This is a genomic window from Pseudomonas sp. LF020 (genome assembly GCF_053456425.1).
Genome location: NZ_JBRFIX010000007.1, coordinates 226926 through 339564 on the forward strand (window position 1 = coordinate 226926; position 112639 = coordinate 339564).

Below are 112639 nucleotides of genomic sequence, written 5' to 3' on the forward strand. Positions count from 1 at the left end.
CCGGCACTGGCAATCCGCGCTACATGGCCGACAACGCCGGTGCCGGATTCGGGCCGATGCTCACCGATGCGCAGCGGCATCAGTTGATTGCGCTGCTGGGCTGATCCATCTGTGACAGATGAAGGATTTAACGTGCAGCTTTATCGCGAACGCGTCTGAAAGACTGTCAGGTCTGACAGTTGGAAGGGCGACCCCAGCACATGATCATGCAGATTCACTGGCTTGAATAAAGCAGGCAGATCATGAACGCTTCAGCCAACAGGCTCGTCGGTTGCGTTGCGGTATGCTTTCTGTTGATGTCATTGGGCGCTTACGCCGCGAGTGCCGAATACATCTGTCTTGGAATGCAGCGCGGGCAAAATACTACTGTCACCGCCAGCTCTCTGGAGGCCGCGAACAAAAAGGCGAAAGCCCAATGGGGGGCGGCGGGTTGCTATAAAAAATGATAGGTTCCGGCAGGTTTTTCACCCGCGATACCGCAAAGCCTCCACCAACAACGCAAACGCCGGCGCTGCCTGCCGCCGGCTCGGGTAGTACAGGTGGTAACCGGCGAAGGTCGGGCACCAGTCCGCCAGCACTTGCAGCAGACGCCCGTCGGCGAGATACGGCGCGACGATATTTTCCGGGATGTAGCTCAGGCCAAAACCGTCCAGTGCGGCGTCGAGCAGCGGGTAGACGCCGTTCAGGGTGACTTGCCCGGATACCCGAACCTTGAGGCTTTCGCCGTCCTTCTCGAACTCCCAGGTGTACAGCCCGCCGTTGGTCGGCAGACGCAGGTTGTTGCAGGCGTGGGTGGTCAGGTCCCGTGGCGTTTGCGGCTTTTCGCGCTTGGCGAAATAGGCCGGCGAGCCGACCACCGCCATGCGCATGTCCGGGCCGATGCGGGTGGCGATCATGCCTTGCGCGACGTCTTCGCCCAGGCGCACCCCGGCGTCGAAACCGAGCCCGGCGATGTCGACGAAACCGTAATCGCAGATCACCTCAACGGCGATGTCCGGGTACTGGGGCAGGAATTCCTTGAACACCGGACGCAGCAGCCAGTTCAGCGAGTGGTCGGTGGCACTGATGCGGATCTTTCCCGCCGGGGTTTCGCGCAGGTTGCTCAGGGCCGCCAGTTCAGATTCGATCTCTTCGAAACGCGGGCCGATGGTCTGCAGCAGATGTTCGCCGGCTTCGGTGGGCGAGACGCTGCGGGTGGTGCGCGTCAGCAGGCGCAGGCCAAGGCGCGCTTCGAGGGCGCGGATGGTGTGGCTGAGCGCCGATTGCGAAACGCCCAGTTTGGCAGCGGCTTTGGTGAAACTGCGCTCGCGGGCCACAGCGAGGAAGGCGAGCAGGTCACTGGCGTTTTCTCGAAGCATTAATGAGTGTCCTGCATAAGTTTTTTCGAATTCTAGTCGATTATCTGAAGAGTACGGCCCGCTAAAGTGACGCAAGTTCCTTTGTAGGAGCTGCCGAAGGCTGCGATCTTTTGATCTTGATCCTCAAAACCAACATCAAAAGATCGCAGCCTGCGGCAGCTCCTACAGGGAGATCTCTTACAGATTTGGAGTCTTGTGATGAATGCACATATCTCAGGCGTCACTGTCACCCCGACTGGCTCACAAGCTTCGGCCCGAGGCCCGGCGGATTGGTTCACCGGCACTGTGCGCGTTGACGCGCCGTTCAAGGGCAGCGATGCCGCGCGTGTCAGCGGCGCCACGGTGACTTTCGAGCCGGGCGCGCGGACGGCGTGGCACACCCATCCGTTGGGTCAGACGCTGATCGTCACTGCCGGTTCAGGTTTTGTGCAGGAGTGGGGGCAACCGGTTCGCGAGATCCGCCCCGGTGATACCGTATGGATCGCACCGCAGGTGAAGCACTGGCATGGCGCCGCGCCGACCACGGCGATGACGCACATTGCGATTGCCGAAGTGCTGGAAGGTGAAGTGGTGGAGTGGATGGAGCAGGTGAGTGCTGAGCAGTATTTGCGATCCGAGTGACGCGGTTCCCTCACCCCAGCCCTCTCCCGGAGGGAGAGGGGGCCGATTGGGGGATGTCTGTGAGCACTACGCTGAGTCCATAATCGACACGACCTCTCATGTCGGCGCATCCCATAAGACAACTCGGTCAGTCCCCTCTCCCTTTGGGAGAGGGTTAGGGTGAGGGGCTTTTCCAGGTTGCTCAGATCATCTCCGGCAACGAATCGAGGATCTTGTCCAGCGTAATCGGATACTCACGCACCCGCGCCCCGGTGGCGTTGTAGATCGCATTGGCCACCGCCGCACTCACGCCGCAAATCCCCAGTTCACCCACGCCCTTGGCTTTCATCGGCGATGAAATCGGATCGGTTTCGTCGAGGAAAATCACCTCCTGATGCGGGATGTCGGCATGCACCGGCACCTCGTATCCGGCCAGGTCGTGATTGACGAAGAAGCCCAGCCGCTTGTCCACCGCCAGCTCTTCCATCAATGCGGCGCCGACACCCATGGTCATCGCGCCGATCACCTGGCTGCGCGCGGCTTTCGGGTTGAGAATCCGTCCCGCCGCGCACACCGCGAGCATGCGCCGCACGCGGACTTCGCCGGTCGCTGCATCCACCGCAACCTCCACGAAATGCGCGCCGAAAGTCGATTGCTGATACTGCTTGGCGAGGTCGGCGAACTCGATGCTGTCCTCGGCTTCGACCACGCCATCTTTTGCCGCATCACGCAGCGGTAGCGCCTTGCCGCCAGCGCGCACCTGACCATCGGTGAACTCGACGTCGCTGCCGCTCATGCCCAGCTTCGTCGCCACCGCTTCGCGCAGTTTCATGCACGCGGCATACACCCCGGCAGTCGAGCAATTGCCGCCGAACTGGCCGCCGGAGCCGGACGACACCGGGAAATTCGAATCGCCCAGATGCACCGTCACCTCCGCCAGAGGTACGCCCATCATCTCGGCGGCGGTCTGGGCAATGATGGTGTAGCTGCCGGTGCCAATGTCGGTCATGTCGGTTTCCACCGTGACCTTGCCGTCGCGCTCCAGCCGCACTCGGGCGCCGGATTTCAGCAGCAGGTTGTTGCGAAACGCGGCGGCGACGCCCATGCCGATCAGCCAGCGACCCTCACGACGACTGCCGGGTTTGGCGTTGCGCTGGTTCCAGCCGAATTTCTCGGCGCCGGTCTGCAGGCATTCGATCAGCCGGCGCTGGGAAAACGGACGCTCGGTTTTCACCGGATCGACTTGCGTGTCATTGAGGATGCGGAACTGCACCGGATCGAGCTTGAGCTGCTCGGCCATCTCGTCCATGGCGATTTCCAGCGCCATCAGCCCCGGCGCTTCACCCGGCGCGCGCATGGAGTTGCCTTCGGGCAGATCCAGCGGCGCCCGGCGCATGGTCACCCGGCGGTTTTCTCCGGCATAAAGCAACTGGCTCGGCTGCGCGGCGACTTCGACCTTGCCGTCCTTGAGGTTGCCCGACCAGCCTTCGTGAGCGATGGCGCTGAGCTTGCCGTCCGCCGTGGCGCCCATCCGAATGCGCTGAATCGTGGCCGGGCGGTGGGTGGTGTTGTTGGCTATTTGCGGGCGGGCGAGGGCGAGTTTCACCGGGCGGTTGGCCAGGCGCGCACCGAGGGCGGCCAGGATCGCGTCGGCGCGAATGAACAGTTTGCCGCCGAAGCCGCCGCCAATGTACGGCGAGATCAGGCGCACGTTTTCCTTGGGCAGGCCAAGGGTGGTGGCGACGTCGCCGACACTCCAGGCGATCATCTGGTTGGAGGTCCACAAGGTCAGATGATCACCTTTCCACGCGGCCAGGGTCGCGTGCGGCTCCATCATCGCGTGGGACTGGTCAGGGGTGGTGTAGGTCTGGTCGAACTGCACCGGCGCGGCGGCGAAGGCCTTGTCGAAATCGCCGTGGGTGACGTCGGGCAATTCGTCGTCTTCGACACCCAGGTCGCGCACGTTGGCCAGCTCGAACTCGCCTTTGGCCGCGACGTAATCGACCTTGACCAATTGCGCCGCAGCGCGGGCCTGTTCGAAGGTTTCGGCGACCACCAGCGCCACGGCCTGGTGATAGTGTTGCACCTCGGGCCCGGCCAGCAGCGGTGCCGAGTTGTATTTGCCCTTGCCGAGTTTGCCGGCATTGGCGGCGGTGACGATTGCAAGCACGCCGGGCGCCGCTTGTGCAGCGTCGAGATCAATGTGGCTGATGCGGCCCTTGGCGATGGCCGAACCGACCATGAAACCGTAAGCCTGATTCGCCACGGCCTCGTGCTGCTCGTAGGCATATGGCGCCTGACCGCTGGTTTTCAGCGGGCCTTCGATGCGGTCGGTGGGTTTGCCGACGACCTTGAGTTGGTCGATCGGGTTGGTGGTGGCGGGCGTGTCGAACTTCATGCTTCATCCCTCGCTTGCGCCAACACCGAGCCGAGCGTGCGCTCGACCAGGGTCAGTTTGAATTGGTTGTCGTGGGTTGGCGTGGCACCGTCGAGCAGGCGTTCGCTGACGGCTTTTGCGCCTTTGGGCAGCAGCGCGTCGGCGTCTTCGACCCGCCACGGTTTCGGCGCAATACCGCCGACCGCCACACGGCCGCTGCCGTCCTTTTGCAGGATCAGACCGACCGACACCAGCGCGAAGGCATACGATGAGCGATCGCGCACCTTGTGGTAAATGTGCGTGCCACCGACCGGGGCCGGCAGGGTTACCGAAGTGATGAACTCGCCGGGTGTGAGGCTGGTTTCGATGTTCGGCGTGTTGCCGGGGAGTTGATGGAAATCGGCGATGGCAATGCTGCGCGTACTGCCATCGGGTTTGACCGTTTCTATCTGCGCATCGAGGGCGCGCATGGCAATTGCCATGTCGCTGGGGTGGGTGGCGATGCACGCGTCGCTGACGCCGATCAGTCCCAGTTGCCGACTGACCCCGCCAATCGCCGCGCAGCCGCTGCCGGGCTGGCGTTTGTTGCAGGCCTGATTGACGTCATAGAAATACGGGCAGCGGGTGCGTTGCAGCAGGTTGCCGGCGGTGCTCGCCATGTTGCGCAACTGCCCGGAAGCGCCGGCGAGCAGGGCGCGGGAGAGCAAAGCGTAATCCTTGCGCACGCGGCTGTCGGCGGCCAGATCGGTGTTGCGCACCAGCGCGCCGATGCGCAATCCGCCTTCAGGCGTGGCTTCGATCTGATCGAGGCCCAGGTGGTTGACGTCGATCAGGTGCAGCGGGGTTTCGATGTCGAGTTTCATCAGGTCCAGCAGGTTGGTGCCGCCGGCGATGAACTTCGCGCCTTCGACCTGCGCCGCCAGCGTTGCGGCTGCGGCGGGGGAGTCGGCGCGGCTGTAATTGAACGCTCTCATGCTGGCTCCTGCGCGACTTCAGTGATGGCTTCAATGATGTTGGAGTAGGCGCCGCAGCGGCAGATGTTGCCGCTCATGCGCTCCTGGAATTCGCTGGCAATCAGTTGCGGGGCTTCGGCCAGGCTCGGGCTGACGTGGCTGGGAATGCCCTCGCGGATTTCCTTGAGCACCGCCACCGCCGAACAGATCTGCCCCGGCGTGCAATAGCCGCATTGATAACCGTCGTGCTTGATGAACGCGGCCTGCATCGGGTGCAGGTTGTCGGGCATGCCGAGGCCTTCGATGGTGGTGATCTCGCTGCCCTCGTGCATCACCGCAAGCGTGAGGCAGGAGTTGATCCGGCGGCCGTCGGCGATGACGGTGCAGGCGCCGCACTGGCCGTGGTCGCAGCCTTTTTTGCTGCCGGTCAGGTGCAGGTGCTCGCGCAGGGCATCGAGCAGGGTGGTGCGGTTGTCGACCTCAAGGGCTTGGGGTTTACCGTTGACGTTGATCGTCAGTTTGGCCATGGCGGGCTGCTCCAGAGTGGCCGCATAGGCCTTGAGGCTGATGAAGGGGGGCATTGCAAACGCGGCGGCGGTGACCGCGCCGAGGATCAGGAATCTTCGTCGGGAAATCGTCATGCTTCGATTCCTCTCTGGCTTAATCAGGACGGCAGGGATTGAAGGGCCCATAGGGGCGCGCCGGCATGTTTGCCGGTCTCGTTCTTGGAATGACCTGCGTGGAGGGGAAAAGGTTTTTGCGGATTTGCGCTATAGAGTTATGCGCAGGATTCATTAATGAGCTGGGCGACGCTTGACCTTGTGGGAGCTGGCTTGCCAGCGATGGGGTCGTGTCAGTCAGCATTGCTTGAATGACACACCGCCATCGCGGGCAAGCCCGCTCCCACAGGGATTGTGATTAATGCCCGCCAACCACCATGTGCGTGAACGGCGCCACATACGCCTGCAAGGTGACAAGCCCGCCCACCAGCACCGCCAGCACGATCGAGTGGAAGAACACGTAGCGCAGAATTTCGCCCTCATGCCCATACCAGCGGGTGGCGGTGGAGGCGACCACGATCGATTGCGCATCGACCATTTTGCCCATGACCCCGCCGGAACTGTTGGCCGCCGCCATCAGCACCGGGCTGATGCCCAGCTGCTCCGAGGTCACCCGTTGCAGTCCGCCGAACAGCACGTTCGAGGCTGTGTCCGAGCCAGTCAATGCCACGCCGAGCCAGCCGAGCAGGGTGCCAAACATCGGGTAAAACACTCCGGTCGCGGCAAACGCCAGACCCATGGTGGCGTCCAGTCCGGAATAGCGCGTGAGGAACCCCAGCGCCAGCATCGCCGCAATGGTGATCAACGAAAAGCGCACCACCCACAACGTGCGCAGGTATTGCTTGATCAGTTGCGGGATCGAATAGCCCATCAGCAAACCGCCGACAATCGCCGCGAGCAGAATGCCGCTGCCGGTGGCGGTGAACCAGGTGAACTTGTAGATCGCCTCTTCGGCTTTCGGCGCCGGCACCACCGGCGGGACTTTCTGCACTTGCAGGTGCAGGGTGGTAAAGGTCAGCGCCGGCGAGAAAATCGGGTTGGCCTCATTCAGCGGTTTGCCTTGCGCATCGAGTTTCACCGAATGGGTTATCGGGTCCAGCGCCGGGCGCACGTCGAAGATGTTCTTGAAGCCCTGGGTGCCCCAGGCAAACACGAACACGGTGAGGATGATCCACGGCATCCACGCGCGCATCACCGCTGGGCGCGCCTGATCGCTGAAGGCGGCGCTGGCGGTGACTTTTTCTTCCTCGACCCGGGAGTTGTCGACCCGCCCGGACAGGGCGGCCGAGGTGTACACCGTCGCCGGTTTCCAGACCCGCAGAAACAACGTCAGACAGGCCATGGAAATCAGCGCGGCGATCACGTCCACCAGCATCGGCCCGTGGTAGTTCGACACGAGGAATTGCGGCACGGCGAAGCTGACTCCGGCCACCAGAATCGCCGGCCAGATCTCCAGCATCTTGCGCCACCCGGCAAACGCCCAGATCAGCCAGAACGGCACGAGCACCGAGAAAAACGGCAGTTGTCGACCGACCATCATCGACAGCTCCATCTCATCCAGTCCAGTGACTTTGGCCAGGGTGATGATCGGCGTGCCGAGCGCGCCGAACGCCACCGGGGCGGTGTTGGCAATCAGCGCTAGTCCCGAGGCGGCCAACGGCGAAAAACCGAGGCCGATCAGAATCGCCCCGGTCACCGCCACCGGCGTACCGAACCCGGCCGCGCCTTCGAAAAACGCACCGAAGCAGAACGCGATCAACAGCAACTGCAAACGCCGGTCATCGGTGATCCGCGCCAGAGAATCCTGCAGCACTTTGAACGAGCCGTTCTCGGTGGTCAGGCGGTGCAGAAAGATGATGTTGAGCACGATCCAGCCGATCGGCAGCAAGCCATTGGCCGCACCGAACAAGGCCGCCGAGCCGGCCATGCTCGCCGGCATGCCGAAGGCGAAGATCGAGATGAGCAGGGCCGAAGCCAATGCCAACAGTGCGGCCAGATGCGCCTTGACGTGAAAGAACGCCAGCGCTGCGAGCATCACCACCACCGGCACCGCAGCCATCAGCGTGGAGATCAACGGGTTGCCGAATGGGTCGTAAATTTGCTGCCAGACCATGGTCCACCTCTGCTTGTTGTTATCGAGGCGCAGATCCGTTGCGTGGAAGTCGCTAAGCAGCAGTATAGGTGGCATTTCGCCGCTGCCCTGATGCCGGCGGCGGGCCGATCAACGGTCGTGGTCGGGCAGTGAATCAAAGTGCGTTTACCCGGTCGTATCAGCGGCTGCGCGCACTGCGTTCTGAAGGCGTGGGCAGTGACAGCCGTTCCGTGGTCAAGACCTTGGTGTTAGGGAAGTTTTGAATGAAGCGTGCAACAACCTTGCTGTTGACAATATCCGCCGCTGTTTTGCTGGCTGGCTGTGTGGCGGACTTTGATGATGATCATCGCCACGGACGACATTACGAACGTGATCACGGGCGCTATGACGACCATGACCGGCGTTGGGATGACCGCGACGATGGTCGTCGCGACGGGCGTCGTTACTATCGTGATCGCGACGATGACTGAGTAGAAATCAAAAGGGCGCTCCCGCAACGGGAACGCCCTCGCCGATTAAAAATGAGCGCTCGCCCGGACGCTGGAATGCGCAGGCGCGGTGGCCTCGAGATCCAGCAGATGGGTGGCGAGTATGTCGCTCAGAAAGCGGAACTGATCGTTGATACCGACCACTTCATTGCTGAAATGATTGCTCGCGGCGGGCATCAGCACATCGTCGAAATCTTCGTTGAACAGCAGCGCCTGGGTCTTGCGCGAGACGACTTGCTGGTCGTAGTAGTTGCTGCCGAACACCGGGAAGCTCACGGAGAGGGTGATGGTGCGAATCATGATGGGTACTCCTCGTTGCGTCTCGGATGGGTGAATCGTGCCTTCGCCGGGCGGCGGGCGGAAGGCAATCGTGGCGATGGTGAATATCGACGGCGTTGATGGTTGAGAGGTGGGGTGGATTGACGGGCCTCATCGCTGGCAAGCCAGCTCCCACAGGTTTTCGGCTGTTCATTGGATTTATGGCCACTGAAAATCTCCATGGAGCTGCCAAGCCAGCTCCCACGGGTTTTCGGATGTTCATTGGATTCATATTCACTGAAGATCTCTGTGGGAGCTGGCTTGCCAGCGATGGCGTCGGTACAGCCAACATCCTCGGAAACTGACACACCTATACTCAATGCTGTCTCCCTCCACTCAAGGACTTCACCACCGTGAACCTGCGTGCGCTGGTCGTCGCCGCACTGTGTCTGCTGGCTGGCTGCGCCACCTCGGCCCGGGCCCCGGTGGCGCCGTCGACCGTGGTGGTGTCGCCCGCCACCTGGCAGCAGATCGACCGCGACATCGTCAGCGCCTCGCAGCAATCCACCGAGCAAGTCAAAGTATTTGCCCGTGGCTCGATGGAACATTGGCGCACTCGCGTCTATCAGCAAACTGAAGAAAATTTCATTCCGTGGTTCAGCAGCTACTGGACCCAGGAATGGCTGTCGATGAAAGTCAGTTGGTACACCATCAGTGCCGGCGGCGAACAGGACGCTTCGGCCAAGCGCCTGGCGAGCTATCTGCTTGAGCAATATCAGGAAAGAGTGCTGGCACCGGTCGCGGTGGAGATTGATCCGGACGCGATCCTCGGTCAGGCCACGGCGTTCTATGCACAACTGATGGCCCGGCAGATGCCGCTCATCGCCCAGCGTTATGGCGTGCCGGTTGCACAACTCAACGGACGGCTGCAGAAGGTTCCGGCCATCGCCCTGGGCCCGCCGCCGGCGCGGGATGCTTCGCTGTATCAGGTCATCAGCACCGAGCCGCTGAACACCTTGCCGGCGTATGCCGCGCTGATCGACAAGATCCACACCGAAGGCGGCAGCAAGGGCATCGCTTCGACCGACGCCGGCATGGCCCCCGTGGCCAAACGCGCCAGCCAGCGGATGGAGGCGGAAATGGCTCCGCGCGGAGCGGCCAGTGCGGTGGCGGCTGCGGCTGGCAAGTTGGTCGGCGGGGTGATCTCGATCGGCGTGGCGGGCATCCGCGCGATCATCCAGGCCAACGACCGGCCCGACAGCGAAGCGCTGATTCGCAGCAGCCTGGGCAGCACCTTCGACAAGGCCTGGGCGAAATTGCTGCAGAACCCGACCACCGGGGTCATGGCCGGTACGCTGCATATCGCCGGGCAGGTCGAGGGCAGCCTTGGTGGGGCGGAGCAACCGTCGGTCGGGCAGGGCGTGAATCGTGTCGAATGGCAGCCGCCGCAATCGACTACCCGGCAGATCGAACCCAACGTGCAAGGAGAGTGATCATGGCTTACATCGATATTTTTGTAGCACCCGTGCCGAATGCCAATCGCGAACAGTACAAAAAACACTGTGAGATCGCCGCGAAACTGTTCAAGGAATACGGAGCGAAGGAGGTGGTTCAGTGCTGGGGCGATGACGTGCCGGACGGCAAACTCACGTCATTCCCGATGGCGGTAAAACTCAAGGACGGCGAGACGGTATCGTCCGGCTGGCTGATCTGGCCCGACAAGGCCACCCGCGATGCCGGCATGGCGAAAATGATGGAAGACCCGCGCATGCAACCGGACGTCAACCCGATGGGGTTTGATGGGCAGCGGATGATCTTTGGGGGCTTCAAGAACCTTCTTGAATCCTGAAATCGCGTGTGGGAGCGAGCCTGCTCGCGATGGCGTCAGCACAGCCAATATCTCCATTGCTGGCCCACCGCTTTCGCGAGCAGGCTCGCTCCCACCTTGGAGCTGTGGCGTGCCCACGATTGTCGTCATCCTGCGAAACCCCGTGGGAGCGGCTTGCCCGCGAAGAGGCCGGCACAGCCAATATCTCCATTACTGGCCCACCGCTTTCGCGAGCAGGCTCGCTCCCACCTTGGAGCAATGGCGTGCCCACGATTGTCGTCATCCTGCGAAACCCTGTGGGAGCGGGCTTGCCCGCAAAGAGGCCGGCACAGCCAATATCTTCATTGCTGGCTCACCGCTTTCGCGAGCAGGCTCGCACACATGGGGTGGTGTCACTCTGGAGAGGGGGTGATCCGGCAGCCTTTGCGGTTGCGAATCTGCTCGTCCGTGGGCCGTTCGCGGACGAATTCGAAACGCGGTTCACCTTCGCTGTAATGCACCAGCCAGCCCCATTCCAGCTCGGTTTCATCCTGCCCGGGGCTGGGTGGCCGGGCCCACCACGGTTCTTTGCTGAGGATCTCGCGCATGGCGACCTCCGGTTAGATGGCAATCCTTGAACTATAGCCGGGTGTCGCCAGTCGTCAGTGGAGGCTGTGTAGAATCGGCCGATCGACGAGCGAAGGAGCTGGCCCATGACCGATGATGCGCGCAGGGATGAACCGTTCAAGCGACTGTTTTTTGCCCTCGACTGCCCACCGGCGCAGCGCAAGGCCATTGCCCAGTGGCGCGGCGACTTGGGGTTGCGCACCGGCAAAGCGGTGCCGGCGGATAACTTTCACCTGACGCTGCTGTTCCCCGGTGCCGTACCGCTGGCGCAGATCCATGAAGTTTGCGAGGCCGCCGGCAAGGTGCGCACGCCGGGTGAGCCGTTACGGATTGCGCTGGATCGTCTGCAGGTCTGGCATCGGGCGGGGATTCTGTCTTTGGCGCCGGAGCAGGCCCCGCCGGGGTTGTTGCGTCTGGTGTATGCGTTGGAGCAGGCGATGCTGCCGTTTGGCTTCGAAGAATCACCACGCGAGTTTCGTCCGCACCTGACCCTGGCTCGGGACTATCGGGCAGCGGAGCCGGAAGTCGCCACACCCCCGGAGTTTTTCCTGCACGCCGAGCGCTTCGCCCTGTTCGAATCGCACAAGGGCCGCTACCGGATCCTTCAGGATTGGCCGCTGAATTGAGCGCAGAAAAAAAGGCGCCCGAGGGCGCCTGAAATTCACCTGAGCCGAGGGAGCCAGGTGAGGCCGTTCATTGCAGGGTGCAGCGGTGGTAAGGCGCTGCGTGAACGGAAAAGCTACGCCACATCCCTGTGTAGGAGCTGCCGCAGGCTGCGATCTTTTGACTTTGTTTTTTAGACGCAAGATCAAAAGATCGCAGCCTTCGGCAGCTCCTACAGGGGGCGGTGTCAGTTATTTACCGAGTTTCACCCGGGTCCAGCCGCGGGTCATGATCCGCTGGGTGGCAATCGGTTGATCCGGCACCGCGTACAGCGTCGCCATCACCGCTTGCGACGGGTACGAACCCGGGTCGTTGCGGATCGCTTCGTCCACCAGTGGCGTGGCGGCCGCGTTGGCGTTGCTGTAACCGTTGCTGTTGGTGATCTCGGCGATGATGTCGGGGCGCATCAGGAAGTTCATGAACAGGTAGGCGTTGTCGACATTGGCGGCATCACGCGGGATGGCGACCATGTCGTAGAAGCTGCCGGCACCTTCTTTCGGAATGCTGTAGTCGATCTGCACCTTGTTGCCGGCCTCCACCGCGCGGGCCTTGGCCTGCAGCACGTCACCGGAGTAACCGACCGCCACGCAGATATTGCCGTTGGCCAGGTCCGAGATGTACTTGGAGGAATGGAAGTACGCCACGTACGGGCGGATCTTCATGAACAGCGCTTCGGCTTCGAGGATGTGCGCCTTGTCCTTGTCGTTCACCGGGTAGCCCAGGTAGTGCAGGGCGGCCGGGATCATTTCGGTCGGCGAGTCGAGGAAGCTGATGCCGCAGGCTTTGAGCTTCTCGGCGTTTTCCGGTTTGAACAGCAGGTCCCAGGAGTTGGTCGGGGCGTTGGCACCGAGCACTTCCTTGACCTTGTCCGGGTTGTAGCCGATGCCAATCGAGCCCCACATGTACGGGAACGCGTGAGCGTTGTCCGGATCGCTGGCGGAGGCGTTTTTCAGCAGCACCGGGTTGAGATTTTTCCAGTTCGACAGTTTCGATTTGTCCAGCGGCTGATAGACCCCAGCCTTGATTTGCTTGGCCAGGAAACTGTTGGACGGCACGACGATGTCGTAACCGGATTTGCCCGCCAGCAAACGCGCCTCGAGGGTCTCGTTGCTGTCGAACACGTCGTAGGTCACCTGGATGCCGGTCTCGTCTTCGAACTTCTTGACGGTGTCCGGCGCGATGTAATCGGACCAGTTGTAAACACGCAGCACCTTGTCGTTGGCCTGGACGCCCGTGGCGATTGCGCCCATTAAGGACAGTGTCAGCAGAGTCCTGCCAAACATTTTCATCGGTGAAACTCCATTCTTTTTATTCAAAAACACACATCGGGTGTACATAAAGCCTGTGGCGAGGGAGCTTGCTGTGGTGAGGGGATTTATCCCCGATGGGTCGCGAAGCGGCCCCAAGCCAGGCACTTGCGGTGTAACAGGGACACCGCATGCAATGGTTTGGCAACTGCTTCGCAGCCGATCGGGGATGAATCCCCTCACCACAGTGTTCATCGTTGTTGCTTAGGCCGTCGCGGTGCGTTGCGGTTGCCACGCCTCATTCGCCGTCTGATCCATCGCTTCCTGAATCGCCTTCTTGCGGTTGGCTTCTGCCTTGCGGCCGAAGTACCAGACCAGGAAGGTCACCAGCGACACCGCCAGCAGAATCAGGCTGGCCACGGCGTTGATCTCAGGCTTCACGCCCAGACGCACCGCCGAGAACACTTCCATCGGCAGCGTGGTCGAGCCCGGGCCGGAAACGAAGCTCGCCAGCACCAGATCGTCCAGCGACAGGGCGAACGACATCATCCCGCCCGCTGCCAGCGACGGCGCGATCATTGGAATGGTGATCAGGAAAAACACCTTGAACGGCTTGGCCCCCAGATCCATCGCGGCTTCTTCGATCGATAGATCCAGTTCACGCAGGCGGGCGGAGACTACCACCGCCACATAGGCGGCACAAAACGTGGTGTGGGCGATCCAGATGGTGACGATGCCACGCTCCTGCGGCCAGCCGATCAACTGCGCCATCGCCACGAACAGCAGCAACAGCGACAGGCCGGTAATCACCTCAGGCATTACCAGCGGCGCCGTCACCAGACCACCGAACAGCGTACGACCCTTGAAGCGCGTCACCCGCGTCAGGACGAACGCGGCGAGCGTGCCCAATGCGACGGCGGCAATCGCGGTGTAGCAGGCGATTTCCAGCGAGCGCACCACCGAGCCCATCAGCTGCGTGTTGTCGAGCAGACCGACGTACCACTTCACCGACCAGCCGCCCCACACTGTCACCAGTTTCGAGGCGTTGAACGAGTAGATCACCAGAATCAGCATCGGCAGATAAATGAACATCAGGCCGAAGATCAACATGAACTTGGAAAAACCGAAGCGTTTCATCCCCGTGCCTCCATCTCTTTGGCCTGACTGCGGTTGAACAGCAGAATCGGCACAATCAGGATCAACAGCATCACCACCGCCAGCGCAGACGCCACCGGCCAGTCGCGGTTATTGAAGAACTCTTGCCACAGCACGCGACCGATCATCAGCGTCTCCGGGCCACCCAGCAGTTCCGGAATCACGAACTCGCCAACCACCGGAATGAACACCAGCATGCAGCCGGCAATGATGCCGTTCTTGGCCAGCGGCACAGTGATTTTCCAGAAGTTGTTGAAGTTACTCGAGCCCAGATCCGACGCGGCTTCCAGCAGGCTGCCATCGTGCTTCACCAGGTTGGCGTACAGCGGCAGCACCATGAATGGCAGGTAGGCATACACCACGCCGATATACACCGCGGTGTTGGTGTTGAGGATCTCGATCGGGTGATCGGTCAGCCCGGTCCACATCAGAAACGCATTGAGCAGACCGTTATTGCTGAGGATGCCCATCCACGCGTAAACACGAATCAGGATCGCGGTCCAGGTCGGCATCATGATCAACAGCAGCAGGACGTTTTGCGCTTCCTTGCTCGCCTTGGTGATCGCATAGGCCATCGGGAAACCGATCACCAGGCACATCATCGTGCTCAGCGCCGCGACTTTCAGCGAACCGAGGTAGGCCGACAGGTACAGCTCGTCTTCGCCGAGCATGGTGTAGTTGCCGATGTTGAGCATCAGCTGAAATTTCTGTTCGGCGTAGGTGTAGATCTCCGAGTACGGCGGGATCGACAGCGCGGCTTCCGAGAAGCTGATCTTCATCACCAGGAAGAACGGCAGCATGAAGAACAGGAACAGCCAGATGAACGGGATGCCGATGACGAATTTTCGCCCGCTGGGCACCAGGCGCAGGAATTGCTGATTGAAGGTTCTCATGAGCGCAGCACCACGCCGCTGTCGTCTTCCCACCAGACGTAGACCTTGTCGTCCCAGGTCGGACGCGCGCCACGGCGTTCGGCGTTGGCCATGAACGACTGGACGATCTTGCCGCCGGGCAGTTCGACGTAGAACACCGAGTGGCCGCCGAGATAGGCGATGTCATGCACCTTGCCTTCGGACCAGTTGTAGCGGGTTTCTGGCTTGAGCGTACTGACGAGCATTTTTTCCGGACGGATCGCGTAGGTGATCGATTTGTCCTGCACCGACGTGCTGACGCCGTGGCCGACGTAGATCTTCTGCTGCAAGTCCGGGCTGTGGATGATCGCGTGACCTTCAAGGTCTTCCACCACGGTGCCGTCGAAGGCGTTCACGTTGCCGATGAATTCGCAGACCATGCGGCTGACCGGTGCTTCATAGATGTCGACCGGGCTGCCGATCTGGGCGATCCAGCCCAGGTGCATGATCGCGATGCGCTCGGCCATGGTCATGGCTTCTTCCTGGTCGTGGGTCACCATCACGCAGGTCACGCCAACGCGTTCGATGATCTCGACCAGTTCCAGTTGCATCTGCGAACGCAGTTTTTTATCCAGGGCGCCCATCGGCTCGTCGAGCAGCAACAGCTTCGGACGTTTCGCCAGGGAGCGGGCGAGGGCGACACGCTGGCGCTGACCGCCGGACAACTGATGGGGTTTGCGTTTGGCGTATTGGGTCATGTGCACCAGGCGCAGCATCTCTTCGACGCGGGCGTCGATTTCGCTGGCCGGCAAACGGTCCTGCTTGAGGCCGAAGGCGATGTTCTGCGCCACAGTCATGTGCGGGAACAGCGCGTAGGACTGGAACATCATGTTGATCGGCCGCTCGTAGGGCGGCATGTCGGTGATGTCCACGCCGTCGAGCAGAATCCGCCCTTCAGTCGGCCGCTCGAAACCGGCGAGCATGCGCAGCAGGGTCGATTTGCCCGAACCGGAGCCGCCGAGCAAGGCAAAGATTTCGCCCTGATGGATCTCCAGGGACACATCGTCCACTGCCGTGGTTTCGTCGAACTTCTTGGTGACACGGTCGACTTTCACCAGAACCTTTTTCGGTTGCTGGTGGCCTTCAAGTGCCTTCCGGTAAGTGCTGGAGGCGTTTGCCATGTGAAACTCCCAACAGGTTTCGTTCGCTCGGCCAATGTGGCCGGGCTTAAGTGGATTGCAAGCCAGGGAAAACTGTCCTCGCCACACATGGCCCCTGTAGGAGCTGCCGAAGGCTGCGATCTTTTGATTTTGTTGTTCAGGATCAAGATCAAAAGATCGCAGCCTTCGGCAGCTCCTACAGGGGGTCGCATTGGCTGCGGGGTACCCTGACCTGGTCGGCGCCGCCGTCCTGGCTGCCTGGGTCGTACTTGTTGTTATTACGGTTTGTTGTTGTCACGGATGACGGATGCGCACACGCGCCGCCGCCGACCCCGTGGGGGCAGTAAACAGTTTTGAAATCCTGGGTTATGTCAGCGTTGGTGGCGTCGCGCCGCCCGTTGCCGGCAGGCCTCGCCGAACGCCTGGAAAATCTTCAGGTAGTTCGGGTTGTCCAGCACCTGCCATTCCGGGTGCCATTGCACGCCGAGGGCGAAGGTCGGGCTGTGCTCGACCGAGATCGCCTCGATCAGGCCATCCGGCGCCACCGCTTCGGCACGCAGGCCGGGCGCGAGGCGGTCGATGCCCTGACTGTGAATCGAGTTGACCTGGAACTCGCCCGGCAACGCCAGCGCTTCGAACACACCGCCCGCCAGCACACTGACGGCATGCGCCGGTGCGTATTGCACGGCCACGTCCGGGCTGTCGGCTTCACGGTGATCGAGCATGCCCGGCAGCTCGTGCACCTTTTGGTGCAGGCTGCCACCGAAGGCCACGTTCATTTCCTGGAAGCCACGGCAAATGCCGAGCACCGGAACGCCCGCCGCAATGGCTGCACGCAATAAAGGAAGGGTAGTGGCGTCCCGCGCCGGATCGTGATCCGTGCCGGGTTCGCTGGCCGGGCCTTGATAGTGGAAGGGCTCCACGTTCGAGGGTGAGCCGGTCAGCAACAGACCGTCGAGCTGACCGAGCAGGTCTTCGATTTCAGTCAGTTTGCCAAGGGAAGGAATGACCACTGGAAGACCCTGAGCGCCAACGCTGACAGCACGTACGTACTTGTCGCCGCTGATGTGATAGGGGTGCAGGCCAATCTGTTTGACGCACGCAGTAACGCCGATCAATGGCTTGAATGCCATTTTTATTCACCTCGAAGTTTGACACTTGAACGAGCTTTTCCGGAGCTTAGCCTCGTTGATTTTAATTAACAACTGCCATGTAAAAAATTCTAAACGCCGCTCATCCAATCTTCATGATTCCAGGCCTTGTGGCGCCTGCTTTGGCACGCGAGTGTTAAAAAAAGCCCGAAAAATAAACGCTGGACGGCCAGGTGTTCGCTATTGACTTCACTTTGCCTTTCGGATTGACTGGCTCGGCGAAACAGCGGTGAACATAATAATTAACAGCTAAATAGGTGCATCATGTCGGTCCCTCTGCGTGCCGTTCAACTCAACGAAGCAAACGCATTCCTTAAGAAACATCCTGAGGTTTTGTACGTCGACCTTCTGATTGCAGACATGAACGGTGTGGTGCGCGGCAAGCGCATCGAGCGCACCAGTCTTCACAAGGTTTACGAGAAAGGCATCAACCTGCCGGCCTCGCTCTTCGCTCTCGACATCAATGGCTCCACGGTGGAAAGCACCGGTCTGGGCCTGGACATCGGCGACGCCGACCGCATCTGCTACCCGATCCCGGGGACCCTGAGCATCGAGCCGTGGCAGAAGCGCCCAACCGCACAACTGCTGATGACCATGCACGAGATCGAGGGCGAGCCGTTCTTCGCCGACCCGCGTGAAGTGCTGGCCAACGTCGTGCGCAAATTCGACGAACTGGGCCTGACCATCTGCGCCGCGTTCGAACTCGAGTTCTACCTGATCGACCAGGACAACGTGAACGGCCGTCCACAGTCGCCACGTTCGCCAGTCTCCGGCAAGCGCCCGGTGTCGACTCAGGTGTACCTGATCGACGATCTCGACGAATACGTCGACTGCCTGCAAGACATTCTCGAAGGCGCGAAAGAGCAGGGCATCCCGGCTGACGCCATCGTCAAGGAAAGCGCCCCGGCGCAGTTCGAAGTCAACCTGCATCACGTCTCCGACCCGATCAAGGCCTGCGATTACGCGGTGCTGCTCAAGCGTCTGGTGAAGAACATCGCCTACGACCATGAAATGGACACCACCTTCATGGCCAAGCCGTATCCGGGCCAGGCGGGCAACGGTCTGCACGTACACATTTCGATCCTGGACAAAGAAGGCAACAACATCTTCGCCAGCGAGGATCCCGAGCAGAACGCCGCGCTGCGACACGCGATCGGCGGTGTGCTGGAGACCCTGCCTGCGCAAATGGCGTTCCTCTGCCCGAACGTCAACTCGTACCGCCGCTTCGGCGCGCAGTTCTACGTGCCGAACTCGCCGAGCTGGGGCATCGACAACCGTACCGTTGCGGTACGTGTGCCGACCGGTTCGGCTGACGCCGTGCGCATCGAGCACCGCGTGGCCGGTGCCGACGCCAACCCGTACCTGCTGATGGCTTCGGTACTGGCCGGCATTCACCACGGCCTGACCAACCAGATCGAGCCGGGCGCGCCGGTTGAAGGCAACAGCTACGAGCAGAACGAACAGAGCCTGCCGAACAATCTGCGCGACGCATTGCGTGAGCTGGACGACAGCGAAGTCATGGCCAAGTACATCGACCCGATGTACATCGACGTGTTCGTTGCGTGCAAGGAAAGCGAGCTGGCCGAGTTCGAGAACTCGATCTCCGACCTTGAGTACAACTGGTATCTGCATACGGTCTGACGTAATGGGTGGTAACTGACTCACCACCCATCCCTGTAGGAGCTGCCGAAGGCTGCGATCTTTTGATTTTGATTTTTAGAAGCAAGATCAAAAGATCGTCCGATCGCGGCCCGAGCCTTCGGCAGCTCCTACAGGGGATCGGATTACCAGATCTCTCCCCAATCCCCCTTGTCGAGCCACAACAATGACAACCACACGCAACGACTGGGAACAACGCTTCCAGTCCCTGACCATCGAATCCCGCGCGTTCATCAACGGTGAATATCGCCCGGCGATCAGTGGCGCTACCTTCGAGTGCCTGAGCCCCGTCGACGGCCGTTTTCTCGCCTCCGTGGCCAGCACCGATGAAGCCGACGCCAACCTTGCCGTCGAAGCCGCACGCCAGTCGTTCAACTCCGGCGTGTGGGCGAACAAAGCCCCGACCGAGCGCAAACGCATCCTGATCCGCTTCGCCGATCTGATCCTGCAACACCAGGAAGAACTGGCGCTGCTGGAAACCCTCGACATGGGCAAACCGATCAGCGACTCGATGAGCATCGACATCCCGGCGACCGCCAACGCGATCCGCTGGAGCGCCGAAGCCATCGACAAGATCTACGATGAAGTTGCTGCCACCCCGCACGATCAACTCGGTTTGGTGACCCGCGAGCCGTCCGGCGTTGTTGCTGCGATCGTGCCGTGGAACTTCCCGCTGATCATGGCCAGCTGGAAATTCGCCCCGGCCTTGGCGGCAGGTAACTCGTTCATCCTCAAGCCTTCGGAAAAATCCCCGCTGACCGCGATCCGCATTGCGCAGCTTGGACTGGACGCGGGCATTCCGAAAGGCGTGTTCAACGTCCTGCCAGGCTTCGGCCACACCGTCGGCAAGGCGCTGGCGCTGCACATGGACGTCGATGTTCTGGCCTTCACCGGTTCCACGGCGATTGCCAAGCAACTGATGATTTATGCCGGGCAAAGCAACATGAAACGCGTCTGGCTCGAAGCCGGTGGCAAGAGCCCGAACGTGGTGTTTGCCGACGCCCCGGACTTGCGCGCGGCAGCACAAGCAGCGGCCGGCGCCATCGCCTTCAACCAGGGCGAAGTGTGCACCGCCGGTTCGCGCCTGTTGGTCGAGCGTTCGATCCGCGAGCAATTCATCCCGCTGCTGGTGGAAGCGCTGCAAGCGTGGAAACCGGGGCACGCGCTTGACCCGACGACCACCGTCGGCGCGGTGGTCGATCAGCGGCAACTGGACAACGTGCTGCGCTACATCAGCATCGGCCGGGAGCAGGGCGCCGAGCTGATCGCCGGTGGCCAGCGCACCCTCGAAGAAACCGGTGGCCTGTATGTGCAACCGGCGATCTTCGATGGCGTGACCAATGCGATGACTATCGCCCGCGAAGAAATCTTCGGCCCGGTGCTGTCGCTGATCACCTTCGACACCGTTGAAGAAGCGCTGCAGATCGCCAACGACAGCATCTTCGGCCTCGCCGCTGGCGTCCGGACCAGCAATCTGAGCAAGGCGCACACCTTCGCCCGTGGCCTGCGTGCCGGCAGCGTCTGGGTCAACCAGTACGACGGCGGCGACATGACCGCACCGTTCGGTGGCTTCAAACAGTCGGGCAACGGTCGCGACAAATCGCTGCACGCGTTCGACAAGTACACCGAGCTGAAAGCGACCTGGATCAAGCTCTGATTTTCTACAGCGGTGGTCGCTTCTGATGAGCGACCCTCGGAGAACAATAAAATGAAGCAACAACACGTCAACAGCTACTACGCCGCCACCCGCAACGAAGTCATCGAATTTCCGACCCTTGAAGAGTCGGTCGAGTGCGACGTCTGCATCATCGGCGCCGGTTACACCGGCCTGTCCTCGGCGCTGTTCCTCACCGAGGCCGGCTACAAAGTGACGGTGCTCGAAGCGGCTAAAGTCGGCTACGGCGCCAGTGGCCGCAATGGCGGGCAACTGGTCAACTCCTACAGTCGCGACGTCGATGTGATCGAAGAGCGCTACGGTGACAAGACCGCAGAAATCCTCGGCAGCATGATCTTCGAAGGCGCCGACATCATCCGTTCGCGGATCAAGGAATACGACATCAAATGCGACTACCGCCCGGGCGGGATCTTCGCGGCGATGAACAAGAAACAACTCAACGGCCTGGCCGAGCAGAAGCGCAGCTGGGAACGTTACGGCAACAAGAACCTGAAGATGCTCGACGCTGCCGACATCCGTCGCGAAGTCGGCTCCGACGCCTACGTTGGCGGCCTGCTGGACCTGCAGGGCGGCCACGTGCATCCGCTGAACCTGGCCCTCGGTGAAGCGGCAGCCATCGTGCGTCTGGGCGGCAAGATCTACGAGCAATCGGCAGCCGTGGAAATCAAGTACGGCGAGCCGAACGTGGTGCGTACCGCTAAAGGCCAGGTGCGTGCCAAGTACCTGCTGATCGCCGGCAACGCCTACCTGCCACAAGGTCTGGACAATCGCGTGACCGCGAAAAGCATGCCGTGCGGCTCGCAGATCGTCGTCACCGAACCGCTGACCGAGAAGCAGGCGCGCAGCCTGATCACCAACAACTACTGCGTCGAAGACTGCAACTACCTGCTGGATTACTACCGTCTGACGGCCGACAACCGTCTGCTGTACGGCGGCGGCGTGGTCTACGGCGCGCGGGAACCGGACGACATCGAACAGCTGATCCGGCCGAAGATCCTCAAGACCTTCCCGCAGCTCAAAGACGTGAAAATCGACTACCGCTGGACCGGCAACTTCCTGCTGACCATGTCGCGCATGCCGCAATTCGGCCGCATCGAGAAAAACGCCTACTACATGCAGGGCTACAGCGGCCACGGCGTCACCTGCTCGCACCTGGCCGGCAAACTGATCTCGGAAATGATCCGCGGCGACGCCGAACGCTTCGACGCCTTCGCCTCCCTGCCACACATGCCAATGATCGGCGGCCGCACCTTCTCCGCCCCATTGACCGCCCTCGGCGCCGTCTACTACTCGTTGCGCGACCGTTTCGGCATCTAGGTTACCTCCCCGGCGGCGGCCCCCAAGACCCCGCCGGTTTTTTAATGCTGTAGCAACACCGCCGATGTTACTGACACCCGGATGTCCAACTGTGGGAGCGAGCCTGCTCGCGAAGAGGCCATATCAGCCAACCTCCATGTCGTCTGACACACCGCTTTCGCGAGCAGGCTCGCTCCCACAGTGCTTGTATTACCAAGGCCAGAAGGACTTTTACCGCACCGTCCATCGAACCTGCTGAGCAACACCGGCAAACGTGATTTAATAGCCGCCTTTCACGGTTCCGGGACACGGGAGCAACGTGATCCGCGCGCCTTGCGCGGCACCCGCCACCCACCCCCATTACCCTTAAGTACTACTCACATAAGGCTGTCATGGATACGGGTTCTCGACTCAAACTAGTACGCGAAAGCTACAAACTCTCCCAGCGCGAGCTGGCCCGGCGTAGCGGCGTGACCAATGCCACCATCTCCCTGATCGAACAGAATCGCGTCAGCCCCTCCGTCAGCTCGCTGAAAAAGCTGCTCGAAGGCATCCCGATGTCCCTGGCCGACTTCTTCACCTTCGACCAGCCCCCGCGCGAACACCAATACGTCTTCCGCGCCAACGAACAACCCGATCTGGGCCGCCACGGCTTGCGCCTGCTGCTGATTGGCGCCTCAGTGCCCAGCCGCCAGATGCGCCTGCTGCGCGAGCAATACGCACCGGGCGCTAGTTCCGGGGAAGAGCCGATTGTTCACGCGGAAGGAGAGGAGTGTGGGTTGGTGACGCGTGGCACGGTGGAGTTGACGGTGGACGGGCAGGTGAGCGTGTTGAATGCGGGGGATGGGTATTATTTTCCGACGACGCTGCCGCATAAGTTCCGGAATATCGGGGCGGATGAGGCTGAGATTATCAGTGCGAATACGCCGGCGAACTTCTGATCGCTGTTTGGATTAGGTGTACGTTGTAAATGAATCCGACCCTGTGGCGAGGGAGCTTGCTCCCGCTCGGCGACGCAGTCAGCGTAATTCGGGGCTTGCGGTGTATCTGGGAGAAACGGACTAGTCGGTTTTGGGGCCGCTTCGCAGCCCAGCGGGAGCAAGCTCCCTCGCCACATGAAGTGTTTTCCTACGAAGTTTTCGGATGTCGATATTGCTCGGGTGTTTCAGGCGATAACCATTCGTCCGACACACCGCACCTTCGCCGCGCACCTTCTTCCAATGCTGTAACTCACCACGCAAAGGAAGAGCCACCATGCTGAACCATAAAATCGCGATGTTTACCGTCGCGGCGTTGCTGTCCGGCAGTTCGCTATACGCGATTGCGGCCGGCGAGACGCCCACTCCGACGGCGAACGACGGCAACAGCCAGACTCGCGACCCGGCGTCCCCTGCCACCAATGCCGATCCGGATGCCAATTCGCTGCCCAAAGGTGGTGATGGTGGCAAGACCGACAATGGGCCGGTGCCTTCTGCCTCCAAGCCCAGCCCTGCGGGTCAACCGACCGGTAGCAGCAGTGGGGGTAACGGCGGTGGTTAACGGATGTCGCGCACTAAAAAGCCCGGTCTTAGAGCCGGGCTTTTCTTTGCCTGTCGCTAACACAGATATCAAACGCTTACTTTGCCTTCCATTGGCCCCCACCATTCTCACAATCAATTCGCGCCTGGGCCAAATGATCCACGTCGTAGTAATAGGTGGTCACTTGGGCGTTATCGGGGATGTTCAGCGCCTTGGCGTTTTTGTCTTTGCTGGTGGAGTGCGGGTTGGCCAGGGATTCCTGGGTGATTGTGGCGATACACGTGGCCTGATAGTGGTCGGCACAGTGCTCGACCTTGGTTTTCGTACTGCTGAGCATGTCTTTGCTTTCATTGCTGCACGACCAGTCGATGGAACTGACGGGCATGCCTTCGTATTCGTAGCAGCTGTGGGTTTCCACCGCTGGCACCGAAGCGCTGGAGGATTGGGTCTGGACGTCGCAGCCTTCGGCCATGACGCAGGTGGGGATGACGGCAAAGGTGGCGATCAGAAGCAGGAAGCGAATGTTCATCGGGGTTTCCTCTTCAGGAGCGCCGGGTCTGATCGAAGCTTTTGGCGCTTTAAAGTTTCGAGGCGACGAGGAGGAGGGAGGTTCCATCGGGTTTTTGATTTGCTCCCGTGGCATACACTGCGAAACAATCGGAAACATTCAGCGCCCAAGGACTGGAATATTGCCCATGATCGAAATCGGCAGCCGCAATAACGCGCTCCCCTCGCAGCATCCATTTCACGACATCTATCTGTTTCACATTGACCCTGCAAAGCCAGACTCGCCGTTCTGTTTCGAGCAGTCGATGTCCGGCGGGCATATGGAACACGGCGGTGCGCGGTGGTTGGCGCTGGATGAGCTGGACGCTTGGCCGGGCGAGTGGCGTGAACACCTGAGAAAGGCTGACTGCGCGTGGGTTGCCGAGTTGATCGATGCCCATCCGAAAGCCGATCAGGCCACCGTGGTCTCTCTGATTCTTCAACGTCATTCCGGGCCAGCGATGCCAGTCGGACGATTGAAAGCAATCGGCGGCTGGCTCAAACGCAATATCCACGTCGGCGGCCGCTATGGCGTTTAAACCACGGAGACTTCCATGACCCAGACACTTGAACGCGCCATCGCCCTCGCTGCCAGCGCGCATGCCGGGCAGGTCGACAAGGGCGGTGCGCCGTACATTCTGCATCCGCTGAAAGTCATGTTGCGCATGACCACGCTGGAAGAACGCATCGTCGCGGTGCTGCACGATGTGGTCGAGGATTGCGGCATCAGCCTCGATGATTTGCGTAAGGAAGGCTTCAGTGAAGAGGTGCTGACGGCGATTGAGTCGGTGACCAAAGTGCCGGGCGAGTCTTACGAGGATTTCGTCGAGCGTGCGGCGCAGAATCCGATTGGCCGGGTGGTGAAACTGGCGGATCTGGAAGAGAACAGCGACCTGTCGCGGATTGCCTCGCCAAGTTGGGAGGATCTGGAACGGATCGAGAAATACCGCCGCGCGATCGGGCGGTTGCGCACGTAAGAACGAATCTCCCTGTAGGAGCTGCCGCAGGCTGCGATCTTTTGATCTTGCTTCTAAAAATCAAAGTCAAAAGATCGCAGCCTGCGGCAGCTCCTACATGGGATTGATGTCGGGTCAGTTGAATAGCCAGGAAGGCGAATATGAAATCGATTCTGTGTTTGTTGATCGCTGCCGCTGTTGGCGCTGCATTGCAGGTCAGCGGTGTTCCTCATGGCCTGTTGCTGGGGGCGATCCTCGTCACCGCATTGGTCACCACGCGAACCGGTTTCGCCCCGGCAACCCCTTATGGCCTGGGCTACATCCAGGTCACGTTGGGCATCGCCACCGGCCTGATGTTCGAGGCGTGGGACAGTGCGACGGCTTCGGCGATGTTGCCAAGCCTGGGCGTTCTGCTGCTATGCCTGACCGTACAGATCGCCCTGGCCGGATGGTGGCTGACTCGCGGCGCGGGATGGAATCGCACCGACGCGCTACTGGCGGTGTACCCCGGTGCATTGGCGGCGGTGTTCGATTTACTGGAGTCGGAAAAGGCTTCGAGCAAAGTCATCATCGTGCACCTGATGCGCTTGTTGCTGATCACGGTGCTGGTGAGCTTTTTGATTCCCGGGCAGGCCTCGGTAGCAGTGGTTGAAAGCGCTCCGTTGAGCACGGGCATGGCGTTGACCGTGCTGGCGCTGATCGGCTTGAGCATCGTCATCGGGCGACTGCTGTTGGTGATCGGCGTGCCGGCGCCGTTCATGTTGACGGCGATTCTGCTGACGGCGGTGTTTGTGAAATCGGGATGGCTGCACGGCTTTCATATACCGGACTGGAGCCTGAATCTGGCGGCGCTGATTCTCGGCGTGCGGATCGGCTCGCGTTTTCAGGGGCTTGGCCTTGCGGAGCTGGGGCGGCATGGTCGTACGGCATTGGTGTCGGTGGGGCTGATGATTGTGGTCGCGGCGGGATTTGCCGAAGTGGCGGCGCGCTGGCTGAACAGTGATCCGTTGTCGCTGTGGCTGGCGTACATGCCAGGGGCGATCGAGACGATTGCGATTGTCGCGTTTGCCGGCGGGCTGAATGTGGTGTTCATCCTGACTCACCATCTGGCGCGGATGGTGCTGCTGCACTTTGCGCCGGCGTTGCTGGTGCAGGTGCGGCGGGCGCGGGAGGAAGTCTGAAACACATCCCCCTGTGGCGAGGGAGCTTGCTCCCGCTGGGCTGCGAAACGGCCCCAAACCCCGACGCCGCAGTGTTTCAGGTGCACCGAAATCGCAGGTTTTGCGACTACGTCGCCGAGCGGGAGCAAGCTCCCTCGCCACAAAGGTTCAGTGATCCCTACCGAGTGTGCGCGGCGAAGCCTTCCTCACCCGGAGCGACATCATCCTTGAGCGTCAACGCCGGAATCTCGTAATCCCCGGCATTCTGCTGCCGATATGCGATCGGCCGCGTGCTCCACAACTCATCCAGACGCGTGCCCAGCGCCTCGCAGGTCTCGGCAAACCGCGCTTGATCCATGCGGCTGGCGCGGTACACCAGGAAGGGCGGCACCACGTCGAAACCGGGGTAGAACAACACGCCGTGCTGAATCGGAAACAGCAAATCATCAATCGGCCCATTGATCCCCCGCGGGCTGTAGTGCGAATCCCAGCCCCCGGTGGTGACCAGCAGCATCGCGCGTTTACCCTTCATCTTGCCCTCGCCGTAACGCTCACCCCAGCGTGCATCGGAGTGTTCGCCGACACCGTAGGCAAACCCGTAGGCATACACGCGCTCGACCCAGCCCTTGAGGATCGCCGGCATGGTGAACCACCACAGCGGAAACTGCAGGATCAGTGCGTCGGCCCACAGCAGTTTTTCCTGCTCGCGGGCGATGTCGGCGGACTGCCGGCCTTGTTGGTAAGCCAGTTTTGAATCGATCGAAGCGTGGAAGGGGCGGCTCTCATCGCGACCGGGGGCGTCATCGGCGTCGATCGTGGTCTTCCAGTTCATCGCATACAGGTCGGAGACTTGCACGGTGTGGCCGGCGGCTTGCAGACGCTGGACGGTAAAGTCTCTGAGCGAGCCGTTGAGCGAAGTGGGTTCGGGGTGGGCGTAGACCAGTAGCACATTCATGTTGCAACTCCTTGGTTGAATGCAGGCAGGATCAATCCTTGATCGGTATATTGGAAATGAATGTCTGATATGTCAGGTATAGCCATGAATAATTTACGACGTCTGGATATCAACTTGCTGTTGACCCTAGACGTGTTGTTGGCAGAACACAACGTAACCCGCGCCGCAGAGCGCTTGAGCCTGTCGCAGCCGTCGGTGAGCGTGCACCTGGCCAAGCTGCGCGAGATCTTCGGCGACCCACTGTTGCTGCCCGGGCCACGGGGCATGCGCCCGACGGCGCGGGCCGATGAATTGCGCGAGCCGTTGCGCGAGGCGCTGGAAGCACTGGAGCGGGCAGTCGCGCCGGCCAGTGCTTTCGATCCGGCGCAGGCCCGCCACATCTGGAAAGTCGCGGCCACCGATTACGGCGAGTCGACGGTGGTGCTGCCCGCGCTCAGCGGTTTGCGCACTCAGGCACCCGGCACCCGGCTGGCGGTGCTCGACCTGATGCCGGCGCAGTTAGTGAAGCAGGCGGAGCAGGGCGTGTTTGACCTGGCGCTGCACATCACCGAAGAGGCGCCGCTGGATCTGCATCAACGGGTGCTGTTCACCGAGCATTACGTGTTGGCCGGTCGCGTCGGGCATCCGGGGTTGAAGCGTAAGCCGACTCGCGAACAGTTCTGCGCGCTGGAACACGTGATGGTGTCGCGTGAGGGCGGGGGATTTTTCGGGGTGACCGACAAGGCGCTGGCCGAGGTTGGCTTGTCACGCAAGGTGGTGCTGTCGGTGCCGCACTTTCTGATGGTGATGTCGGTACTCGCCAGTACCGATCTGGTGGCGATGCTGCCGTCACGGCTGGTGCGCGGCAACACGGTGTTGCAGGTAGTCGATGCGCCATTGCCGGTGCCGGGCTACGAGATGGCGATGTTCTGGGGAGAGCGCGCGCATCGCGATCCGGCACACAAATGGTTGCGTGAGCATCTGGCGGCGTCGGTGTAGGGCGTCAGGCGTGGCCCAGGGCAATCGCAAAAGACACCACGATCATGCACGCAAACGCAAAATTGAGATTCATCAGCTGTTCATCCTGAGCCTTTTTAAAGTGAGGCCATTCTGAACAGGCGCACTGCAAAGAAAAAATTCGGCATGTTGATTCCAATGATCGAAACAATTGATACCGGCCGGTTTGTGTTTGCCCGAGGGTTTCGCTAGTCTCGGCAAAACCTGCAACTACAAGCACAAACAGGCAAAAACATGCACGATCATTCGGTCACCGAACTGCCGTCCCTGCGTCGGCAGAAAATCCTCCTGATCCTCGAACGCGACGGCAAGGTCATGGCCTCCGAGTTGAGCCAGCACTTCGCCGTGTCCGAAGACACCATCCGCCGCGACCTCGCCGAACTGGACCACGCCGGCCTGGTGCAGCGCGTTCACGGCGGCGCGCTGCCAAGGCCCAAGGACAGCGGCAAGGATTACTTCACCCGGCTGGAAGAGACTGATGAGGTGAAGGTGCGGCTGGCGCAACGGGCGGCGCGAGAGGTCGAGGACGGGCAGATTGTGCTGTTCGATTCTGGCTCGACCGCGTTGCAGGTGGCGCGTTCGTTGCGCGCGGATATTCAGATCACTGCAGTGACCGCCGCGCCGATGACGGCCATCGCCCTGTCCGAGTACAAGGGGGTGAAAGTGATTCTGGCCGGGGGACAACTGAACCCGCGCACGATGTCGGCCGGTGGGCACGAGGCGGTGCGCATGCTGGCCGGGATCAAGGCGGATCTGGCGTTTACCGGCGTCTGTGCGATTCACCCGGAAGTGGGCATCACTTCGCTGCATTTCGATGAAGTGCCGGTGAAGCAGGCCTTGCTCGACAGCGCGGCGCGGGTGATTGCGGTGACCACGGCGGACAAGCTGGGGGCAGTGGAGCCGTTCGTGGTGGCTTCGTGCACGCGCCTGCATACGCTGATTACCGAGCGGCATCTGGCGTCGGGGAGTGTCGAGGATTATCGGCGGTTGGGGATTGTGGTGGAGCAGTTGCCTGATTGAGATTTTGTGCTGAGGCTGATGGCCCCATCGCTGGCAAGCCAGCTCCCACAGGTTTTGGTGGTGTACATGAGGTTTAGTCCGACACGGACACTGTGGGAGCTGGCTTGCCAGCGATGGGGCCAGTCCGGTCAACGCAACTTTTCAAGAATCTGGTAATACCACATCCCCACCGCCAACAACGGATTGCCCAGCAAATCCCCCATCGGCACGCGAATGTGCTGGCACTGCGCAAAGGTGTCGAACTGTTCCATCTGCCCGGTGATCGCGCGGCTCATGATTTCGCCCATGATGTGCGTCGTCGCGATGCCGTGTCCCGAGTAGCCCTGGCAATACCAGACGTTGTCCGAGAGCTTGCCCAGCTGCGGGATGCGGTTGATCACGATGCCCATCGCGCAGCTCCACTGGTAGTCGATCTGCACCCCTTTGAGCGCGGGGAAGGTCTGCTCGATGCACGGGCGCAGTTCGGCGGCGATGTCCCGTGAATCTTTGCCGCTGTAGTTCGCACCGCCGCCGAACAGCAGACGTCCGTCGGCCGTGAGGCGGTAGTAGTCGAGGACGAAACGGCAGTCGTACACCGCGAGGTCTTCGGGGTTTATCTGCCGCGCCAGATCACCCAACGGCGCGGTGGTGACGATGCCGCCCATGGCCGGGAAAATCTTGCCCTTGAGCTGGCCCGGTTCGAGCTTGTGATAGACGTCGCCGGCGAGCATCACCTGATTGGCGTCGATCTGGCCATGGGCGGTGCGCACGCCTGGGGTTTTGCCGTGAATGATTTCCAGCACTTCACTGTTTTCGAAGATCAGCGCACCAAGACTTTCCGCCGCCCGCGCTTCGCCGATGCACAGGTTGAGCGGGTGCAGGTGCATGTTGCGAGTGTTCTTGATCGCGCCGTGGTAGAGGTCGCTTTGCAAAAGGTCGCGCACCTGACTGCGGTCGAGCAGACTGACTTCATCACCCAGTCCGCGGCGCACGGCTTCGTCGTAATCATTGCGCAGACCGTCCATGTGGCTCGGCTTGTAGGCGGCGTGCAGGTGACCGTGCTTGAGGTCGCACTGGATGCCATATTTCGCCACGCGTTCTTGGATGATTTGATGCCCGCGCCAGCGCAGGTGCCAGATGAAATCGTCGACTTCATCACCGAGTTTCGGGCGCATCTGTTTACGCATCGCACCGTCGCCGGAGAGGCTGCCGGTGACTTGGCCACCATTGCGTCCGGTGGCGCCCCAGCCGATCTTGTTGCTCTCTACGATGGCGACTTTCAGGCCTTTTTCGGCGAGTTCGACGGCGGTGGCAACGCCGGTGAAACCGCCGCCGATGATCACCACATCGACCTGGTGCCGGCCTTGCAGGGTCGGGTAGTCGGTGTCCTGGTTGAGGGTGGCGGTGTAGTAGGAATTGCAGCGTTGAGTCATGTCGGTGTCCACACAAAATTCGCAAGTCAGATCGAGGACCCTGTGGGAGCTGGCTTGCCAGCGATAGCGGAGTATCAGTCACCAGAGATGCTGAATTTGCCGGCCCCATCGCTGGCAAGCCAGCTCCCACAGGATTTAGGGTGTATGTCAGGCTTCGGTCAGATACCAGCGCCAATCCTGCTCACCCACCTCGGCCATGAACTGCCGGTACTCGGCACGTTTCACCGCCAGATACACCCCGAGAAATTCCTGGCCCAGGGCATCCCGCGCCCACACCGAGTTTTCCAGCGCCTGCAGCGAGGTCAGCCAATCGGTCGGCAGCAACGTCTTGGCTTGCGCGTAGCCATTGCCCTCGACCGGTGCGCCCGGATCAAGGTTTTCGCGAATCCCGCGATGGATGCCGGCGAGGATCGCGGCTGCTGCGAGATACGGGTTGGCGTCGGCACCGCAGATCCGGTGTTCGATGTGCCGGGTATTGGCCGGGCCGCCCGGTACGCGCAGGCTGACGGTGCGGTTGTCGACGCCCCAGGTCGGCGCCAACGGCGCGTAGCTGTTGGCCTGGAAGCGGCGGTAGGAGTTGGCGTTGGGGCAGAACAGCAGCAGCGTATCGAGCAGCGAAGCGAGCATGCCGCCAATCGCCGTACGCAGCAGCGGGGTGCCCGCCGGATCCTCGGCGGCGAACAGATTGCGCCCCTCACCATCGGCAAGGCTGACGTGCATGTGCATGCCGGTGCCGGCCAGATCATCAAACGGCTTGGCCATGAATGTCGCCTGCATGCCGTGTTTGTGTGCCACGGCTTTGACCAGGCGTTTGTAACGCACCGCCTGATCCATCGCGAGCAATGCGTCGCCGTGTTCGAGGGTGATTTCCACCTGGCCCGGGGCGTATTCCGAGATCGCCGTGCGCGCCGGAATGCCGTGCAGTTTGCAGGCGCTGTAGAGGTCGGCGAGGAACGGTTCGATCTGCTCCAGTTCACGCAAACCGTAGACCTGCGTGTGTCGCGGTCGGCCACCGTCGGCATCGAGTGCCGGTTGCGGGCGACCGTTGTGATCGCGTTTGGCGTCGAGCAGATAGAACTCCAGCTCGCAGGCCATGACCGGGTGATAACCCTCGGCTTTGAGGCCGTCGATGACTTTGATCAGCAGATGACGCGGGTCGGCGATGCTCGCTGGCAAGCCCTCGGTCGGGTGCATGCTGACCTGCACCGCCGCGGTCGGAATCTGTCGCCACGGCAAGCGCACCAGACTGCCTTCGAGCGGGTAGGCGCGGCAGTCGATGTCGCCGACGTCCCACACCAGCCCGGAGTTTTCCACGTCCTCGCCTTGCACGGTCAGACCGAGAATGGTGCTGGGCAGCGGACGACCGCTTTCGTAGACCGCCAGCAGTTCCTCGCGGTGCAGCAGCTTGCCGCGTGGCACGCCGTTGGCGTCGAGGATGAACAGCTCGATCATGTCGATATCGGGGTTCTGTTCAAGGAACAGGCGGGCGTCTTCGATGGCTGCGAATTTCATGGTCAATCACTCACGATGGCGCCGCATGGGCGCGCAGAATCGGGCCGGGCGCACCTATGGCGTCTCGGCAGGAATCAAATGGAGATCAGTCAGACGTGACCCAGAACCTGTGGCGAGGGAGCTTGCTCCCGCTGAGGCGCGAAGCGGCTCTCGCTTTTTGATTCAAAGGCGGGGACTGCTATGCAGTCCAGCGGGAGCAAGCTCCCTCGCCACAAATGGATCTTTGCTGACTGTCGTTATCAGCAGGCGATATCCGGCGGGCGTGCGGAGTGACGCAGCTTGGAACGGCGCAGGGCCATGGGGAGATTGACGATGCGATTCATGCGCGGCCCCTGTGGCAGAGGGCGCACACAGCGGAGACGTTCAACCTTTCTGGTTGTTGTGGTGACGTACTCATTACGCGTGTTTCCGTTGGCGGAAAACGTCGGTGGCGGGCTGGCCCCGTCCACCGGTGTGCCCGGATAGTAAGGGGGAATTCGCGGGCGTGTAAACGGGAGATTCGCAGGCCAGGGCTCAGCGCATCAGGTGAAAGCCCAGCCCGGCAAGGGCGCAAACGATCAACACTTCGATCACCCCGCGCTTGAAAATGAACAGCGCCAGTGCGGCCAGCAGCGCCAGCCCGATCGAAAACAGATCAGCGTGCCCGGCAAAACCGTTGGGCCAGAACACGTGATAAGCGAAGAAACACGCCAGGTTGAGAATCACCCCGACCACCGCTGCGGTGATCGCGGTCAACGGTGCGGTGAACTTCAGTTCGTTGTGGGTCGATTCCACCAGCGGCCCGCCGGCGAGGATGAACAGGATCGAGGGCAGGAAGGTGAACCAGGTCACCAGCGTCGCCGCCAGTGCACCAGCGGCGAACGCATGTTCCGCGCCGAACGCCGGTTGCACGTAGCCGCCGATGAAACCGACAAACGCCACCACCATGATCAGCGGCCCGGGCGTGGTTTCGCCGAGGGCGAGGCCGTCGATCATCTGCGTCGGCGTCAGCCAGCCGTAATGCCCGACCGCGCCCTGATAGACATACGGCAACACCGCGTAAGCGCCGCCGAAGGTCAGCAGCGCAGCCTTGGTGAAGAACCAGCCCATTTGCGTCAACGTACCGTCCCAGCCGAACAGCACGGTCAGCAGCGCCATCGGTAAACACCACAGCGCCGCGCCAACCAGCAGCAGACGCCACAGCTTCGGCAGACTGAAGCGCGCATGTTCAGGTGTTGGTGTGTCGTCATCGATCAGCGCCGGGCCGAAGGATGTGCCGCTACTGCGCTGGCCGCTATTGTTAAAGCGCTGCGGCGCCAGTCGCCCGCCGGCATAGCCGATCAACGCGGCGCCGAGCACAATCAGCGGGAACGGCAGATTGAAGGCAAAAATCGCCACGAATGACGCCCCGGCGATCGCCCACAGCCAACTGTTTTTCAGCGCTCGCGAGCCAATGCGATGTGCCGCGTGCAAGACAATCGCGGTCACCGCTGGTTTGATCCCGTAGAAGATCCCGGCCACCACCGGCACATCGCCAAATGCGATGTACACCCACGACAGCGCAATCAGGATGACCAGCGACGGCAGCACGAACAGCGCCCCGGCAATCACCCCGCCCCAGGTACGATGCAACAGCCAGCCAATGTACGTTGCCAGTTGCTGGGCCTCGGGGCCGGGCAGCAACATGCAGTAGTTGAGCGCATGCAGAAAGCGTCGCTCGGAGATCCAGCGCCGGCGCTCGACCAGTTCCTGATGCATGATCGCGATCTGCCCGGCCGGGCCACCGAAACCGATGCAGCCGAGTTTCAGCCAGAAGCGCCAGGCCTGGCGCAGCGTGACGGGAGCGGGGCGGGGCAGGTTGTTGGGCGCTGTGCTCAAACGAGACTCCGGAGTTTAATCCTGGCGGAGTGGCTATCTAATCAGACTTTCAACCCTCACCCCAGCCCTCTCCCAGAGGGAGAGGGGGCCGACCGAGGTGTCTGGCGTTATCCATCGACCTGAAAGATCGAGTCGATTATGTATTTGATCTTCAGCCATACGCCTGCGCGTGAAGGGGCCGACCGAGGTGTCTGGCGTTATCCATCGACCTGAAAGATCGAGTCGATTATGGATTCAGGGCCAATCTTTCAATTCGGTGAATTTCTTCAATATCCCCCAATCAGTCCCCTCTCCCTCGGGGAGAGGGCTAGGGTGAGGGGCTCTTGATCTTCAGGCATGCGCCAGACTCCAGCGCAGCGCCGCATTCTGGTCACTCTCCCGCGCCTCGACCCAGTGCGAACCCTGCGCCGTGCTCTCGCGCTTCCAGAACGGCGCGCGGGTCTTGAGCACATCCATGATGAATTCGCAGGCTTCGAACGCCATGTGCCGGTGCTTGCTGCTTACACCGACGAACACGATCGGCTCGCATACCGACAATGCGCCGACCCGATGCACAATCTCGACCCCCAGCAGCGGCCAGCGCTGGCGCGCTTCTTCGGCGATCTGTTCGAGGGCTTTTTCGGTCATGCCCGGATAGTGTTCGAGGAACAGCTCATTCACGCTCTGGCCAATGTTCAGATCGCGCACATAGCCGATGAAATTCACCACCGCGCCGACCCGTGGATTGCGCGCATGCAGGTCGGCGGTCAACTGGCCGACGTCGAAGCTTTTGTACTGGACTCGAACCGTCATGCTCAGCCCCCGGTAACCGGTGGGAAAAACGCGATCTCGTCGAAGTCTTCGATCGCCGCGCTCGGTTGGCACAGCTCCTGATTCAACGCGCACATCAGGTTGCCGGCGCCGAGCACTTCGCGCCATTCCTCGCCGCGAGCCATGAGCATCTGCCGCACGTCCTCGATGCTGCGCAGGTTGTCGCTCAAGGGGATTTTTTCCCCGCCCAGATTGAGGCGATCACGGTAGCTGGCGAAGTAGTTGATCAGGATCATTGCGCGTCCTCCCATTGGAAGTGTCCGGAGCGGCCGCCCTGTTTGCTGAGCAGGCGGATGTCGCCGATGACCATGGCCCGGTCTACGGCTTTGCACATGTCGTAAATGGTCAGCGCCGCGACGCTGGCGGCGGTCAGGGCTTCGAGTTCTACGCCGGTCTGTCCGGTCAAGCGACAGGTGCTGGTGATCTGCACGCGGTCCGGTTCGCAGGCCTTGAGTTCAACGTGAATCGAGCTGAGCAGCAGCGCGTGACACAGCGGGATCAGTTCGTGGGTGCGCTTGGCCGCTTGAATCCCGGCGATGCGCGCCACGGCGAAAACGTCGCCTTTGGGGTGACCGTTGGCCTGGATCATCTGCAGCGTTTCCGGGCGCATCTGCACCCAGGCTTGCGCCGTGGCTTCGCGGCGGGTCGCGGCTTTGTCGCTGACGTCGACCATGTTGGCGTGGCCCTGATCGTCGAGGTGGGTGAGGGTGTTGCTCATGGTGAAAGCTCCTGGATCGGGCTGTAGATTCGGGGGGCGTTGCGGTGCGGGACGTGGATCAGATTGAGTCGATGCTTGAGTGCCCAACGCACCGTCAACGCGGTGGGGGCGGACAGGCTGACGAGGGTGCCAAGGCGGGCGCGCACGGCTTTGTGGATCAGCTCCAGGCTGCAGCGGCTGGTGACCACCACGAAGCCTTGGCGCGCGTCGATGTCAGCGACTTGCATCGCGCCAATCAGCTTGTCGAGGGCGTTGTGCCGGCCGATGTCTTCGCGGCACAGCAGCGCTTCACCGTTGGCATCGAAGTACAGCGCCGCGTGCAGGGCGCCGCTGCTGCGCGCCAGTTGCTGGGCCTGTTCGATGCGTTGACGGATACCGTCGAAATGCGCGGCCGGCGGCAGGGCGCAGGGTTGCAGAATCTGCAGTTGCGGCAACGCCTGCTCCAGCGCCTCGACGCCACAAATGCCGCAGCCGCTGGTGCCGGCCATTTGCCGACGATGATCTTTCAACGCCCAGAACGCGCGGCTGGAAATCTGCACGTCAGCCTGACAGGCCTGATCGAAATGGCTCAGGCGAATGTCGTAGATCTCGTCGACGCTGTCGATGATCGCGTTGCTCAGGGCGAAGCCACGTATGAAGTCTTCGAGGTTGCCGGGCGAGACCATCATCACCGCCTGGCTCAGGCCATTGAAGGTGATCGCCAGGGCGATTTCCGCGGCCAGGGCGACGTGCGAGAGCGGGGCCTGCGGCAGGTATTCGCGAAACGCCACCTGTGACGGTTGCGGCGCGGGGGCGTTGGGTTCGGTGTTGGGTTCGGTGGTAGTTTCGACGTGGCAGAGCATCTTGAAAAGTCCCGAAGCGCTGAAGTGGGTTCAGGCTACGGGGGAGTTAAAAGTGCGTCCAATCGCTTGTTCTGATGCGGTGATCGGGCTGATCTATCACCACTGTCCTAGCCAACACAACCCACTGTAGGAGCTGCCGAAGGCTCGGGCCGCGATCGGACGATCTTTTGATCTTGATTTTTGTTTTTAAGATCAAGATCAAAAGATCGTCCGATCGCGGCCCGAGCCTTCGGCAGCTCCTACAGGGGTGTGTATCTGGTTTAAATTGCCTCAACCCCAAACATCTTTCGCGCCTCGGCAAAACACTTTTCGGCAATCGCCGAACGCGGTTCGGTCTTGCGCATGATCAGCCCCAGCGGCGCGAGCACGCTGGCATCCGGCAATTGCATGAACGACAGGTGTTCGATCGGCTCTTCCAGCCCGCTGTCCAGCGGCATGATCGAACAGCAGAAGCCCTGGTGAATCGCCTGCAGCAACTGATACGTCGAATCACTTTCCATGATCGGCTGCGGATTGAGCCCGCGACTGCGGAAGCTGAGGTCGATGGATTTGCGGTAATGCATGCCGGTGGTGATCATCCCCAGCGGCAGTTCGGCGGCGTCTTCCCAGCTCATTTCCGAGCCTTCGAAATGGAAGTGACGGTTGTCGTAGAGCAACCCGACGCGGGTTTCGCCGATCTCGAAAAAATCGAAATAGTTCGGGTTGACGTGGTCGAGGTAGCACACGCCCAGGTCCAGTTGGTTGTTGCCAAGGCCGGCGATGATCTCGTCGGAACTCCCCGACGACAGACTGAATTTCAGCTCGGGATAGGTTCCAGACAAACCCTGAATGTAATTGACCGGGTTGAAATTGCTCAGCGGCACCAGACCCAGGCGCAAGCTACCGACCAGTTGCCCGCGGCACGCCGCCGCTTCGGCGAACAGACCGTCATGCGCGGCCAGCAGCGTGCGCGCCCAGGCCAGTACCCGTTCGCCGGCCTGAGTGAAACCTTCAAAGCGCTGACCGCGATTGACCAGCACCAGATCCAGCTCATCTTCCAGGTTGCGCAGGCGCATCGACAGGGTCGGCTGGGTGATGTGGCAGCGGGCGGCGGCCTGGCCGAAGTGTCGGGTTTCGTCCAGTGCGATCAGGAACTTGAGTTGTTTGATGTCCACGCAGGCACCTGCTCGTTGAGAAATTGAATGGAGTATTGACGCAGATGCGCGCAGCGCACGGAAAACGCGAGGTGCGACGATCTCATCTGACCGTGTTTGCGTCCAATCGGAAGAATTGAAAAGCCTATCGATCAGCTCTATCGCCCATGGTTTCAAAGGCTTCGGCCGAGGTCAACGGCACCGATAGAGCAGCTCGATAATGTGGTTGGCCAGAGTGATTAGACAGTACTCATAAGTGGCACTTAGGCTGCCCGGCAATGAGATCAACTATTGTCGGAGATTTCCATGAGTGCGAAAGCGGATGCCCTGTTTGTCCCCCTGAACATTGCCGTACTGACCGTCAGCGATACTCGCGATTACGCGAGCGACACGTCCGGCCAATTGCTGGTCAGCCGCTTGCTGGAGGCCGGTCATACCTTGAGCGAACGCAACCTGCTCAAGGATGACCTGTACAAGATCCGCGCCCAGGTCGCGCAGTGGATTGCCGACGACAGCATTCAGGTGGTGCTGATCACCGGCGGCACCGGCTTCACCGGGCGCGACAGCACGCCGGAAGCGGTGGCCTGTCTGCTCGACAAGCAGATCGACGGGTTTGGCGAGTTGTTCCGCGCCATTTCGATTCTCGACATCGGCACCTCGACCGTGCAAAGCCGCGCGCTGGCCGGGCTGTCCAACGGCACGCTGGTGTGCTGCCTGCCGGGCTCGACCGGCGCCTGCCGCACCGCGTGGGAAGGCATCCTCGCCGAGCAACTGGATAACCGTCATCGCCCGTGCAACTTCGTGCCGCACCTCAAATCAGTCGCCGCCTGTGGGCCGCGCGGATGAGCAAGGCAGGATTGATGCCGGTCGAGGACGCCCTCGATCAGTTGCTCGGCATGGCCAATGAGCAACGTCTGGCCGACAGCGAACTGTTGCCGCTCGACGAGGCGCGCGGACGGGTGTTGGCCAGTGATCTGGTGGCGACACTCGACCTGCCGCCGTGGCCGAACAGTGCCATGGACGGTTATGCGTTGAACCTGGCCGATCTGCATCGCCAGCCGTTGAAGGTGTCGCAGAAGGTCTACGCCGGCCAGGCGCCGGACGCGCTATTGCCCGGCACCTGCGCACGGATCTTTACCGGCGCACCACTGCCGCCGGGCGCCACCTGCGTCGAGATGCAGGAAAACGTCGAAGTGCTGGAGGACGGTCGCGTACGCTTTTTGCAGCCGTTGAAGGGGGGGCAGAACATTCGTGCGCAAGGACAGGAAAACCGCGTCGGCGACATCCTGCTGCGTGCCGGCAAACGCCTCGGGCCGTTCGAACTGGCGGTCGCTGCCGGGCAGGGGCTCGCGCAGCTGCACGTGGTACGGCGCCCGCAGGTGGCGCTGCTGTCCACCGGTGACGAACTGGTCGAGCCGGGCCTGCCGCTGCGTCCCGGCAGCATCTACAACAGCAACCGCGTGTTGCTCGGCCACTGGCTTAAGGAACTGGGCTGCGAAGTGATCGACGCCGGGATCCTCCCGGATCGTCCGGCGCAGACGCGGCTCAAACTTGAGCAACTGCAAGTGGCGGCTGACCTGATCCTGACCACCGGTGGCGTGTCCGCCGGTGATGCCGATTGCCTCGGGCAGGTGCTGCGCGAGGACGGCAAACCGTTGCTGTGGAAGCTGGCGATCAAGCCAGGCAAACCGTTGACCGTGGGCCATTTCGGCACGGTGCCGGTGATTGGCCTGCCGGGCAATCCGACCTCGGCGCTGGTGACCTTCGGCCTGCTGGCACGGCCGTATCTGCTGCGTATTCAGGGCGTAGAAGAGGTCATGCCATTGAGCTTCACGGTGAATGCCGGGTTCGCCTGGAACAAGGCTGGCAGCCGTCGGGAGTATCTGCGGGTGCGGCTGGAGGCGGGCAGTGCGGTGTTGTATCCGAACCAGAGTTCCGGTGTTTTGCTCGGTGCAACCTGGGCCGATGGGCTGGTGGAGGTGCCGGAAAACAGAACCCACGGCATTGGCGATCCGCTGCGCTTCATACCCTTCAGCGAACTGTTTTAAAGCGAAGATCAAAAGATCGCAGCCTTCGGCAGCTCCTACAGGAAACGCATTCCACTGTAGGAGCTGCCGAAGGCTGCGATCTTTTTTGTAATGCTTATAGAAGAACGTATAAACACTAGCAATCCCTGTGGGAGCTGGCTTGCCAGCGATTAGGCCGGCACATCCAACATTGAAGTTGGCTGACCCGGCGCGATCGCTGGCAAGCCAGCTCCCACAGGTTTTTTTGTTGTTTGGAGAAATGTGATCAGCTCAGCACATAGTCCACCGGCAGCAACATCGGCGGCAGGTCGGTCTCACCCAGTTCGCTGAGAATATCGCGCTCGATGGTGCGTACCAGCGAGTCGGTCGCCAAATCGTTTTCGTCGCGGCCGAACGGGTCTTCCAGTTCATCGGCAATCGCGTCCAGACCAAAGAACGTGTAGCTGACAATCGCCGTGAACAACGGCGTCAGCCAGCCCAGCGGTTCGGCCATGGCGAACGGCAGCAGGATGCAGAACAGGTAGATCGTGCGGTGCAACAGCAAGGTGTAGGGGAAGGGCAGCGGGGTGTTTTTGATCCGCTCGCACACCGCTTGCGCCTGAGTCAGGCTGGTCAGGTGATTGGCCAGCAGCATGTAGCGCCACTCAGTCAGTTCACCGCTTTGATGCAGGTCGGAGCACTGCTGGCCGATCTGCTGCAGAATCCTTCCGCTGTAGTCCGGCACCTGCGCATCGTGTTGCGGGGTGATCCACTTGCTGCTGGCCGCCGCTTCGCTTTCCCGACGCAACCGCGCGTTCAGCGCATGAGCAAACCCGCAGAGGTTGAGCAGTAACGGCTTGCGTTGTACCGACTCACGGATGACATGGGTCTCGCGGATCACCGAACGAATGTGCACGATCACCTCGCCCCAGGCCTTGCGCGCCTCATACCAGCGGTCGTAGCAGGCGTTGTTGCGAAAATTCATGAAGATCGACAGTGACAGCCCGAGCAGGGTGAACGGCGTGGCGTTGACCTTGGTGAAGTTGCTCGGGTGGAGGATTTCAATCAGCACGATGGCCGAGGCCAGCAGGGTGACCATCAGCGTGCGCAGGGCGATGCGTTTGGCGATCGATCCCTTGAGGGTGAAGAGGATGGCGAACTGGTTGACCTTGGGTCTGACGATCATGCTGGGCGATCCCGGTTAAGCATGGAAATTGGCGGATCAACCGCCGGTCATGTTCATGAAGCGAACCACTTGTACGTCGTCGTTCACTTCAAAGTTGTGTCGATACGGCTTGAGCTTCATGGCTTGGATAATGGCTTTCTCCAGACGTTCCGGTTGCCCGGGATGCGCACGCAGCACCGCTTTGAGATCCACCGAATGCTCGTTACCCAGACACAGTAGCAGGCGCCCTTCGACAGTCAGCCGCACCCGGTTGCAAGTGCCGCAGAAATTGTGGCTGTGCGGCGAGATGAAACCCAGGCGAATGTCCGGCGCCTCGGCCAACCGCCAGTAGCGCGACGGGCCTTGAGTCGATTCGGCGGAATCGATCAGGGTGTAGCGCTCGGCGATTTTTTCGCGCACCTGGGCGCTGGAGAAAAACGACTCGGCGCGGCTGTGTTCGCTGATGATCCCCAGGGGCATTTCCTCGATGAAGGAGACGTCGAGCTGGCGGTCGATGGCGAAGCTCACCAGATCGTTGATCTCCTGATCGTTGCGCCCCTGCATCACCACCACGTTGAGTTTGGTGCGGGTGAAACCGGCCTTGCGCGCCGCATCGATGCCGTTGATCACCTGCGCCAGATCACCGGTGCGGGTCATTTGCCGGAAGCGCTCCGGGTCGAGGCTGTCGAGGCTGATGTTCAGGCGCTTGACCCCGGCGTCGAACAGCGGCGCGGCGAGTTTGCCCAACTGTGAGCCATTGGTGGTCATGCACAGCTCACGCAGGCCGGGCAGGGCGGCGATCTGCTCGCACAACTTGACCGCGCCCGGACGGATCAGCGGCTCGCCACCGGTCAGGCGAATCTTGCGCGTGCCCAGCGCCACGAAGCTCTGCGCCAGTTGATAGATCTCCTCCAGGGTCAGCACTTGCTGACGCGGCAGAAACTGCATGTCCTCGGCCATGCAATAGACGCAGCGGAAGTCGCAGCGGTCGGTGACCGACATGCGCAGATAGTCGACGCGGCGGTTGTAACCATCGATCAAGACACGCTCTGACATGACAGCCTCGCAAGAGTGATAAGTCCGCATTTACGGACCAGGTTGCCGCAGATTATGGACAACTTCGGGTCACGTCCAATCACTGTTTATGAACGCTTGATTGAGCGCGTCGATGATCAATTATTTTTTCTCGAAAGTTGCCGCTTTAGTTTTGCAAGGCCCCGTAAAAAAAGGGTTTTTCCTCGTGATAGAGGCTTTCGATAATGTAGTCATAAATAGCGATTAGACAATGTTTTGTAACGGTTCATATCCTTGCTCCGGCAACTGAAACGACCACTTTATTGCTGTGCAAAGTCGGCCGTCGCTGTTTAACCAAGATCAGGTTCATGCCTGTGTGCATCGTCATGGAGATGTCCCATGTCACAAGTCGACCGTTACAAACCTTACAAGGGTGCCGCTGCCGGTTGGGGGGCTGTGATCAGCCTGACCAAAAGCTGGCTGGGCAGTGAAAACGCCCTGAAAAACATCCGCGCCATGCTCAAGACCAACCAGAACGGCGGTTTCGACTGCCCGGGCTGTGCGTGGGGTGAAGCGCCCGGTGCGAGCATGCTCAAGTTTTGCGAGAACGGCGCCAAAGCGGTGAACTGGGAGGCCACCGGGCGCTTGGTCGACCCGGCGTTCTTCAACAAGTACACGGTATCGAGCCTGGCCGAACAGAGCGACTACTGGCTGGAATATCAGGGCCGTTTGACCCACCCGATGCGTTACGACGCGCGTATTGATCGCTACGTGGAAATCAGCTGGGAAGACGCGTTCGCGCTGATCGCCGAACACCTCAAGGGCCTGAAATCGCCGCACGAGGCCGAGTTCTATACCTCGGGCCGGGCCAGCAACGAAGCGGCGTTTCTCTATCAGTTGTTCGTCCGCGCCTACGGCACCAACAACTTCCCGGACTGTTCGAACATGTGCCACGAAGCCAGTGCGGTGAGCATGGGCGAGACGCTCGGCGTCGGTAAAGGCACCGTGGTCTACGAGGATCTGCACCACGCCGACGCGATTTTCGTCATCGGCCAGAACCCCGGTACCAACCACCCACGGATGCTCGAACCGCTGCGTGAAGCGGTGAAACGCGGGGCACAAGTGGTGTGCATCAACCCGCTGAAAGAGCGTGGCCTGGAACGTTTCCAGAACCCGCAGAACCCGATCGAGATGCTCAGCAACGGCTGGGAAGCGACCAACACCGCGTACTTCCGCCCGGCGCTGGGTGGCGACATGGCGATGATTCGCGGCATGGTCAAATTCCTTCTGCAGTGGGAGCGTGAAGCCCAGGTCAGCGGCGGCGAACCGGTGTTCGACCATGCGTTTATCGCCGAGCACACTTCGGGTCTGGACAGCTATCTGGCAGAAGTTGACGCCACGACCTGGGAGCACATTCTCGAACAGTCCGGTGTGCCGTTGCACGACATCGAACTGGCCGCGCGCATGTATGGCCGCGCCAAAAGCGTGATCATGTGCTGGGCCATGGGCCTGACCCAACACGTGCACTCGGTGCCGACCCTGCAGGAAGTCATCAACCTGCAACTGTTGCGCGGCAACGTTGGCCGTCCGGGCGCCGGCCTGTCGCCGGTGCGCGGTCACAGCAACGTGCAGGGCGACCGCACCATGGGCATCAACGAACTGGCGCCGAAGGAGCTGATGGACGCCCTGGAAAAACGCTTCAACTTCAAAGTGCCGCGCATGCACGGCCACAACACCGTGATGGCGATTGGCGCGATGGAGCGGGGCGAGGCCAAGGTGTTTATCGGTCTGGGCGGCAATTTCGCCCAAGCCACGCCGGACACCCCGCGCACCCACGAAGCGATGCGCAAACTCGACCTGACCGTGCACATCTCGACCAAGCTCAACCGCAGCCATCTGGTCACCGGTCGCGACGCATTGATCCTGCCGTGCCTCGGTCGCACCGACATCGACATCCAGGCCGAAGGCCCGCAAGGCGTGACCGTGGAAGACACCTTCAGCATGGTGCATTTGTCGTTCGGTCAGTTGAAACCGAAGTCGGCGCACTTGAAGTCCGAGCCGGCGATCATTGCCGGGATTGCCGCCGCGACCCTGGGCAAGCATCCAATCGACTGGGAGTGGGCGGTGGGCGATTACGGACGCATCCGCAACCTGATCGCCGACGTGATTCCGGGCTTCGAGAACTTCAACGAAAAACTGCTGACCCCGGGCGGCTTCCACCTCGGCAACGACGCCTCGGATCGGGTCTGGAACACCGAGTCCGGCAAGGCCCAGTTCACCCCGTGCGTGCTGCCGGAACACCTGATCAGCGAAGGCGTGCGCAACCTGCCGGTCAAGCCGGATCTGATCCTGCAGACCATGCGTTCCCACGATCAGTACAACACCACGCTGTACGGCCTCGACGACCGTTATCGCGGGGTCTACGGCATGCGCGACGTGATCTTCGCCAACGAACAGGATATCCAGCGACTCGGTTTCGAACCGGGGCAGAAGGTCGATCTGGTGGCGCTGTGGGATGACGAGCGCGAGCGTCGGGTCAGCGGTTTCACCCTGATCGCCTACGACATTCCGCCCGGTCAGGCGGCGGCGTACTACCCGGAAACCAACCCGCTGGTGCCGCTGGAAAGCTACGGCGACCGGACCTACACGCCGACCTCGAAATTCGTCGCGATTCGCCTCGAAGCGGCCAAGGTCAGCAACCTGATCCCGTCGTCGCTGGCCTGACCCGCTACTTATAAAAATACTGGCAATTTGACTGGCTGCAGGCGTTCGCGCCTGGCGTTGGCGCGGCGACGTGCTGCCGCTTTTCAGCCTGGATGAGGACATCATCATGCTCAACATTGAGGCACTGGACCTGGCGCGAATTCAATTCGCGTTCACGGTTTCGTTCCACATTATCTTCCCGGCGATCACCATCGGCCTGGCGAGTTTCCTCGCGGTACTCGAAGGCCTGTGGCTGAAAACCCGTGACGACACTTACCGCGATCTCTACCACTTCTGGTCGAAGATCTTTGCCGTCAACTTCGGCATGGGCGTGGTCTCGGGGCTGGTCATGGCGTACCAGTTCGGCACCAACTGGAGCGGCTTTTCCGACTTCGCCGGGAGCATCACCGGGCCGTTGCTGACCTATGAGGTGCTGACGGCGTTCTTCCTTGAAGCCGGTTTCCTCGGGGTCATGCTGTTCGGCTGGAACCGCGTCGGCCGTGGCCTGCACTTCTTTGCCACGGTGATGGTCGCCATCGGCACGTTGATCTCGACGTTCTGGATTCTCGCCTCCAACAGCTGGATGCAGACCCCGCAGGGCTTCGAAATCGTCGACGGGCGGGTGATGCCGCTGGACTGGCTGGCGATTGTGTTCAACCCGTCGTTCCCGTTCCGTCTGGCGCACATGGCGATCGCCGCGTTCGTCGCCACGGCCTTCTTCGTTGGTTCGTCGGCGGCCTGGCATTTGCTGCGCGGCAACAATACCGCGCCGGTGCGCAGGATGTTTTCCATGGCGTTGTGGATGGCGCTGATCGTGGCGCCGATTCAGGCGGTGGTCGGTGACGCCCATGGCTTGAACACCCTGGAGCATCAACCGGCAAAAATCGCCGCCATCGAGGGCCACTGGGAAAACGCCGACAACGGCCCGACACCGCTGGTGCTGTTCGGCATCCCCGACATGCAGGCGGAGAAGACCAAATACGCGCTGGAAATCCCGTACCTCGGCAGCCTGATCCTGACCCACAGCCTCGACAAGCAGATCCCGGCGCTCAAGAGCTTCCCGAAAGAAGACCGGCCGAACTCGACCATCATCTTCTGGAGTTTCCGCGTGATGGCCGGGCTGGGCATGTTGATGATCCTCGTCGGTGTGCTCGGTCTGGCGCTGCGCCGTGGCGGCAGGCTCTATCAGCATCGCGGCTTCCAGCGTCTGGTGTTGCTGATGGGGCCGAGCGGGTTGATCGCGTTGCTGGCCGGCTGGATCACCACCGAAGTCGGGCGCCAGCCGTGGGTGGTTTACGGCCTGATGCGCACCCATGACGCCGCGTCGCACCACTCGGTGGCGCAGATGAGCACCTCGCTGCTGCTGTTCGTGGTGATCTACTGCTCGGTGTTCACCGTGGGCATCGGCTACATGATGAAACTGGTGCGCAAGGGCCCGCAGCCGCATCACGAACATCCGCCGGAGGGCGATCAGTTGCAGACCCCGCGGCGGCCCATTTCGGCGGCGACCGCCCCGATGAAGGAGCATTGAGTCATGGGTATTCAAGGTATCGATCTCTCGTTGATCTGGGGTGTGATCATCGCCTTCGGAGTGATGATGTACGTGATCATGGACGGCTTCGATCTGGGCCTGGGCATCCTGTTTCCGCTGATCCCCGATGAGCAGGAGCGCGACGTGATGATGAACACCGTCGCCCCGGTGTGGGACGGCAACGAAACCTGGCTGGTGCTTGGTGGCGCGGCGCTGTATGGCGCGTTTCCACTGGCCTACGGGGTGATTCTGGAGGCGCTGTACCTGCCGCTGATCCTGATGCTCTGCGGGCTGATTTTCCGAGGTGTGGCGTTCGAGTTTCGCTTCAAGTCGTCGCCGCAAAAGCGTCACTGGTGGGACAAGGCGTTTATCGGTGGTTCGCTGCTGGCGACGTTCTCCCAAGGTGTGGCGATCGGCGCGTACGTATCGGGCATTCCCGTGGTGAATCGGCAGTTTGCCGGTGGCGGCCTGGACTGGCTGGCGCCGTTCCCGCTGGTGTGCGGCGTCGGTCTGGTGGTGGCGTATGCGCTGCTGGGCAGCACCTGGCTGCTGGTCAAGACCGAAGGCATGCTCGAGTCGCGGATGCGTCTGTTCACCCGGCCGTTGGCGTGGTTGCTGACGGCGATGGTGGTGGTGATTGGTGCGTGGACGCTGAAGTTGCACCCGGAGCTGGCCACTCGCTGGTCGACCAGCGGACACCTGATGGTATTCGCCGGGTTGGTGGCGCTGGCGCTGCTGGCGTTGTTCGGGCTGCTGCGCACCTTGCGTCAGCGTCATACCCACTGGCCGTTCGTGTTCACTCTGGTGCTGATGCTGCTCGGTTACATCGGTCTGGCGCTGAGCATCTGGCCGAACATCATCCCGCCATCGGTGAGCCTGTGGGCGGCGGCATCACCGCCGTCGAGCCAGTTGTTCGCCTTGATCGGCGCTCTGTTCATCCTGCCGGTGATCCTGATGTACACCTTCTGGAGCTACTACGTATTCCGCGGCAAAGTGAGGATTGGCGATGGCTACCATTGAATCGCGTGAGGTCAAATCCTCCCGCTGGTACAAGCGTCTGGGCTGGTTGTTGCTGATCTGGTTCGGCAGTGTGGTATCGCTCGCGGTGGTGGCGAGTGTGCTGAAACTGGCGATGTATGCAGCGGGAATGAGGACCCACTGACCTGAAAAACCGGAGCCTTGGCTCCGGTTTTTTTGTGCCCGGCGTTCTGCAATCGCTGATCAAACCTGTGGCAGCGGCGTGAAATCGGCAGACATAAAAAAGGCGTCCCGAAGGACGCCAAAAAATTCACCTCTGACCAAAGGAGCAAGGAGCTTCTAAAGGTGAATGGTATTGCTCGGGAAACTCAGAGAATTGCCAGCGGGTATTCGACGATCACCCGCACTTCATCCAGGTCGGACTCGAACGCCGTGGCGCGGGTGGTGGCCTGGCGCAAACGCAGCGACAGGTCTTTCATCGAGCCGCTCTGCACCACGTATTTGACTTCGACGTCGCGCTCCCAGCGCTTCTGGTCGGTCAGCGGATTGCCTTCGGCGTCGCGGCGCATATACACGGCGTTGGCGTTGGAATAGTCGGCGTCGGTGCCACGCGCGTAACGGGTCATGAATGACAGCCCCGGCACACCGTAAGGGCTCATGTCGAGGTCGTAGCGCACCATCCATGAACGTTCTTTCGGCGAGTTGAAGTCGCTGTACTGGATCGAGTTGTCGAGGAAGATCGAGTCCGACTGGCGCAGGTAATCGAAGTCGTCGTTGCCGTTGTTGCGCTGGTGGGAGAGGGCGACGGAGTGCGCGCCGAGTTTCACGCCGACGCGGCCGCTCCAGATGTTGTTGTCGAACTGGCCGAGCAGTTGTTTGCCTTCGTCGACCGCTTTGTAATAGTTCAGGCCGCCGAACAGCGACAACTCGTCCGACAGTGGATAGATCCATGCGGTGCCGGCGTAGTACTGGTTCCAGGCGTCCTTGAGGCGACTGGAATACAGGCTGAAACTGAGGTTTTTGTTCAGCACATAATCGCCGCCGCCGTAAGCGATCCACGGCGAGTTGACCGGACCGGCGTAAAACGTGGCGAAATTTTCGCGCATGTCGCTGGACACCGGTTGGCTCATCGCGTGCAGACGACCGCCCTGGATCGACAGACCGTCGATGCTGGTGTTGCTCGCCGTCACGCCGCGAAAGCTCTCCGGCAACAAGCGCGAATCACCAGCGGCCACCACCGGGTTGGCCGGGAACACATCACCGACCTTGATCACCGTGTCGAAGGCCCGCACTTTGGCGGCGCCACCGACCTTGGTGTATTCATCCCGCGCCTGGCCGTCACGGTTGACCGGCAGCACATCGAACGAACTGCGCCCGCCGTTGCGTCCGTCGCCGGTGTCGAGTTTCAAGCCGAGCAGGGCAAACGCATCGACACCGACCCCGACGGTGCCTTGGGTGAAACCGGATTCGAACTTGCTGATCACTGCGTGCGCCCAGGCTTCGGAATAACCGTTGCCGGTCGGGCTGGACTGGCCATTGCGATGATCACGATTGAAGTAGAAGTTGCGGTTGAGCACCGTCAGGCTGCTGCCTTCGACAAAGCCTTCGGGCTGGTCTTCTGCAAACACCATGGACGGCCCTGAGCCGACCACCACCGCTAAAGCGGCCATCGACATTTTTGTATTGTTAACCATCAAACACTCCTTGGGTTCGGCAGAACGGGAACGTGCGTCGGCGTGGTTTTATTGTTCGACGGGGCAGGGCCCGCCGGCATTGGTCGCCGGTCACATCGTTGCAAGCTGCGGATAACGCCAAGGTGATGGGGCAATTACAATTTCGTCATGTGGTTGTATGGATTGTGTGAGCGCCACAAAAACTTGTGGGAGCGAGCCTGCTCGCGAAAGCGGTGGGCCAGTCGCTAAAGATATTGAATGTGCCGACGCCTTCGCGGGCAAGCCACGCTCCCACAGTAATCCAGGGTGGGCACAGGGGCTGTGAAAGACACGTAACCTGTGGGAGCGAGCTTGCTCGCGAAAGCGGTGAATCAGTCGCTGAAGATATTGAATGTGCCGACGCTTTCGCGGGCAAGCCACGCTCCCACAGTAATCGAGGGTTGGCACAGGGGCTGTGAACGACACGTAACCTGTGGGAGCGGGCTTGCCCGCGAAAGCGGTGGGTCAGTCGCTGAAGATATTGAATGTGCCGACGCTTTCGCGGGCAAGCCACGCTCCCACAGTAATCGAGGGTGGGCACAGGGGCTGTGAACGACGCGTAACCTGTGGGAGTGAGCCTGCTCGCGAAAGCGCAGGGGCAGGCAATGAAGATATTGAATGTGCCGACGCCTTCGCGGGCAAGCCACGCTCCCACAATGATCCACATTTGTGCGGAAATGGCTGTTACCTTCGCAGGTTCATTCCCGTCCGCACATGGCTCATGGAGAGAGAAATGTTCGACATCAGAAGAGCCACCCCGGACGATGCCCGGATAGCGTTCGACATTCGGCGACAGGCCATCCAACATCAATGCATCGGTGCCTACAGCGAGCAACAGATACTCGAGTGGACCAAGGGTTGCGCTGAGGACGGTTACGACACGCTGATGCAAAAGCATTTCTATCTGGGCTGCATCGAGGATGAACCCGTGGCAACCGGCATGCTCGATCTGGAGCACCGGGAAATCGGCGCGATCTTCATTCGCCCGGATGTCATGCAGCGTGGGCTGGGCAAGCGTGTTCTGTTCTTTCTCGAAGATTTGGCGCGGGATCTCGGGCTGACCGAGGTGTGCCTGGACGCAACATTGAATGCGGTCGACTTTTATCGTCGCTGCGGTTATGTCGGGGAGGAGAGTGCGGTTTATCAATCACCTTCAGGCCTGCAACTGGCCTGCGTGCCGATGGTGAAGAAACTGTGATGCCATTGTGGCGAGGGAGCTTGCTCCCGCTGGACTGCGTAGCAGGCCCCGCTTCTCAGCTGAACAGCGGGGCCGCTTCGCGTCCCAGCGGGAGCAAGCTCCCTCGCCACAGGTTATTTATTGCTACATGGAATCCGTAAAACAAAAACGGCACCCGAAGGTGCCGTTTCCGTTTCCAGCCAGCCGAATATCAGCCCGCCAGACCCGCCTGCTGAACCAGAGTCAGCAATGGCTGCGGGTACACACCCAGGAAGAACGCGACCACGGCGATGGCCAGCAGCATTACGCCACCTGCCTTCTGTTCCCAGTGCAGCTGGGCGTCGTGGCGACGCAGGTTCGGTTCGATCAGGTACAGGGTGACCATCACGCGCAGGTAGTAGAACACGCCGATGGCGCTGCCCAGTACCAGCGAGCCGACCAGCCACCATTGGTGCGACTCGACACCGGTGGCGATGATGTAGAACTTGCCGATAAAGCCAGCGGTCAGCGGGATACCGGCCAGGGACAGCATCATCACGGTCAGTACGGCGGTCAGGTACGGACGACGCCAGAACAGGCCGCGGTACTCGTACAGCGCATCTGCGTCGCGACCGTTGTATGGCGAGGACATCAGGGTGATCACGCCGAACGCGCCAAGGCTGGTGATCACGTAGGTGACCAGGTACACGCCGATGGCTTCCACCGCCAGACCCTTGCTCGCCACCAGCGCGATCAGCAGGTAGCCGAAGTGCGCGATGGACGAGTAACCGAGCAGACGCTTGAGGTTGCTCTGGGTCAGGGCCAGCAGGTTACCGAACAGGATCGAGGCGACGGCGATCACGCTCAGCACGTCGCTCAGTACGCCACTGCTCGCGGCAGGGGAGATCTGGAACAGACGCACCATCACCGCAAACACGGCAACCTTCGACGCCGTGGCGAGGAATGCGGCGACCGGCGCAGGAGCACCTTCGTACACGTCCGGCGTCCACAGGTGAAACGGAACCAGCGACAGTTTGAACGCCAGACCGATCAGCATCATGCCCAGGCCCAGCTGAGCCAGCGAGCTCGGCAGGTTGGTGGTGGCCAGTGCCTGACCGATACCGTTGAAGCTCAGGGTGCCGGCGTCAGCGTAGAGCAGCGCCATACCGAACAACAGGAACGCGGAACCGGCGGCCGACAGCACCATGTACTTGATGCCGGCTTCCAGCGAACGCTTGTTGAAGAAGGCATAAGCCACCAGACCGTAGACCGGTACCGACAGCAGTTCCAGACCGATGAACAAACCGGCCAGGTGCTGCGCGCTGACCAGAACCAGACCACCGGCGGCGGCCATCAGGATCAGCAGGTACAGTTCTTCACGGTTGCCCGGGTAACCCGAACCGCCATCGCCGAGGTAGGCGTGGGCGAGGGTCACACAGGCGAGGGTGGCGACCAGGATCAGCGCCATGTACAGGCAGGCGAAGGTGTCGATCTGCAGCAATGGGGTCACGGCCAGAGGCGCGACTTTCAGGGCTGGCAGGATCGACAGCAAGGCCAGGTTCAGACCGGCGACCGAGATCAGGAAGGTCTGCGAGTGGTTGCGGCGCCAGGCGATTGCCAGCATCACCACGATAATGGTGAGGCTGGTGATCAACAGTGGCGCAAGCGCAATAAAGTGTTGAATCGTGAATTCCATAGCGCTCTTACCGGGCCGAAGCGAGTTGAGTGAAGGCGGTGCCGAGCCACTGCTGCACGCCATGCATCGTGGCGGCGGAAGTGTCGAGGAACGGTTGCGGGTAGACGCCGAGGTAAACCAGCAGCACCGCAAGGCCCAGCACCATGATCAGTTCGCGACCGTCCATGCCATGCAGGATCGAATCCGATTTCGACGGACCGAAGTAGGCACGGTGGATCATGATCAGCGAGTAGACCGAACCGAACACCAGACCGGAGGTGGCAATCGCAGTGATCCATGGCGCACTGGCGAACGTACCGATCAGGATCAGGAACTCGCCGACGAAGTTACCGGTTCCCGGCAAGCCCAGGGAAGCGGCGGCGAAGAACAGGCTGATCGCCGGCAGGTAAGCGATACGCGACCACAGACCGCCCATCTCACGCATGTCACGAGTGTGCAGACGCTCGTACAGCTGACCGCTGAGGATAAACAGGGCCGCGGCCGACAGACCGTGCGCCAGCATCTGGATCACTGCACCCTGCAGTGCCAGTTGGCTGCCGGAGTAGATGCCGATCAACACGAAGCCCATGTGGGAAACGGACGAGAAGGCGATCAGACGCTTGATGTCGGTTTGCGCGAAAGCGAGGAATGCACCGTAGAAGATCCCGATCAGACCGAGGGTCATGGCGATCGGCGCGAACTCGGCCGAGGCATTCGGGAACAGCGGCAGGGCGAAACGCAGCAGGCCGTAGGCCGCGGTTTTCAGCAGGATACCGGCGAGGTCGACGGAACCGGCAGTCGGCGCCTGGGCGTGGGCATCAGGCAGCCAGGAGTGGAACGGCACCACTGGCAGCTTGACCGCGAAGGCGATGAAGAAGCCGAGCATCAGGATGTACTCGGTGGTCATCGACATCTTGGTCTTCAACAGGTCGGCGTAGTTGAAGGTAATCACGCCAGTGTTGTTGAAGTTGACCAGCACCAGACCGAGGATCGCCACCAGCATGATCAGGCCGGAAGCCTGAGTGAAGATGAAGAACTTGGTCGCGGCGTAGATCCGGGTTTTCTTGCCGTCCGAAGAACTGTGACCCCAGAGCGCGATGAGGAAGTACATCGGCACCAGCATCATTTCCCAGAAGAAGAAGAACATGAACAGGTCGAGGGCGAGGAACACGCCGACAACGCCGCCCAGGATCCACATCAGGTTCAGGTGGAAGAAGCCAACGTGACGCTGGATCTCTTTCCACGAGCAGAGTACCGAGAGGATACCCAGCAGACCGGTCAGCAGGATCATCAACAGCGACAGGCCGTCGAGGGCCAGGTGCACGTTGATGCCGAAGCGCTGGATCCAGACGTGCTTGAACTCAAGCGCCCAGGTCGGATCGGCGCCAGGCGCCGGAGCAAATGAATAGTCACCGTGGGCCCACAGCCAGAGGCCGAGGGCGAGTTCCAGGGTCATGGTCAACAGCGCAATCCAGCGGGGGAGGGTAGCGCCGAAGCGCTCACCCATCCAGCACAGCAGGCCGCCGATGAAGGGGATCAGGATTAGCCAAGGCAGAATCATGACGGGCTCGTTTCCTTTCGCAAATTCGCAAGGTTCATATCAGACCGCTACCAGCACGATGGCGCCGATTACCAGCACGGCACCAGCAGCCATCGAGGCGGCATACCAACGCAGTTGACCGGTCTCGGTGCGGCTCAGGGCGGTGTGACCACCCTTGGCCATACGCGGGATCAGACCGATGGTCTGGTCGAGCGGGTCTCTGCGCAGTACATGGCTGATCGCAAGGTACGGCTTGACGAACAGTTTGTCGTAGATCCAGTCGAAGCCCCAGGCAGCGAACCACCAGGCCGAAAGGAAACGGCCGATGCCGCTGTTGGCGATTGCCGTTACGAAGCGACGCTTGCCGAGGAACAGCAGGGCCGCCAGCAGGATACCGGCCAGAGCGATGGCGCCCGAGGCGATTTCCAGACTGTGTTTGGCTTCGCCACCGGCATGGCCAACGCTTTCAGGCAGTACGCCATGCAGTGGCGGCACGATCATGGCGCCGACGAAGGTCGACAGCACGATCAGTACCGACAGCGGCAGCCAGTGCGAGATGCCGTGGCCGGCGTGGGCTTCGGTCTTGGCTTCACCGTGGAACGTGATGAAGATCAGGCGGAAGGTGTACAGCGAAGTCATGAACGCGCCGACCAGGCCCGCGTAGAGCAGACCGTGGTTGCCGCTGGCGAACGCTTCCCAGAGGATTTCGTCCTTGGAGTAGAAGCCTGCGGTGACCAGTGGCAGGGCGGCCAGTGCAGCACCACCGACGATGAAGCTGGCGTAGGCCAGTGGCAGTTTTTTCCACAGACCGCCCATCTTGAAGATGTTCTGTTCGTGGTGGCAGGCAACGATCACCGCACCGGAAGCAAGGAACAGCAGGGCCTTGAAGAAGGCGTGGGTCATCAGGTGGAAAATCGCGCCATCCCAGGCGCCAACGCCCAGCGCCAGGAACATGTAGCCGATCTGGCTCATGGTCGAGTAGGCGAGGATACGTTTGATGTCGGTCTGTACCAGAGCGGCGAAACCTGCGAGAACCAGCGTCACACCACCGACGATGCCGACCAGGTGGAGGATTTCCGGCGCCAGGGTGAACAGACCGTGGGTACGGGCGATCAGGTAGACACCGGCGGTCACCATGGTTGCAGCGTGGATCAGTGCCGACACCGGGGTCGGGCCAGCCATCGCGTCCGCGAGCCAGGTTTGCAGTGGCAGTTGCGCCGATTTACCGACCGCACCACCCAGCAGCATCAGGGTCGCCAGGGTGATCCAGAAGTCGCCGACCTGGAATTTCTGCGGTGCCAGCACCAGCAGTTCCTGGATGTTCAGCGTGCCCACTTGCTGGAACAGGATGAACAGGCCGATGGCCATGAACACGTCGCCGATCCGGGTCACGATGAACGCCTTGAGTGCGGCGTTACCGTTGTTGCGGTTGCTGTAGTAGAAACCGATCAACAGGTACGAGCACAGGCCCACGCCTTCCCAGCCGAAGTACAGGAACAACAGGTTATCGCCGAGTACCAGGAACAGCATGCTGGCGATAAACAGGTTGGTGTACGAGAAGAAGCGCGAGTAACCCGCTTCACCGCGCATGTACCAGGACGCGAACAGGTGGATCAAGAAGCCTACGCCCACCACCACGCCGAGCATGGTGATCGACAGGCCATCGATGTAGAGGGCGAAGTCAGGCTTGAAGCCTTCGACCGCCATCCACTTCCACAGCACCAGGGTGTAGTGACCGCCCTCGGGAGGCGCGACGTTGAATTGCCAGATGACGTAGGCGGCGACAATCGCCGACAAGCCAATGGAACCCACGCCGATCAGCGCCGAGAGGTTTTCCGACCAGCGTCCACGGGAGAACGACAGCAGCAGGAAACCGATCAGAGGGAATACAAAAGTCAGAAAGATTAGGTTCATCCGCGCATCTCACTGGCAGCGTCGATATCGAGCGTGTGGAAGCGGCGATACAGTTGCAGCAGGATCGCCAGACCAATACTGGCCTCGGCGGCTGCCAGGCTGATCACCAGGATGAACATGATCTGTCCATCCGGTTGCGCCCAGCGGGCGCCCGCAACGATGAAGGCCAGGGCAGAGGCGTTCATCATCACTTCCAGACTCATCAACACGAACAAAATGTTGCGGCGGACCATCAGGCCGACCAGACCAAGGCAGAACAGGATCCCGGCAACGGCCAATCCATGTTCGAGAGGGATAGCAGGCATGTCTTACTCCTTCGCCTCGTTACGGCCCAAATGGAACGCCGTGACGGCTGCGGCGAGCAGCAGCATCGAGGCGAGTTCGACCACCAGCAGATACGGGCCGAACAGGCTGACGCCCACGGCTTTTGCATCGACGGTGGTGTGGCCGATGGCCTGACCGCTCTGGTGAGCGAACAGCACATACAGCAGTTCGGCCAGCAGCAGGGCGGCGAGAATCACCGGCCCTGCCCAGATGCCGGGCTTGAGCCAGGTGCGTTCCTGCTGAACCGAGGCCGGGCCCAGGTTCAGCATCATCACCACGAACACGAACAGCACCATGATGGCGCCGGCGTAGGCGATCACTTCCAGCACGCCGGCGAACGGCGCGCCGAGTGCGAAGAAGGTCATGGCCACGGCGATCAACGAGATGATCAGGTAGAGCAGGGCGTGCACAGGGTTGGTGTTGGTGACCACACGAAGCGTGGACACCACCGCAATACCCGATGCGAAATAGAAAGCGAATTCCATCGTTCTTCCTTAAGGCAGCAAGCTCTTCACGTTGATCGGTTCGGCTTCGTTCTGTGCGGAGCCTTTCGGCTTGCCAGCGATTGCCATACCTGCAACACGATAGAAGTTGTAATCAGGGTTTTTGCCGGGGCCGGAGATCAACAGATCTTCTTTCTCGTACACCAGGTCCTGACGTTTGAACTCGGCCATCTCGAAATCCGGGGTCAGCTGGATCGCGGTGGTCGGACAGGCTTCCTCGCAGAGACCGCAGAAAATGCAGCGCGAGAAGTTGATACGGAAGAAGTCCGGATACCAGCGACCGTCTTCGGTTTCAGCTTTCTGCAGCGAGATGCAACCGACCGGGCACGCCACGGCGCACAGGTTGCAGGCTACGCAACGCTCTTCGCCATCGGGGTCACGGGTCAGGACGATGCGACCACGGTAGCGTGGCGGCAGGTAGACCGGCTCTTCCGGGTATTGCAGGGTGTCGCGCTTGCGAAAGCCATGGCCGAAGACCATGACCAGGCTGCGCAACTGGGTACCGGTACCCTTAACGATGTCGCCAATATATTTGAACATGGGTCAAATCCTCACTGAACCGCAACCGCAGGTGTGTTCCACAACACAACCGCAGCGGTTATCAGCAAATTGATCAGGGTCAGTGGCAGGCAGAATTTCCAGCTGAAATCCATCACCTGGTCATAACGCGGACGCGGGATCGAAGCGCGCAGCAGGATGAACAGCATGATGAAGAACGCGGTCTTCAGTGCGAACCAGACGAAGGACAGTTGCGGCAGGATGCCGAACGGACCGTGCCAGCCACCGAAGAACAGGGTGACCAGCAGCGCCGAGATCAGGATGATGCCGATGTATTCACCGACGAAGAACATGCCCCATTTCATACCGGCGTATTCAATGTGGTAACCGTCGGCCAGTTCCTGTTCCGCTTCCGGCTGGTCGAACGGGTGACGGTGAGTCACGGCCACACCAGCGATGAAGAAGGTACAGAAGCCGAAGAACTGCGGAATGATGAACCACAGGTTCTGCGCCTGGTACTCGACGATGTCGCGCATGTTGAACGAGCCGACCTGCACCACGATGCCCATCAGGGCCAGGCCCATGAACACTTCGTAGGACACGGTCTGCGCCGAAGCACGCAAGCTGCCGAGCAGGGCGAACTTGTTGTTGCTCGACCAGCCGGCGAACAGCACCGCGTAGACCGACAGACCGGCCATGGCGAAGAAGAACAGCAGGCCGATGTTCAGATCCGCCACGCCCCAGGTCGGGGTGATCGGGATGATCGCGAACGCGATCAGCAGGGCGGACATCGCCACCACCGGTGCCAGGGTGAAGATCACCTTGTCGGCAAACGGCGGGGTCCAGTCTTCCTTGAAGAACATCTTCAGCATGTCGGCGGCGATCTGGAACATGCCGAACGGGCCAACGCGGTTCGGACCGTAACGGTCCTGCCACCAGCCCAGCAGGCGACGTTCGACAAAGCTGAGCAACGCGCCTGCGACCACAACGGCCAGCAGGATCACGATGGCTTTGATGACCGTCAGGATCACATCGATCACTTCAGGGGTGAACCAGGTCATTGCGCTGCCTCCTGCAGACCGTCGACGGACACGCCGGCGAATGCCGGCGGAATGCCGGCGATGCCCGCAGGCAAGGCCACCAGACCAGCGCCCAGTTCTTCATTGATGCGCAGCGGCAGACGCAGGGTCTGGCCGGCCACGTTCAGGCTCAGCAGGGCACCGTCGTTGACGCCCAGGCGATCCGCTTCGGATTTGGCCAGCGCCACGTACGGAGCCGGAATGCGCTCTTGAACCGGCGCGGCTTTCGACGAGTTTTCGTCGCTGCCGAACAGGTGGTAGAACGGCACGGCCTGCCAGGTGCCCGGCGCCGGGTTGAATGCGCGCGGAGCGGCTGCGAACCAGTTCAGCGAATCACCGGTGCTTTCGATCAGGCGGGTGCCCGGGTCGCCAGCACGCAGGTGACCACCGACTTCGTCCTGGAATTTGTTCCAGGCTTGCGGCGAGTTCCAGCCCGGCGACCAGGCGAATGGCACTTGCTGACGCGGTTCGGTCGAGCCCGAGTAACCTTCCATGGAGAAGGCGAACGCGGTGTCTTTGTCCTGCGGGGTGCGCGGTTCGTGAACGCTGATGTCGGCGCGCATCGCGGTGCGACCGGAGTATCGCAGCGGCTCACGCGCCAGTTTCAGACCCTTGATACGGAACGCGGCAGACGGCGCGGCATCGACGATGCGCGCCAGTTGCTCGGTGCTTGACGCCACGGCAGCGGTGACGTGGTCGAGTTGCGTCCAGTCGATCGGCTGGTTCAGCAGGGTCGAGCGCAGGGCGTGCAGCCAGCGCCAGCCTTCGTGAACCAGGATGCTCGCATCCATGTATTGCGGATCGAAAACCTGGAAGAAGCGCTGGGCGCGGCCTTCCTGGCTGACCAGCGTACCGTCGCCTTCAGCGAAGCTCGCCGCTGGCAGAACCAGTTGCGCGCGGTCGGTGGTGGCGGTTTTCTGGTGGTCGGCAACGATCACCACTTTCGCAGCGTTCAGCGCGGCATCGACCTTGGCTTTCGAGGTGCGGGTGTACAGATCGTTTTCCAGCACGACGATGGCGTCGGCTTGGCCGTCGATCACGGCTTGCAGCGCCGCGTCGACCGATTCGCCACCGAGCATGGCGAGGCCAAGGCTGTTGGCTTCCGGCACGATCAGGCTGATCGAGCCGTTCTTCTCGCGCAGCTTCAGGGCTTTGGCGATGTTCGCCGCGGCTTCGATCAAGGCTTTGGAACCCAGCGAAGTACCGGCGATGATCAGCGGGCGCTTGGCCGCGAGCAGGGCGTCGGCGATGCGCTTGGCCAATTCCAGTGCTTCCGCGTCCAGACCTTCAACGGCCGGGGCGCTGGCGTCCAGGGCGTGAGCCACGGCGAAACCGATGCGCGCCAGATCGTCCGGGGCTGCGTGAACGCATTCTTCGGCGATGTCGTCGAGCTTGGTTTCGGCCAGGCTGGCGATGAACAGCGGGTTCAGTTCGTGCTGACCGATGTTCTTCACCGCAGCGTCGAGCCACGGCTGTACGCGCATGGCTTCGGCCATGTCTTCGGCCTTGCCTTTTACCGACTGACGCAGAGCCAGGGCCATACGGGCGGCGGTCTGGGTCAGGTCTTCACCGAGGACGAACACGGCGTCGTGGTCTTCGATGTCGCGCATGTTCGGCACGGGCAGCGGGCTGTCTTTGAGCACTTGCAGAACCAGACGGATGCGCTCCAGTTCGGAGGCCTCGATACCGGAATAGAAGTGCTCGGCGCCCACCAGCTCACGCAACGCGTAGTTGCTTTCGAGGCTGGCGCGTGGCGAGCCGATGCCGACGATGTTGCGCCCGCGCAGCAGATCAGCGGCTTTATCCAGCGCAGCGTCGACGCTCAGCTTGGTGCCGTCGGCCAGCAGCGGCTGACGTGGACGGTCGGTGCGGTTGACGTAGCCATAACCGAAACGGCCACGGTCGCACAGGAAGTACTGGTTCACCGATCCGTTGAAACGGTTTTCGATGCGACGCAGTTCGCCGTAACGCTCGCCCGGGGAGATGTTGCAACCGCTGGAGCAGCCATGGCAGATGCTCGGCGAGAACTGCATGTCCCATTTACGGTTGTAGCGCTCGGAGTGCGTCTTGTCGGTGAACACACCGGTCGGGCAGACCTCGGTGAGGTTGCCGGAGAACTCGCTTTCGAGGGTGCCGTCTTCAACGCGACCGAAGTACACGTTGTCGTGGGCGCCGAATACACCGAGGTCGGTGCCGCCGGCGTAGTCCTTGTAGAAACGCACGCAGCGGTAGCAGGCGATGCAGCGGTTCATTTCGTGGGAAATGAACGGGCCCAGTTGCTGGTTCTGGTGGGTGCGTTTGGTGAAGCGATAACGGCGCTCGTTGTGGCCGGTCATCACCGTCATGTCTTGCAGGTGGCAGTGACCGCCTTCTTCGCACACCGGGCAGTCGTGCGGGTGGTTGGTCATCAACCATTCGACAACACTGGCGCGGAACGCCTTGGATTCTTCATCGTCGATGGAGATCCAGGTGTTGTCGGTGGCAGGGGTCATGCAGGACATGACGATGCGACCACGGGTGTCGTTCTCGTCGGTGTACTGCTTGACCGCGCACTGGCGGCAGGCCCCGACGCTACCAAGCGCGGGGTGCCAGCAGAAATAAGGGATGTCGAGGCCCAGCGACAGACATGCCTGTAACAGGTTGTCTGCCCCGTCGACTTCGAGCGCTTTGCCGTCTACGTGGATAGTGGCCATGGTTCAAAGGTCTTCGTTGGCCCGGTGTCAGCGGGCGTGGCTAATGGAATCTTGTTATCCGTCCGAATCCAGTCAGCCCCGAAAGGCGTCATCGGACGAAAGGCGAAGGGCACGGACCCTTCGCCTTTTTAAGCGTTTACGCGCCGATTACGATCGGCCTTGCCAGAGGCGGGACGGCGGCGCTTGCAGGCGCGATACCGGCTTCGAACTCTGGACGGAAGTATTTGATGGCACTGCCCAACGGCTCCACGGCACCCGGTGCGTGAGCACAGAAGGTCTTGCCTGGGCCGAGGAAGCCGACCAGACCCAGCAGGGTCTCGATGTCGCCTGGCTGACCGCGGCCTTCTTCGATGGCCATCAAGAGCTTCACGCTCCATGGCAGGCCATCACGGCACGGGGTGCAGAAGCCGCAGGACTCGCGGGCGAAGAACTGCTCCATGTTGCGCAGCAAGGAGACCATGTTGACGCTGTCGTCCACTGCCATCGCCAGGCCGGTACCCATCCGGGTGCCTACTTTGGCGATGCCGCCGGCGTACATCTGTGCGTCGAGGTGTTCCGGCAACAGGAAACCGGTACCGGCGCCACCTGGCTGCCAGGCCTTGAGCTTGTAACCGTCGCGCATGCCGCCGGCGTAGTCTTCGAACAGCTCGCGGCCGGTGACGCCGAATGGCAGTTCCCACAGGCCCGGATTCTTGACCTTGCCGGAGAAGCCCATGAGCTTGGTGCCCATGTCTTCACTGCCTTCGCGGGCCAACGATTTGTACCAGTCCACGCCGTCGGCAATGATCGCCGGCACGTTGCACAGGGTTTCGACGTTGTTCACGCAAGTCGGTTTGCCCCACACGCCGACGGCGGCAGGGAAGGGCGGCTTGGAGCGCGGGTTGGCGCGGCGGCCTTCGAGGGAGTTGATCAGTGCGGTTTCTTCACCGCAGATGTAACGCCCGGCGCCGGTGTGCACGAACAGTTCGAAATCGAAGCCGCTGCCCAGAATGTTCTTGCCCAGCAGGCCCGCAGCCTTGGCTTCTTCCACGGCACGATTCAAATGCTTGGCGGCGGTGGTGTACTCGCCACGCAGGAAGATGTAGCCACGGTAGGTTTTCAGCGCGCGGGCACTGATCAGCATGCCTTCGATCAGCAAATGGGGCAGTTGCTCCATCAGCATGCGATCTTTCCAGGTGTTCGGCTCCATCTCGTCCGCGTTGCACAGCAGGTAGCGGATGTTGATGGATTCGTCCTTGGGCATCAGGCCCCACTTCACGCCAGTGGGGAAGCCTGCACCGCCGCGGCCTTTGAGGCCGGCGTCTTTCACGGTCTGGACGATGTCGTCCTGAGCCATGTCGGCGAAGGCCTTGCGCGCAGCGGCGTAACCGTTCTTGGCCTGGTATTCGTCGAGCCACACGGCCTCGCCGTCGTCACGCAGACGCCAGGTCAGCGGGTGAGTCTCGGCCGAACGCTTGATGCGGTTGGCGGGACCGAAAGATGTCAGGGTCATACGTAGCCCTCGAGCAGTTTGGCCACGCCGGCAGGCTGCACGTCGCCAAAGGTGTCGTCGTCGATCATCAGCGCCGGTGCCTTGTCGCAGTTGCCGAGGCAGCAGACAGGCAGCAGGGTGAAACGACCGTCGGCGGTGGTCTGACCCAGGCCGATGCCCAGATTGTTCTGGATCTCGCTGACCACCGACTCGTGGCCGCCGATGTAGCAGACCATGCTGTCGCAGACGCGAATGATGTGACGGCCAACCGGCTGACGGAAGATCTGGCTGTAGAACGTCGCCACGCCTTCAACGTCGCTGGCCGGAATGCCGAGGATCTCGCCGATCGCGTACAGGGCGCCATCCGGCACCCAGCCGCGCTCTTTTTGAACGATCTTCAGGGCTTCGATCGACGCCGCGCGCGGGTCTTCGTAGTGATGCAGCTCGTGCTCGATGGCCGAGCGCTCGGTTTCACTCAAGGTGAAACGGTCTGTCTGGATAAGCGTGCTGTTCATGCTTAGCGGTCCACGTCGGCCATAACGAAGTCGATACTACCCAGGTACGCAATCAAGTCCGCGACCATGCTGCCTTTGATCACCGAAGGGATCTGTTGCAGGTGCGGGAAGCTCGGAGTACGGATCCGGGTACGGTAGCTCATGGTGCCGCCGTCGCTCGTCAGGTAATAACTGTTGATGCCCTTGGTCGCTTCGATCATCTGGAAGGATTCGTTGGCCGGCATGACCGGGCCCCACGAAACTTGCAGGAAGTGCGTGATCAGGGTTTCGATGTGCTGCAGCGTGCGCTCTTTCGGCGGCGGCGTGGTCAGCGGGTGATCCGCCTTGTACGGGCCTTCCGGCATGTTGCGCAGGCACTGGTCGATGATCTTGATGCTCTGGCGCATCTCCTCGACGCGGACCATGCAGCGATCGTAGGCATCGCCGTTGGCGGCCAGCGGTACTTCGAATTCGAAGTTCTCGTAGCCGGAGTATGGACGCGCTTTACGCAGGTCGAAGTCGCAACCGGTCGAACGCAGGCCGGCACCGGTGACGCCCCATTCCAGGGCCTCTTTGGTGTTGTACTGCGCGACGCCGATGGTCCGACCCTTGAGGATGCTGTTCTGCAGGGCAGCCTTGGTGTACTCGTCGAGGCGCTTTGGCAGCCATTCAACGAAGTCTTTCACCAGTTTGTCCCAGCCGCGCGGCAGGTCGTGGGCAACGCCACCGATGCGGTACCAGGCCGGGTGCAGACGGAAACCGGTAATGGCTTCGATCACCGTGTACGCCTTCTGGCGGTCGGTGAAGGTGAAGAACACCGGGGTCATGGCGCCGACGTCCTGGATGTAGGTGCCCAGGAACAGCAGGTGGCTGGTGATCCGGAAGAACTCGGCCATCATGATGCGGATGACGTCGACCTTCTCCGGGACCTTGATGCCGGCCAGCTTCTCGACCGAGAGCACGTACGGCAGGTTGTTCATCACGCCGCCGAGGTAGTCGATACGGTCGGTGTACGGGATGAAGCTGTGCCAGGACTGACGCTCGGCCATCTTCTCGGCGCCACGGTGGTGGTAACCGATGTCCGGTACGCAGTCGACGATCTCTTCACCATCGAGTTGCAGAATGATGCGGAACGCACCGTGGGCCGAAGGGTGGTTCGGACCCAGGTTGAGGAACATGTAGTCCTCGTTGGCCCCGGAACGCTTCATGCCCCAGTCTTCAGGACGGAAGCGCGCGGCTTCTTCCTCAAGCTGCTGCTTGGCGAGGTTGAGGCTGAACGGATCGAATTCGGTGGCGCGCGCCGGGAAGTCCTTGCGCAGCGGGTGACCTTCCCAGGTCGGCGGCATCATGATGCGCGACAGGTGCGGGTGGCCTTTGAAGTCGATGCCGTACATGTCCCAGACTTCACGCTCGTACCAGTTGGCGTTCGGCCAGATGCTGGTGACGGTCGGCAAGCTCAGGTCGCTTTCGGACAAGGCGACTTTGATCATCACGTCACTATTACGCTCAAGCGACATGAGGTGATAGAACACGGTGAATTCGGCGCCCGATGGCAGCCCTTGACGCTTGGTGCGCAGGCGCTCGTCCACGCCGTGCAGGTCATAGAGCATGACGTACGGCTTGGGCAGGTTGCGCAGGAAGGTCAGGACTTCGACGAGTCTGGCGCGCGCCACCCACAGCACCGGCATGCCGGTGCGGGTCGACTGAGCGGTGAACGCTTCGGCGCCAAAACGGTTGTTCAATTCGACGACCACATCCTGGTCGTCTGCCTTATAAGGCGGGATGTACAGAGCGCTGCCTGTAGTCATGGTTATTTTTTCGCTTTCGGTCAACGTAAAGAATGAAGCCAGCTTCTCGTTTCTTTGAAACAGACTGGATCAGACTTCGTCAGGGCTGCGCAGGTTGGTGACTGCGATTCGCTGTTCGCGGCGCTGTTCCTTCTGCGATGGCATGTCGGCGCGATAAACGCCTTGGTCGCCAACGACCCAGGAAAGCGGACGACGCTCCTGTCCGATCGATTCCTGCAACAGCATCAAGCCTTGCAGGAATGCTTCCGGACGAGGCGGGCAGCCAGGTACGTAGACGTCCACGGGCAGGAACTTGTCCACCCCTTGAACCACGGAGTAGATGTCGTACATGCCACCGGAGTTGGCGCACGAACCCATGGAGATAACCCACTTCGGCTCGAGCATCTGCTCGTAGAGACGCTGAATGATCGGCGCCATCTTGATGAAGCAGGTACCGGCGATAACCATGAAGTCGGCCTGACGCGGTGATGCCCGGATCACTTCGGCGCCAAAGCGCGCGATGTCGTGGGGCGCCGTGAAGGCGGTGGTCATTTCCACGTAGCAGCACGAAAGGCCGAAGTTGTACGGCCACAGGGAGTTTTTACGCCCCCAGTTGACCGCGCCACTCAGCACGTCTTCGAGCTTGCCCATGAAAATGTTTTTGTGGACTTGATCCTCTAACGGATCGGAAACGGTTTCCCGTTCGCCGATCGGATACTGCTCGTTAGGAGCATCGGGGTCGATTCTGGTGAGATTGTATTGCATTGCCAAAGCCTCATTGTTTCAGCTTCGCCTGCCGCTTGCGACGAGCTTCCGGAGCCCAGTCAAGGGCGCCCACTCGGAACAGGTAGACAAGACCTGCCAACAGAATTGCTATGAAAACGAGAGCTTCGACGAATCCGGTCCAGCCGCTTTCGCGGACGGACACAGACCATGCAAAGAGAAAGAGGGCTTCGATATCGAAGATCACGAACAGCATCGCGACCAGATAGAATTTGGCTGAGAGCCGCAAGCGGGCGCCACCTGTAGGTAGCATGCCGGACTCGAACGGTTCGTTTTTGCTGCGGCCCCAGGCTTTTGACCCGAGGAGGCTGGAGACGCCAAGCATGAAGGCACACAGGCCGACGACACCCAGAAGGAAAATGGCAAAGCCCCAGTTGTGGGCCATGAGTCCTGTCGCTTCGGGCATGCTGGTAATCCTTAACAGAGAGCAAAGGTCTCTGAGCTTGATAAAGAAATAGGCAGTGACGATATGTCGCAGCAATCAATCGCGCTGATTTTATGGCTAAACACCCGGCAAGTAAAATTCCTATAGCGAAATTATTTATTGGAATAAGGACATAGCGCACCTCCGCTGCCCTGTAACCCGTGCGTGGCGGGCATTAGCCGGGTTTCAATGAATTATGTTTTGTAGGAAATGTAACGAACATAGTTGCTGCTAAATGATAATTAATATCGTTTGGACTGGTTTTGTAACTGTTTAGCGGTGCAGTAATCAGGAAGTTGTCTTATATGCCCGTTACTGCAAGTAGCGGAGGCGCCAGTTTTAGCTGATTTTTCCGACGTGTGTACCGCTCTGGATCAATGTTTTGTCCCGTAGCTTCCCACCGGTCCTGTAGGAGCTGCCGAAGGCTGCGATCTTTTGATTTTCGATTTTAAGATCAAAAGATCGCAGCCTTCGGCAGCTCCTACAGGGCGGGCGGGGGAATCGGCGGGCAAAAAAACGCCCCGAACCAGTCGGGGCGTCAGTCTTGCGGCTTTGCGGTTAGCTCTCTATACGATCCGCAAAGGCCGTTGCTCAGCGAAGCCGAATCAGTGGAACTGTTCTTCTTCGGTCGAACCGGTCAGCGCGGTCACCGAGGACGAGCCACCCTGAATCACGGTGGTCATGTCGTCGAAGTAGCCGGTGCCCACTTCCTGCTGGTGAGCCACGAAGGTGTAACCCTTGGCGGCGTCAGCGAACTCCTGCTCCTGCAGCTTCACGTAGGCCGTCATGTCGTTGCGGGCGTAGTCGTGCGCCAGGTTGAACATGCTGTGCCACATGTTGTGAATGCCGGCCAGGGTGATGAACTGGTGCTTGTAACCCATGGCGGACAGTTCGCGCTGGAATTTGGCGATGGTCGCGTCGTCCAGGTTTTTCTTCCAGTTGAAGGAAGGCGAGCAGTTGTACGACAGCAGTTGGTCCGGGTATTCCTTCTTGATCGCTTCAGCGAAGCGACGGGCTTCTTCCAGATCCGGTTTGGCGGTTTCGCACCAGATCAGGTCGGCGTACGGTGCGTAGGCCAGGCCACGGGCGATTGCCTGATCCAGGCCGGCACGTACCTTGTAGAAACCTTCCTGAGTACGTTCGCCAGTCACGAACGGCTGGTCGTACGGGTCGCAGTCCGAAGTCAGCAGGTCAGCGGCGTTGGCGTCGGTGCGGGCCAGAATGATGGTCGGCGTACCGGCAACGTCTGCAGCCAAGCGAGCAGCAGTCAGCTTCTGTACGGCTTCCTGAGTTGGAACCAGAACCTTGCCGCCCATGTGGCCGCATTTCTTCACGGAAGCCAGTTGATCTTCGAAGTGCACGCCGGCGGCGCCTGCTTCGATCATGCTCTTCATCAGCTCATAGGCGTTCAGTACGCCGCCGAAACCGGCTTCGGCGTCAGCCACGATTGGCGCGAAGTAGTCGATGTAGCCTTCGTCGCCCGGGTTCTTGCCGGCTTTCCACTGGATCTGGTCAGCACGACGGAACGAGTTGTTGATGCGCTTGACCACGGTTGGCACCGAGTCCACCGGATACAGCGACTGGTCCGGGTACATCGATTCGGCGGAGTTGTTGTCCGCAGCCACTTGCCAGCCCGACAGGTAGATTGCCTGGATACCGGCCTTGACCTGCTGAACAGCCTGGCCGCCGGTCAGGGCGCCCATGCAGTTGACGAAATCTTTCTCTGGGCGGAAGGACGGCTTGGCACCCTGGGTCACCAGGTTCCACAGCTTCTCGGCGCCCATTTTTGCGAAAGTGTGCTCAGGTTGAACCGAGCCACGCAGACGGACGACGTCAGCAGCGGAGTAAGTGCGAGTCACGCCTTTCCAGCGCGGGTTTTCAGCCCAGTCTTTTTCAAGGGCTGCAATTTGCTGTTCGCGTGTCAGTGCCATGGAGATAAACCTCGTCGCGTCTTTATGAAAAGTTGTTCTGCGGTGGAAAATTCCTGCGCTCGCTGACCAGAAGCTTAGGTGGTCAAGTCGGGTTCGGCGGGGTAGGCGACGGGATGAACGATGGGCTCGAGGGGAAGTGAGCAGGTAGTGGCGGACTGCGGGCGCATTCGGGCGTCGTGGGCCTTTATACGAGCTACAGCGTGAAGCCGGGTTACCTAATTACGCTTCCGTCCCTCGGGACAACTTCGTTCCAGTCGGCAACCTCGTCAAACACACCTTGTGGGCGGTACAGACACGAAGCGGTTCGCGGGGTAGGTGCGAACGTCGCTTCGAAGGCCCTTGCCAGGGCCTCTGATTAGCGGGAGCGAGGCCATCATGCCTTCGCTTTTTTGGCTCGTCAAACGTTTTGTAGTGCTTTTTTTCAAGCACTACATCTTTGGTCTAATACGACTAATCAGTCAGTTTTCGGTGCTTTAGTCCAGGGCGTCGACTTTCACCCGTAAAGTCATGTCATCCCGGCCTTGAGTCAAGTAGCTGCGGCTCTGGCTCTGTTTGTCGGCCTGGGTTTCACGGTTTACGCCGGCAAGGGTGATCCATTCACCGAGGCGTCCGCTGACCGTTGTGTCGGTACTTTGTACGTTCACTACATCGGGACGTTCCTGGCTCATGCGGTCACGGTTGGTACTGATTGCCAGATGAACGATGTCGCCGGTGACGCTGGCGGTAACGTAGAAGCCTTGGGTGACGTTACGGTATTGGGTCTGCCTGCTGTAGTCGCCGTAGGAGTTGCTCTGGCTGCTGGTGATCGGCACGCTCTGGCCGACCTGGATCAGCGCCGGCGCGCCTTCACTGGCCTGAATCTGCTGGATGCCGCCGTCACGGCTGGCGGTGCTGTAGTTGATGATCCGGGTTTGTTGGTCGCCAGTGTTCTGCTGGTTGTTTTCGTTGGTGTCGACCGTGATCAGCAGGCGCTTGGGCGCAGTGTCGAGCTGGGTGATCAGCGCTTTGACTTCCTGGATCTTGTCCGGCTCGGCCTTGATGATCAGTTGGTTGCCATAGGCGCTGACCTGGCCGTCCTTGCCGATAAAGTCTTGCGCCATCGGCAGCATGTCGGTGCTGGTGCGGTACTTGAGAGGCACGATTTCTGTGGCTGCCAGCACCGAAAAACTGCAACCGAGCAGCAGGGTGGTGAGCAGGGTGCGTAGGGACATGTCCGTTATCTCCGCTTTCGAAAGGCTTGATATTGCCAGTTTGTCGGCCCGGGGTGGGGCAAGTTGAATCGTAGACAGCAAAACGCCCCGGCATCCGAAAATGGCGGGGCGTTTTGAGGGTGTTCATCTGCCGCTTTTTGTGGCGAGGGAGCTTGCTCCCGCTGGGCTGCGTAGCAGACCCTGGATTTTCAGGGCCGCTTCGCGCCCCAGCGGGAGCAAGCTCCCTCGCCACAGGCTTCACAGGTATGCGATCACACCCGCTCAGGCCGAATGCCGAACCATATCGACATGCGGAATCCCGGCTTCGAGGAATTCCTCGCTGACCAGGCTAAAGCCCAGGCGCTCATAGAACGCCGTGGCTTGCACCTGCGCGCTGAGCATCTGCTCTTTCAGGCCGCGGGCTTCCGCTTCGGCGATGACCGCTTGCATCAGCGCGTCGCCCACCTTCATCCCGCGCCAGTCCTTCAACACCGAAACCCGGCCAATGTGCCCGTCGGGCAACAGGCGGGCGGTGCCGATCGGAAAGTCGCCTTCGAACGCCAGAAAATGCACGGCGGTCGCGTCATCGGCGTCCCATTCAAGCTCGGGTGGCACCGATTGTTCGGCGATGAACACCGTTTCACGAATGCGCCGGATCTCGGCGTTGTCCTTTTGCCAGTCTGCGACACGTACGCGAATCTTATTCATCGGCAAATCCCAGGCTGCCCTGTTTGACCAGCTCGCACAGCAGGCCGCGACCGTCTTCGTCGTTCAGCCATTCGCCGAGGTTGTCGACGTGCAGCGCATCGGCGGCGCAGATCATCTTCAGCAGCTCGCGCAGCTTGCCCGGCAGGTAACGGCTCTGGCCGCTGGCGAACAGCAGCAGATCGTCATCGACTTCCGACCAGGCCAGGCGCGCGCTCGGGTTGCGGATCAGCACGGCGCCGTCTTGCAGGGCGTTGAGGAAGTCGTCTTCTTCAACGTCTTCCGGGCCGACCACCAGTTCCGGGTAGCGCGGCTCGGTCATGTACTGGCCGAACCAGGTCAGCAGCAGGCGCTCGTCGCTCATGTGTTCGGCGAGCAGGCTTTTCAGGCGGCCGAGTGCGTCGTGCTGGATCTGATGCGGATCATCGCTGACCGGTTTTGCATCGGCATCGGTGTAGCGCTCTTCATCAGTCAAGAACTGGCTGAGGAAATCGGTGAAGTGAGTCAGCACTTCCGAAGCGCTCGGTGCACGGAAACCGACCGAGTAGGTCATGCAGTTGTCCACGGCGACACCGCAGTGGGCCAGGCGCGGTGGCAGGTAGAGCATGTCGCCCGGTTCCAGCACCCATTCTTCGGTCTCGTGGAATTCGGCGAGGATGCGCAGATCCGCGTGCTGCAGCAGCGGGCTCTCGGAGTCGCACATCTGGCCGATTTTCCAGTTGCGCTGGCCGTGGCCTTGCAGCAGGAACACGTCGTAGTTGTCGAAGTGCGGGCCGACGCTGCCACCCGGGGCGGCGAAGCTGATCATCACGTCATCGACGCGCCAGCTCGGCAGGAAGCGGAAGTTTTCCAGCAGCTCGCTGACTTCCGGGACGAATTGATCAACGGCCTGAACCAGCAACGTCCACTCTTTTTCCGGCAGTTTGCTGAATTCGTCTTCGGCGAACGGGCCGCGACGCAGCTCCCACGGACGCTCGCCGTGCTCGATCACCAGGCGCGACTCGACCTCTTCTTCCAGGGCCAGGCCGGCCAGTTCGTCGGCGTCGATCGGGCTTTCGAAGTCAGGGATGGCCTGACGGATCAGCAGCGGCTTTTTCTGCCAGTAATCGCGCATGAATTCGCGCGCCGTAAGACCGCCCAGAAGTTGAAGAGGAGTATCAGGATTCATGTGTAACCTATTGAAAAAAAGCATTTTTCAGACGGGAATAAAAACGCCCGGCGCGGCCGGGCGTCTCAAACGGGTCAATCGGTGAATCAGATGCGTCTGGCTTGCGCTACAGCGTTGCCGATGTAGTTGGCCGGGGTCAGCTGTTTCAGCTCGGCTTTCGCTTCGGCTGGCATGTCCAGGCCGTCGATGAAAGTCTGCAGCGCTTCAGGGCTGATGCCCTTGCCGCGGGTCAGTTCTTTCAGCTTCTCGTACGGGTTTTCGATGTTGTAGCGGCGCATTACGGTCTGGATCGGCTCGGCCAGGACTTCCCAGCAAGCGTCCAGATCGGCAGCGATCTTGTCAGCGTTCAGCTCAAGCTTGCTGATGCCTTTGAGGCTGGCTTCGTAGGCGATCACGCTGTGAGCGAAGCCCACGCCGAGGTTGCGCAGTACGGTGGAGTCGGTCAGGTCGCGCTGCCAGCGGGAAATCGGCAGCTTGCTCGCCAGGTGCTGGAACAGCGCGTTGGCGATGCCCAGGTTGCCTTCGGAGTTTTCGAAGTCGATCGGGTTGACCTTGTGCGGCATGGTCGACGAACCGATTTCGCCGGCGATGGTGCGCTGTTTGAAATAACCCAGGGAGATGTAGCCCCAGATGTCACGGTCGAAGTCGATCAGGATGGTGTTGAAGCGCGCGATCGCGTCGAACAGCTCGGCGATGTAGTCGTGCGGCTCGATCTGCGTGGTGTACGGGTTGAAGCCCAGACCCAGCTCGTCTTCGATGAAGGCGCGGGCGTTGGCTTCCCAGTCGATCTGCGGGTAGGCCGACAGGTGCGCGTTGTAGTTGCCAACGGCGCCGTTGATCTTGCCCAGCAGCGGCACGGCAGCGACTTGAGCGATCTGACGCTCGAGGCGGTAAACCACGTTCGCCAGCTCTTTGCCCAGAGTAGTCGGGGAGGCCGGTTGACCGTGGGTGCGCGACAGCATCGGCACGTCGGCGAAGCGGATCGCCAGTTCGCGGATGGCGTTGGCAGTCTGGCGCATCAGCGGCAGCATCACGTCGTCACGGCCTTCGCGCAGCATCAGGGCGTGGGACAGGTTGTTGATGTCTTCGCTGGTGCAGGCAAAGTGGATGAACTCGCTGACCTTGGCCAGCTCCGGCAGTTTGGCCGCCTGCTCCTTGAGCAGGTATTCGATCGCCTTGACGTCGTGGTTGGTGGTGCGCTCGATCTCTTTAACGCGCTCGGCGTGCTCCAGCGAGAAGTTCTCGGCCAGTTCATTGAGAACGGCGTTGGCCTCGGCGGAGAAGGCGGGCACTTCCGGGATACCGGCGTGGGCGGCCAGGCGCTGGAGCCAGCGCACTTCAACCAGGACGCGGGCACGAATCAGGCCGTACTCGCTGAAAATCGGGCGCAGGGCCTGGGTTTTGCCGGCGTAGCGGCCGTCAACAGGGGAAACCGCAGTGAGCGAAGAGAGCTGCATGGGGTGTTCTCGGACAGTCGGGCAACGAAATGGGGCGCGTATCATACATGAAAAAATCCGCCGGTCCGTTGCCAACTGACCGGCGTATTACGCGCTACAGACTACAAAGCTTTTATTGCGCGACGATTTATTCGCTGCGCATCAACGGATACAGCTCTTTGAGCAGCTTGCGCCGGCTGATCACCAACTGCCAACGGTAGCCGCCGAGCTGTCGCCACAGGCGTGCCGAACGGATGCCGGCCAGCAGCAGGGCGCGGATCTTCGAAGCGTTGCTCGGTTGCTGCAGGTTGCGCATGTCGCCATGCACCTGAATCCGCTGGCGCAGGGTGCTCAGGGTGTCCTGATACAGCGCGCCGCAAGCAGCAATCACGTTTTCGTGAGCCGGGCCGAAGTGTTCGACCTGCGACTGGATCTGCGGCAGGCGCTTGCCAATGGTGTCGAGCATGTCGTCACGTTTGGCCAATTGACGTTCGAGGCCGAGCATCGACAGGGCATAGCGCAGCGGCTCGCGCTGCAGGGTGCTTGGGTCGCGCTCGAGGGCGCCGATCAATGCCCGATAACCCTCGCGCAGATTGAGGTCGTCGCCACCGTACACATCCAGTGTGTCCTTCGGGTCGCGTACCAGCAGGCTGCCGAGCATGCAGCTCAGGCCGGCCTCGCTGGTCTGGCCGGTCTTGGCAATGCGGTCGACCAGCACGGCGGCGAGAAACACCCCGCCCAGCGCCGTCAGTTGCTCCTGAGTCGGGCTCATGCCTGGCCGCTCCACGGCTCGGCGACTTCGATCACGCCGCCACCGAGGCAGATTTCACCGTCGTAGAACACCACGGACTGGCCCGGGGTCACCGCGCGCTGCGGTTCGTCGAACACGGCGCGGTAGCCAGCGGCGGTTTTTTCCAGGGTGCAGGCCTGATCGCTCTGGCGATAACGCACTTTGGCGGTGAGGCGCAGCGGCTGGCTCAGGTCGATCGGATTGACCCAGTAGATTTCCGAGGCGAGCAGGGCGCTGGAAAACAGCCACGGATGGTTGTTGCCCTGGCCGACGATCAGCTCGTTGCTGTCCAGATCCTTGCGCAGCACGTACCACGGCTCGTCGCCGGCGTCTTTCAGGCCGCCAATGCCCAGGCCCTGACGCTGACCGATGGTGTGGTACATCAAGCCGTGGTGACGGCCGATGACTTCGCCTTCGGTGGTCTTGATCTCACCCGGTTGCGCCGGCAGGTATTGCTTGAGGAAATCGCTGAAACGACGCTCACCGATGAAGCAGATCCCGGTGGAATCCTTCTTCTTGGCGGTCGCCAGCTCGTATTTCTCGGCAATGGCGCGAACTTCAGGCTTTTCCAGTTCACCGACCGGGAACAGGGTCTTGGCGATCTGCTCGCCGCCGACAGCGTGCAGGAAGTAGCTCTGGTCCTTGTTCGGGTCGAGGCCCTTGAGCAGTTCGGTGCGGCCATCGATGTCACGACGGCGCACATAGTGGCCGGTGGCGATCAGGTCGGCACCGAGCATCATGGCGTAGTCGAGGAACGCCTTGAACTTGATCTCGCGGTTGCACAGGATGTCCGGGTTCGGCGTGCGACCGGCCTTGTATTCGGCGAGGAAGTGCTCGAACACGTTGTCCCAGTACTCGGCGGCGAAGTTGGCGGTGTGCAGCTTGATGCCGATCTTGTCGCACACGGCCTGGGCATCCGCCAGGTCGTCCATGGCGGTGCAGTATTCCGTTCCGTCGTCTTCTTCCCAGTTCTTCATGAACAGGCCTTCCACCTCATAACCCTGCTCGATCAGCAGGAGAGCGGAAACGGAAGAGTCCACGCCGCCGGACATGCCGACAATGACGCGCTTCTTGGTTGTGTCAGAAGGGGCTGGATCACGCATAGGGATTCAATGAGTGTCTTGAAAAAGGACGCGATTCTATCAGGCTCACGGCCTCAAGGCTAAAGAGAAGGGCGGATCAGTTCGAGACTGAAGTGATGGCCGGCCAGATAATCGTCGATGCAGCGGATGATCAGCTCGCTGCGCCAGTTGTCGCGCTGGGCGATTAATTCGCTGCGGGTCAACCACTTGGCGCCGACGATGCCGTCGTCGAGTTGATAGTCCGGGTGGTGTTTCACTGCTTTGGCGCTGAAGCACACGCGTTGATAAGTCACGCCGTTGCTCGGCGCGGTGTACAGGTAAATGCCGATCACGCCGGTGGGTTCGACGTCCCAGCCGGTTTCCTCGAGGGTTTCGCGGATGGCGGCGTCGATCAGGGTTTCGTCCGGGTCGAGATGGCCGGCCGGCTGATTGAGCACATTACGCCCGGCCTTGTGCTCTTCGACCATCAGGAAGCGGCCGTTGTCTTCGACGATGGTGGCGACGGTGATGTGGGGGAGCCATTCCATAAAACCTTCCTCAATATCCAGGTTAAACCCGATTCCCTGTGGGAGCTGGCTTGCCAGCGATGGCGGCTTATCATTCAACATTGAAGGTGTCTGATCCACTGCTATCGCTGGCAAGATCCCACAGGGTTTTGTGTTGCATTCCGAAACAGAAACCCCGGCACTGGGCCGGGGTTTCTTTGCAGCATTACAACCTTAAACCAGCGCAGCAATCGCCGCGTTGAAGGTTGCGCTTGGGCGCATGGCCTTGCTGATCAGCTCGGCGTCGGCGTGGTAGTAACCGCCGATGTCCACTGGCTTGCCCTGCACGGCGTTGAGTTCGGCAACGATGGTCGCCTCGTTCTCGGTCAGGGTTTTGGCCAGGGTCGCGAACTGCGCTTGCAGTGCAGCGTCTTCGGTCTGGGCGGCCAGGGCCTGAGCCCAGTACAGCGCCAGGTAGAAGTGGCTGCCGCGGTTGTCGATGTTGCCGACTTTGCGCGATGGCGACTTGTTGTTGTCGAGGAACTGGCCGGTGGCCTGATCCAGGGTCTTCGACAGAACCAGCGCTTTCGGGTTGTTGTAGTTAACACCCAGATGCTCGAGGGACGCTGCCAGTGCGAGGAATTCGCCCAGCGAGTCCCAGCGCAGGAAGTTCTCTTCAACCAGTTGCTGCACGTGCTTCGGCGCCGAACCGCCGGCGCCGGTTTCGAACAGGCCACCGCCGTTCATCAGCGGCACGATCGACAGCATCTTGGCGCTGGTGCCCAGTTCCATGATCGGGAACAGGTCGGTCAGGTAGTCGCGCAGTACGTTGCCGGTCACCGAAATGGTGTCCTTGCCTTCGCGGGTGCGCTGCAGGGTGTACTTCATGGCATCGACCGGCGCCATGATCTGGATGTCCAGACCGCTGGTGTCGTGATCCTTCAGGTAAGCCTGAACCTTCTCGATCACTACGCCGTCGTGGGCGCGCATCGGGTCCAGCCAGAAGATCGCCGGGGTGCTGCTGGCGCGAGCACGGTTGACGGCCAGTTTGACCCAGTCCTGGATCGGCGCGTCTTTGGTCTGGCACATGCGGAAGATGTCGCCGGCTTCAACAGCCTGTTCCATCAGCAGGTTGCCCTTGCTGTCGGTAACGCGAACCACGCCGTCAGCCTTGATCTGGAAGGTCTTGTCGTGCGAGCCGTACTCTTCGGCTTTCTTCGCCATCAGGCCAACGTTTGGCACGCTGCCCATAGTGGTCGGATCGAACGCGCCATTGGCTTTGCAATCTTCGATCACGGCCTGGTAGATGGTTGCGTAGCAACGATCCGGGATCACTGCCTTGGTGTCGTGCAGCTGACCGTCGGTGCCCCACATCTTGCCGGAGTCACGGATCATCGCTGGCATCGAGGCGTCGACGATAACGTCGCTCGGCACGTGCAGGTTGGTGATGCCCTTGTCGGAGTTGACCATCGCCAGCGACGGACGCGCGGCGTAGACCGCTGCGATGTCGGCTTCGATATGTGCTTGCTGCTCGGCCGGCAGGGCCTTGATGCGCGCGTACAGGTCGCCGATACCGTTGTTCAGGTTGAAGCCGATCTGGGTCAGCACATCAGCGTGCTTGGTCAGGGCGTCTTTATAGAACTCGGCAACGATCTGGCCGAACATGATCGGGTCGGAGACCTTCATCATGGTCGCTTTCAGGTGAACCGAGAGCAGCACGCCTTGCGCTTTGGCGCTGTCGATTTCAGCGGCGATGAACGCGCGCAGGGCGTTTTTGCTCATCACGGCGCAGTCGAGGATCTCGCCAGCCTGAACGCTGGTTTTTTCTTTCAGGACAGTGGCGGTGCCGTCTTTGGCGATCAGTTCGATCTTCACAGCGTCAGCGGCGTCGATCAGGGCAGCTTTTTCGCTGCCGTAGAAATCGCCGGTGCTCATGTGAGCGACGTGGGACTTGGAGTCTTTGGCCCAGGCGCCCATTTTGTGCGGGTGCTTGCGCGCGTAGTTCTTGACCGACAGTGGAGCGCGGCGGTCGGAGTTGCCTTCACGCAGAACCGGGTTCACGGCGCTGCCCTTGACCTTGTCGTAACGCGCCTTGGCTTCTTTTTCGGCGTCGTTGGTCACGGTTTCCGGGTAGTCCGGCAGGTTGTAACCCTGGGCTTGCAGCTCTTTGATTGCCGCTTGCAGCTGAGGTACCGAAGCACTGATGTTCGGCAGCTTGATGATGTTGGCTTCAGGCGTAACGGCCAGGTCGCCCAGTTCGGCGAGGTGGTCGGCTACGGCTTTGTCGCCCAGTTGCTCGGGGAAGCTGGCCAGGATGCGTGCTGCAAGAGAGATATCGCGGGTTTCCACGGCGATATCGGCCGAGGCGGTGTAAGCCTCGATGATCGGCAGCAGGGAATAGGTGGCGAGGGCTGGGGCTTCGTCGGTGAAGGTATAGATGATCTTCGAGCGGGTGGGCATATTCGGATTAACTCTCTCTTCTTTGCTAAAGCGTGCGCAGAAACTCGAGGGGCGCCGGGTAAGCGCGTTCGTTCAAAGTCATCCATGAACCGAATGTCGAGAATCTTCGCGGTGATGTTGGGTGCATCAGTAGAGCGTCAAGCAGTCAGGCTGCGGTAACAACCCGACCAATCAGGCGGAAAGTCTCGTTCTAGAGAGGCCAGCCGTCGTGACCCTTTGGTCAGCGGGCGGCATTATACATAGGTAGCTGGCAATCTGCCGATGGTTCATATGCAACCCGTCTCGTCCATTGGTCTAAAGGTCGCAGGGTCGGGTGGGGCGTAGAGTCGCTGCGAATGCTTGAGTTTGGCGCTTTTCCCTTTGCTTTCAGGCTTGTACGAAACCAGATGTAGTCGCGCCGTGAACAGAGGGTTTGCGTGTTGATTTAACTGGGTTACGCTCGAACCAAGCCAGATGTTCAATCCAAACAATGGAGTTCAGCATGGGTTACAAGAAGATTCAGGTTCCAGCCGTCGGCGACAAAATCACCGTCAATGCAGACCATTCTCTCAATGTTCCTGATAACCCGATCATCCCCTTCATCGAAGGTGACGGCATTGGCGTCGACGTCAGCCCGGTGATGATCAAAGTGGTTGATGCTGCCGTGGCCAAGGCCTACGGGGGCAAGCGCAAGATTTCCTGGATGGAGGTTTATGCTGGCGAAAAAGCGACTCAGGTCTATGACCAGGACACCTGGCTGCCCCAGGAAACCCTGGACGCCGTCAAAGATTACGTGGTCTCCATCAAGGGCCCGCTGACCACCCCGGTCGGTGGTGGCATCCGCTCCCTCAACGTAGCCCTGCGCCAGCAACTCGATCTGTATGTCTGCCTGCGCCCTGTGGTGTGGTTCGAAGGTGTGCCAAGCCCGGTGAAAAAGCCTGGCGACGTCGATATGGTGATCTTCCGCGAGAACTCCGAAGACATTTATGCCGGTATCGAATGGAAGGCCGGCTCGCCTGAGGCCACCAAGGTCATCAAGTTTCTGAAAGAAGAAATGGGCGTCACCAAGATCCGTTTCGACCAGGATTGCGGTATCGGCATCAAGCCTGTTTCCAAGGAAGGCACCAAACGTCTGGTGCGCAAGGCCCTGCAATACGTGGTGGACAACGACCGCAAGTCGCTGACCATCGTGCACAAGGGCAATATCATGAAATTCACCGAAGGTGCCTTCAAGGACTGGGGTTACGAGGTGGCGAAGGAAGAATTCGGCGCCGAGCTGCTCGATGGCGGCCCATGGATGAAATTCAAGAACCCGAAAACCGGCCGTGAAGTCATCGTCAAGGACGCCATCGCCGACGCCATGCTCCAGCAGATCCTGCTGCGGCCGGCCGAGTACGACGTGATCGCCACGCTGAACCTCAACGGCGACTACCTCTCCGACGCCCTGGCGGCGGAAGTGGGCGGTATCGGTATCGCGCCGGGCGCCAACCTGTCCGACACCGTGGCCATGTTCGAGGCGACCCACGGTACCGCGCCGAAGTACGCCGGCAAGGACCAGGTCAACCCGGGCTCGGTGATCCTGTCGGCCGAGATGATGTTGCGTCATCTGGGCTGGACCGAAGCGGCTGACCTGATCATCAAGGGCACCAACGGCGCCATCAAGGCCAAGACCGTGACCTATGACTTCGAACGTCTGATGGAAGGTGCCACGCTGGTGTCTTCTTCGGGCTTCGGTGAGGCGATCATCAAGCACATGTAAGCCATGCAGGTACAAAAAAACCGCCTTCGGGCGGTTTTTTCATGACCGGGTGACGGTTATGTCAGCCCGACACCTTTTCTTTATGAGGGGCAGGCGTAGCCGCTTCACTCGCCACGGGCGCCGCTGTGATCTTTACCGCGTGCAGGCCTTTGGGGCCCTGAACAATGTCGAAGCTGACGACCTGCCCGGCCTTGAGGGTTTTATACCCGACCATCTCAATGGCGGAGTAGTGCGCAAAGAAATCAATGTCTTTGCCGTCCTCGTCACGTCCTTCACGGGCATCGGTATTGATGAAGCCGAATCCCTTGGCATTGTTGAACCACTTGACCTTGCCGACAGCCATGCTCAAATCCCTCTGCAACAGACTCCATCGCTGGAGTATCATCCAGGACATCCGCAATCTAATCCGGTAAAAGGATTGACTCCGCGGATCTTTTTTACCCACTGTGGGCTCTATTGGTTGTAACACCGTTTTCCCGATAGTCAAGGTGACCGGGCAGTCGGAGTTGAAAAGGTGTACAGCCGCCCCCACCACTGTATTTGCACAACTGACGAACCTTTCTTTCCATGCATGCAATCAGCCAGATTCGACTAACATTCAATCAGGATCGCCCGCTTCTCCAAAAGGATCATCCAGAGGAGCACGACGACGATTCGGCAGGCGTTGCTGTTCAGGAAGCAAAGCCTGCGTTACAGGCGCCGCCGATGTACAAGGTGGTTTTGTTCAATGATGACTACACACCGATGGATTTCGTCGTCGAAGTGCTCGAGGTGTTTTTTAACCTGAATCGCGAGCTGGCGACCAAGGTCATGCTGGCCGTTCACACAGAAGGACGGGCAGTATGTGGAGTGTTTACCCGCGACATCGCCGAGACAAAGGCCATGCAGGTCAACCAGTACGCCAGGGAAAGCCAGCATCCGCTACTCTGTGAAATCGAGAAGGACGGTTAATCGCCGACCACTTGGGTATGAGGTGAAGCTATGTTAAACCGCGAGCTCGAAGTCACCCTCAATCTTGCCTTCAAGGAGGCTCGTTCGAAGCGTCATGAATTCATGACCGTCGAACACCTGCTGCTGGCCCTATTGGACAATGAGGCTGCCGCCACCGTATTGCGTGCCTGCGGCGCAAACCTCGACAAACTCAAGCACGACCTGCAGGAGTTCATCGACTCCACCACGCCACTGATCCCCGTCCACGACGAAGATCGCGAAACCCAGCCAACCCTGGGCTTCCAGCGTGTACTGCAACGTGCTGTCTTTCATGTGCAGAGCTCGGGCAAACGCGAAGTAACCGGCGCCAATGTGCTGGTTGCAATCTTCAGTGAGCAAGAGAGTCAGGCCGTATTCCTGCTGAAACAGCAGAGCGTTGCGCGCATTGATGTCGTCAACTACATCGCCCACGGCATTTCCAAAGTGCCAGGGCACGGCGATCACTCTGAAGGTGAACAAGATATGCAGGACGACGAGGGCGGTGAGTCTTCTTCTTCAGGCAATCCGCTGGATGCTTATGCCAGCAACCTCAACGAACTCGCGCGCCAGGGTCGCATTGATCCGTTGGTCGGCCGCGAGATGGAAGTCGAGCGTGTCGCGCAGATTCTCGCGCGTCGGCGCAAGAACAATCCGTTGCTGGTGGGCGAGGCAGGCGTGGGTAAAACCGCGATTGCCGAAGGCCTGGCCAAGCGCATTGTCGACAACCAGGTGCCGGATCTGCTGGCCAACAGCGTCGTCTATTCGCTCGATCTCGGTGCGCTGCTCGCAGGCACCAAGTATCGCGGTGATTTCGAGAAGCGCTTCAAGGCGTTGCTCAATGAATTGAAAAAACGTCCGCAGGCGATCCTGTTCATCGACGAGATCCACACCATCATCGGTGCGGGCGCTGCGTCCGGTGGCGTGATGGATGCCTCGAACCTGCTCAAGCCGCTGCTGTCGTCTGGCGACATTCGCTGCATCGGCTCGACCACGTTCCAGGAATTCCGCGGCATCTTCGAGAAGGATCGTGCGCTGGCACGTCGCTTCCAGAAGGTCGATGTCGTCGAGCCGTCGGTGGAAGACACCATCGGTATCCTGCGCGGCCTGAAAGGGCGTTTCGAACAGCACCACAACATCGAATACAGCGATGAGTCGTTGCGCGCCGCTGCTGAACTGGCATCGCGCTACATCAATGACCGGCATATGCCGGACAAGGCCATCGACGTAATCGATGAAGCGGGTGCCTACCAGCGCCTGCAACCGGTCGAAATGCGCGTCAAGCGCATCGAAGTGCCGCAGGTTGAAGACATCGTGGCGAAGATCGCGCGGATTCCGCCGAAACACGTCACCAGCTCCGACAAGGAACTGCTGCGCAACCTGGAGCGTGACCTGAAGCTGACGGTATTTGGTCAGGATGCGGCGATCGATTCGCTGTCCACCGCGATCAAGCTGTCCCGCGCCGGACTCAAGTCGCCTGACAAGCCAGTCGGTTCGTTCCTGTTCGCCGGTCCTACCGGTGTCGGTAAGACCGAGGCTGCGCGGCAACTGGCCAAGGCGTTGGGCATCGAACTGGTGCGCTTCGACATGTCCGAGTACATGGAGCGCCACACCGTATCGCGTCTGATCGGTGCGCCTCCGGGCTATGTTGGCTTTGATCAGGGCGGTCTGTTGACCGAAGCGATCACCAAGCAACCGCACTGCGTATTGCTGCTCGATGAAATCGAGAAGGCGCATCCGGAAGTCTTCAACCTGCTGTTGCAGGTGATGGACCACGGCACGCTCACCGACAACAACGGGCGCAAGGCGGATTTCCGCAACGTGATCGTGATCATGACCACCAACGCCGGTGCTGAAACGGCAGCGCGGGCTTCAATCGGTTTCACTCATCAGGACCACTCGTCTGATGCGATGGAAGTGATCAAGAAGAGCTTCACGCCGGAGTTCCGTAACCGTCTGGACACCATTATCCAGTTTGGTCGCCTCAGTCATGAGGTCATCAAAAGCGTGGTGGACAAGTTCCTTACCGAACTGCAGGCGCAGCTGGAAGACAAGCGTGTGTTGCTGGAGGTTACCGATGCGGCGCGCAGTTGGCTCGCAGCCGGTGGTTATGATTCGGCGATGGGCGCACGTCCGATGGCGCGTCTGATCCAGGACAAGATCAAGCGTCCGCTGGCGGAGGAGATTCTGTTTGGCGAACTGGCCGAGCATGGCGGTGTGGTGCACATCGACATCAAGGATGGTGAGTTGACGTTTGACTTCGAAACCACGGCGGAGATGGCCTGACGGTTGTTGGTCTGTTGTAAAGCGAAAGGCGCCTTCGGGCGCCTTTTTTGTTTTGTGATGTTTTTGGGTTTTGGGTGTATATCCGTTGCTGCGGGTGTTGCTGATTAGGGTTCCGCCCTTACGGCGGGTCACTTTTTACAAACGCCTAAAAAGTAACCAAAAAGGCTTTACCCTGACGTTCGGCCCTCGCTTAGGCTCGGGTTCCTTCGCTCCGGGATTCATCCGGGGGGCAGCGCCTACGGTTTGCTTCGCTGCACCTCCTCTCGCTGTGTTTGGCTGCGCCAAACGGTCGCTGCGCTCCCACCCCCGGATAAATCCCTCCACTCAGCCTGCCGACGGGCCTTGAGATCAAAAGCGATACTCGAGCTAACGCTCATTGTGTTGAGTGGGGCGGCTTTGCCGCATGGGGAGCACGCAATCTGGACTGTAGGAGCCAGCTTGCTGGCGATGGCGGCCTACGAGCCGTCCGATCTCTGACTGAATGCACTCATCCAACTGTGGGAGCGAGCTCGCTCGCGAAGGCGGCCTGCCAGCCGACCAGTCTCTAACTGAAAACACCCAATCCCCTGTAGGAACTGCCGAAGGCTGTGATCTTTTGATCTGCTTTGGCTTTGGCTTTGGCTTTGGCTCTGGCTTTGGCTTTGGCTCTTGATGTGGCTTTTGATCTTTAGCCCCTTCGGCAGGCCGAGCGAAGGTGTCCATCAGGGGGGTAGGCGCGCAGCGCCATGCGGCGAAGCCGCATACATCGAGAGGAGGTGCAGCGAAGCAAACCGTAGGCGATGCCCCCTGATGGGCACCGTAGCGAGGGAACACTGAGCCCCAGCGAAGTGCCGTACGCCGGGGGAAGCCTTTTTGGTTACTTTTTCGGCGTTTGGAAAAAGTGACCCGCCGTAAGGGCGGAACCGTAATCAGCAACCCCCGCAGCAACGGATATGCTCACAAACCCAAACCCAAACCCAAACCCAAACCCAAACCCAAATCGCAGACAAACAAAAACGCCCGGCATAAACCGGGCGTTCTGTATTGACTTGATTAACGAGCGCGGTAAGTGATGCGCCCTTTGCTCAAGTCATAGGGCGTCAGCTCGACGCGCACTTTGTCACCGGTAAGAATACGAATGTAGTTCTTGCGCATCTTGCCGGAGATATGCGCGGTTACGACGTGCCCATTTTCCAACTCCACACGAAACATGGTGTTGGGCAGGGTGTCGACGACAGTGCCTTCCATTTCGAAGCTGTCTTCTTTCGACATGCAGTAAAGCCCTCGGTGTCCAATGAATGGCCCGGTGCAACTGCGCCAGGCAAAAGCGGCGTGCATTGTGCCCGAAAAAGGGGGTTCAAGCCAAGGGGTTTACGGCTTGCGATCAGTTCAGGATCACCCAGCGCTGATTAATCAGCAATTCGATGGGGCGATATTGGGTCTTGTAGTTCATCTTTTTGCAGTTCTTGATCCAATAACCGAGATACACCGCTTCCAGTCCCAGGCGCTGGCTTTCGGCGATTTGCCACAAAATCGCGAAGCGCCCCAGGCTGCGACGCTCTTCGTCAGGCTCGTAAAAGGTATAGACCGCCGACAAGCCGTTGGGCAGCAGATCGGTCACCGCAACGGCGAGTAACCGTCCGTCGAGACGAAATTCGTAAAAGCGCGAGAAGGGCAGATCGCGCACCAGAAAGGTCGAGAACTGGTCACGGCTCGGCGGGTACATGTCGCCGTCGGCATGCCGCTGTTCGATATAGCGCTGATACAGGTCGAAATATTCTTCGCTGAAGTGCGGTTTTACCGGGCGTACCTGCAGATCGGCGTTGCGTTTGAAAATGCGTTTCTGCTGGCGGTTGGGGCTGAACTGCGACACCGGGATGCGCGCAGGCACGCACGCATTGCAATTCTGGCAATGGGGCCGATACAGATGATCGCCGCTGCGACGAAAACCCATTTCCGACAGGTCTGCGTAGACGTGCACATCCATGGGCTGACTCGGGTCGAGAAACAGCGTCGTCGCCTGCTCCTCGGGCAGATAACTGCAGGAATGAGGCTGAGTGGCATAAAACTTCAAACGCGCCAACTCGGTCATGATCAACCCTCGGGATAAGCTGGTGAATTAAGTGTAAGCCACGCGCGCAAAAGTCGCTCAGCAAACCCAGGTGGCACGACTGGGTTGATCCAGGTGGCGAGCCAGATAGTCGGCGAATTCCTGGCGGGGAATCGCCCGGGCACCGAGGCTGTGCAGATGATCGGTCGGCATCTGGCAGTCAATCAGGACAAATCCGGCGTCTTTCAGATGCTGCACCAGCGTGGCAAAGCCATATTTCGAGGCGTTGTCGGCGCGGCTGAACATCGATTCGCCGAAAAACAGCTGACCCATCGCCAGGCCATACAGGCCGCCGACCAGTTGGCCCTGATCCCAGACCTCGACCGAGTGGGCGAAGCCGCGGCGGTGCAGTTCGAGGTAGGCGTCCTGCATCGCTTCGGTGATCCAGGTGCCGTCGGCGTAGTCCCGTGGCGCGGCGCAGGCACGAATCACGGCGTCGAAATCCTGATCGAAGGTCACCTGGTAGCGTTGCTTGCGCAGCAGTTTGCCGAGGCTGCGCGAGACATGCAGTTCGTCGGGAAACAGCACGGTGCGTGGATCCGGCGACCACCAGAGGATCGGCTGACCTTCGGAAAACCATGGAAAACAGCCGTGCCGGTAGGCCTGCACCAGACGATCGGCGGACAGGTCGCCACCGGCAGCCAGCAATCCATTGGGATCGCGCATGGCCTTATCCAGGGGCGGGAAAGTCAGGGAATTGCGTTGTAACCAAGTCAGCATGGCGTCCAGGCTTGCAGAAGGGGAGGGCGGTGCGGGTCTGAGGCCCGCGCTAAAGTGTGCCGTTAAATGACAGGAATGTCGTCCAGATACTTCTCCGCGTCCAGTGCCGCCATGCAACCGGCGCCGGCCGAGGTCACGGCCTGACGATAGACGTGGTCGGCCACATCGCCGGCAGCGAAGACGCCGGGGATCTCGGTGGAGGTGGCGTCGCCGTCGCTGCCGCCCTTGACCAGCAGATAGCCGTCGCGCATTGGCAAATGGCCTTGAAACAGGTCGGTGTTGGGTTTGTGGCCGATGGCGATGAACACGCCGGCCAGTGCCAGTTCGCGGGTCTGCCCGGTGTGGCTGTCGCGCAGACGGGCGCCGGTCACGCCGCTGGCGTCGCCCAGTATTTCGTCGAGATTCTGGTTCCAGTGCAGGCGAACGTTGCCATTGGCGGCTTTTTCGAACAGCTTGTCCTGGAGAATTTTCTCCGAGCGCAATTTGTCGCGTCGGTGAATCAGATGCACCTCTCTGGCGATGTTCGACAGGTACAGCGCCTCCTCGACCGCGGTGTTGCCGCCACCCACCACGGCGACCACCTGATTGCGATAGAAAAAGCCGTCACAGGTCGCGCAAGCCGAAACCCCTTTGCCGGCGAACGCTTCTTCCGAGGGCAGGCCCAGATACTGCGCCGAAGCGCCGGTGGCGATAATCAGCGCATCGCAGGTGTAAGTGCCGCTGTCGCCGATAAGCTCGAACGGGCGCTGCTGCAACTTGGCGGTGTGGATGTGGTCGTAAACGATCTCTGTGGCAAAGCGCTCGGCGTGTTTTTGCATGCGCTCCATCAGCGCCGGACCGGTCAGTCCTTCGACGTCGCCAGGCCAGTTGTCGACTTCGACGGTGGTGGTGAGCTGGCCACCGGCCTGCAGCCCGGTTATCACCACCGGTTTGAGGTTGGCCCGGGCGGCGTACACGGCGGCGCTGTAACCGGCCGGGCCGGAGCCGAGAATGATCAAGCGTGAATGCTTCGCTGCGTTCATCAATTACACCTCATAAGCCTTTGTCACAAAAGACAATGCATGCTCAAATTGAACCGCAGGATTTGTGCGCTTGGCTATGCTCAGCTATGGGTTTGAAGCATGGCATCAGCCGCACAAACCCGTACAATGCCGGGCTGTTACAGAATATTTGTAGAGCGCTGTGTTTATGGCTGTGTTTATAAAAGCCGCGGCACAGTGTTAAAAGTAGTCTCAGATGCGCCGGTTCACTTTTTTACCTGCCTGGATTGGGCAGTTTTTTATCGTCATTCAATAGATGGACGCGCCCCGGGCGCAGGAAAAGAAGCGTTTTGAAGAAATCCACCGCAGCACCAAAAACAGTCGTTCCGCTCTGGCGCCAGCAATTGCACTACCGGCTCAAGGAAGGTGCATTGATCGCCATCGGTGCCTTGTGCCTGTTCCTGATGATGGCCTTGCTGACCTACGGCAAGGATGATCCCGGCTGGAGCCACAACAGCAAGATCGACGACGTGCAGAACTTCGGCGGCCCGGCCGGTTCCTACAGCGCCGACATCCTGTTCATGGTGCTGGGTTACTTCGCGTACATCTTCCCGTTGCTGCTGGCGGTCAAGGCCTATCAGATCTTCCGTCAACGTCACGAGCCGTGGCAGTGGAGCGGCTGGCTGTTCTCATGGCGCCTGATCGGTCTGGTGTTCCTGGTGCTGTCGGGCGCCGCGCTGGCGCATATTCATTTTCATGCCGCTACCGGTCTGCCGGCGGGTGCGGGCGGGGCGCTGGGCGAAAGTCTCGGTGACCTGGCGCGAAACGCGCTGAATATCCAGGGCAGCACGCTGTTGTTCATTGCGCTGTTCCTGTTCGGCCTGACCGTGTTTACCGATCTGTCGTGGTTCAAGGTGATGGACGTCACCGGCAAGATCACCCTGGACCTGTTCGAATTGTTCCAGGGCGCGGTCAACCGCTGGTGGTCGGCGCGTACCGAGCGCAAGCAACTGGTTGCGCAACTGCGTGAAGTCGATGACCGCGTCCACGATGTGGTGGCGCCGACCGTCACCGACAAGCGTGAACAGGCCAAGGTCAAAGAGCGCCTGATCGAGCGTGAGCAGGCCCTGAGCAAGCACATGTCCGATCGCGAGAAGCAGGTGCCGCCGGTCATTGCCCCGGCTCCGGTCAAGGCGCCAGAACCAAGCAAGCGCGTGCAGAAAGAGAAGCAGGCGCCGTTGTTCGTCGACAGCGCCGTGGAAGGCACCTTGCCGCCGATCTCGATTCTCGATCCTGCGGAAAAGAAACAACTCAATTATTCGCCGGAATCCCTGGCTGCGGTCGGCCACTTGCTGGAGATCAAGCTCAAGGAGTTCGGCGTCGAAGTCACCGTGGACTCGATTCATCCGGGCCCGGTGATTACCCGTTACGAAATCCAGCCTGCGGCCGGCGTCAAAGTCAGCCGTATCGCCAACCTGGCGAAAGACCTTGCACGTTCGCTGGCCGTGACCAGTGTGCGGGTGGTCGAGGTGATTCCGGGCAAGACCACGGTCGGTATCGAGATTCCCAACGAAGACCGGCAGATCGTGCGTTTCTCCGAAGTGCTGTCGACCCCCGAGTACGACAACTTCAAATCGCCGGTCACCCTGGCCCTGGGTCACGACATTGGTGGCAAACCGGTCATCACCGACCTGGCGAAGATGCCGCACCTGCTGGTGGCTGGTACCACCGGTTCCGGTAAGTCGGTGGGGGTGAACGCGATGATCCTGTCGATCCTGTTCAAATCCGGCCCGGACGACGCCAAGCTGATCATGATCGACCCGAAAATGCTCGAGCTGTCGATCTACGAAGGCATTCCGCACCTGCTGTGCCCGGTAGTGACCGACATGAAGGACGCCGCCAACGCCCTGCGTTGGAGCGTTGCCGAGATGGAGCGTCGCTACAAGCTGATGGCGAAAATGGGCGTGCGTAACCTGTCCGGCTTCAACGCCAAGGTCAAGGAAGCCCAGGACGCTGGCGAGCCGTTGAGCGATCCGCTGTACAAGCGCGAAAGCATTCACGACGAAGCGCCGCTGCTGCAGAAGCTGCCGACCATCGTTGTGGTGGTCGACGAATTCGCCGACATGATGATGATCGTCGGCAAGAAGGTTGAAGAGCTGATTGCGCGTATTGCGCAGAAGGCGCGTGCCGCCGGTATTCACTTGATCCTCGCGACCCAGCGGCCATCGGTGGACGTGATCACCGGTTTGATCAAGGCCAACATTCCGACACGTATGGCGTTCCAGGTGTCGAGCAAGATCGACTCGCGGACCATCATCGATCAGGGCGGCGCCGAGCAACTGCTCGGTCACGGTGACATGCTCTACATGCCACCGGGCACCAGCCTGCCAATCCGGGTGCACGGCGCGTTCGTTTCCGACGATGAAGTACACCGCGTGGTGGAAGCCTGGAAACTGCGTGGCGCACCGGAATACAACGATGACATCCTCAACGGTGTCGAAGAGGCGGGCAGCGGCTTTGAAGGCAGCAGCGGTGGCGGCGACGGTGATGATCCGGAGACCGACGCGCTGTATGACGAAGCCGTGCAGTTCGTCCTGGAAAGCCGCCGGGCGTCGATTTCCGCGGTACAGCGCAAGCTGAAGATCGGTTACAACCGCGCTGCGCGCATGATCGAAGCCATGGAAATGGCTGGCGTGGTGACGGCGATGAACACCAACGGTTCGCGTGAAGTACTGGCCCCGGGCCCGATGCGCGACTGATTTGGCCGCTCCGATTTGTAACAAAGGATGGCGCAATGACGCGCCGTCCCTTCCCACAAGTATTCAAGAGGACTCCCATGCGTCTTATCCGCATGCTGTTGCCAGTACTGGCGCTGACCACGCTCACGGCCCACGCCGATGACAAGGACGTGGCGCGTCTGACCCAACTGCTCGAAACATCTAAAACCCTGACCGCGAATTTTTCCCAGCTGACCCTCGATGGCAGCGGCACGCAGTTGCAGGAAACCCGTGGCGACATGGTTCTGCAGCGTCCGGGCCTGTTCTACTGGCATACCGAAGCGCCGAATGAGCAGACCATGGTCTCCGACGGCAAGAAAGTCACCTTGTGGGACCCGGACCTGGAACAGGCCACCATCAAGAAGCTCGACGAGCGTCTGACCCAGACCCCGGCGCTGCTGCTGTCCGGTGATGTGTCGAAGATCAGCCAGAGCTTCGAGATCAGCGCGAAAGAGGCGGGCGGCGTGATCGACTTCACCCTCAAGCCGAAGACCAAGGACACCCTGTTCGACAGCCTGCGCCTGTCGTTCCGCAACGGCCTGGTCAATGACATGCAACTGATCGACAGCGTTGGTCAGCGCACCAACATCCTGTTCACCGGGGTCAAGGCCAACGAAGCGGTGTCGGCGTCGAAGTTCAAGTTCGACATCCCGAAGGGTGCTGACGTCATTCAGGAATAAACCCCGGATCCCGGGTCGGGCTCTTGTGGCTTGGAGCCTTTGTGGCGAGGGAGCTTGCTCCCGCTGGGGCGCGAAGCGGCCCCTCTCTTGAATCAAAAGCGGGGACTGCTACGCAGTCCAGCGGGAGCAAGCTCCCTCGCCACAGTTATTCCAACAGGCTTAAGACAATCAGAGGTTTCAACGCTACGTGATGGATCTGTTTCGCAGTGCACCGATTGCCCAGCCACTGGCCGCGCGTTTGCGCGCGACCAATCTGGATGAGTACGTCGGTCAGGAGCACGTGCTCGCTCGCGGCAAGCCTCTGCGTGAGGCGCTGGAGCAAGGTGCCCTGCATTCGATGATCTTCTGGGGCCCGCCGGGTGTGGGCAAGACCACCCTGGCGCGGTTGCTCGCGGAAGTCTCGGATGCGCACTTCGAAACGGTCTCGGCGGTACTCGCCGGGGTCAAGGAGATCCGTCAGGCCGTTGAAATCGCCAAGCAGCAGGCCGGGCAGTACGGCAAGCGCACGATCCTGTTCGTCGATGAAGTGCACCGCTTCAACAAATCGCAGCAGGATGCGTTCTTGCCGTACGTCGAAGACGGCACGCTGATTTTCATCGGCGCCACCACCGAAAACCCTTCGTTTGAATTGAACAACGCGCTGTTGTCGCGGGCTCGCGTCTATGTGCTGAAAAGCCTCGACGAGACAGCGCTGCGCAAACTGGTGCACCGTGCGCTCACCGAAGAGCGCGGGCTGGGCAAGCGCAACCTGACCCTCAGCGATGAAGGCTTCCAGATGCTGCTGTCGGCCGCCGATGGCGATGGCCGGCGCCTGCTCAATCTGCTGGAGAATGCCTCGGACCTGGCTGAAGACAACAGCGAGATGGGCACCGAGCTGCTGCAAAGCCTGCTTGGCGATACCCGGCGGCGCTTCGACAAGGGCGGCGAAGCGTTCTACGACCAGATATCGGCGCTGCACAAGTCAGTGCGCGGCTCCAACCCCGATGGCGCGCTGTACTGGTTCGCGCGGATGATCGATGGCGGCTGCGATCCGTTGTATCTGGCGCGGCGCGTGGTGCGCATGGCCAGCGAAGACATCGGCAACGCTGACCCGCGCGCGCTGAGCCTGTGCCTGGCGGCGTGGGAAGTGCAGGAGCGCCTTGGCAGCCCCGAAGGCGAGCTGGCGGTGGCCCAGGCCATCACTTATCTCGCCTGTGCGCCGAAAAGCAACGCGGTGTACATGGGCTTCAAGACCGCGCTGCGCGCCGCTGCCGAGTACGGTTCGCTGGAAGTGCCGCTGCACTTGCGCAATGCGCCGACCAAGCTGATGAAGCAACTGGGCTATGGCGACGAATACCGTTACGCCCACGACGAACCGGACGCTTATGCCGCCGGTGAAGATTATTTCCCGGAAGAGCTTGAGCCGATCCCGTTCTATCAACCGGTGCCCCGTGGCCTGGAATTGAAGATCGGCGAGAAGCTCAACCACCTCGCGCAACTCGACCGTTTAAGCCCAAGACAGCGGAGAAAATAGTGCTTCCATTGATCGTTGCGGTCTCCGTCGGCGGGATTGCCGGCACGCTGTTGCGCTTCGCCACCGGCAATTGGGTCAGTGCCAATTGGCCGCGGCACTTCTATACCGCGACGCTGGCCGTTAATATCGTGGGCTGTCTGCTGATTGGCGTGTTGTACGGCCTGTTTTTGATACGCCCGGAGGTGCCGATCGAGGTGCGCGCCGGGTTGATGGTCGGCTTCCTCGGGGGGCTGACGACTTTTTCATCCTTTTCACTGGATACGGTGCGCCTGCTGGAAAGCGGGCAAGTGCCGCTGGCCCTGGGCTATGCGGCGATCAGCGTATTCGGCGGGCTGCTCGCGACGTGGGCCGGCCTGTCCTTGACCAAACTTTGATAACGAGAAACCGACATGCTCGATTCCAAACTGTTACGTAGCAACCTTCAGGACGTAGCGGACCGCCTGGCTTCCCGTGGCTTTGCCCTGGATACCGCGCGCATCGAAGCGCTGGAAGAACAGCGCAAGACCGTCCAGACCCGCACCGAAGCACTGCAGGCTGAGCGTAACGCGCGTTCCAAATCCATCGGTCAGGCCAAGCAGCGCGGCGAAGACATCGCGCCGCTGATGGCGGACGTCGAGCGCATGGCGGGCGAGCTGAGTGCCGGTAAAGTCGAGCTGGACGCGATCCAGACCGAGCTGGACTCGATCCTGCTGGGTATCCCCAACCTGCCGCACGAATCGGTACCGGTCGGCAAGGACGAAGACGACAACGTTGAAGTGCGCCGCTGGGGCACGCCGACGCAGTTCGATTTCGAAGTGAAAGACCACGTTGCACTGGGCGAGAAGTTCGGCTGGCTGGATTTCGAAACCGCCGCCAAGCTGTCCGGCGCACGTTTCGCCCTGCTGCGCGGCCCGATCGCCCGTCTGCACCGCGCCCTCGCGCAGTTCATGATCAACCTGCACGTCAACGAGCATGGCTACGAAGAGGCCTACACGCCTTATCTGGTTCAGGCCCCAGCGCTGCAAGGTACCGGCCAGCTGCCGAAGTTCGAAGAAGACCTGTTCAAGATCGCTCGCGAAGGCGAAGCCGATCTGTACCTGATCCCGACCGCCGAAGTGTCGCTGACCAACATTGTGGCCGGTGAAATCGTCGACTCGAAACTGCTGCCGATCAAGTTCGTCGCGCACACCCCGTGCTTCCGCAGCGAAGCCGGTGCGTCGGGTCGCGACACCCGCGGCATGATCCGTCAGCACCAGTTCGACAAGGTTGAAATGGTCCAGATCGTCGAGCCGTCGACTTCGATGGAAGCGCTGGAAGGCCTGACTGCCAACGCCGAAAAAGTCCTGCAACTGCTGGGTCTGCCTTACCGCACCCTGGCGCTGTGCACCGGCGACATGGGCTTCAGCGCCGTGAAGACCTACGACCTCGAAGTGTGGATTCCGAGCCAGGACAAGTACCGCGAAATTTCCTCGTGCTCCAACTGCGGTGATTTCCAGGCCCGCCGTATGCAGGCGCGCTTCCGCAACCCGGAAACCGGCAAGCCTGAGCTGGTGCACACCCTCAACGGTTCTGGCCTGGCGGTCGGTCGTACCCTGGTTGCCGTGCTGGAAAACTACCAGCAGGCCGACGGTTCGATCCGCGTGCCGGACGTGCTGAAGCCGTACATGGGTGGCCTTGAGGTCATCGGCTAAATGAAATATCTGCCGCTGTTTCACAACCTGCGCGGCAGTCGTGTGTTGGTTGTCGGTGGGGGGGAAATTGCCTTGCGCAAATCCCGCCTGCTGGCCGATGCCGGTGCGCTGCTGCGGGTGGTCGCACCTGAAATCGAAGCGCAACTGCGCGAACTGGTCAGCGCCAGCGGTGGCGAATGTCTGCTGCGTGGTTACGTGGAAACGGACCTGGACGGTTGCGGGCTGATCATCGCCGCTACCGACGATGAAACGCTCAACGCTCAGGTCTCCAGCGATGCCCATCGGCGTTGCGTGCCGGTCAATGTGGTCGATGCGCCGCAGCTGTGCAGCGTGATCTTCCCGGCGATCGTCGACCGTTCGCCGCTGATCATCGCGGTGTCCAGCGGCGGCGATGCGCCGGTGCTGGCGCGGCTGATTCGCGCCAAGATCGAAACCTGGATTCCTTCGACCTACGGCCAGTTGGCCGGTCTTGCCGCGCGTTTCCGCAATCAGGTGAAAAACCTGTTTCCGGACGTGCAGCAGCGCCGTGGTTTCTGGGAAGACGTGTTTCAAGGCCCGATTGCCGACCGGCAACTGGCCGGGCAGGGCGCCGAGGCCGAGCGTCTGTTGCAGGCCAAGATCGATGGCGAAGCGGACATCACCACCGGTGAAGTGTATCTGGTGGGCGCGGGGCCGGGTGATCCGGATCTGCTGACCTTCCGCGCCTTGCGCCTGATGCAGCAAGCCGATGTGGTGCTGTACGACCGTTTGGTCGCGCCGGCGATTCTTGAGTTGTGCCGTCGCGATGCCGAACGCATTTACGTCGGCAAGCGTCGCGCCGATCATGCGGTGCCGCAGGATCAGATCAACCAGCAATTGGTGGATCTGGCCAAGGCCGGCAAACGCGTGGTGCGCTTGAAGGGCGGTGATCCATTCATCTTCGGTCGCGGCGGTGAAGAGATCGAAGAGCTGGCGGCCCACGGGATTCCATTCCAGGTGGTGCCGGGGATCACGGCGGCCAGCGGTTGCGCGGCGTATGCCGGGATTCCGCTGACCCATCGCGATTACGCGCAGTCCGTGCGCTTCGTCACCGGTCACCTGAAGGACGGTTCTACCGATCTGCCGTGGGCCGACCTTGTCGCCCCGGCGCAGACGCTGGTGTTCTATATGGGACTGGTGGGCTTGCCGGTGATCTGCGAGCAGTTGATCAGGCACGGTCGCAGCGCGGACACCCCGGCGGCGTTGATTCAGCAGGGCACCACGGTCAATCAGCGGGTCTTCACGGGTACGCTGGCCGATTTGCCGCGTCTGGTGGCGGAGCATGAAGTGCATGCGCCGACGCTGGTGATCGTCGGTGAAGTGGTGCAACTGCGCGAGAAACTGGCGTGGTTTGAAGGCGCTCAGGCGCAGGTCTGAAAATCGAGTTGACCCCTATCGCTGGCAAGCCAGCTCCCACAGGTTTTTGTGTTGAAACTGCAATCTTCAGCATCACCAAAATCCCTGTGGGAGCTGGCTTGCCAGCGATGGGGCCCCAAAAAAACAATAAAAATCTCAGCCCCTGCGCCAGACTCCTTTGCCAGCCAAACGTGCCCGATCATGCGCCCCGCTGAAATCCTGCTTCGGCCCTTTCGGCACAATCCCGGTCGGATTGATGGTCTTGTGGCTACCGTAGTAGTGATTCTTGATGTGCTGAAAATCTACCGTCTCGGCAATCCCCGGCCACTGATACAGCTCACGCAGCCAGTTCGACAGGTTCGGATAATCGGCGATCCGCCGCAGATTGCACTTGAAGTGCCCGTGGTACACCGCATCGAAACGAATCATCGTGGTGAACAGGCGCACATCGGCTTCGGTCAGGTACTCGCCAGTCAAGTAGCGGTTGGCGTCCAGCACCCGCTCCAGATGATCCAGCTCTGCAAACACCTCATCGAACGCCTCTTCATAAGCCTGTTGCGAGGTGGCGAAGCCGGCGCGATACACGCCGTTGTTCACCGCCGGATAAATCCGCTCGTTCAATGCATCGATCTCACCGCGTAATGGCGCCGGGTAGAAGTCCAGCTCGTTACCGGTCAGGCCATCGAAGGCGCTGTTGAACATGCGGATGATTTCCGCCGATTCATTGCTGACGATGCGCTTGAGCTTCTTGTCCCACAGCACCGGCACGGTGACGCGGCCGGTGTAGTCCCGCGCGTCGGCGGTGTAGCGCTGATGCATGAAGTCGAAGTGGTCGAGCTTATCGCCAGTCGAGCCAAGCGCCTTGTCGAAGGTCCAGCCGTTTTCCAGCATCAGCCAGCTGACCACGGACACATCGATCAGGCTTTCCAGGCCTTTGAGTTTGCGCAGGATCAGCGTGCGGTGCGCCCACGGGCAGGCGAGGGACACATAGAGGTGATAGCGCCCGGCCTCGGCGGCAAAACCACCATCACCGCTCGGCCCGGGCTGGCCGTCAGTGGTGACCCAATTGCGACGCTGCGCCTGTTCGCGCTGAAAGGCGCCATCCTTGCTGCTTTCGTACCACTTGTCCTGCCAGCGGCCATCGACGAGTAAACCCATGATCAAGACTCCTGAATCCAATAAGCGTTGGAGCCGAGTCTATTCCGATGAGTTCGAACAAAAAGCGCAAAGATCGGGCGTCTATGATCGGTTATATCGATTTGTTGCGTGCGGCCCAGTACTGCTCGGCGGTTGCGAACGCTTGCTCGCGGCTTTGACCGAGGCCACGCAGGGCCAGGGCCATGGTCGAGATCAGGGCCAATTGCGGATAGCTGTCGACCACCTCGCCGCGCCACACCGCTTTCAGATGTTCAACGTCCAGCGTGGCCGGTTTGACGTGGCGCTGGCTCGACAGTTGCGGCCATTCCTCGTCCCAGCTCTCGCCGCCCTTGGTGCCGTACAGATGGCTGTCGGCATCCGGGTTGATCTCGATTTCGCCGCCATCGCCTTTGACCACGATCGCCGTGTCGCCGAGCAGACCGCTGGCCTCGCGATGCACCGCTTGATAGCCCGGGTGGAAAATACTTTGCAGACCACAACGGGCGCGCAGTGGATTGAGGATGCGTGCCAGCGAATGGATCGGCGAGCGCAGGCCCATGGTGTTGCGCAGGTCGATCATCTTCTGCAACTGCGGCGCCCAGTCCATCAGCGGCATGAACGCCAGGCCTCCATTGTCCAGCGCGCTGCCGACCTGCTGCCAGGTGCGGCACAGCGGGATGTTCAGCTCGCCAAGCAATTGTTCGGTGTACAGACGTCCGGCGGTATGCGCGCCGCCGCCGTGCATGAAGATTCGCACGCCGTTTTGCGCCAGGCACTTGGCCGACAGCAGATACCACGGCAGATGACGTTTCTTGCCGGCGTAGGTCGGCCAGTCCAGATCGACGTTCAGCGTTGGTGCCTGCAAGCGCTCGCGCAAGGCTTCGGTGAAACCGGCCATTTCCTCGGCGCTTTCTTCCTTGTGCCGCAGCAGCATCAGAAAGGCCCCGAGCTGGGTGTCTTCGACCTTGTCGTCGAGCACCATGCCCATGGCTTCCCGGGCTTCTTCACGGGTCAGGTCGCGGGCGCCGCGTTTGCCCTTGCCGAGGATCCGCACGAATTGTGCGAACGGGTGCTCGGCGGGCGTTTCGAGGGTCAGCGCTGGAAAGTCGGTCATAAGCAATTCGTCGGTTTGGGCAGGCCCGCCAGTTTCGCGGCGAGTTTGGCAGGGGTGCCTTTGAACAGTCGGTTCAGGTGCAGGCTGTTGCCCTTGTCCGGGCCGAGTTTGAGTGCGGTGTACTTGATCAGCGGGCGGGTGGCCGGCGACAACTGGAATTCTGCATAGAAGCTGCGCAGCAGGTCGAGGACTTCCCAGTGCTCGGGGGTTAGTTCGATGTCTTCAGCGGCGGCGAGGGCGCTGGCGACGTCTTGGGACCAGTCATCGAGGTCGACCAGAAAGCCGTCCTTGTCCAGTTCGATGGCGCGGGCGCCGACAGTCATCGAGTTCATAGCCAACTGTTGACCTTGTCGTGGTGGATCGACAGTTCGACGAACGCCGGGTAATCGATGGCTTCAGCCCAGTCGGGAGCAACGATGGCGCGGGCCAGCAGGTCTTCGGCGAGGGCGAACAGCTTGACTCGGCGTGCGTTCAACGTAGCGAATGGCGCAGTGCCCGGTTGCAGGGCGTAGACCGCATCGCCGGATAACAGCAACGCGTCAGCAGCGCCGATCACGCGCAGGCAACTGCTCAGGCGCTCGTCGCCGAACGGGGAATGAGACAACACATGCAAAGTCGACATCAGAGGGTGATCACCTGGTCGTAACGGTCAATGAGGGCGGTGATTTCGCTGGCGCCGAGTGGCTGCGCTTCGTCCAGCGACAGCGTGCTCAGGCCACGGGCGCTGGCGCTGTCGGTGCAGTAGAACAGTTCTTCAACGCCGAACATCGGCAGCGCCTGCAGGTTGGCGCTGAGGTCTTTCTGTTGCAGGGCCTTGGCGTTCTGCCCGGCGGCCAGTTGCATCACGCCATCATCGAGAAACAGCAGGCCGATCGGCAGATCGAACGCGCCGCCGGCGAGGACGATGTCCAGCGCTTCGCGGGCGCCGGGGCCAGACCACGGCGACTGGCGGCTGATGATCAACAGGGATTTGGCCATCTCACGCGCCTCCGAAACAGATCAGTCGATCGGCGTCCTGCACCGCATCGTGCAACTGGCCGAGGCCGGACAATTCCCACGGCGCGCTGACCGCGACCGCCTCACGCTGGTAGCGCCTGGCTTCTTCGTCATTCAGTGCGCCACGGCGCAAGGCGGCGGCGATGCACACCACGCCGTCCAGTTGCTGCTCGCTGATGAATGCGCGCCACTGTTTGGGCAGGTCCAGTTCGTCCTGCGGGGTGACCACCGCGTCCGAGGCGTTGTACACGCCGTCCTGATAGAAAAACAGCCGGACAATCTCATGCCCGCCGGCCAGCGCGGCCTGAGCGAACAGCAGGGCGCGGCGCGAGGAGGGCGCATGGGCGGCGGAAAATAGCGCTATGGCGAACTTCATGACGGACTCGATCAGCAAAACTGCGGCCATGATAAAGCTTTATCGAGGCAGCCGCGAAACCCAAGTTGTACACACCGATTTCTGCTGCTATCGGTCATAGGGGGCGAATCCATGCAGGAGCTGCGGCACGCTGCGATCTGTTGATCTTTACAAGCTGGATCAAGAGATCGCAGCCTCGTTTCACTCGACAGCTCCTACAGGGGATTTGAGTGAGACCTCGATCAACGGGGCATATAGCCGAGTTGCCAGCGCCGCGGAATGCTCAAGGTCAGTACGCCCAGCACCGCCGCCAGCAAGCCGCTGGCGAACAATGCCCGAAGCCCGAAATGCTGTTCCAGCACCGCGCCGAGAATCGCGCCGATGAACATCCCGCTCCACGGCACCAACTGCACCCGCCAGCCGTTCCGGCGTTCGCCGAGCATCCAGCGCCCCAGTCCACGGCCGAACCGCGACAGCGCTCCGGTCACGTAGGTCAGGCCGACCGGCAGACCGTTCACTTCCTCGACCGCCGCATTGAGCATGCCCATCGCGATGATCGCCGCCAGCAGCGCCGGCAGTTGCGTGTCATATGGCCAGGCGGCCGCCAGGCAGAGCAGGGTGGCGATGCACAGCAACAAGGGCAATGTGCGCCGCCCACCGAGGCGCCCGATCACGATCCCCAAGGCATTACCGATCACGAAGGTGATGACGAGGATGATCAGGCGCAAGGTCAGTCCGAGGTCGCCGTCACTGATCGCCACCGCCAGTCGCGTGGTGTTGCCGCTCATGAACGAAACGAAATCGCCGCTGGCCATGAAGCCGATCGCGTCGGTCATGCCTGCCAGCACTGACAGGCTGGCCACCAGCGCCAGACCGATGCGCCCGCGCCATTTCTGTCGGTGCAGATGCCCGGAAGTGGCGCGGTGAGTCGAAGTGGAGGGCAGCATCGGCGACGATATCCTTCAGCGGCGGTTACGGTTCCAACCCATACAGATCGCAGTAATCCGCCCAGCTCATGTGCGCCATTTCCGCCACCTCGCGGTGCACCTCCATGCGCTGGGCCTGATAGTCCTCGGGCGTTGCCGCCGTCAGGAGCAAGGTCAGTTCCCAGGCAAACAGGCCTTGATTCTCCGCCTCGGCCTCGAAGGCTTCGTGCAAGCGTTCTTCACGATACTGCGCCGGGGTTTCGCCCTTGGCCTGGGCCAGCAGCGGGTTGAGATGATCGAGGGATTCGCGCAGTTCGGGGCGCGCGTCGAGAAACAGTTTCAGGGCTTGTTCATGTCGCTGGTCGGTGGGCGCCATGTGTGTTCCTTGTGAGGCTGATGACCCTAGGGTGCCGGAGCGGCCGATGCGTGTCGCGCTATAAATGCAGTAAAGCAGAACGATTTTGCCTGTTGCGGTGATACAGTCCGCTTTTTTCTGAATGAGCGAATGCAATGCGAATTCTGATGGTAGCGCTGGCCGCGACTCTGCTAGCCGGCTGCGCGGGTTCGGTGATGGACGATTCTCGCACCAAAGCCCCTTACAAGGTTCTGACCTCGGACAAGCCCGAGAAAGTCGTGGCTCAGTGCGTGCAATTCGCCTGGCAGGACGAAGCGGTGTTTGGTGTGGATGCCGGGGCGTACCTGCAACCGGGCAAGAAGGGCGGCTCGACCGTGTACACGCGTTCGGCGGAGTCGTTTGTCGATGTGACCAGCGATGCGTCGGGCACGGTGCTCAATTACTACGCGCAGAAAGATGATTTTGTTGCCAAGCGCCGATTGGCGGGGTTGGCGACCTGTCTCTGATATTGCGCTGAAGCGGCTGCCGTCTTCGCCAGCAGGCTGGCTCCCACACTGGATTTGTGTTCGCCACCGATCCTGTAGGAGTGAGCCTGCTCGCGATAGGGCCAGTGAATTCAACCGATCAAGCGCTTCTGGAAATAATGCCGACTATGCCCCGGCGGGTAGTCGACAATCTCGCCAAACTGCGTGAATCCCAACTTCTTGTAAAACTCCGGCGCCTGAAAATCGAAGGTGTCCAGCCAGATTCCCATGCAGTTCTTTTCTCTGGCCAGATTTTCCGCCATGGCCATCAATTCCGAACCGATGCGTTGCCCGCGACCCTGTTCCGGTACGCACAGCAATTCAATGTACATCCAGGTAAAAATCACCCGGCCATACAAACCGCCGAGTATCGCGTCGTGTTCATCGCGCACCAGCAGGGCGAAGGGCTCCGACTTGGAGCCGCCGGTCTGGGCGTCGTTATAGGCAATCAAAGGCTCGAGAATGGCCTTGCGTTGCTCTTCCGTGGGGTTCTGCGACAACTCGATTCGCAACGTCATGGGCGACTTCCTTGTGAGGTGAGTGCGCAGCCTATCCTGCCTGACGTGCATCTTCCAGGTCCCTTCCTCAACCCGTTGGAACCGTCTTTGTTGCGCCGGGGTCTAGCTTTTACAGCGTCATTTCGAACGCGGTTGATGAGGAACCTCCATGAACATTTTCGAAGCCCTTCGCGAAAGCCACGACCGCCAGCGCAATTACGCCAAAGCCCTGGTCGAAACCAGCGGTGACACCCCGGAGCGGGTTGAAGCCTACAAACAGTTGAAAGCCGAGCTGCAGGCCCACGAAACCGCTGAAGAACGCCACTTCTACATCCCGTTGATGGAGTTCGACAATGGTGTCGACCTCAGTCGCCATGCCATCTCCGAGCACCATGAAATGGACGAGATGATGGAAGAACTGGACGAGACCGAGATGTCCAGCCCGGCCTGGCTGGCCACCGCGAAAAAACTGTCGGACAAGGTCCACCACCATCTGAAGGAAGAAGAGCAGAAGTTCTTCCAGATGGCCGGCAAGCTGCTCAACGAAAAGCAGAAAGAGCAACTCGCAGGACAATACGAAAAGGAATACCAGGCACAACTGGAGTGAGGGGATGATTGCAGGTTTTTGCTGTGCCGGCGTGTAGGCCTTTAGCCATGCGTCAGGTGGGCGTTGTCGCAAATGACTGTATATTCATCCAGTATTTTCGGGGTTTTCCGCTTGAGCCGTCGATGGCCTGCGACAAAACCGCCGATGGACAAAAAATCCACCTCCGTTAGCTTGAAGGCCTCTCCTCGGACAGGAGAGTTCTTAAATCAACGGAGTGAAAAACATGAACCAACCACAAGCTCAAACCCAACTGCGACACGGTCGCGTCACCTCCCCAGCCAGCCGCGGTGCGGTAGCCATCGAGCAAGGATTGCTCGGTGCCTGGCAGGTCAACGAAATGGAAGGCGGCAAGAACTTCCCGGCGCTGACCGCAGGGCCTTTTCCTGCGCCGTATGGCAGCGACAGTGACAGCGTCACGCCGCCTGCCGACGGTTACATCCTCAGCGGTGGCAAGACCGATGCCCGTGACTGCGTGAACTTCACCGACGAGGAAATGAGCAAAAAGCTCAACCGTCCGTTCAGCTGGCCACTGCTCAGTGTCACCCCGGGCCAGACGCTGGAAGTGAAGTGGGAATACACCGCGCCGCACACCACCCGTGGCTACCGCTGGATGATCACCAAGGATGGCTGGGATCCGAAGCAACGTATTTCCCGTGCGCAGCTCGAAGCGCAGCCTTTCGCCGAAGACTTCTACACTCAGGTGCCGTATTACAGCTATCCGGGTGAACTGAAGGCCAAGGTCAATCATTCGGTGAAATTGCCGGCCAACAAAAAGGGCCGTCACGTCATCGTGCTGATGTGGATCGTCGCCAACACCGGTAACGCGTTCTATCAGGCGTTCGACGTCGACTTCAAATAACGGCGTTACGCTCAACCCACAGGTTCTGAAGGATTAGAACATGTCAAATATCGACTTCACACTCGTGCAAAACCAGGCGGCTGACGCGGCTTCGCTGATGCCGAGCATCGCCGGCAAAAAAATACTCATGGGCTTCTGGCACAACTGGCCGGCCGGTCCGAGTGACGGCTACCGCCAGGGCCGTTTCGCCGAAATCGCTCTGGAAGCGGTGCCCAAAGAGTACAACGTGGTCGCGGTGGCGTTCATGAAGGGCAGCGGAATTCCGACCTTCAAGCCCTACAACGTCTCCGATGCCGAGTTCCGGCGTCAGGTCGGCGTGCTCAACAGCCAGGGGCGGGCGGTGCTGCTGTCCCTGGGTGGCGCCGACGCGCACATCGAGTTGCGGGCCGGACAGGAGCAACCACTGGCCAATGAAATCATCCGTCTGGTGGAAACCTACGGCTTCGACGGGCTGGACATCGATCTTGAACAGAGCGCGATTGATTTCGCTGCCAACAAGACCGTGCTGCCGGCTGCACTGAAACTGGTCAAGGATCACTACGCAGGCCAGGGCAAGCACTTCATCATCAGCATGGCCCCGGAGTTTCCGTATCTGACCACCAACGGCAAGTACGTCGGTTACCTGCAGGCACTGGAAGGCTATTACGACTTCATCGCGCCGCAGTTCTACAACCAGGGTGGCGACGGGGTCTGGGTGCCGGAAGCCAATAATGGCAATGGTGCATGGATCGCGCAGAACAACGATGCGCTGAAAGAGGACTTCCTCTATTACCTGACCGAAAGTCTGGTGACCGGCACCCGGGGTTTCAGCAAAATCCCGGCGGACAAATTCGTCATCGGCCTGCCGGCCAACGTCGATGCGGCCGCCACCGGTTATGTGATCGACAGCACCGCCGTGGGCAATGCGCTCAAGCGTCTGGCGATCAAAGGGCTGCCGATCAAGGGCCTGATGACCTGGTCGGTGAACTGGGACAACGGCGTCAGCAAGGATCGCGTGCCGTACAATTGGGAGTTCAGCCGGCGTTATGGGCCGCTGATTCATGGCGCCCGAACAGCGGAGCAGGAAACGGACGACGCGTTGTCGCGCCTCGCCCGTTAACCGCAAATAAAGAAGCCCGGTAGCGCTGCCGGGCTTTTTTTGTGCGCGCGATTAATCGAATATGTGCGTTTTCCGATGACACAAGGATCAGGCGTCATGACCAAGACAGCCGAGCGGGTCAACATTGTCGACACTGAGGTGTTGTCCCACGACTGGTACCTGTTGAAGAAGATCACCTTCGACTACCTGCGCAACAACGGCGACTGGCAGCGGCAGACCCGCGAAGTCTACGACCGTGGCAATGGTGCGGCGATCCTGTTGTTCAACCGCGTACAGCGCACGGTGGTGCTGACCCGCCAATTCCGCCTGCCGGTGTTCGTCAACGGTCACGATGGATTGCTGATCGAAGTAGCGGCGGGACTGCTGGAAGGTGCGGCGCCGGAACAGCGGATTCGCGACGAGGCCGAAGAAGAAACCGGCTACCGCGTGCACGACGTGAAGAAGGTATTCGAGGCTTACATGAGCCCCGGTTCGGTGACCGAGAAACTGCACTTCTTCATTGCCGAGTACGACGCGAAGTCGAAGGTCAGTGAGGGCGGTGGCCTGGAAGAAGAAACCGAAGAACTGGAAGTGCTCGAGTGGGGCTTCGATGAAGCACTCGCGGCGTTCCAGCGTGGCGAGATCTGCGATGCCAAGACCATCATGCTGTTGCAGTACGCAGCAATGAATAACCTTTTCAACACCTGATTCAGCGTCAATCCATTGTGGCGAGGGAGCTTGCTCCCGCTGGGCTGCGCAGCGGCCCCAGGTTTTTGCCAGTGCTACGCACTGGAGCGGGAGCAAGCTCCCTCGCCACACGATGGCATTTGCAGGGTTAAAACAGGTCGCCTGTTCTACCGACATCAGACCATTCACCACCCTCCAGCACCAGCAACCGCTCTTTGGCCTCAAGCCCACCCGCAAACCCGGTCAATTTCCCCGACGCACCAATCACCCGATGACACGGCGCGACAATCGAAATCGGGTTGCGCCCATTCGCTGCACCCACGGCGCGCACGGCGGTGGGATTGCCGATCTGCTCGGCGATCTGGCTGTAAGTGCGGGTTTCGCCAAACGGAATGGTCAGCAACGCCCCCCAGACCTTTTTCTGAAAATCGGTGCCGACAAAATCCAGCTCCAGGTCGAAGCGATCACGCTTGCCGGCAAAGTATTCTTCAAGCTGCTGCGCGGTTCGCTGCAGCAACGGATTGTCCGGCGCTTCGCTCATCGGACCGAGGCGCACCCGGCCCGGTTTGTCGTTTTCCCAGAGGATGGCCGCCAGTCGCAAGCCGTTCGCGACCAGCTTCAATTCGCCGACCGGTGAGGGCAGGGTGATGAACGTGTAGGACATGGGCAAAACTCCGGGACGGCGGGACAGCGGCACCCAGCATACTGCCTGAGCGGGGAGGCGCAAATCGTAATAGCGACCATACTGCTAGGTGCTTTTGCAGCGTTCCCCTCTGTTCTGCACAGAATCCAATAACAAAAAAGAGATCGACTCATGAAGTACGAACCTTTGGCCAAAACGCTGATCGCGACTTCACTGGCACTGAGCTGCCTGATGGCCCACGCCGCTTCGGTGGCCCCGGTGGCCGCCGAGAACGGCATGGTGGTCACCGCCCAACATCTGGCCTCCCATGTCGGCGTCGATGTGTTGAAAAACGGCGGCAATGCGGTGGATGCAGCGGTCGCTGTGGGCTATGCGCTGGCGGTGGTGTATCCCGCGGCTGGCAACCTCGGCGGTGGCGGTTTCATGACCATTCAACTGGCGGACGGACGCAAGACCTTCCTCGACTTCCGCGAAAAAGCCCCGCTGGCGGCGACTGCCAACATGTACCTGGACAAGGACGGCAACGTCGTCCCGGACCTGAGCACCCGCGGTCATCTCGCCGTGGCAGTGCCCGGCACCGTTTCAGGTATGGAGTTGGCGCTGAGCAAGTACGGCACCAAACCGCGCAAGGATATGATCGCCCCGGCGATCAAACTGGCTGAAGACGGTTTCGAGCTGGAGCAGGGCGATGTCGATCTGCTGGACTACGCCACCGATGTGTTCAAGAAGGACATGCGCGATTCCGGTTCGATCTTCCTGCACAACGGCGAGCCGATGCAGGTCGGTCAGAAACTGGTGCAGAAGGATCTGGCGAAAACCCTGCGCACCATTTCCGAAAAAGGCGCCGACGGCTTCTATAAAGGCTGGGTGGCCGACGCCATCGTCACGTCCAGTCAGGCCAACAAAGGCATCATTACTCAGGCCGACCTCGACAAGTACAAGACCCGCGAATTGGCCCCGGTGGAATGTGATTACCGTGGCTACCACGTGGTGTCGGCGCCACCGCCAAGCTCCGGCGGGGTGGTGATCTGCGAGATCATGAACATTCTCGAAGGTTATCCGATGAAGGATCTGGGCTTCCATTCGGCCCAGGGCATGCATTACCAGATCGAAGCGATGCGCCACGCTTACGTGGACCGCAACAGCTATCTGGGCGACCCGGATTTTGTGAAGAATCCGATCGAGCATCTGCTGGACAAAAACTACGCGACCAAGCTGCGCAACGCGATCCAGCCACAGAAGGCCGGGATCTCTGCTGAGCTGAAACCCGGCGTCGCGCCGCATGAAGGCAATAACACCACGCACTATTCGATTGTCGACAAGTGGGGCAATGCAGTGTCGGTGACTTACACCCTCAACGACTGGTTCGGCGCCGGGGTGATGGCGAGCAAGACCGGGGTGATCCTCAACGACGAAATGGACGACTTCACCTCCAAGGTCGGCGTACCGAACATGTACGGTCTGGTGCAGGGTGAGGCCAATGCCATCGCCCCGGGCAAAACCCCGCTGTCGTCGATGAGCCCGACCATCGTCACCAAGGATGGCAAAGTGGTGATGGTAGTCGGCACCCCGGGTGGCAGCCGCATCATCACTGCGACCTTGTTGACCATGCTCAATGTCATCGATTACGGCATGGGCCTGCAAGAGGCGGTCGACGCGCCGCGTTTCCACCAGCAATGGATGCCTGAAGAAACCAACCTCGAAGACTTCGCCGCCAGCCCCGACACGAAGAAGATTCTCGAGAGCTGGGGCCACAAGTTTGCAGGGCCACAGGATGCCAACCACATCGCGGCCATCCTCGTCGGCGCGCCGTCGCTGGGCGGTAAACCGGTGGGCAAGAACCGTTTCTACGGGGCCAATGATCCACGGCGCAATACCGGGTTGTCACTGGGCTATTGAGAGGCGTAAAAAGGGGGCGGGCTCAGGCCCGGCCCCTGTCTTGAGTATCGATCAAGGAAGACCCATCATGTCTAGCGCATTGCTGATCATCGACGTCCAACAGGCTCTCTGCTCGGGCGAATACCAGTGCTTCGACATTCGCCGCGTCATCGATACCATTAACCAGCTCAGCACTCGCGCGCGCACGGCCGGTGTGCCGGTGGTGCTGATTCAGCATGAAGAAAAGGACAGCCCGCTGGCCCATGGTGCCGAAGGCTGGCTACTGGCCGAAAGCCTGCTGACTGAAACGCAGGACCTGCGCGTACGCAAAACCACCCGGGATTCGTTCTATCAGACCGATCTGCGAAAGCTGCTGCCCGGAGAAGACTTCGAACGTCTGATCATTTGCGGCCTGCAGACTGATTACTGCGTCAACGCCACCGTGCGCAGGGCGCATGAACTGGGCTACGACGTGGTGCTCGCCGCGGACGCTCACTCCACGGTCGACAACGGCAACATGAGCGCCGAAGACATCATCGCCGAACACAACAAGGATCTGGCGCACCTGACCGGCGCTACCGGTCGCATCGACGTTAAACCTGTAGCCGGGATCATTTTCTGAGGCCCGAAAATTCTTCTGTCGGTCTTACTGGCCTCATCGCTGGCAAGCCAGCTCCCACAGAGTTTGGCATGGATCACAAAGTCTTTGAACAACACCGATCCTTGGGGAGCTGGCCTGCCAGCGATGGCGGCGAACCTGTCAATGAAGATGATCGCCAGCAGGCTGGCTCCCACAATGGCCGGTGATGTGCACAGATTCCCATGCCCAGCCCAAATCCCCTGTGGCGAGCGAGCTTGCTCGCGCTGGGCTGCGTAGCAGCCCTGACACCTCAAGTCGCAAACAGAACCCCACGAACCTCCCCAACCCGCGGTGCCACGACGCCCTCCAGCACCATCCGCGTAATCGTCTCCGCCGCCGTCTGATAATCCTCATCCTGCGGCACCGGGCGCCCGGTGATGCAGCCCATCTGCCAGCCAATATTGGTGTAGGTGCGGGTTGCCGACCAGATGAACAGCATCAGGTGCTCCGGATCCACCGGCGCCAGCAAGCCGCGCTCGATCCAGCTGCGCAGGCATTCGACATTGCGTCGGGCTTCGGCGTGCAGCAGGTCGCGGCATTCGTCCGGCAATTGGCGGCCACCGAGCAGCAGTTCGCCGCTGAAGACCTTGGCGATGGCCGGGTGTTCGCGGGCGATGCGGATACGCGCGGCGACGTAGGCGCGCAGGCCGATCATGGGGTCGTCGCTTTCGCGCAGCGCCGCCGAGGCTTCCAGCAGCGGTTCGACGAATCCCAGCAGGACCTTGGAATAGAGATTTTCCTTGGTCTGGAAGTAGTAATACAGGTTGGCCTTGGGCACGCCGGCACGGGCGGCGATGTCGCGGGTCTGGGTGGCGTCGAAGCCGTTGGCGGCAAACTCTTCGCTGGCGGCGGCGAGGATCAGTTGTTCGTTGCGTACGCGGATGGCACTCATGGGAACACGATGTAAATGGTTGGCATGGGCAGATACTGACAAATTCGGTTTCGCAATATACAAAACTATATAACGGTGAGGCCAGCTAACTCGCTCAAGAGCGCTATGCTGGTTCGATCATCAAAAAAAACGGGGGAGGGAACATGGCCATCAAGGCACTGCGCGCTACGGCGGCGCATTTGGAGGCGGTGGCAAAACTGTTCGACGCTTATCGCGGTTTCTATCAACAGCCATCGAACCTTGAGCAATCGCGAGCCTTCGTCGCCGAGCGCATGGCCGCCGACGAATCGGCAATTTTTCTCGCCCAGAATGAAAACGCCGAAGCGTTGGGTTTTGTGCAGCTGTACCCGACGTTTTCCTCGATCGATGCCCATCGCACCTGGTTGCTCAGCGACCTGTTCACCATGCCCGCCGCTCGGGGGCGCGGCGTCGGGCGGTTACTGATGAACACCGCGCGCGACTTTGCGTTGCAGACTGGCGCCAAAGGTCTGGTGCTGGAAACTGCCACCGACAACTTTACGGCGCAGGGTTTGTACGAGTCGCTGGGTTATGTGCGTGATACCGGCTATTACACTTATTTGCTCGATCTGCGTCAGGGCTGATCGGGTTCAACGCTGCCGCGTCAGCAACCGCTCGACCTGTGCCAATTCCCAGGTACTCAGCAGGTTGACCGGATTGGTGCCGTAACGCTGCCACGTCGCCAATGTACCCTCGCGGCCATCCGGGCAGCGGCAATGTTCACAGTGGTGCAAGCGTCCGCCCTCAAAGTCCAGCAGCAACTGCCAGCCTTCGATATCGACCGCAACCAGGCCGGCATCGCCCGGTTTCTCCGCAGTCCGCAGGGACAGCACGCCCAGCGCAGCCTCGCGCAAGCGCTGGCAAACGTCGCGGGCGGTCAGCAATGCAGTCATGGTCATACTCGGTGGAGGCACAAGCGCGTCAGCATAAATCGTGCGTCGACGGGTGTCAGCGATCGCTGGCCCGATTCCGAACTATTCCGTAACATCCGCTCCCCACTTTTTACGAACATCAGCGGCCACATTCGTCGGCCGATCAGTCAGGTAAGCCATGAAACCGAAACGTCTGCGCGCCGATGTCCTGGCCGGACTCACCACCTCGTTTGCCCTGTTGCCCGAATGCATTGCGTTCGCGCTGGTGGCTCACCTCAACCCGCTGATGGGCCTGTACGGGGCCTTCATCATTTGTACGCTGACCGCGTTATTCGGCGGCCGGCCGGGAATGGTTTCCGGGGCGGCGGGTTCGATGGCGGTAGTGATCGTCGCACTGGTGGTGCAGCTCGGTGTGCAGTATCTGCTGGCGACGGTGTTGCTCGGCGGACTGATCATGATGGCGTTCGGCTTGCTGCGTCTGGGCAAACTGGTGCGCATGGTGCCGCACCCGGTGATGCTCGGTTTCGTCAACGGTCTGGCGATCATCATTGCGCTGGCGCAACTGGAGCATTTCAAGAGCGGCGAACACTGGCTCAGCGGCACGCCGCTGTACCTGATGACCGGGCTGGTACTGCTGACCATGGCCATCGTCTACATTCTGCCGCGCCTGACCCGCGCGGTGCCGCCGGCATTGGTGGCGATCCTCGGCGTGGGCCTGCTGGTCTACCTGTTCGGCCTGCCAACCCACACCCTCGGCGACATGGCGCACATCGCCGGCGGCCTGCCGACCTTCGCCTTGCCAGACATTCCGTGGACGCTGGAAACCCTGCGCATCATCGCTCCGTACGCGATTCTGATGGCGCTGGTGGGCCTGCTGGAAACCCTGCTGACCCTGAACCTCACCGACGAAATCACCGAAACCCGTGGTTACCCGGATCGCGAATGCGTCGCGCTGGGTGCGGCGAACGTGGTCTCCGGGGCGTTCGGTGGCATGGGCGGTTGCGCGATGATCGGCCAGACCGTGATCAACCTCAGCTCCGGCGGTCGCGGGCGTTTGTCCGGGGTGGTGGCGGGGGTGTTGATTCTGCTGTTCATCCTGTTTCTGTCACCGTTGATCGAGCGTATTCCGCTGGCGGCGCTGGTGGGCGTGATGTTCGTGGTCTCGCAGCAGACCTTCGCCTGGGCCTCGTTGCGGGTGTTGAACAAAGTGCCGCTCAACGACGTGTTGGTGATCATCGCCGTAACCACCATCACCGTGTTCACCGACCTGGCCACTGCCGTGCTCTGCGGGATCATCATCGCCGCGCTGAATTTCGTCTGGCAGCAGGCCCGCGAGTTGTACGCCGATGAGCACCTGGAAGCCGACGGCAGCAAGCTCTACCGCCTGCACGGCACGCTGTTTTTCGCCTCGACCACGCCGTTCCTCAACCAGTTCGACCCGGCCAATGACCCGGCCCGGGTGACGCTGGATTGCCGGCATTTGAGCTTCGTCGACTATTCGGCGATTGCTGCACTGAAGACGCTGCGCGAGCGTTACGCCAAGGCCGGGAAAGAGTTGCAGGTGTTTCATCTGTCCGAGCGCTGCAAGAAACTGCTCAAACGCGCGGGCGTCGAACACCACTGATCCCCCTGTAGGAGCTGCCGCAGGCTGCGATCTTTTGATCTTTTTTTTCAAAAGATCAACATCAAAAGATCGCAGCCTGCGGCAGCTCCTACAGAGGCGGTAGGGTTATCTGGCGAATTTCTTTGCGCCGGCTACGCAGAGGATGACGCCCAGCGTCACCGCCAGCATGCCGACACTGACCTGCTCATGCAGCAACGTCGCCGCCAGCGCCAGACCGAAAAACGGCTGCAGCAGTTGCAGTTGACCGACCGCTGCGATCCCGCCCTGGGCCAGGCCGCGATACCAGAACACAAAGCCGATCAGCATGCTGAACAGCGCCACGTACGCCAGGCATATCCAGGCCGAAAGGCTGACGTGGCTGAAGGAGGCGGGCGCCAGCCACAGGCTGAGCAATGCCATCACCGGCAGCGACAACACCAGCGCCCAGCAGATCACCTGCCAGCCGCCGAGCACGCGCGACAGTTTCGCGCCTTCGGCATAGCCCAGACCACAGGCCAGAATCGCCGCGAGCATCAGCAGATCACCGGTGGGCGAAGCGGTCAGTCCCTGTGACAGGGCGAAGCCAACGACCAATCCGCTGCCGAGAATCGAGAACACCCAGAACACCGGTCGCGGACGCTCGCCGCCACGCAGCACGGCAAAAATCGCCGTCGCCAGGGGCAGCAATCCGACAAACACAATCGAATGCGCTGACGTCACGTGTTGCAGCGCCAATGCCGTCAGCAGTGGAAAGCCCAGTACCACGCCCAACGCCACAATCAATAACGACCACCATTGATCGCGTGCCGGGCGCCGTTCGCGAAACAGCCACAACAGAATGACCGCCAACACGCCGGCAATGGCCGCGCGCGCCACGGTGAGAAACACCGGATCGAATTCCAGCACCGCCAGACGCGTGGCGGGTAGCGATCCGCTGAAGATCACCACGCCGATAAAGCCATTGATCCAGCCGCTGGTTTTTTCCAGCGCCGGGTTAACCGGGTTCGAAGTCCGTTCCATACAAGGTCACACTCAAAAAAAAGGTGGGTTGCTTTCGAGCCATCCTGGGGCCGAGAATCAGCACAATCAAATAATTGTCATGGATACATCCAGTATGCCGCGCTCGCGCTACAAGACCCTCGTTGACGCCTACGCCGCGGACATTCGCGCGGGGCGTCTGGCACCGGGAACCCGACTGCCGACTCACCGGGAACTGGCGGCCAGTGCTGGGCTGGCACTGGTCACCGCGTCGCGGGTGTACGCCGAGCTTGAAGCGATGGGGCTGGTCAGCGGCGAGACCGGGCGCGGGACGTTTGTGCGCGAAACCTCGTTGGCGCCGGGGCAGGGCATCGATCAGAAAGACGTCGCGGTCGGCATGATCGATCTGAATTTCAATTACCCGTCGCTGCCCGGTCAGGCCGACCTGTTGCGGACGGCGTTACGCCAGTTGGCGCTGTCCGGTGATCTGGAAGCCTTGCTGCGTTATCAACCCCACGCCGGGCGCCAGCATGAGCGCGCTTCGGTTGCGCAGCATTTGCAGGCTCGCGGGGTGCACGTCGATGCCGGGCAGGTGTTGATCGTCAACGGTGCCCAGCAAGGGTTGGCGGTGACGCTGATGGCCTTGCTCAAACCCGGGGATGTGATTGCGGCGGATGCGCTGACGTATTCCGGCTTCAAGGTGCTGGCCGAAGCGCTGCATCTGGAAGTGGTGGCGATCCCGCCCGGTGAGCACGGGCCGGATCTGGCGGCGCTGGAAAAACTGTGCCGCAGCCGTTCGGTGCGTGCGATTTACAGCATGCCGACGCTGCACAATCCATTGGGTTGGGTGACGCCGATCAAACAGCGCGAGCAATTGGTCGCGCTCGCCCGCCGCCATGATCTGACGATCATCGAAGACGCGGCCTACGCCTTTCTGGTGGAAAACCCACCGCGTACCCTGGTCGATCTGGCACTGGAACGCACGGTGTACGTGTCGGGACTTTCGAAGAACATTGCCACTGGCCTGCGCGTCGGTTTCATTGCCGCGCCGCTGCAGACGGTGCCGGCGCTGGAGCGGATCATCCGCGCCACCACCTGGAACACCCCCGGCTTGATGACCGCGATGGCTTGCGGCTGGCTCGACGATGGCACCGTGACCCTGCTGGAACAACAAAAACGCGACGACGCCAAGGCCCGGCAAATGCTCGCCGCCGAGTTGCTGCAAGGGCTGACTTGCATCGGTCATCCATCCTCCTATTTCCTGTGGCTGCCGCTGCCGGAGGACGTGCGTGCCGATCAGATTGTCGTGGAATTGATGCGCGAGCAGATTTCGGTGACCACCGCCGAGCCGTTCGCGGTGTCAGCGCATGTGCCGCACGCGATTCGGCTGGCGTTGGGGTCGGTGCCGATGGATGTCCTGCGTCAGGCATTGATCACCGTCAGAAAGGTCATCGGCGCTTATCTGTAAAAAACACCTGCTGTGAATACCCCTGTGGCGAGGGAGCTTGCTCCCGCTGGCCTGCATGGCAGGCCCAGACTGGGGTCGCTACGCAACCCAGCGGGAGCAAGCTCCCTCGCCACAAAGTGTTAGCCTTGCCTCAATTGCATCACACCGTTTTGGAACGCCCGATGAAAAACACCGTTTCACTGCTTCTTGCCCTGACCGCAACCGCCGTGCTGTTCAGCTCGACCACCCACGCCGCAGGCGATCCCGCCGCCGGCGAAAAGATCTTTCCGCGGCTGTGCGGCGGCTGCCATCAGGTCGGGCCGGACGCGCGACCGGGGTTCGGCCCGCAACTCAACGGCATCATCGGCCGACCCGCCGGGACCTCGGCCAATTACGTGTATTCCGACGCAATGAAGAACTCCGGCAAGACTTGGGATCGCGATACGCTGACCGCGTATCTGAAAGATCCAAAGGGCGTGGTGCCGGGCACGCGGATGATTTTTTGGGGCCTGAGTGACGAAGAGAAGATCGATAATTTGTTGGCGTATCTGCAGCAATTCGCCAACTAAAGAATTTTCTCGGCCTGCCCGGCGAACCACTGCGTGACCACCGCGCACGCCGGGTTTGATGCCGCTGCCGGCTGCAGGCACAACGCGTAAATTCCGCCCGTCTTCAGCGGTGGTCCGAACGGCACCACCAGCACCCCACGCTCGATGGACTCAGCCGCGAGCGTCATGTCGGTCACCGCCACGCCCAAACCTCGCGCGGCCGCATCCAGTGCCAACTCGTCGAGGTTGAACGGGATGTGCCGGTAACTTTCCAGCGGCTTGCCGCCGTTGGCCGTCAGCCATTCAATCCAGGCCTGCCGATCGGCAGAGCGATGCAGCAAGGCGAACCCCAGCAAGTCTTCGACCGAGCGCGGCGCGTTCGCCAGATTGGGCGAACAGACGGGCACCAGCGTTTCCTCGAACAGCGTCAGGTAATCCGCGTCATTGTTTGGCTGCGGCAAGTAAAGAATGTAGGCGTCGCTGTCACTGGCCGGTTCCACAACCTCGGTGGCGACGGTTTCGATCGCCAGCGAAACCTCGGGGTGGCGGAGATAGAAGTCACTGAGTTTGGGCAGCAGCCAGCGCACCGCCAGTGACACATGCATACGAATGCGGAACGGGCGTTGCTGTGGAGCGAGGCGTTCTTCGAGGGTTTTCAGTTGCTCGAGAATGTTGATGGCGCTGGCCAGCACCTGTTCGCCTTCCGAGGTCAGGCGCAGGCTGCGGCTGGTGCGAATAAACAGCGCGACATTGAAATGGCTTTCCAGTTGCTGGATCTGCCGGCTCACCGCGCTTTGGGTCAGGCACAGCTGTTGCGCAGCCTGGGTGAAGCTGGCGCAACGGGCGACTTCTACCAGCGTCTGCATGGCCTGCAGGGAGGGCACGTGGCGGATTTTATCCATGCGTTTTCAGAATGGCTCGATGATTTTATAACGTTGGTTGGGCAAGCCGAGACCTTATAGATTTTAGCTCTGGCGGCGAACCTTGTGCTTTTTCCATGCGATTCACGCATGAGCAAAGGTGAAAGGCAAGCCGTGCAACGACAGTCGAATGAGGTCAGCAATGGAAAACGTATGTGGCTGG

Annotated in this window: 109 protein-coding genes and 1 pseudogene (2 of these 110 only partly in view); 44 read left to right on the plus strand and 66 right to left on the minus strand. The window is 60.7% G+C overall.

All coding sequences use genetic code 11. The features are described from left to right. Window positions 1–104, plus strand: the final stretch of a protein-coding gene (locus ACU680_RS18245) for an aldo/keto reductase (RefSeq protein ID WP_448180175.1). Its footprint begins 856 nt before the window's first position; 104 of the gene's 960 nt are visible here — the last part of the coding sequence; its start codon lies beyond the left edge, outside the window; the stop codon is at window positions 102–104. A gap of 360 nt (window positions 105–464) precedes the next feature. On the opposite strand, the gene ACU680_RS18250 is transcribed toward ACU680_RS18245, so the two are convergent. Next, window positions 465–1358, minus strand: a complete 894-nt coding sequence (locus ACU680_RS18250) for a LysR family transcriptional regulator (protein ID WP_448180176.1) — start codon at window positions 1356–1358, stop codon at window positions 465–467. Window positions 1359–1556: 198 nt separating this feature from the next. On the opposite strand from ACU680_RS18250, the gene ACU680_RS18255 reads away from it, so the two are divergent. Next, entirely contained in the window at window positions 1557–1979 is a 423-nt protein-coding gene (locus ACU680_RS18255) for a (R)-mandelonitrile lyase (RefSeq protein ID WP_448180177.1), read from the plus strand. Between the two features lie 181 nt (window positions 1980–2160). Here ACU680_RS18255 and paoC read toward each other — a convergent pair whose 3' ends face one another. From paoC to ACU680_RS18275, 4 genes are all read right to left on the minus strand, one after another. Then, complete coding sequence (gene paoC / locus ACU680_RS18260) at window positions 2161–4356, minus strand: aldehyde oxidoreductase molybdenum-binding subunit PaoC (protein ID WP_448180178.1); 2196 nt, start codon at window positions 4354–4356, stop codon at window positions 2161–2163. Then, on the minus strand, window positions 4353–5309 hold the full coding sequence (locus ACU680_RS18265; protein ID WP_400762340.1) for an FAD binding domain-containing protein: 957 nt from the start codon (window positions 5307–5309) through the stop codon (window positions 4353–4355). Before ACU680_RS18265 ends, paoC begins: the two co-directional genes overlap by 4 nt. Then, on the minus strand, window positions 5306–5980 hold the full coding sequence (paoA, locus tag ACU680_RS18270) for an aldehyde dehydrogenase iron-sulfur subunit PaoA (RefSeq protein ID WP_448180179.1): 675 nt from the start codon (window positions 5978–5980) through the stop codon (window positions 5306–5308). Before paoA ends, ACU680_RS18265 begins: the two co-directional genes overlap by 4 nt. Before the next feature lie 226 nt (window positions 5981–6206). Beyond that, window positions 6207–7961, minus strand: coding sequence for an L-lactate permease (locus tag ACU680_RS18275; RefSeq protein ID WP_448180239.1), 1755 nt, complete (start codon window positions 7959–7961; stop codon window positions 6207–6209). Window positions 7962–8203: 242 nt separating this feature from the next. On the opposite strand from ACU680_RS18275, the gene ACU680_RS18280 reads away from it, so the two are divergent. After that, window positions 8204–8410, plus strand: a complete 207-nt coding sequence (locus ACU680_RS18280; RefSeq protein ID WP_448180180.1) for a hypothetical protein — start codon at window positions 8204–8206, stop codon at window positions 8408–8410. A 45-nt stretch (window positions 8411–8455) separates the two neighbouring features. On the opposite strand, the gene ACU680_RS18285 is transcribed toward ACU680_RS18280, so the two are convergent. Next, entirely contained in the window at window positions 8456–8728 is a 273-nt protein-coding gene (locus tag ACU680_RS18285) for a hypothetical protein (RefSeq protein WP_003226119.1), read from the minus strand. A gap of 371 nt (window positions 8729–9099) precedes the next feature. Here ACU680_RS18285 and ACU680_RS18290 point away from each other — a divergent pair, with 371 nt between their 5' ends. Both ACU680_RS18290 and ACU680_RS18295 read left to right on the plus strand, forming a co-directional pair. Continuing rightward, window positions 9100–10179: a hypothetical protein gene (locus ACU680_RS18290; protein WP_448180181.1), complete on the plus strand. Its 1080-nt coding sequence runs from the start codon at window positions 9100–9102 to the stop codon at window positions 10177–10179. Between the two features lie 2 nt (window positions 10180–10181). Further along, window positions 10182–10535, plus strand: coding sequence for a DUF1428 domain-containing protein (locus ACU680_RS18295; protein ID WP_448180182.1), 354 nt, complete (start codon window positions 10182–10184; stop codon window positions 10533–10535). A 371-nt stretch (window positions 10536–10906) separates the two neighbouring features. On the opposite strand, the gene ACU680_RS18300 is transcribed toward ACU680_RS18295, so the two are convergent. Further along, the gene (locus ACU680_RS18300; RefSeq protein WP_247268818.1) at window positions 10907–11101 is read right to left on the minus strand and encodes a hypothetical protein; all 195 of its coding nucleotides are present in this window, start codon (window positions 11099–11101) and stop codon (window positions 10907–10909) included. Window positions 11102–11206: 105 nt separating this feature from the next. On the opposite strand from ACU680_RS18300, the gene thpR reads away from it, so the two are divergent. Further along, complete coding sequence (gene thpR / locus ACU680_RS18305; protein ID WP_448180183.1) at window positions 11207–11746, plus strand: RNA 2',3'-cyclic phosphodiesterase; 540 nt, start codon at window positions 11207–11209, stop codon at window positions 11744–11746. A gap of 228 nt (window positions 11747–11974) precedes the next feature. On the opposite strand, the gene ACU680_RS18310 is transcribed toward thpR, so the two are convergent. From ACU680_RS18310 to ACU680_RS18330, 5 genes are all read right to left on the minus strand, one after another. Continuing rightward, window positions 11975–13072 carry a polyamine ABC transporter substrate-binding protein gene (locus ACU680_RS18310; protein WP_448180184.1) on the minus strand — a complete coding sequence of 366 codons (1098 nt, stop codon included), beginning with the start codon at window positions 13070–13072 and terminating at the stop codon, window positions 11975–11977. A gap of 222 nt (window positions 13073–13294) precedes the next feature. Next, the gene (locus ACU680_RS18315) at window positions 13295–14167 is read right to left on the minus strand and encodes an ABC transporter permease subunit (RefSeq protein WP_134786731.1); all 873 of its coding nucleotides are present in this window, start codon (window positions 14165–14167) and stop codon (window positions 13295–13297) included. Then, window positions 14164–15045 (minus strand): ABC transporter permease subunit, encoded by an 882-nt coding sequence (locus ACU680_RS18320; protein WP_371260449.1) that lies wholly within the window; start codon window positions 15043–15045, stop codon window positions 14164–14166. The genes ACU680_RS18315 and ACU680_RS18320 overlap by 4 nt, the downstream gene beginning before the upstream one ends. 29 nt (window positions 15046–15074) lie before the next feature. Beyond that, on the minus strand, window positions 15075–16217 hold the full coding sequence (gene potA, locus ACU680_RS18325; RefSeq protein ID WP_041073459.1) for a polyamine ABC transporter ATP-binding protein: 1143 nt from the start codon (window positions 16215–16217) through the stop codon (window positions 15075–15077). Window positions 16218–16567: 350 nt separating this feature from the next. Continuing rightward, window positions 16568–17329 carry a gamma-glutamyl-gamma-aminobutyrate hydrolase family protein gene (locus ACU680_RS18330; RefSeq protein WP_183780680.1) on the minus strand — a complete coding sequence of 254 codons (762 nt, stop codon included), beginning with the start codon at window positions 17327–17329 and terminating at the stop codon, window positions 16568–16570. 282 nt (window positions 17330–17611) lie between these two features. Between ACU680_RS18330 and ACU680_RS18335 the strand changes: the two genes are divergently transcribed. The 5 genes from ACU680_RS18335 (at window position 17612) to ACU680_RS18355 (ending at window position 23516) form a co-directional block, all read left to right on the plus strand. After that, window positions 17612–18988, plus strand: a complete 1377-nt coding sequence (locus ACU680_RS18335) for a glutamine synthetase family protein (RefSeq protein ID WP_027611689.1) — start codon at window positions 17612–17614, stop codon at window positions 18986–18988. Between the two features lie 184 nt (window positions 18989–19172). Further along, window positions 19173–20663, plus strand: coding sequence for an aldehyde dehydrogenase (locus tag ACU680_RS18340; protein ID WP_448180185.1), 1491 nt, complete (start codon window positions 19173–19175; stop codon window positions 20661–20663). 51 nt (window positions 20664–20714) lie between these two features. After that, window positions 20715–21998 (plus strand): NAD(P)/FAD-dependent oxidoreductase, encoded by a 1284-nt coding sequence (locus ACU680_RS18345; protein WP_448180186.1) that lies wholly within the window; start codon window positions 20715–20717, stop codon window positions 21996–21998. 371 nt (window positions 21999–22369) lie between these two features. Next, window positions 22370–22918, plus strand: a complete 549-nt coding sequence (locus ACU680_RS18350; protein ID WP_003226097.1) for a cupin domain-containing protein — start codon at window positions 22370–22372, stop codon at window positions 22916–22918. Window positions 22919–23231: 313 nt separating this feature from the next. Beyond that, window positions 23232–23516 carry a hypothetical protein gene (locus tag ACU680_RS18355; RefSeq protein ID WP_448180187.1) on the plus strand — a complete coding sequence of 95 codons (285 nt, stop codon included), beginning with the start codon at window positions 23232–23234 and terminating at the stop codon, window positions 23514–23516. A gap of 76 nt (window positions 23517–23592) precedes the next feature. On the opposite strand, the gene ACU680_RS18360 is transcribed toward ACU680_RS18355, so the two are convergent. Next, a complete protein-coding gene (locus ACU680_RS18360; protein WP_448180188.1) occupies window positions 23593–24024 on the minus strand; it encodes a hypothetical protein in 432 nt (143 codons plus the stop codon). 166 nt (window positions 24025–24190) lie between these two features. Between ACU680_RS18360 and ACU680_RS18365 the strand changes: the two genes are divergently transcribed. The 3 genes from ACU680_RS18365 (at window position 24191) to ACU680_RS18375 (ending at window position 26178) form a co-directional block, all read left to right on the plus strand. Then, a complete protein-coding gene (locus tag ACU680_RS18365; protein WP_448180189.1) occupies window positions 24191–24580 on the plus strand; it encodes a hypothetical protein in 390 nt (129 codons plus the stop codon). Window positions 24581–24595: 15 nt separating this feature from the next. Continuing rightward, a complete protein-coding gene (locus tag ACU680_RS18370) occupies window positions 24596–25018 on the plus strand; it encodes an HD domain-containing protein (RefSeq protein WP_448180190.1) in 423 nt (140 codons plus the stop codon). A gap of 140 nt (window positions 25019–25158) precedes the next feature. Next, window positions 25159–26178 carry an AbrB family transcriptional regulator gene (locus ACU680_RS18375; protein WP_448180191.1) on the plus strand — a complete coding sequence of 340 codons (1020 nt, stop codon included), beginning with the start codon at window positions 25159–25161 and terminating at the stop codon, window positions 26176–26178. A 157-nt stretch (window positions 26179–26335) separates the two neighbouring features. Here ACU680_RS18375 and ACU680_RS18380 read toward each other — a convergent pair whose 3' ends face one another. After that, window positions 26336–27112, minus strand: a complete 777-nt coding sequence (locus tag ACU680_RS18380; protein WP_400762371.1) for an NAD(P)H-dependent oxidoreductase — start codon at window positions 27110–27112, stop codon at window positions 26336–26338. A gap of 84 nt (window positions 27113–27196) precedes the next feature. Between ACU680_RS18380 and ACU680_RS18385 the strand changes: the two genes are divergently transcribed. Further along, window positions 27197–28090, plus strand: coding sequence for a LysR family transcriptional regulator (locus ACU680_RS18385; RefSeq protein WP_448180192.1), 894 nt, complete (start codon window positions 27197–27199; stop codon window positions 28088–28090). A 252-nt stretch (window positions 28091–28342) separates the two neighbouring features. Continuing rightward, window positions 28343–29128, plus strand: a complete 786-nt coding sequence (locus tag ACU680_RS18390) for a DeoR/GlpR family DNA-binding transcription regulator (protein WP_448180193.1) — start codon at window positions 28343–28345, stop codon at window positions 29126–29128. A 128-nt stretch (window positions 29129–29256) separates the two neighbouring features. On the opposite strand, the gene ACU680_RS18395 is transcribed toward ACU680_RS18390, so the two are convergent. From ACU680_RS18395 to ACU680_RS18430, 8 genes are all read right to left on the minus strand, one after another. Further along, complete coding sequence (locus ACU680_RS18395; protein ID WP_448180194.1) at window positions 29257–30540, minus strand: NAD(P)/FAD-dependent oxidoreductase; 1284 nt, start codon at window positions 30538–30540, stop codon at window positions 29257–29259. A 147-nt stretch (window positions 30541–30687) separates the two neighbouring features. Then, on the minus strand, window positions 30688–32052 hold the full coding sequence (locus ACU680_RS18400; RefSeq protein WP_448180195.1) for a glutamine synthetase family protein: 1365 nt from the start codon (window positions 32050–32052) through the stop codon (window positions 30688–30690). A gap of 513 nt (window positions 32053–32565) precedes the next feature. Next, window positions 32566–33909, minus strand: coding sequence for a chromate efflux transporter (chrA, locus tag ACU680_RS18405; protein WP_448180196.1), 1344 nt, complete (start codon window positions 33907–33909; stop codon window positions 32566–32568). Window positions 33910–34239: 330 nt separating this feature from the next. Next, entirely contained in the window at window positions 34240–34701 is a 462-nt protein-coding gene (moaE, locus tag ACU680_RS18410) for a molybdopterin synthase catalytic subunit MoaE (protein ID WP_448180197.1), read from the minus strand. Window positions 34702–34703: 2 nt separating this feature from the next. After that, window positions 34704–34955 carry a MoaD/ThiS family protein gene (locus ACU680_RS18415; RefSeq protein ID WP_329698564.1) on the minus strand — a complete coding sequence of 84 codons (252 nt, stop codon included), beginning with the start codon at window positions 34953–34955 and terminating at the stop codon, window positions 34704–34706. Beyond that, window positions 34952–35437 (minus strand): cyclic pyranopterin monophosphate synthase MoaC, encoded by a 486-nt coding sequence (gene moaC / locus ACU680_RS18420; RefSeq protein ID WP_448180198.1) that lies wholly within the window; start codon window positions 35435–35437, stop codon window positions 34952–34954. The genes ACU680_RS18415 and moaC overlap by 4 nt, the downstream gene beginning before the upstream one ends. Continuing rightward, window positions 35434–36279: a formate dehydrogenase accessory sulfurtransferase FdhD gene (fdhD, locus tag ACU680_RS18425; protein ID WP_448180199.1), complete on the minus strand. Its 846-nt coding sequence runs from the start codon at window positions 36277–36279 to the stop codon at window positions 35434–35436. The genes moaC and fdhD overlap by 4 nt, the downstream gene beginning before the upstream one ends. A 260-nt stretch (window positions 36280–36539) precedes the next feature. Next, window positions 36540–37433 carry a LysR family transcriptional regulator gene (locus ACU680_RS18430; protein ID WP_007964889.1) on the minus strand — a complete coding sequence of 298 codons (894 nt, stop codon included), beginning with the start codon at window positions 37431–37433 and terminating at the stop codon, window positions 36540–36542. A 285-nt stretch (window positions 37434–37718) separates the two neighbouring features. On the opposite strand from ACU680_RS18430, the gene moaB reads away from it, so the two are divergent. Together moaB and ACU680_RS18440 are read left to right on the plus strand one after the other, a co-directional pair. After that, window positions 37719–38258 (plus strand): molybdenum cofactor biosynthesis protein B, encoded by a 540-nt coding sequence (moaB, locus tag ACU680_RS18435; RefSeq protein ID WP_007964888.1) that lies wholly within the window; start codon window positions 37719–37721, stop codon window positions 38256–38258. Beyond that, the gene (locus tag ACU680_RS18440; RefSeq protein ID WP_448180200.1) at window positions 38255–39460 is read left to right on the plus strand and encodes a molybdopterin molybdotransferase MoeA; all 1206 of its coding nucleotides are present in this window, start codon (window positions 38255–38257) and stop codon (window positions 39458–39460) included. The genes moaB and ACU680_RS18440 overlap by 4 nt, the downstream gene beginning before the upstream one ends. 244 nt (window positions 39461–39704) lie before the next feature. Here the strand turns inward: ACU680_RS18440 and ACU680_RS18445 are convergent, their stop codons facing one another. Together ACU680_RS18445 and moaA are read right to left on the minus strand one after the other, a co-directional pair. Next, window positions 39705–40604, minus strand: a complete 900-nt coding sequence (locus tag ACU680_RS18445; protein WP_448180201.1) for a bestrophin family protein — start codon at window positions 40602–40604, stop codon at window positions 39705–39707. 36 nt (window positions 40605–40640) lie between these two features. Further along, the gene (moaA, locus tag ACU680_RS18450) at window positions 40641–41639 is read right to left on the minus strand and encodes a GTP 3',8-cyclase MoaA (protein WP_448180202.1); all 999 of its coding nucleotides are present in this window, start codon (window positions 41637–41639) and stop codon (window positions 40641–40643) included. A 357-nt stretch (window positions 41640–41996) separates the two neighbouring features. On the opposite strand from moaA, the gene ACU680_RS18455 reads away from it, so the two are divergent. From ACU680_RS18455 to ACU680_RS18470, 4 genes are all read left to right on the plus strand, one after another. Continuing rightward, window positions 41997–44321: an FdhF/YdeP family oxidoreductase gene (locus tag ACU680_RS18455; protein ID WP_367084987.1), complete on the plus strand. Its 2325-nt coding sequence runs from the start codon at window positions 41997–41999 to the stop codon at window positions 44319–44321. Window positions 44322–44427: 106 nt separating this feature from the next. Beyond that, window positions 44428–45831: a cytochrome ubiquinol oxidase subunit I gene (locus tag ACU680_RS18460; protein WP_367084986.1), complete on the plus strand. Its 1404-nt coding sequence runs from the start codon at window positions 44428–44430 to the stop codon at window positions 45829–45831. Window positions 45832–45834: 3 nt separating this feature from the next. Next, complete coding sequence (gene cydB, locus ACU680_RS18465; protein WP_367084985.1) at window positions 45835–46851, plus strand: cytochrome d ubiquinol oxidase subunit II; 1017 nt, start codon at window positions 45835–45837, stop codon at window positions 46849–46851. Further along, window positions 46838–46993 carry a DUF2474 family protein gene (locus ACU680_RS18470; RefSeq protein ID WP_367084984.1) on the plus strand — a complete coding sequence of 52 codons (156 nt, stop codon included), beginning with the start codon at window positions 46838–46840 and terminating at the stop codon, window positions 46991–46993. The genes cydB and ACU680_RS18470 overlap by 14 nt, the downstream gene beginning before the upstream one ends. Window positions 46994–47177: 184 nt before the next feature. On the opposite strand, the gene ACU680_RS18475 is transcribed toward ACU680_RS18470, so the two are convergent. Next, window positions 47178–48503, minus strand: a complete 1326-nt coding sequence (locus ACU680_RS18475; RefSeq protein WP_367084983.1) for an OprD family porin — start codon at window positions 48501–48503, stop codon at window positions 47178–47180. A gap of 751 nt (window positions 48504–49254) precedes the next feature. Here ACU680_RS18475 and ACU680_RS18480 point away from each other — a divergent pair. Beyond that, window positions 49255–49719 (plus strand): GNAT family N-acetyltransferase, encoded by a 465-nt coding sequence (locus ACU680_RS18480; protein WP_448180203.1) that lies wholly within the window; start codon window positions 49255–49257, stop codon window positions 49717–49719. 190 nt (window positions 49720–49909) lie between these two features. Here the strand turns inward: ACU680_RS18480 and nuoN are convergent, their stop codons facing one another. The 22 genes from nuoN to ACU680_RS18590 form a co-directional block, all read right to left on the minus strand. Next, window positions 49910–51373: an NADH-quinone oxidoreductase subunit NuoN gene (gene nuoN, locus ACU680_RS18485; protein ID WP_027614660.1), complete on the minus strand. Its 1464-nt coding sequence runs from the start codon at window positions 51371–51373 to the stop codon at window positions 49910–49912. Between the two features lie 7 nt (window positions 51374–51380). Next, the gene (nuoM, locus tag ACU680_RS18490; RefSeq protein WP_007964863.1) at window positions 51381–52913 is read right to left on the minus strand and encodes an NADH-quinone oxidoreductase subunit M; all 1533 of its coding nucleotides are present in this window, start codon (window positions 52911–52913) and stop codon (window positions 51381–51383) included. Between the two features lie 39 nt (window positions 52914–52952). Next, window positions 52953–54806, minus strand: coding sequence for an NADH-quinone oxidoreductase subunit L (nuoL, locus tag ACU680_RS18495; protein ID WP_007964862.1), 1854 nt, complete (start codon window positions 54804–54806; stop codon window positions 52953–52955). Then, window positions 54803–55111, minus strand: a complete 309-nt coding sequence (nuoK, locus tag ACU680_RS18500; protein ID WP_003180046.1) for an NADH-quinone oxidoreductase subunit NuoK — start codon at window positions 55109–55111, stop codon at window positions 54803–54805. Before nuoK ends, nuoL begins: the two co-directional genes overlap by 4 nt. 3 nt (window positions 55112–55114) lie before the next feature. Then, on the minus strand, window positions 55115–55615 hold the full coding sequence (nuoJ, locus tag ACU680_RS18505) for an NADH-quinone oxidoreductase subunit J (protein ID WP_003223793.1): 501 nt from the start codon (window positions 55613–55615) through the stop codon (window positions 55115–55117). Between the two features lie 9 nt (window positions 55616–55624). Then, the gene (nuoI, locus tag ACU680_RS18510; protein ID WP_003223795.1) at window positions 55625–56173 is read right to left on the minus strand and encodes an NADH-quinone oxidoreductase subunit NuoI; all 549 of its coding nucleotides are present in this window, start codon (window positions 56171–56173) and stop codon (window positions 55625–55627) included. 11 nt (window positions 56174–56184) lie between these two features. Then, entirely contained in the window at window positions 56185–57192 is a 1008-nt protein-coding gene (gene nuoH / locus ACU680_RS18515) for an NADH-quinone oxidoreductase subunit NuoH (protein ID WP_007964859.1), read from the minus strand. Then, window positions 57189–59903, minus strand: a complete 2715-nt coding sequence (gene nuoG, locus ACU680_RS18520; RefSeq protein WP_448180204.1) for an NADH-quinone oxidoreductase subunit NuoG — start codon at window positions 59901–59903, stop codon at window positions 57189–57191. The genes nuoH and nuoG overlap by 4 nt, the downstream gene beginning before the upstream one ends. A gap of 136 nt (window positions 59904–60039) precedes the next feature. Continuing rightward, window positions 60040–61395: an NADH-quinone oxidoreductase subunit NuoF gene (gene nuoF / locus ACU680_RS18525; protein WP_041073222.1), complete on the minus strand. Its 1356-nt coding sequence runs from the start codon at window positions 61393–61395 to the stop codon at window positions 60040–60042. Beyond that, window positions 61392–61889, minus strand: a complete 498-nt coding sequence (gene nuoE / locus ACU680_RS18530; protein ID WP_003223804.1) for an NADH-quinone oxidoreductase subunit NuoE — start codon at window positions 61887–61889, stop codon at window positions 61392–61394. Before nuoE ends, nuoF begins: the two co-directional genes overlap by 4 nt. A 2-nt stretch (window positions 61890–61891) precedes the next feature. Beyond that, a complete protein-coding gene (gene nuoC, locus ACU680_RS18535) occupies window positions 61892–63676 on the minus strand; it encodes an NADH-quinone oxidoreductase subunit C/D (protein ID WP_448180205.1) in 1785 nt (594 codons plus the stop codon). 69 nt (window positions 63677–63745) lie between these two features. Next, window positions 63746–64420: a NuoB/complex I 20 kDa subunit family protein gene (locus ACU680_RS18540; protein ID WP_003223809.1), complete on the minus strand. Its 675-nt coding sequence runs from the start codon at window positions 64418–64420 to the stop codon at window positions 63746–63748. A gap of 10 nt (window positions 64421–64430) precedes the next feature. Continuing rightward, on the minus strand, window positions 64431–64844 hold the full coding sequence (locus ACU680_RS18545) for an NADH-quinone oxidoreductase subunit A (RefSeq protein WP_003223812.1): 414 nt from the start codon (window positions 64842–64844) through the stop codon (window positions 64431–64433). A 623-nt stretch (window positions 64845–65467) separates the two neighbouring features. Continuing rightward, window positions 65468–66793 (minus strand): isocitrate lyase, encoded by a 1326-nt coding sequence (aceA, locus tag ACU680_RS18550; RefSeq protein WP_003223815.1) that lies wholly within the window; start codon window positions 66791–66793, stop codon window positions 65468–65470. 473 nt (window positions 66794–67266) lie between these two features. Further along, on the minus strand, window positions 67267–68004 hold the full coding sequence (locus ACU680_RS18555; protein WP_448180206.1) for a secretin N-terminal domain-containing protein: 738 nt from the start codon (window positions 68002–68004) through the stop codon (window positions 67267–67269). Between the two features lie 261 nt (window positions 68005–68265). Next, window positions 68266–68691: a GNAT family N-acetyltransferase gene (locus ACU680_RS18560; RefSeq protein WP_007964849.1), complete on the minus strand. Its 426-nt coding sequence runs from the start codon at window positions 68689–68691 to the stop codon at window positions 68266–68268. Continuing rightward, window positions 68684–69856 (minus strand): ribosomal protein uL16 3-hydroxylase, encoded by a 1173-nt coding sequence (locus tag ACU680_RS18565; RefSeq protein ID WP_003223820.1) that lies wholly within the window; start codon window positions 69854–69856, stop codon window positions 68684–68686. Before ACU680_RS18565 ends, ACU680_RS18560 begins: the two co-directional genes overlap by 8 nt. An 86-nt stretch (window positions 69857–69942) precedes the next feature. Then, window positions 69943–71313, minus strand: coding sequence for an adenylosuccinate lyase (gene purB, locus ACU680_RS18570; RefSeq protein WP_047291732.1), 1371 nt, complete (start codon window positions 71311–71313; stop codon window positions 69943–69945). A 127-nt stretch (window positions 71314–71440) separates the two neighbouring features. Beyond that, a complete protein-coding gene (gene hflD, locus ACU680_RS18575) occupies window positions 71441–72064 on the minus strand; it encodes a high frequency lysogenization protein HflD (RefSeq protein WP_448180207.1) in 624 nt (207 codons plus the stop codon). After that, the gene (mnmA, locus tag ACU680_RS18580) at window positions 72061–73185 is read right to left on the minus strand and encodes a tRNA 2-thiouridine(34) synthase MnmA (RefSeq protein ID WP_448180208.1); all 1125 of its coding nucleotides are present in this window, start codon (window positions 73183–73185) and stop codon (window positions 72061–72063) included. Before mnmA ends, hflD begins: the two co-directional genes overlap by 4 nt. Before the next feature lie 59 nt (window positions 73186–73244). Continuing rightward, a complete protein-coding gene (locus ACU680_RS18585) occupies window positions 73245–73691 on the minus strand; it encodes an NUDIX hydrolase (RefSeq protein WP_041073236.1) in 447 nt (148 codons plus the stop codon). Window positions 73692–73883: 192 nt separating this feature from the next. Next, the gene (locus ACU680_RS18590) at window positions 73884–76109 is read right to left on the minus strand and encodes an NADP-dependent isocitrate dehydrogenase (RefSeq protein ID WP_448180209.1); all 2226 of its coding nucleotides are present in this window, start codon (window positions 76107–76109) and stop codon (window positions 73884–73886) included. 481 nt (window positions 76110–76590) lie between these two features. Between ACU680_RS18590 and icd the strand changes: the two genes are divergently transcribed. Continuing rightward, the gene (icd, locus tag ACU680_RS18595) at window positions 76591–77847 is read left to right on the plus strand and encodes an NADP-dependent isocitrate dehydrogenase (RefSeq protein ID WP_003223831.1); all 1257 of its coding nucleotides are present in this window, start codon (window positions 76591–76593) and stop codon (window positions 77845–77847) included. Window positions 77848–77908: 61 nt separating this feature from the next. Here icd and ACU680_RS18600 read toward each other — a convergent pair whose 3' ends face one another. After that, window positions 77909–78190 carry a cold shock domain-containing protein gene (locus ACU680_RS18600; RefSeq protein WP_448180210.1) on the minus strand — a complete coding sequence of 94 codons (282 nt, stop codon included), beginning with the start codon at window positions 78188–78190 and terminating at the stop codon, window positions 77909–77911. 224 nt (window positions 78191–78414) lie between these two features. Between ACU680_RS18600 and clpS the strand changes: the two genes are divergently transcribed. Next, window positions 78415–78798 (plus strand): ATP-dependent Clp protease adapter ClpS, encoded by a 384-nt coding sequence (clpS, locus tag ACU680_RS18605; protein WP_027614670.1) that lies wholly within the window; start codon window positions 78415–78417, stop codon window positions 78796–78798. A 30-nt stretch (window positions 78799–78828) separates the two neighbouring features. Next, window positions 78829–81099 (plus strand): ATP-dependent Clp protease ATP-binding subunit ClpA, encoded by a 2271-nt coding sequence (clpA, locus tag ACU680_RS18610; RefSeq protein WP_097088113.1) that lies wholly within the window; start codon window positions 78829–78831, stop codon window positions 81097–81099. 1032 nt (window positions 81100–82131) lie between these two features. Here clpA and infA read toward each other — a convergent pair. The 4 genes from infA to trxB form a co-directional block, all read right to left on the minus strand. Further along, window positions 82132–82350 (minus strand): translation initiation factor IF-1, encoded by a 219-nt coding sequence (infA, locus tag ACU680_RS18615; protein WP_002553999.1) that lies wholly within the window; start codon window positions 82348–82350, stop codon window positions 82132–82134. Between the two features lie 112 nt (window positions 82351–82462). Further along, on the minus strand, window positions 82463–83170 hold the full coding sequence (locus ACU680_RS18620) for an arginyltransferase (RefSeq protein ID WP_003223840.1): 708 nt from the start codon (window positions 83168–83170) through the stop codon (window positions 82463–82465). 57 nt (window positions 83171–83227) lie between these two features. Then, window positions 83228–83908 (minus strand): leucyl/phenylalanyl-tRNA--protein transferase, encoded by a 681-nt coding sequence (gene aat, locus ACU680_RS18625; RefSeq protein ID WP_045122183.1) that lies wholly within the window; start codon window positions 83906–83908, stop codon window positions 83228–83230. Between the two features lie 62 nt (window positions 83909–83970). Further along, complete coding sequence (gene trxB / locus ACU680_RS18630) at window positions 83971–84930, minus strand: thioredoxin-disulfide reductase (protein WP_448180211.1); 960 nt, start codon at window positions 84928–84930, stop codon at window positions 83971–83973. Between the two features lie 308 nt (window positions 84931–85238). Between trxB and ACU680_RS18635 the strand changes: the two genes are divergently transcribed. The 6 genes from ACU680_RS18635 to cysG all read left to right on the plus strand — a co-directional run bounded on the left by ACU680_RS18635 (window position 85239) and on the right by cysG (window position 92923). Beyond that, complete coding sequence (locus ACU680_RS18635) at window positions 85239–87647, plus strand: DNA translocase FtsK (protein WP_400764519.1); 2409 nt, start codon at window positions 85239–85241, stop codon at window positions 87645–87647. 77 nt (window positions 87648–87724) lie between these two features. Further along, window positions 87725–88345 (plus strand): outer membrane lipoprotein periplasmic chaperone LolA, encoded by a 621-nt coding sequence (lolA, locus tag ACU680_RS18640; protein WP_047601668.1) that lies wholly within the window; start codon window positions 87725–87727, stop codon window positions 88343–88345. 190 nt (window positions 88346–88535) lie between these two features. Continuing rightward, on the plus strand, window positions 88536–89858 hold the full coding sequence (locus tag ACU680_RS18645; protein ID WP_003223849.1) for a replication-associated recombination protein A: 1323 nt from the start codon (window positions 88536–88538) through the stop codon (window positions 89856–89858). Then, window positions 89858–90232, plus strand: a complete 375-nt coding sequence (gene crcB, locus ACU680_RS18650) for a fluoride efflux transporter CrcB (protein WP_007966609.1) — start codon at window positions 89858–89860, stop codon at window positions 90230–90232. Before ACU680_RS18645 ends, crcB begins: the two co-directional genes overlap by 1 nt. 15 nt (window positions 90233–90247) lie before the next feature. Continuing rightward, complete coding sequence (serS, locus tag ACU680_RS18655; protein ID WP_003223852.1) at window positions 90248–91528, plus strand: serine--tRNA ligase; 1281 nt, start codon at window positions 90248–90250, stop codon at window positions 91526–91528. Continuing rightward, on the plus strand, window positions 91529–92923 hold the full coding sequence (gene cysG, locus ACU680_RS18660; RefSeq protein ID WP_448180212.1) for a siroheme synthase CysG: 1395 nt from the start codon (window positions 91529–91531) through the stop codon (window positions 92921–92923). A gap of 135 nt (window positions 92924–93058) precedes the next feature. On the opposite strand, the gene ACU680_RS18665 is transcribed toward cysG, so the two are convergent. The 8 genes from ACU680_RS18665 to ACU680_RS18700 all read right to left on the minus strand — a co-directional run bounded on the left by ACU680_RS18665 (window position 93059) and on the right by ACU680_RS18700 (window position 97806). After that, window positions 93059–94060, minus strand: a complete 1002-nt coding sequence (locus ACU680_RS18665) for a glutathione S-transferase family protein (protein WP_448180213.1) — start codon at window positions 94058–94060, stop codon at window positions 93059–93061. A gap of 91 nt (window positions 94061–94151) precedes the next feature. Further along, window positions 94152–95153, minus strand: a complete 1002-nt coding sequence (locus ACU680_RS18670; protein ID WP_448180214.1) for a glycosyl transferase family protein — start codon at window positions 95151–95153, stop codon at window positions 94152–94154. Beyond that, window positions 95150–95485 carry a TusE/DsrC/DsvC family sulfur relay protein gene (locus tag ACU680_RS18675; protein WP_367084963.1) on the minus strand — a complete coding sequence of 112 codons (336 nt, stop codon included), beginning with the start codon at window positions 95483–95485 and terminating at the stop codon, window positions 95150–95152. Before ACU680_RS18675 ends, ACU680_RS18670 begins: the two co-directional genes overlap by 4 nt. Next, window positions 95482–95775, minus strand: a complete 294-nt coding sequence (gene tusB / locus ACU680_RS18680; protein WP_007966599.1) for a sulfurtransferase complex subunit TusB — start codon at window positions 95773–95775, stop codon at window positions 95482–95484. The genes ACU680_RS18675 and tusB overlap by 4 nt, the downstream gene beginning before the upstream one ends. Next, window positions 95775–96131 (minus strand): sulfurtransferase complex subunit TusC, encoded by a 357-nt coding sequence (gene tusC, locus ACU680_RS18685; protein ID WP_448180215.1) that lies wholly within the window; start codon window positions 96129–96131, stop codon window positions 95775–95777. Before tusC ends, tusB begins: the two co-directional genes overlap by 1 nt. Window position 96132: 1 nt before the next feature. After that, the gene (gene tusD / locus ACU680_RS18690) at window positions 96133–96525 is read right to left on the minus strand and encodes a sulfurtransferase complex subunit TusD (protein WP_448180216.1); all 393 of its coding nucleotides are present in this window, start codon (window positions 96523–96525) and stop codon (window positions 96133–96135) included. Between the two features lie 221 nt (window positions 96526–96746). Beyond that, window positions 96747–97451: a YoaK family protein gene (locus ACU680_RS18695; RefSeq protein ID WP_448180217.1), complete on the minus strand. Its 705-nt coding sequence runs from the start codon at window positions 97449–97451 to the stop codon at window positions 96747–96749. A gap of 25 nt (window positions 97452–97476) precedes the next feature. Continuing rightward, the gene (locus tag ACU680_RS18700) at window positions 97477–97806 is read right to left on the minus strand and encodes a DUF6388 family protein (RefSeq protein WP_329697295.1); all 330 of its coding nucleotides are present in this window, start codon (window positions 97804–97806) and stop codon (window positions 97477–97479) included. A gap of 134 nt (window positions 97807–97940) precedes the next feature. On the opposite strand from ACU680_RS18700, the gene ACU680_RS18705 reads away from it, so the two are divergent. Then, the gene (locus ACU680_RS18705) at window positions 97941–98291 is read left to right on the plus strand and encodes a hypothetical protein (protein WP_448180218.1); all 351 of its coding nucleotides are present in this window, start codon (window positions 97941–97943) and stop codon (window positions 98289–98291) included. Between the two features lie 110 nt (window positions 98292–98401). On the opposite strand, the gene ACU680_RS18710 is transcribed toward ACU680_RS18705, so the two are convergent. Continuing rightward, complete coding sequence (locus ACU680_RS18710) at window positions 98402–98827, minus strand: GNAT family N-acetyltransferase (RefSeq protein ID WP_400764532.1); 426 nt, start codon at window positions 98825–98827, stop codon at window positions 98402–98404. 148 nt (window positions 98828–98975) lie between these two features. On the opposite strand from ACU680_RS18710, the gene ACU680_RS18715 reads away from it, so the two are divergent. From ACU680_RS18715 to ACU680_RS18730, 4 genes and pseudogenes are all read left to right on the plus strand, one after another. Next, complete coding sequence (locus ACU680_RS18715; RefSeq protein ID WP_108590489.1) at window positions 98976–99413, plus strand: hemerythrin domain-containing protein; 438 nt, start codon at window positions 98976–98978, stop codon at window positions 99411–99413. A 223-nt stretch (window positions 99414–99636) separates the two neighbouring features. Beyond that, the gene (locus ACU680_RS18720) at window positions 99637–100272 is read left to right on the plus strand and encodes a lytic polysaccharide monooxygenase auxiliary activity family 9 protein (RefSeq protein WP_400764534.1); all 636 of its coding nucleotides are present in this window, start codon (window positions 99637–99639) and stop codon (window positions 100270–100272) included. A gap of 40 nt (window positions 100273–100312) precedes the next feature. Beyond that, a pseudogene (locus ACU680_RS18725) lies at window positions 100313–101335 on the plus strand (chitinase); the annotation flags it as partial. A 132-nt stretch (window positions 101336–101467) separates the two neighbouring features. Further along, entirely contained in the window at window positions 101468–102058 is a 591-nt protein-coding gene (locus tag ACU680_RS18730) for an NUDIX domain-containing protein (protein ID WP_007966580.1), read from the plus strand. Window positions 102059–102185: 127 nt separating this feature from the next. On the opposite strand, the gene ACU680_RS18735 is transcribed toward ACU680_RS18730, so the two are convergent. After that, window positions 102186–102701, minus strand: a complete 516-nt coding sequence (locus ACU680_RS18735; protein ID WP_367084949.1) for a methylated-DNA--[protein]-cysteine S-methyltransferase — start codon at window positions 102699–102701, stop codon at window positions 102186–102188. Window positions 102702–102851: 150 nt separating this feature from the next. Here ACU680_RS18735 and ggt point away from each other — a divergent pair, with 150 nt between their 5' ends. Both ggt and ACU680_RS18745 read left to right on the plus strand, forming a co-directional pair. Continuing rightward, the gene (gene ggt, locus ACU680_RS18740; protein WP_027614698.1) at window positions 102852–104579 is read left to right on the plus strand and encodes a gamma-glutamyltransferase; all 1728 of its coding nucleotides are present in this window, start codon (window positions 102852–102854) and stop codon (window positions 104577–104579) included. A gap of 67 nt (window positions 104580–104646) precedes the next feature. Continuing rightward, window positions 104647–105180: a cysteine hydrolase family protein gene (locus ACU680_RS18745; protein WP_448180219.1), complete on the plus strand. Its 534-nt coding sequence runs from the start codon at window positions 104647–104649 to the stop codon at window positions 105178–105180. Window positions 105181–105448: 268 nt separating this feature from the next. Here the strand turns inward: ACU680_RS18745 and ACU680_RS18750 are convergent, their stop codons facing one another. Continuing rightward, window positions 105449–106090 (minus strand): TetR/AcrR family transcriptional regulator, encoded by a 642-nt coding sequence (locus tag ACU680_RS18750; protein ID WP_448180220.1) that lies wholly within the window; start codon window positions 106088–106090, stop codon window positions 105449–105451. A gap of 143 nt (window positions 106091–106233) precedes the next feature. On the opposite strand from ACU680_RS18750, the gene ACU680_RS18755 reads away from it, so the two are divergent. Beyond that, entirely contained in the window at window positions 106234–106692 is a 459-nt protein-coding gene (locus ACU680_RS18755) for a GNAT family N-acetyltransferase (RefSeq protein WP_448180221.1), read from the plus strand. Window positions 106693–106698: 6 nt separating this feature from the next. Here the strand turns inward: ACU680_RS18755 and ACU680_RS18760 are convergent, their stop codons facing one another. After that, window positions 106699–107001, minus strand: coding sequence for a DUF7693 family protein (locus tag ACU680_RS18760; RefSeq protein WP_367084941.1), 303 nt, complete (start codon window positions 106999–107001; stop codon window positions 106699–106701). 157 nt (window positions 107002–107158) lie between these two features. On the opposite strand from ACU680_RS18760, the gene ACU680_RS18765 reads away from it, so the two are divergent. Further along, the gene (locus tag ACU680_RS18765; protein ID WP_448180222.1) at window positions 107159–108604 is read left to right on the plus strand and encodes a SulP family inorganic anion transporter; all 1446 of its coding nucleotides are present in this window, start codon (window positions 107159–107161) and stop codon (window positions 108602–108604) included. A 105-nt stretch (window positions 108605–108709) separates the two neighbouring features. Here ACU680_RS18765 and ACU680_RS18770 read toward each other — a convergent pair whose 3' ends face one another. After that, window positions 108710–109603, minus strand: coding sequence for a DMT family transporter (locus tag ACU680_RS18770; RefSeq protein ID WP_448180223.1), 894 nt, complete (start codon window positions 109601–109603; stop codon window positions 108710–108712). 94 nt (window positions 109604–109697) lie between these two features. Between ACU680_RS18770 and ACU680_RS18775 the strand changes: the two genes are divergently transcribed. Next, complete coding sequence (locus ACU680_RS18775) at window positions 109698–111029, plus strand: aminotransferase-like domain-containing protein (RefSeq protein ID WP_448180240.1); 1332 nt, start codon at window positions 109698–109700, stop codon at window positions 111027–111029. Between the two features lie 161 nt (window positions 111030–111190). Further along, window positions 111191–111577: a c-type cytochrome gene (locus ACU680_RS18780; protein ID WP_367084936.1), complete on the plus strand. Its 387-nt coding sequence runs from the start codon at window positions 111191–111193 to the stop codon at window positions 111575–111577. Here ACU680_RS18780 and ACU680_RS18785 read toward each other — a convergent pair. Then, window positions 111574–112458, minus strand: a complete 885-nt coding sequence (locus ACU680_RS18785) for a LysR substrate-binding domain-containing protein (RefSeq protein WP_448180224.1) — start codon at window positions 112456–112458, stop codon at window positions 111574–111576. The genes ACU680_RS18780 and ACU680_RS18785 overlap by 4 nt on opposite strands. A 160-nt stretch (window positions 112459–112618) precedes the next feature. Here ACU680_RS18785 and ACU680_RS18790 point away from each other — a divergent pair, with 160 nt between their 5' ends. Then, a protein-coding gene (locus ACU680_RS18790) for an NAD(P)/FAD-dependent oxidoreductase (RefSeq protein WP_448180225.1) crosses the window boundary here: on the plus strand, window positions 112619–112639 show its 5' portion. It continues 1281 nt past the right edge of the window; 21 of the gene's 1302 nt are visible here — the first part of the coding sequence; the start codon lies at window positions 112619–112621; its stop codon lies off the right edge, out of view.

Excerpts from the sequence above, each read along its gene's own strand:
- nuoI (WP_003223795.1), bottom strand. The coding sequence starts at position 56,173 with ATGTTCAAATATATTGGCGACATCGTTAAGGGTACCGGTACCCAGTTG.
- ACU680_RS18275 (WP_448180239.1), bottom strand. The coding sequence starts at position 7,961 with ATGGTCTGGCAGCAAATTTACGACCCATTCGGCAACCCGTTGATCTCC.
- nuoE (WP_003223804.1), bottom strand. The coding sequence starts at position 61,889 with ATGAACAGCACGCTTATCCAGACAGACCGTTTCACCTTGAGTGAAACC.
- ACU680_RS18335 (WP_027611689.1), top strand. The coding sequence starts at position 17,612 with ATGTCGGTCCCTCTGCGTGCCGTTCAACTCAACGAAGCAAACGCATTC.
- moaC (WP_448180198.1), bottom strand. The coding sequence starts at position 35,437 with ATGAGCAACACCCTCACCCACCTCGACGATCAGGGCCACGCCAACATG.
- ACU680_RS18555 (WP_448180206.1), bottom strand. The coding sequence starts at position 68,004 with ATGTCCCTACGCACCCTGCTCACCACCCTGCTGCTCGGTTGCAGTTTT.
- tusD (WP_448180216.1), bottom strand. The coding sequence starts at position 96,525 with ATGAAGTTCGCCATAGCGCTATTTTCCGCCGCCCATGCGCCCTCCTCG.
- ACU680_RS18710 (WP_400764532.1), bottom strand. The coding sequence starts at position 98,827 with ATGACGTTGCGAATCGAGTTGTCGCAGAACCCCACGGAAGAGCAACGC.
- ACU680_RS18415 (WP_329698564.1), bottom strand. The coding sequence starts at position 34,955 with ATGATCCTGATCAACTACTTCGCCAGCTACCGTGATCGCCTCAATCTG.
- ACU680_RS18310 (WP_448180184.1), bottom strand. The coding sequence starts at position 13,072 with ATGAAAATGTTTGGCAGGACTCTGCTGACACTGTCCTTAATGGGCGCA.
- tusB (WP_007966599.1), bottom strand. The coding sequence starts at position 95,775 with ATGTCGACTTTGCATGTGTTGTCTCATTCCCCGTTCGGCGACGAGCGC.
- cysG (WP_448180212.1), top strand. The coding sequence starts at position 91,529 with ATGAAATATCTGCCGCTGTTTCACAACCTGCGCGGCAGTCGTGTGTTG.
- ACU680_RS18600 (WP_448180210.1), bottom strand. The coding sequence starts at position 78,190 with ATGGCTGTCGGCAAGGTCAAGTGGTTCAACAATGCCAAGGGATTCGGC.
- ACU680_RS18540 (WP_003223809.1), bottom strand. The coding sequence starts at position 64,420 with ATGCAATACAATCTCACCAGAATCGACCCCGATGCTCCTAACGAGCAG.
- moaA (WP_448180202.1), bottom strand. The coding sequence starts at position 41,639 with ATGTCAGAGCGTGTCTTGATCGATGGTTACAACCGCCGCGTCGACTAT.
- ACU680_RS18565 (WP_003223820.1), bottom strand. The coding sequence starts at position 69,856 with ATGAATCCTGATACTCCTCTTCAACTTCTGGGCGGTCTTACGGCGCGC.
- fdhD (WP_448180199.1), bottom strand. The coding sequence starts at position 36,279 with ATGCTCTGCCACGTCGAAACTACCACCGAACCCAACACCGAACCCAAC.
- ACU680_RS18385 (WP_448180192.1), top strand. The coding sequence starts at position 27,197 with ATGAATAATTTACGACGTCTGGATATCAACTTGCTGTTGACCCTAGAC.
- ACU680_RS18760 (WP_367084941.1), bottom strand. The coding sequence starts at position 107,001 with ATGACTGCATTGCTGACCGCCCGCGACGTTTGCCAGCGCTTGCGCGAG.
- ACU680_RS18475 (WP_367084983.1), bottom strand. The coding sequence starts at position 48,503 with ATGGTTAACAATACAAAAATGTCGATGGCCGCTTTAGCGGTGGTGGTC.
- paoC (WP_448180178.1), bottom strand. The coding sequence starts at position 4,356 with ATGAAGTTCGACACGCCCGCCACCACCAACCCGATCGACCAACTCAAG.
- ACU680_RS18340 (WP_448180185.1), top strand. The coding sequence starts at position 19,173 with ATGACAACCACACGCAACGACTGGGAACAACGCTTCCAGTCCCTGACC.
- moaE (WP_448180197.1), bottom strand. The coding sequence starts at position 34,701 with ATGACGGTTCGAGTCCAGTACAAAAGCTTCGACGTCGGCCAGTTGACC.
- clpS (WP_027614670.1), top strand. The coding sequence starts at position 78,415 with ATGCATGCAATCAGCCAGATTCGACTAACATTCAATCAGGATCGCCCG.
- paoA (WP_448180179.1), bottom strand. The coding sequence starts at position 5,980 with ATGGGCCCTTCAATCCCTGCCGTCCTGATTAAGCCAGAGAGGAATCGA.
- ACU680_RS18470 (WP_367084984.1), top strand. The coding sequence starts at position 46,838 with ATGGCTACCATTGAATCGCGTGAGGTCAAATCCTCCCGCTGGTACAAG.
- ACU680_RS18380 (WP_400762371.1), bottom strand. The coding sequence starts at position 27,112 with ATGAATGTGCTACTGGTCTACGCCCACCCCGAACCCACTTCGCTCAAC.
- ACU680_RS18770 (WP_448180223.1), bottom strand. The coding sequence starts at position 109,603 with ATGGAACGGACTTCGAACCCGGTTAACCCGGCGCTGGAAAAAACCAGC.
- ggt (WP_027614698.1), top strand. The coding sequence starts at position 102,852 with ATGAAGTACGAACCTTTGGCCAAAACGCTGATCGCGACTTCACTGGCA.
- aat (WP_045122183.1), bottom strand. The coding sequence starts at position 83,908 with ATGCTGACTTGGTTACAACGCAATTCCCTGACTTTCCCGCCCCTGGAT.
- ACU680_RS18645 (WP_003223849.1), top strand. The coding sequence starts at position 88,536 with ATGGATCTGTTTCGCAGTGCACCGATTGCCCAGCCACTGGCCGCGCGT.
- nuoC (WP_448180205.1), bottom strand. The coding sequence starts at position 63,676 with ATGACTACAGGCAGCGCTCTGTACATCCCGCCTTATAAGGCAGACGAC.
- nuoL (WP_007964862.1), bottom strand. The coding sequence starts at position 54,806 with ATGAACCTAATCTTTCTGACTTTTGTATTCCCTCTGATCGGTTTCCTG.
- ACU680_RS18370 (WP_448180190.1), top strand. The coding sequence starts at position 24,596 with ATGACCCAGACACTTGAACGCGCCATCGCCCTCGCTGCCAGCGCGCAT.
- cydB (WP_367084985.1), top strand. The coding sequence starts at position 45,835 with ATGGGTATTCAAGGTATCGATCTCTCGTTGATCTGGGGTGTGATCATC.
- ACU680_RS18715 (WP_108590489.1), top strand. The coding sequence starts at position 98,976 with ATGAACATTTTCGAAGCCCTTCGCGAAAGCCACGACCGCCAGCGCAAT.
- ACU680_RS18670 (WP_448180214.1), bottom strand. The coding sequence starts at position 95,153 with ATGACCGACTTTCCAGCGCTGACCCTCGAAACGCCCGCCGAGCACCCG.
- ACU680_RS18755 (WP_448180221.1), top strand. The coding sequence starts at position 106,234 with ATGGCCATCAAGGCACTGCGCGCTACGGCGGCGCATTTGGAGGCGGTG.
- ACU680_RS18280 (WP_448180180.1), top strand. The coding sequence starts at position 8,204 with ATGAAGCGTGCAACAACCTTGCTGTTGACAATATCCGCCGCTGTTTTG.
- ACU680_RS18300 (WP_247268818.1), bottom strand. The coding sequence starts at position 11,101 with ATGCGCGAGATCCTCAGCAAAGAACCGTGGTGGGCCCGGCCACCCAGC.
- ACU680_RS18365 (WP_448180189.1), top strand. The coding sequence starts at position 24,191 with ATGATCGAAATCGGCAGCCGCAATAACGCGCTCCCCTCGCAGCATCCA.
- nuoG (WP_448180204.1), bottom strand. The coding sequence starts at position 59,903 with ATGGCCACTATCCACGTAGACGGCAAAGCGCTCGAAGTCGACGGGGCA.
- ACU680_RS18330 (WP_183780680.1), bottom strand. The coding sequence starts at position 17,329 with ATGGCATTCAAGCCATTGATCGGCGTTACTGCGTGCGTCAAACAGATT.
- ACU680_RS18785 (WP_448180224.1), bottom strand. The coding sequence starts at position 112,458 with ATGGATAAAATCCGCCACGTGCCCTCCCTGCAGGCCATGCAGACGCTG.
- ACU680_RS18390 (WP_448180193.1), top strand. The coding sequence starts at position 28,343 with ATGCACGATCATTCGGTCACCGAACTGCCGTCCCTGCGTCGGCAGAAA.
- nuoN (WP_027614660.1), bottom strand. The coding sequence starts at position 51,373 with ATGGAATTCACGATTCAACACTTTATTGCGCTTGCGCCACTGTTGATC.
- trxB (WP_448180211.1), bottom strand. The coding sequence starts at position 84,930 with ATGAACGCAGCGAAGCATTCACGCTTGATCATTCTCGGCTCCGGCCCG.
- ACU680_RS18730 (WP_007966580.1), top strand. The coding sequence starts at position 101,468 with ATGACCAAGACAGCCGAGCGGGTCAACATTGTCGACACTGAGGTGTTG.
- ACU680_RS18750 (WP_448180220.1), bottom strand. The coding sequence starts at position 106,090 with ATGAGTGCCATCCGCGTACGCAACGAACAACTGATCCTCGCCGCCGCC.
- icd (WP_003223831.1), top strand. The coding sequence starts at position 76,591 with ATGGGTTACAAGAAGATTCAGGTTCCAGCCGTCGGCGACAAAATCACC.
- lolA (WP_047601668.1), top strand. The coding sequence starts at position 87,725 with ATGCGTCTTATCCGCATGCTGTTGCCAGTACTGGCGCTGACCACGCTC.
- ACU680_RS18295 (WP_448180182.1), top strand. The coding sequence starts at position 10,182 with ATGGCTTACATCGATATTTTTGTAGCACCCGTGCCGAATGCCAATCGC.
- ACU680_RS18250 (WP_448180176.1), bottom strand. The coding sequence starts at position 1,358 with ATGCTTCGAGAAAACGCCAGTGACCTGCTCGCCTTCCTCGCTGTGGCC.
- ACU680_RS18440 (WP_448180200.1), top strand. The coding sequence starts at position 38,255 with ATGAGCAAGGCAGGATTGATGCCGGTCGAGGACGCCCTCGATCAGTTG.
- nuoM (WP_007964863.1), bottom strand. The coding sequence starts at position 52,913 with ATGATTCTGCCTTGGCTAATCCTGATCCCCTTCATCGGCGGCCTGCTG.
- ACU680_RS18545 (WP_003223812.1), bottom strand. The coding sequence starts at position 64,844 with ATGCCCGAAGCGACAGGACTCATGGCCCACAACTGGGGCTTTGCCATT.
- ACU680_RS18775 (WP_448180240.1), top strand. The coding sequence starts at position 109,698 with ATGCCGCGCTCGCGCTACAAGACCCTCGTTGACGCCTACGCCGCGGAC.
- ACU680_RS18315 (WP_134786731.1), bottom strand. The coding sequence starts at position 14,167 with ATGAAACGCTTCGGTTTTTCCAAGTTCATGTTGATCTTCGGCCTGATG.
- ACU680_RS18620 (WP_003223840.1), bottom strand. The coding sequence starts at position 83,170 with ATGACCGAGTTGGCGCGTTTGAAGTTTTATGCCACTCAGCCTCATTCC.
- ACU680_RS18355 (WP_448180187.1), top strand. The coding sequence starts at position 23,232 with ATGCTGAACCATAAAATCGCGATGTTTACCGTCGCGGCGTTGCTGTCC.
- nuoF (WP_041073222.1), bottom strand. The coding sequence starts at position 61,395 with ATGACCCTGACATCTTTCGGTCCCGCCAACCGCATCAAGCGTTCGGCC.
- ACU680_RS18735 (WP_367084949.1), bottom strand. The coding sequence starts at position 102,701 with ATGTCCTACACGTTCATCACCCTGCCCTCACCGGTCGGCGAATTGAAG.
- ACU680_RS18665 (WP_448180213.1), bottom strand. The coding sequence starts at position 94,060 with ATGGGTTTACTCGTCGATGGCCGCTGGCAGGACAAGTGGTACGAAAGC.
- infA (WP_002553999.1), bottom strand. The coding sequence starts at position 82,350 with ATGTCGAAAGAAGACAGCTTCGAAATGGAAGGCACTGTCGTCGACACC.
- ACU680_RS18445 (WP_448180201.1), bottom strand. The coding sequence starts at position 40,604 with ATGATCGTCAGACCCAAGGTCAACCAGTTCGCCATCCTCTTCACCCTC.
- moaB (WP_007964888.1), top strand. The coding sequence starts at position 37,719 with ATGAGTGCGAAAGCGGATGCCCTGTTTGTCCCCCTGAACATTGCCGTA.
- purB (WP_047291732.1), bottom strand. The coding sequence starts at position 71,313 with ATGCAGCTCTCTTCGCTCACTGCGGTTTCCCCTGTTGACGGCCGCTAC.
- ACU680_RS18350 (WP_003226097.1), top strand. The coding sequence starts at position 22,370 with ATGGATACGGGTTCTCGACTCAAACTAGTACGCGAAAGCTACAAACTC.
- ACU680_RS18590 (WP_448180209.1), bottom strand. The coding sequence starts at position 76,109 with ATGCCCACCCGCTCGAAGATCATCTATACCTTCACCGACGAAGCCCCA.
- ACU680_RS18745 (WP_448180219.1), top strand. The coding sequence starts at position 104,647 with ATGTCTAGCGCATTGCTGATCATCGACGTCCAACAGGCTCTCTGCTCG.
- nuoH (WP_007964859.1), bottom strand. The coding sequence starts at position 57,192 with ATGACCTGGTTCACCCCTGAAGTGATCGATGTGATCCTGACGGTCATC.
- ACU680_RS18285 (WP_003226119.1), bottom strand. The coding sequence starts at position 8,728 with ATGATTCGCACCATCACCCTCTCCGTGAGCTTCCCGGTGTTCGGCAGC.
- aceA (WP_003223815.1), bottom strand. The coding sequence starts at position 66,793 with ATGGCACTGACACGCGAACAGCAAATTGCAGCCCTTGAAAAAGACTGG.
- tusC (WP_448180215.1), bottom strand. The coding sequence starts at position 96,131 with ATGGCCAAATCCCTGTTGATCATCAGCCGCCAGTCGCCGTGGTCTGGC.
- nuoK (WP_003180046.1), bottom strand. The coding sequence starts at position 55,111 with ATGCCTGCTATCCCTCTCGAACATGGATTGGCCGTTGCCGGGATCCTG.
- nuoJ (WP_003223793.1), bottom strand. The coding sequence starts at position 55,615 with ATGGAATTCGCTTTCTATTTCGCATCGGGTATTGCGGTGGTGTCCACG.
- ACU680_RS18480 (WP_448180203.1), top strand. The coding sequence starts at position 49,255 with ATGTTCGACATCAGAAGAGCCACCCCGGACGATGCCCGGATAGCGTTC.
- ACU680_RS18345 (WP_448180186.1), top strand. The coding sequence starts at position 20,715 with ATGAAGCAACAACACGTCAACAGCTACTACGCCGCCACCCGCAACGAA.
- thpR (WP_448180183.1), top strand. The coding sequence starts at position 11,207 with ATGACCGATGATGCGCGCAGGGATGAACCGTTCAAGCGACTGTTTTTT.
- ACU680_RS18675 (WP_367084963.1), bottom strand. The coding sequence starts at position 95,485 with ATGAACTCGATGACTGTCGGCGCCCGCGCCATCGAACTGGACAAGGAC.
- ACU680_RS18255 (WP_448180177.1), top strand. The coding sequence starts at position 1,557 with ATGAATGCACATATCTCAGGCGTCACTGTCACCCCGACTGGCTCACAA.
- ACU680_RS18455 (WP_367084987.1), top strand. The coding sequence starts at position 41,997 with ATGTCACAAGTCGACCGTTACAAACCTTACAAGGGTGCCGCTGCCGGT.
- hflD (WP_448180207.1), bottom strand. The coding sequence starts at position 72,064 with ATGAGCCCGACTCAGGAGCAACTGACGGCGCTGGGCGGGGTGTTTCTC.
- ACU680_RS18460 (WP_367084986.1), top strand. The coding sequence starts at position 44,428 with ATGCTCAACATTGAGGCACTGGACCTGGCGCGAATTCAATTCGCGTTC.
- ACU680_RS18720 (WP_400764534.1), top strand. The coding sequence starts at position 99,637 with ATGAACCAACCACAAGCTCAAACCCAACTGCGACACGGTCGCGTCACC.
- ACU680_RS18780 (WP_367084936.1), top strand. The coding sequence starts at position 111,191 with ATGAAAAACACCGTTTCACTGCTTCTTGCCCTGACCGCAACCGCCGTG.
- ACU680_RS18700 (WP_329697295.1), bottom strand. The coding sequence starts at position 97,806 with ATGGCGCCCACCGACCAGCGACATGAACAAGCCCTGAAACTGTTTCTC.
- clpA (WP_097088113.1), top strand. The coding sequence starts at position 78,829 with ATGTTAAACCGCGAGCTCGAAGTCACCCTCAATCTTGCCTTCAAGGAG.
- ACU680_RS18585 (WP_041073236.1), bottom strand. The coding sequence starts at position 73,691 with ATGGAATGGCTCCCCCACATCACCGTCGCCACCATCGTCGAAGACAAC.
- ACU680_RS18400 (WP_448180195.1), bottom strand. The coding sequence starts at position 32,052 with ATGAAATTCGCAGCCATCGAAGACGCCCGCCTGTTCCTTGAACAGAAC.
- ACU680_RS18695 (WP_448180217.1), bottom strand. The coding sequence starts at position 97,451 with ATGCTGCCCTCCACTTCGACTCACCGCGCCACTTCCGGGCATCTGCAC.
- serS (WP_003223852.1), top strand. The coding sequence starts at position 90,248 with ATGCTCGATTCCAAACTGTTACGTAGCAACCTTCAGGACGTAGCGGAC.
- potA (WP_041073459.1), bottom strand. The coding sequence starts at position 16,217 with ATGGCAAACGCCTCCAGCACTTACCGGAAGGCACTTGAAGGCCACCAG.
- mnmA (WP_448180208.1), bottom strand. The coding sequence starts at position 73,185 with ATGCGTGATCCAGCCCCTTCTGACACAACCAAGAAGCGCGTCATTGTC.
- ACU680_RS18705 (WP_448180218.1), top strand. The coding sequence starts at position 97,941 with ATGCGAATTCTGATGGTAGCGCTGGCCGCGACTCTGCTAGCCGGCTGC.
- ACU680_RS18265 (WP_400762340.1), bottom strand. The coding sequence starts at position 5,309 with ATGAGAGCGTTCAATTACAGCCGCGCCGACTCCCCCGCCGCAGCCGCA.
- ACU680_RS18560 (WP_007964849.1), bottom strand. The coding sequence starts at position 68,691 with ATGAATAAGATTCGCGTACGTGTCGCAGACTGGCAAAAGGACAACGCC.
- ACU680_RS18360 (WP_448180188.1), bottom strand. The coding sequence starts at position 24,024 with ATGAACATTCGCTTCCTGCTTCTGATCGCCACCTTTGCCGTCATCCCC.
- ACU680_RS18765 (WP_448180222.1), top strand. The coding sequence starts at position 107,159 with ATGAAACCGAAACGTCTGCGCGCCGATGTCCTGGCCGGACTCACCACC.
- ACU680_RS18375 (WP_448180191.1), top strand. The coding sequence starts at position 25,159 with ATGAAATCGATTCTGTGTTTGTTGATCGCTGCCGCTGTTGGCGCTGCA.
- ACU680_RS18395 (WP_448180194.1), bottom strand. The coding sequence starts at position 30,540 with ATGACTCAACGCTGCAATTCCTACTACACCGCCACCCTCAACCAGGAC.